112 protein-coding genes (2 of these 112 only partly in view) are annotated in these 113,589 nt (G+C 55.7%); 62 read left to right on the top strand and 50 right to left on the bottom strand.

Features of this window, described 5'->3' with window-relative positions:
* Positions 1-22, bottom strand: partial view of an SCO family protein gene (locus Q0802_RS08170; RefSeq protein WP_298916242.1) — the start only. Its footprint begins 596 nt before the window's first position; only the first 22 of its 618 coding nucleotides appear in the window; the start codon lies at positions 20-22; its stop codon lies beyond the left edge, outside the window.
* A 96-nt stretch (positions 23-118) separates the two neighbouring features.
* On the opposite strand from Q0802_RS08170, the gene regB reads away from it, so the two are divergent.
* The 8 genes from regB (at position 119) to trxA (ending at position 12,032) form a co-directional block, all read left to right on the top strand.
* Positions 119-1,507, top strand: a complete 1,389-nt coding sequence (gene regB, locus Q0802_RS08165; protein WP_298916239.1) for a sensor histidine kinase RegB — start codon at positions 119-121, stop codon at positions 1,505-1,507.
* Positions 1,508-1,597: 90 nt separating this feature from the next.
* Positions 1,598-3,136, top strand: a complete 1,539-nt coding sequence (locus Q0802_RS08160; RefSeq protein WP_298916236.1) for a PAS-domain containing protein — start codon at positions 1,598-1,600, stop codon at positions 3,134-3,136.
* A gap of 48 nt (positions 3,137-3,184) precedes the next feature.
* Positions 3,185-3,658 carry a tRNA (adenosine(37)-N6)-threonylcarbamoyltransferase complex ATPase subunit type 1 TsaE gene (gene tsaE, locus Q0802_RS08155; protein WP_298916233.1) on the top strand — a complete coding sequence of 158 codons (474 nt, stop codon included), beginning with the start codon at positions 3,185-3,187 and terminating at the stop codon, positions 3,656-3,658.
* A complete protein-coding gene (locus tag Q0802_RS08150) occupies positions 3,646-4,674 on the top strand; it encodes a phosphotransferase (protein ID WP_298916230.1) in 1,029 nt (342 codons plus the stop codon). The genes tsaE and Q0802_RS08150 overlap by 13 nt, the downstream gene beginning before the upstream one ends.
* Complete coding sequence (locus tag Q0802_RS08145) at positions 4,650-5,342, top strand: nucleotidyltransferase family protein (RefSeq protein WP_298916227.1); 693 nt, start codon at positions 4,650-4,652, stop codon at positions 5,340-5,342. The genes Q0802_RS08150 and Q0802_RS08145 overlap by 25 nt, the downstream gene beginning before the upstream one ends.
* The gene (gene addB / locus Q0802_RS08140) at positions 5,335-8,292 is read left to right on the top strand and encodes a double-strand break repair protein AddB (protein ID WP_298916224.1); all 2,958 of its coding nucleotides are present in this window, start codon (positions 5,335-5,337) and stop codon (positions 8,290-8,292) included. Before Q0802_RS08145 ends, addB begins: the two co-directional genes overlap by 8 nt.
* Complete coding sequence (gene addA, locus Q0802_RS08135) at positions 8,289-11,675, top strand: double-strand break repair helicase AddA (protein ID WP_298916221.1); 3,387 nt, start codon at positions 8,289-8,291, stop codon at positions 11,673-11,675. Before addB ends, addA begins: the two co-directional genes overlap by 4 nt.
* Before the next feature lie 36 nt (positions 11,676-11,711).
* Positions 11,712-12,032 carry a thioredoxin gene (gene trxA, locus Q0802_RS08130; protein ID WP_219498601.1) on the top strand — a complete coding sequence of 107 codons (321 nt, stop codon included), beginning with the start codon at positions 11,712-11,714 and terminating at the stop codon, positions 12,030-12,032.
* Between the two features lie 45 nt (positions 12,033-12,077).
* Here the strand turns inward: trxA and Q0802_RS08125 are convergent, their stop codons facing one another.
* Positions 12,078-12,914, bottom strand: a complete 837-nt coding sequence (locus tag Q0802_RS08125) for a hypothetical protein (protein ID WP_298916209.1) — start codon at positions 12,912-12,914, stop codon at positions 12,078-12,080.
* Between the two features lie 176 nt (positions 12,915-13,090).
* On the opposite strand from Q0802_RS08125, the gene hslV reads away from it, so the two are divergent.
* The 4 genes from hslV to Q0802_RS08105 are packed head-to-tail and all read left to right on the top strand — an operon-like array spanning position 13,091 to position 17,302.
* Positions 13,091-13,648: an ATP-dependent protease subunit HslV gene (gene hslV / locus Q0802_RS08120; RefSeq protein WP_298916208.1), complete on the top strand. Its 558-nt coding sequence runs from the start codon at positions 13,091-13,093 to the stop codon at positions 13,646-13,648.
* Complete coding sequence (locus tag Q0802_RS08115; protein ID WP_298916206.1) at positions 13,645-14,721, top strand: hypothetical protein; 1,077 nt, start codon at positions 13,645-13,647, stop codon at positions 14,719-14,721. The genes hslV and Q0802_RS08115 overlap by 4 nt, the downstream gene beginning before the upstream one ends.
* 1 nt (position 14,722) lies before the next feature.
* Complete coding sequence (hslU, locus tag Q0802_RS08110; protein WP_298916204.1) at positions 14,723-16,030, top strand: ATP-dependent protease ATPase subunit HslU; 1,308 nt, start codon at positions 14,723-14,725, stop codon at positions 16,028-16,030.
* 54 nt (positions 16,031-16,084) lie between these two features.
* The gene (locus Q0802_RS08105; RefSeq protein WP_298916201.1) at positions 16,085-17,302 is read left to right on the top strand and encodes an MFS transporter; all 1,218 of its coding nucleotides are present in this window, start codon (positions 16,085-16,087) and stop codon (positions 17,300-17,302) included.
* Here the strand turns inward: Q0802_RS08105 and Q0802_RS08100 are convergent.
* The 3 genes from Q0802_RS08100 to Q0802_RS08090 are packed head-to-tail and all read right to left on the bottom strand — an operon-like array spanning position 17,299 to position 19,579.
* The gene (locus Q0802_RS08100) at positions 17,299-17,889 is read right to left on the bottom strand and encodes a Smr/MutS family protein (protein WP_298916198.1); all 591 of its coding nucleotides are present in this window, start codon (positions 17,887-17,889) and stop codon (positions 17,299-17,301) included. The two genes, Q0802_RS08105 and Q0802_RS08100, sit on opposite strands and share 4 nt — an antisense overlap.
* The gene (locus Q0802_RS08095; RefSeq protein ID WP_298916195.1) at positions 17,886-18,878 is read right to left on the bottom strand and encodes an MltA domain-containing protein; all 993 of its coding nucleotides are present in this window, start codon (positions 18,876-18,878) and stop codon (positions 17,886-17,888) included. The genes Q0802_RS08100 and Q0802_RS08095 overlap by 4 nt, the downstream gene beginning before the upstream one ends.
* Positions 18,879-18,919: 41 nt before the next feature.
* Positions 18,920-19,579: a Tim44/TimA family putative adaptor protein gene (locus Q0802_RS08090; protein ID WP_298916192.1), complete on the bottom strand. Its 660-nt coding sequence runs from the start codon at positions 19,577-19,579 to the stop codon at positions 18,920-18,922.
* A gap of 105 nt (positions 19,580-19,684) precedes the next feature.
* Here Q0802_RS08090 and Q0802_RS08085 point away from each other — a divergent pair, with 105 nt between their 5' ends.
* Complete coding sequence (locus Q0802_RS08085; protein WP_298916189.1) at positions 19,685-20,164, top strand: FxsA family protein; 480 nt, start codon at positions 19,685-19,687, stop codon at positions 20,162-20,164.
* Between the two features lie 59 nt (positions 20,165-20,223).
* A complete protein-coding gene (gene secB, locus Q0802_RS08080; RefSeq protein WP_298916187.1) occupies positions 20,224-20,703 on the top strand; it encodes a protein-export chaperone SecB in 480 nt (159 codons plus the stop codon).
* A 4-nt stretch (positions 20,704-20,707) separates the two neighbouring features.
* Here the strand turns inward: secB and dnaQ are convergent, their stop codons facing one another.
* From dnaQ to Q0802_RS08060, 4 genes are read right to left on the bottom strand one after another with little or no spacing between them, the layout of a single operon-like run.
* Positions 20,708-21,394, bottom strand: coding sequence for a DNA polymerase III subunit epsilon (gene dnaQ / locus Q0802_RS08075; protein ID WP_298916185.1), 687 nt, complete (start codon positions 21,392-21,394; stop codon positions 20,708-20,710).
* Positions 21,387-21,980: a dephospho-CoA kinase gene (coaE, locus tag Q0802_RS08070; RefSeq protein WP_298916181.1), complete on the bottom strand. Its 594-nt coding sequence runs from the start codon at positions 21,978-21,980 to the stop codon at positions 21,387-21,389. Before coaE ends, dnaQ begins: the two co-directional genes overlap by 8 nt.
* Entirely contained in the window at positions 21,977-22,822 is an 846-nt protein-coding gene (locus Q0802_RS08065) for a shikimate dehydrogenase (protein WP_298916178.1), read from the bottom strand. The genes coaE and Q0802_RS08065 overlap by 4 nt, the downstream gene beginning before the upstream one ends.
* Entirely contained in the window at positions 22,819-23,418 is a 600-nt protein-coding gene (locus tag Q0802_RS08060) for a nucleoside triphosphate pyrophosphatase (protein WP_298916175.1), read from the bottom strand. Before Q0802_RS08060 ends, Q0802_RS08065 begins: the two co-directional genes overlap by 4 nt.
* A gap of 402 nt (positions 23,419-23,820) precedes the next feature.
* Between Q0802_RS08060 and hemJ the strand changes: the two genes are divergently transcribed.
* From hemJ to Q0802_RS08025, 7 genes are all read left to right on the top strand, one after another.
* Entirely contained in the window at positions 23,821-24,270 is a 450-nt protein-coding gene (gene hemJ / locus Q0802_RS08055; RefSeq protein ID WP_298916172.1) for a protoporphyrinogen oxidase HemJ, read from the top strand.
* Between the two features lie 126 nt (positions 24,271-24,396).
* Positions 24,397-25,704 (top strand): transcription termination factor Rho, encoded by a 1,308-nt coding sequence (rho, locus tag Q0802_RS08050; RefSeq protein ID WP_298916169.1) that lies wholly within the window; start codon positions 24,397-24,399, stop codon positions 25,702-25,704.
* Between the two features lie 30 nt (positions 25,705-25,734).
* On the top strand, positions 25,735-27,021 hold the full coding sequence (gene mnmE / locus Q0802_RS08045; protein ID WP_298916166.1) for a tRNA uridine-5-carboxymethylaminomethyl(34) synthesis GTPase MnmE: 1,287 nt from the start codon (positions 25,735-25,737) through the stop codon (positions 27,019-27,021).
* 5 nt (positions 27,022-27,026) lie between these two features.
* On the top strand, positions 27,027-28,898 hold the full coding sequence (gene mnmG / locus Q0802_RS08040; protein ID WP_298916163.1) for a tRNA uridine-5-carboxymethylaminomethyl(34) synthesis enzyme MnmG: 1,872 nt from the start codon (positions 27,027-27,029) through the stop codon (positions 28,896-28,898).
* Positions 28,898-29,500, top strand: a complete 603-nt coding sequence (gene rsmG, locus Q0802_RS08035) for a 16S rRNA (guanine(527)-N(7))-methyltransferase RsmG (RefSeq protein WP_298916160.1) — start codon at positions 28,898-28,900, stop codon at positions 29,498-29,500. The genes mnmG and rsmG overlap by 1 nt, the downstream gene beginning before the upstream one ends.
* The gene (locus Q0802_RS08030) at positions 29,493-30,302 is read left to right on the top strand and encodes an AAA family ATPase (protein ID WP_298916157.1); all 810 of its coding nucleotides are present in this window, start codon (positions 29,493-29,495) and stop codon (positions 30,300-30,302) included. Before rsmG ends, Q0802_RS08030 begins: the two co-directional genes overlap by 8 nt.
* A gap of 9 nt (positions 30,303-30,311) precedes the next feature.
* The gene (locus Q0802_RS08025) at positions 30,312-31,214 is read left to right on the top strand and encodes a ParB/RepB/Spo0J family partition protein (protein WP_298916154.1); all 903 of its coding nucleotides are present in this window, start codon (positions 30,312-30,314) and stop codon (positions 31,212-31,214) included.
* On the opposite strand, the gene hemW is transcribed toward Q0802_RS08025, so the two are convergent.
* Genes hemW through rph form a run of 3 tightly spaced genes read right to left on the bottom strand, consistent with a single transcriptional unit; the run spans position 31,211 to position 33,682 of the window.
* Complete coding sequence (gene hemW, locus Q0802_RS08020; RefSeq protein ID WP_298916151.1) at positions 31,211-32,368, bottom strand: radical SAM family heme chaperone HemW; 1,158 nt, start codon at positions 32,366-32,368, stop codon at positions 31,211-31,213. The genes Q0802_RS08025 and hemW overlap by 4 nt on opposite strands.
* The gene (gene rdgB, locus Q0802_RS08015) at positions 32,361-32,972 is read right to left on the bottom strand and encodes an RdgB/HAM1 family non-canonical purine NTP pyrophosphatase (protein WP_298916148.1); all 612 of its coding nucleotides are present in this window, start codon (positions 32,970-32,972) and stop codon (positions 32,361-32,363) included. The genes hemW and rdgB overlap by 8 nt, the downstream gene beginning before the upstream one ends.
* Complete coding sequence (gene rph / locus Q0802_RS08010; RefSeq protein ID WP_298916145.1) at positions 32,969-33,682, bottom strand: ribonuclease PH; 714 nt, start codon at positions 33,680-33,682, stop codon at positions 32,969-32,971. The genes rdgB and rph overlap by 4 nt, the downstream gene beginning before the upstream one ends.
* Positions 33,683-33,793: 111 nt before the next feature.
* Here rph and hrcA point away from each other — a divergent pair, with 111 nt between their 5' ends.
* Together hrcA and Q0802_RS08000 are read left to right on the top strand one after the other, a co-directional pair.
* Positions 33,794-34,858 carry a heat-inducible transcriptional repressor HrcA gene (gene hrcA / locus Q0802_RS08005; protein WP_298916142.1) on the top strand — a complete coding sequence of 355 codons (1,065 nt, stop codon included), beginning with the start codon at positions 33,794-33,796 and terminating at the stop codon, positions 34,856-34,858.
* 9 nt (positions 34,859-34,867) lie between these two features.
* Entirely contained in the window at positions 34,868-35,431 is a 564-nt protein-coding gene (locus Q0802_RS08000; RefSeq protein ID WP_298916140.1) for a nucleotide exchange factor GrpE, read from the top strand.
* Between the two features lie 34 nt (positions 35,432-35,465).
* On the opposite strand, the gene mutS is transcribed toward Q0802_RS08000, so the two are convergent.
* On the bottom strand, positions 35,466-38,102 hold the full coding sequence (gene mutS, locus Q0802_RS07995; protein WP_298916136.1) for a DNA mismatch repair protein MutS: 2,637 nt from the start codon (positions 38,100-38,102) through the stop codon (positions 35,466-35,468).
* A 138-nt stretch (positions 38,103-38,240) separates the two neighbouring features.
* Here mutS and Q0802_RS07990 point away from each other — a divergent pair, with 138 nt between their 5' ends.
* A complete protein-coding gene (locus tag Q0802_RS07990; RefSeq protein ID WP_298916133.1) occupies positions 38,241-40,496 on the top strand; it encodes an NADP-dependent malic enzyme in 2,256 nt (751 codons plus the stop codon).
* 1 nt (position 40,497) lies between these two features.
* Here Q0802_RS07990 and msrA read toward each other — a convergent pair whose 3' ends face one another.
* A complete protein-coding gene (msrA, locus tag Q0802_RS07985) occupies positions 40,498-41,160 on the bottom strand; it encodes a peptide-methionine (S)-S-oxide reductase MsrA (protein WP_298916130.1) in 663 nt (220 codons plus the stop codon).
* Positions 41,161-41,351: 191 nt separating this feature from the next.
* Between msrA and Q0802_RS07980 the strand changes: the two genes are divergently transcribed.
* Positions 41,352-42,047, top strand: a complete 696-nt coding sequence (locus tag Q0802_RS07980) for an HAD family hydrolase (protein ID WP_298916127.1) — start codon at positions 41,352-41,354, stop codon at positions 42,045-42,047.
* Positions 42,048-42,439: 392 nt separating this feature from the next.
* Here the strand turns inward: Q0802_RS07980 and Q0802_RS07975 are convergent, their stop codons facing one another.
* Complete coding sequence (locus Q0802_RS07975; RefSeq protein ID WP_298916124.1) at positions 42,440-43,660, bottom strand: argininosuccinate synthase; 1,221 nt, start codon at positions 43,658-43,660, stop codon at positions 42,440-42,442.
* Between the two features lie 132 nt (positions 43,661-43,792).
* On the opposite strand from Q0802_RS07975, the gene ilvA reads away from it, so the two are divergent.
* Positions 43,793-45,028, top strand: a complete 1,236-nt coding sequence (ilvA, locus tag Q0802_RS07970; protein WP_298916121.1) for a threonine ammonia-lyase IlvA — start codon at positions 43,793-43,795, stop codon at positions 45,026-45,028.
* A gap of 9 nt (positions 45,029-45,037) precedes the next feature.
* The gene (locus tag Q0802_RS07965) at positions 45,038-45,850 is read left to right on the top strand and encodes an SDR family NAD(P)-dependent oxidoreductase (protein ID WP_298916118.1); all 813 of its coding nucleotides are present in this window, start codon (positions 45,038-45,040) and stop codon (positions 45,848-45,850) included.
* Here the strand turns inward: Q0802_RS07965 and Q0802_RS07960 are convergent.
* A complete protein-coding gene (locus Q0802_RS07960; RefSeq protein WP_298916115.1) occupies positions 45,847-46,179 on the bottom strand; it encodes an Hpt domain-containing protein in 333 nt (110 codons plus the stop codon). The genes Q0802_RS07965 and Q0802_RS07960 overlap by 4 nt on opposite strands.
* Positions 46,180-46,327: 148 nt before the next feature.
* Between Q0802_RS07960 and Q0802_RS07955 the strand changes: the two genes are divergently transcribed.
* Positions 46,328-47,611 (top strand): SpoIIE family protein phosphatase, encoded by a 1,284-nt coding sequence (locus tag Q0802_RS07955; protein WP_298916112.1) that lies wholly within the window; start codon positions 46,328-46,330, stop codon positions 47,609-47,611.
* Here the strand turns inward: Q0802_RS07955 and Q0802_RS07950 are convergent.
* Entirely contained in the window at positions 47,599-48,036 is a 438-nt protein-coding gene (locus tag Q0802_RS07950) for an NUDIX hydrolase (protein ID WP_298916109.1), read from the bottom strand. The genes Q0802_RS07955 and Q0802_RS07950 overlap by 13 nt on opposite strands.
* Before the next feature lie 81 nt (positions 48,037-48,117).
* Here Q0802_RS07950 and Q0802_RS07945 point away from each other — a divergent pair, with 81 nt between their 5' ends.
* The 8 genes from Q0802_RS07945 (at position 48,118) to Q0802_RS07910 (ending at position 57,341) form a co-directional block, all read left to right on the top strand.
* Positions 48,118-49,107 (top strand): Hsp33 family molecular chaperone HslO, encoded by a 990-nt coding sequence (locus Q0802_RS07945; protein ID WP_298916106.1) that lies wholly within the window; start codon positions 48,118-48,120, stop codon positions 49,105-49,107.
* Positions 49,097-49,693: a CoA pyrophosphatase gene (locus Q0802_RS07940; RefSeq protein WP_298916103.1), complete on the top strand. Its 597-nt coding sequence runs from the start codon at positions 49,097-49,099 to the stop codon at positions 49,691-49,693. The genes Q0802_RS07945 and Q0802_RS07940 overlap by 11 nt, the downstream gene beginning before the upstream one ends.
* Entirely contained in the window at positions 49,669-50,847 is a 1,179-nt protein-coding gene (locus Q0802_RS07935; RefSeq protein ID WP_298916100.1) for a CCA tRNA nucleotidyltransferase, read from the top strand. Before Q0802_RS07940 ends, Q0802_RS07935 begins: the two co-directional genes overlap by 25 nt.
* A gap of 173 nt (positions 50,848-51,020) precedes the next feature.
* Positions 51,021-52,859, top strand: a complete 1,839-nt coding sequence (locus Q0802_RS07930) for an ABC transporter ATP-binding protein (protein ID WP_298916097.1) — start codon at positions 51,021-51,023, stop codon at positions 52,857-52,859.
* Entirely contained in the window at positions 52,856-54,688 is a 1,833-nt protein-coding gene (locus Q0802_RS07925; protein WP_298916094.1) for an ABC transporter ATP-binding protein, read from the top strand. Before Q0802_RS07930 ends, Q0802_RS07925 begins: the two co-directional genes overlap by 4 nt.
* 40 nt (positions 54,689-54,728) lie before the next feature.
* Positions 54,729-55,955: a class I SAM-dependent RNA methyltransferase gene (locus Q0802_RS07920; RefSeq protein WP_298916091.1), complete on the top strand. Its 1,227-nt coding sequence runs from the start codon at positions 54,729-54,731 to the stop codon at positions 55,953-55,955.
* A 19-nt stretch (positions 55,956-55,974) separates the two neighbouring features.
* Positions 55,975-56,754: an ion transporter gene (locus Q0802_RS07915; protein ID WP_298916089.1), complete on the top strand. Its 780-nt coding sequence runs from the start codon at positions 55,975-55,977 to the stop codon at positions 56,752-56,754.
* Positions 56,755-56,840: 86 nt separating this feature from the next.
* Positions 56,841-57,341, top strand: coding sequence for a L,D-transpeptidase family protein (locus Q0802_RS07910; protein ID WP_298916086.1), 501 nt, complete (start codon positions 56,841-56,843; stop codon positions 57,339-57,341).
* Between the two features lie 3 nt (positions 57,342-57,344).
* On the opposite strand, the gene Q0802_RS07905 is transcribed toward Q0802_RS07910, so the two are convergent.
* Positions 57,345-57,872, bottom strand: coding sequence for a CAP domain-containing protein (locus Q0802_RS07905; RefSeq protein ID WP_298916081.1), 528 nt, complete (start codon positions 57,870-57,872; stop codon positions 57,345-57,347).
* A 164-nt stretch (positions 57,873-58,036) separates the two neighbouring features.
* Between Q0802_RS07905 and Q0802_RS07900 the strand changes: the two genes are divergently transcribed.
* On the top strand, positions 58,037-58,648 hold the full coding sequence (locus tag Q0802_RS07900) for a L,D-transpeptidase (RefSeq protein WP_298916079.1): 612 nt from the start codon (positions 58,037-58,039) through the stop codon (positions 58,646-58,648).
* A gap of 140 nt (positions 58,649-58,788) precedes the next feature.
* Positions 58,789-58,965: a hypothetical protein gene (locus tag Q0802_RS07895; protein ID WP_298916076.1), complete on the top strand. Its 177-nt coding sequence runs from the start codon at positions 58,789-58,791 to the stop codon at positions 58,963-58,965.
* A 78-nt stretch (positions 58,966-59,043) separates the two neighbouring features.
* Here Q0802_RS07895 and hemH read toward each other — a convergent pair whose 3' ends face one another.
* Positions 59,044-60,114, bottom strand: a complete 1,071-nt coding sequence (gene hemH / locus Q0802_RS07890) for a ferrochelatase (RefSeq protein WP_298916074.1) — start codon at positions 60,112-60,114, stop codon at positions 59,044-59,046.
* Positions 60,115-60,171: 57 nt separating this feature from the next.
* Complete coding sequence (locus Q0802_RS07885; protein WP_298916071.1) at positions 60,172-60,984, bottom strand: methyltransferase domain-containing protein; 813 nt, start codon at positions 60,982-60,984, stop codon at positions 60,172-60,174.
* Positions 60,985-60,998: 14 nt separating this feature from the next.
* On the opposite strand from Q0802_RS07885, the gene Q0802_RS07880 reads away from it, so the two are divergent.
* The 4 genes from Q0802_RS07880 to Q0802_RS07865 are packed head-to-tail and all read left to right on the top strand — an operon-like array spanning position 60,999 to position 63,299.
* Positions 60,999-61,730: a ComF family protein gene (locus tag Q0802_RS07880; RefSeq protein WP_298916069.1), complete on the top strand. Its 732-nt coding sequence runs from the start codon at positions 60,999-61,001 to the stop codon at positions 61,728-61,730.
* Positions 61,731-61,768: 38 nt separating this feature from the next.
* On the top strand, positions 61,769-62,026 hold the full coding sequence (gene grxC, locus Q0802_RS07875; protein ID WP_298916067.1) for a glutaredoxin 3: 258 nt from the start codon (positions 61,769-61,771) through the stop codon (positions 62,024-62,026).
* Complete coding sequence (locus Q0802_RS07870; RefSeq protein WP_298916064.1) at positions 62,026-62,856, top strand: carbon-nitrogen hydrolase family protein; 831 nt, start codon at positions 62,026-62,028, stop codon at positions 62,854-62,856. Before grxC ends, Q0802_RS07870 begins: the two co-directional genes overlap by 1 nt.
* A complete protein-coding gene (locus tag Q0802_RS07865; protein WP_298916061.1) occupies positions 62,856-63,299 on the top strand; it encodes a MarR family winged helix-turn-helix transcriptional regulator in 444 nt (147 codons plus the stop codon). The genes Q0802_RS07870 and Q0802_RS07865 overlap by 1 nt, the downstream gene beginning before the upstream one ends.
* Here the strand turns inward: Q0802_RS07865 and ubiG are convergent.
* Positions 63,296-64,042 carry a bifunctional 2-polyprenyl-6-hydroxyphenol methylase/3-demethylubiquinol 3-O-methyltransferase UbiG gene (gene ubiG / locus Q0802_RS07860; RefSeq protein WP_298916058.1) on the bottom strand — a complete coding sequence of 249 codons (747 nt, stop codon included), beginning with the start codon at positions 64,040-64,042 and terminating at the stop codon, positions 63,296-63,298. The two genes, Q0802_RS07865 and ubiG, sit on opposite strands and share 4 nt — an antisense overlap.
* Positions 64,043-64,090: 48 nt before the next feature.
* Between ubiG and pip the strand changes: the two genes are divergently transcribed.
* From pip to infB, 6 genes are all read left to right on the top strand, one after another.
* The gene (pip, locus tag Q0802_RS07855) at positions 64,091-65,062 is read left to right on the top strand and encodes a prolyl aminopeptidase (protein WP_298916055.1); all 972 of its coding nucleotides are present in this window, start codon (positions 64,091-64,093) and stop codon (positions 65,060-65,062) included.
* Positions 65,059-65,952, top strand: a complete 894-nt coding sequence (locus Q0802_RS07850) for an ABC transporter substrate-binding protein (protein WP_298916052.1) — start codon at positions 65,059-65,061, stop codon at positions 65,950-65,952. Before pip ends, Q0802_RS07850 begins: the two co-directional genes overlap by 4 nt.
* Before the next feature lie 134 nt (positions 65,953-66,086).
* Entirely contained in the window at positions 66,087-66,677 is a 591-nt protein-coding gene (gene rimP / locus Q0802_RS07845; RefSeq protein WP_298916049.1) for a ribosome maturation factor RimP, read from the top strand.
* Positions 66,678-68,297 carry a transcription termination factor NusA gene (nusA, locus tag Q0802_RS07840; RefSeq protein WP_298916047.1) on the top strand — a complete coding sequence of 540 codons (1,620 nt, stop codon included), beginning with the start codon at positions 66,678-66,680 and terminating at the stop codon, positions 68,295-68,297. It abuts the gene before it with no gap.
* 22 nt (positions 68,298-68,319) lie between these two features.
* A complete protein-coding gene (locus Q0802_RS07835) occupies positions 68,320-68,940 on the top strand; it encodes an RNA-binding protein (protein WP_298916044.1) in 621 nt (206 codons plus the stop codon).
* 9 nt (positions 68,941-68,949) lie between these two features.
* Entirely contained in the window at positions 68,950-71,430 is a 2,481-nt protein-coding gene (gene infB / locus Q0802_RS07830) for a translation initiation factor IF-2 (protein WP_298916041.1), read from the top strand.
* A gap of 71 nt (positions 71,431-71,501) precedes the next feature.
* Here the strand turns inward: infB and Q0802_RS07825 are convergent, their stop codons facing one another.
* The 4 genes from Q0802_RS07825 to Q0802_RS07810 all read right to left on the bottom strand — a co-directional run bounded on the left by Q0802_RS07825 (position 71,502) and on the right by Q0802_RS07810 (position 74,255).
* Positions 71,502-71,636: a hypothetical protein gene (locus Q0802_RS07825; RefSeq protein ID WP_298916039.1), complete on the bottom strand. Its 135-nt coding sequence runs from the start codon at positions 71,634-71,636 to the stop codon at positions 71,502-71,504.
* A gap of 129 nt (positions 71,637-71,765) precedes the next feature.
* Positions 71,766-72,173, bottom strand: a complete 408-nt coding sequence (mutT, locus tag Q0802_RS07820) for an 8-oxo-dGTP diphosphatase MutT (RefSeq protein WP_298916036.1) — start codon at positions 72,171-72,173, stop codon at positions 71,766-71,768.
* On the bottom strand, positions 72,170-73,396 hold the full coding sequence (gene argJ, locus Q0802_RS07815; RefSeq protein WP_298916033.1) for a bifunctional glutamate N-acetyltransferase/amino-acid acetyltransferase ArgJ: 1,227 nt from the start codon (positions 73,394-73,396) through the stop codon (positions 72,170-72,172). The genes mutT and argJ overlap by 4 nt, the downstream gene beginning before the upstream one ends.
* Positions 73,397-73,403: 7 nt before the next feature.
* A complete protein-coding gene (locus tag Q0802_RS07810; protein WP_298916030.1) occupies positions 73,404-74,255 on the bottom strand; it encodes a peptidylprolyl isomerase in 852 nt (283 codons plus the stop codon).
* Between the two features lie 173 nt (positions 74,256-74,428).
* Here Q0802_RS07810 and secA point away from each other — a divergent pair, with 173 nt between their 5' ends.
* From secA to Q0802_RS07795, 3 genes are all read left to right on the top strand, one after another.
* Positions 74,429-77,134, top strand: coding sequence for a preprotein translocase subunit SecA (gene secA, locus Q0802_RS07805; RefSeq protein ID WP_298916027.1), 2,706 nt, complete (start codon positions 74,429-74,431; stop codon positions 77,132-77,134).
* Positions 77,135-77,262: 128 nt separating this feature from the next.
* Positions 77,263-78,270: a hypothetical protein gene (locus tag Q0802_RS07800; protein ID WP_298916024.1), complete on the top strand. Its 1,008-nt coding sequence runs from the start codon at positions 77,263-77,265 to the stop codon at positions 78,268-78,270.
* Between the two features lie 22 nt (positions 78,271-78,292).
* On the top strand, positions 78,293-79,846 hold the full coding sequence (locus Q0802_RS07795) for a substrate-binding domain-containing protein (RefSeq protein WP_298916021.1): 1,554 nt from the start codon (positions 78,293-78,295) through the stop codon (positions 79,844-79,846).
* A gap of 340 nt (positions 79,847-80,186) precedes the next feature.
* On the opposite strand, the gene dnaJ is transcribed toward Q0802_RS07795, so the two are convergent.
* Positions 80,187-81,338 carry a molecular chaperone DnaJ gene (dnaJ, locus tag Q0802_RS07790; RefSeq protein WP_298916018.1) on the bottom strand — a complete coding sequence of 384 codons (1,152 nt, stop codon included), beginning with the start codon at positions 81,336-81,338 and terminating at the stop codon, positions 80,187-80,189.
* 77 nt (positions 81,339-81,415) lie between these two features.
* Entirely contained in the window at positions 81,416-83,323 is a 1,908-nt protein-coding gene (gene dnaK, locus Q0802_RS07785) for a molecular chaperone DnaK (RefSeq protein ID WP_298916016.1), read from the bottom strand.
* Between the two features lie 211 nt (positions 83,324-83,534).
* Between dnaK and Q0802_RS07780 the strand changes: the two genes are divergently transcribed.
* Complete coding sequence (locus tag Q0802_RS07780) at positions 83,535-84,137, top strand: alpha-ketoglutarate-dependent dioxygenase AlkB (RefSeq protein ID WP_298916013.1); 603 nt, start codon at positions 83,535-83,537, stop codon at positions 84,135-84,137.
* Positions 84,138-84,208: 71 nt separating this feature from the next.
* On the opposite strand, the gene Q0802_RS07775 is transcribed toward Q0802_RS07780, so the two are convergent.
* The gene (locus Q0802_RS07775) at positions 84,209-84,559 is read right to left on the bottom strand and encodes a plastocyanin/azurin family copper-binding protein (RefSeq protein WP_298916010.1); all 351 of its coding nucleotides are present in this window, start codon (positions 84,557-84,559) and stop codon (positions 84,209-84,211) included.
* Entirely contained in the window at positions 84,556-85,083 is a 528-nt protein-coding gene (locus Q0802_RS07770) for a DUF4142 domain-containing protein (RefSeq protein WP_298916007.1), read from the bottom strand. The genes Q0802_RS07775 and Q0802_RS07770 overlap by 4 nt, the downstream gene beginning before the upstream one ends.
* A gap of 136 nt (positions 85,084-85,219) precedes the next feature.
* Here Q0802_RS07770 and Q0802_RS07765 point away from each other — a divergent pair, with 136 nt between their 5' ends.
* From Q0802_RS07765 to Q0802_RS07755, 3 genes are all read left to right on the top strand, one after another.
* Positions 85,220-86,173 carry an AraC family transcriptional regulator gene (locus Q0802_RS07765; protein WP_298916005.1) on the top strand — a complete coding sequence of 318 codons (954 nt, stop codon included), beginning with the start codon at positions 85,220-85,222 and terminating at the stop codon, positions 86,171-86,173.
* Between the two features lie 115 nt (positions 86,174-86,288).
* Positions 86,289-86,657, top strand: coding sequence for a hypothetical protein (locus Q0802_RS07760; protein WP_298916003.1), 369 nt, complete (start codon positions 86,289-86,291; stop codon positions 86,655-86,657).
* 75 nt (positions 86,658-86,732) lie between these two features.
* Complete coding sequence (locus Q0802_RS07755; protein ID WP_298916001.1) at positions 86,733-87,314, top strand: uracil-DNA glycosylase family protein; 582 nt, start codon at positions 86,733-86,735, stop codon at positions 87,312-87,314.
* Between the two features lie 27 nt (positions 87,315-87,341).
* Here Q0802_RS07755 and Q0802_RS07750 read toward each other — a convergent pair whose 3' ends face one another.
* Positions 87,342-88,166, bottom strand: a complete 825-nt coding sequence (locus Q0802_RS07750) for an ABC transporter permease (RefSeq protein WP_298915998.1) — start codon at positions 88,164-88,166, stop codon at positions 87,342-87,344.
* A gap of 119 nt (positions 88,167-88,285) precedes the next feature.
* Here Q0802_RS07750 and cysQ point away from each other — a divergent pair, with 119 nt between their 5' ends.
* The 7 genes from cysQ to Q0802_RS07715 all read left to right on the top strand — a co-directional run bounded on the left by cysQ (position 88,286) and on the right by Q0802_RS07715 (position 96,520).
* Positions 88,286-89,083: a 3'(2'),5'-bisphosphate nucleotidase CysQ gene (gene cysQ, locus Q0802_RS07745; protein WP_298916824.1), complete on the top strand. Its 798-nt coding sequence runs from the start codon at positions 88,286-88,288 to the stop codon at positions 89,081-89,083.
* Positions 89,083-89,883, top strand: a complete 801-nt coding sequence (locus Q0802_RS07740; RefSeq protein ID WP_298915995.1) for a manno-octulosonate cytidylyltransferase — start codon at positions 89,083-89,085, stop codon at positions 89,881-89,883. The genes cysQ and Q0802_RS07740 overlap by 1 nt, the downstream gene beginning before the upstream one ends.
* Positions 89,884-90,122: 239 nt before the next feature.
* Positions 90,123-91,016 carry a UTP--glucose-1-phosphate uridylyltransferase GalU gene (gene galU, locus Q0802_RS07735; protein ID WP_298915992.1) on the top strand — a complete coding sequence of 298 codons (894 nt, stop codon included), beginning with the start codon at positions 90,123-90,125 and terminating at the stop codon, positions 91,014-91,016.
* 167 nt (positions 91,017-91,183) lie between these two features.
* On the top strand, positions 91,184-92,200 hold the full coding sequence (locus Q0802_RS07730) for a glycosyltransferase family 2 protein (RefSeq protein WP_298915989.1): 1,017 nt from the start codon (positions 91,184-91,186) through the stop codon (positions 92,198-92,200).
* A 202-nt stretch (positions 92,201-92,402) separates the two neighbouring features.
* A complete protein-coding gene (locus Q0802_RS07725; protein WP_298915986.1) occupies positions 92,403-93,389 on the top strand; it encodes a glycosyltransferase family 2 protein in 987 nt (328 codons plus the stop codon).
* Complete coding sequence (locus Q0802_RS07720) at positions 93,386-95,086, top strand: beta-1,6-N-acetylglucosaminyltransferase (RefSeq protein ID WP_298915983.1); 1,701 nt, start codon at positions 93,386-93,388, stop codon at positions 95,084-95,086. The genes Q0802_RS07725 and Q0802_RS07720 overlap by 4 nt, the downstream gene beginning before the upstream one ends.
* Before the next feature lie 3 nt (positions 95,087-95,089).
* The gene (locus tag Q0802_RS07715; protein ID WP_298915981.1) at positions 95,090-96,520 is read left to right on the top strand and encodes a nodulation protein NodH; all 1,431 of its coding nucleotides are present in this window, start codon (positions 95,090-95,092) and stop codon (positions 96,518-96,520) included.
* 4 nt (positions 96,521-96,524) lie between these two features.
* On the opposite strand, the gene Q0802_RS07710 is transcribed toward Q0802_RS07715, so the two are convergent.
* From Q0802_RS07710 to Q0802_RS07615, 20 genes are all read right to left on the bottom strand, one after another.
* Entirely contained in the window at positions 96,525-96,989 is a 465-nt protein-coding gene (locus Q0802_RS07710) for a PTS sugar transporter subunit IIA (RefSeq protein WP_298915977.1), read from the bottom strand.
* Between the two features lie 43 nt (positions 96,990-97,032).
* Positions 97,033-97,599, bottom strand: coding sequence for a ribosome-associated translation inhibitor RaiA (gene raiA / locus Q0802_RS07705; protein WP_298915974.1), 567 nt, complete (start codon positions 97,597-97,599; stop codon positions 97,033-97,035).
* Positions 97,600-97,848: 249 nt separating this feature from the next.
* On the bottom strand, positions 97,849-98,607 hold the full coding sequence (gene lptB / locus Q0802_RS07700) for an LPS export ABC transporter ATP-binding protein (RefSeq protein ID WP_298915971.1): 759 nt from the start codon (positions 98,605-98,607) through the stop codon (positions 97,849-97,851).
* Positions 98,607-99,098, bottom strand: coding sequence for an LptA/OstA family protein (locus tag Q0802_RS07695; RefSeq protein WP_298915968.1), 492 nt, complete (start codon positions 99,096-99,098; stop codon positions 98,607-98,609). The genes lptB and Q0802_RS07695 overlap by 1 nt, the downstream gene beginning before the upstream one ends.
* Positions 99,099-99,101: 3 nt before the next feature.
* Positions 99,102-99,710, bottom strand: coding sequence for an LPS export ABC transporter periplasmic protein LptC (lptC, locus tag Q0802_RS07690; RefSeq protein WP_298915965.1), 609 nt, complete (start codon positions 99,708-99,710; stop codon positions 99,102-99,104).
* A 6-nt stretch (positions 99,711-99,716) separates the two neighbouring features.
* On the bottom strand, positions 99,717-100,679 hold the full coding sequence (locus Q0802_RS07685) for a KpsF/GutQ family sugar-phosphate isomerase (RefSeq protein WP_298915962.1): 963 nt from the start codon (positions 100,677-100,679) through the stop codon (positions 99,717-99,719).
* Entirely contained in the window at positions 100,676-101,290 is a 615-nt protein-coding gene (locus Q0802_RS07680; RefSeq protein WP_298915959.1) for a ribonuclease D, read from the bottom strand. The genes Q0802_RS07685 and Q0802_RS07680 overlap by 4 nt, the downstream gene beginning before the upstream one ends.
* Positions 101,291-101,332: 42 nt before the next feature.
* Positions 101,333-102,109 (bottom strand): PaaX family transcriptional regulator C-terminal domain-containing protein, encoded by a 777-nt coding sequence (locus tag Q0802_RS07675; protein ID WP_298915955.1) that lies wholly within the window; start codon positions 102,107-102,109, stop codon positions 101,333-101,335.
* Positions 102,099-104,141 (bottom strand): phenylacetic acid degradation bifunctional protein PaaZ, encoded by a 2,043-nt coding sequence (gene paaZ, locus Q0802_RS07670; protein WP_298915952.1) that lies wholly within the window; start codon positions 104,139-104,141, stop codon positions 102,099-102,101. Before paaZ ends, Q0802_RS07675 begins: the two co-directional genes overlap by 11 nt.
* 9 nt (positions 104,142-104,150) lie before the next feature.
* Positions 104,151-105,215 (bottom strand): 2Fe-2S iron-sulfur cluster-binding protein, encoded by a 1,065-nt coding sequence (locus Q0802_RS07665; RefSeq protein ID WP_298915949.1) that lies wholly within the window; start codon positions 105,213-105,215, stop codon positions 104,151-104,153.
* A gap of 5 nt (positions 105,216-105,220) precedes the next feature.
* Positions 105,221-105,688, bottom strand: a complete 468-nt coding sequence (gene paaD, locus Q0802_RS07660) for a 1,2-phenylacetyl-CoA epoxidase subunit PaaD (protein ID WP_298915946.1) — start codon at positions 105,686-105,688, stop codon at positions 105,221-105,223.
* Positions 105,682-106,404 (bottom strand): 1,2-phenylacetyl-CoA epoxidase subunit PaaC, encoded by a 723-nt coding sequence (gene paaC, locus Q0802_RS07655; RefSeq protein ID WP_298916821.1) that lies wholly within the window; start codon positions 106,402-106,404, stop codon positions 105,682-105,684. Before paaC ends, paaD begins: the two co-directional genes overlap by 7 nt.
* A 29-nt stretch (positions 106,405-106,433) precedes the next feature.
* Complete coding sequence (gene paaB / locus Q0802_RS07650) at positions 106,434-106,778, bottom strand: 1,2-phenylacetyl-CoA epoxidase subunit PaaB (RefSeq protein ID WP_298915943.1); 345 nt, start codon at positions 106,776-106,778, stop codon at positions 106,434-106,436.
* Between the two features lie 5 nt (positions 106,779-106,783).
* A complete protein-coding gene (gene paaA / locus Q0802_RS07645; protein WP_298915940.1) occupies positions 106,784-107,776 on the bottom strand; it encodes a 1,2-phenylacetyl-CoA epoxidase subunit PaaA in 993 nt (330 codons plus the stop codon).
* Positions 107,777-107,779: 3 nt separating this feature from the next.
* Complete coding sequence (gene pcaF, locus Q0802_RS07640) at positions 107,780-108,982, bottom strand: 3-oxoadipyl-CoA thiolase (RefSeq protein WP_298915936.1); 1,203 nt, start codon at positions 108,980-108,982, stop codon at positions 107,780-107,782.
* A gap of 109 nt (positions 108,983-109,091) precedes the next feature.
* Entirely contained in the window at positions 109,092-109,811 is a 720-nt protein-coding gene (locus Q0802_RS07635; RefSeq protein WP_298915933.1) for a hypothetical protein, read from the bottom strand.
* Positions 109,812-110,048: 237 nt separating this feature from the next.
* A complete protein-coding gene (locus tag Q0802_RS07630) occupies positions 110,049-111,188 on the bottom strand; it encodes a Gfo/Idh/MocA family oxidoreductase (protein ID WP_298915931.1) in 1,140 nt (379 codons plus the stop codon).
* A 2-nt stretch (positions 111,189-111,190) separates the two neighbouring features.
* Positions 111,191-112,243, bottom strand: coding sequence for a sugar phosphate isomerase/epimerase family protein (locus tag Q0802_RS07625; protein ID WP_298915929.1), 1,053 nt, complete (start codon positions 112,241-112,243; stop codon positions 111,191-111,193).
* A 1-nt stretch (position 112,244) separates the two neighbouring features.
* Positions 112,245-113,321, bottom strand: a complete 1,077-nt coding sequence (locus Q0802_RS07620; protein ID WP_298915927.1) for a LacI family DNA-binding transcriptional regulator — start codon at positions 113,319-113,321, stop codon at positions 112,245-112,247.
* An 11-nt stretch (positions 113,322-113,332) separates the two neighbouring features.
* A protein-coding gene (locus tag Q0802_RS07615; protein ID WP_298915924.1) for a dihydroxyacetone kinase subunit DhaK crosses the window boundary here: on the bottom strand, positions 113,333-113,589 show its 3' end. It continues 1,375 nt past the right edge of the window; 257 of the gene's 1,632 nt are visible here — the last part of the coding sequence; its start codon lies beyond the right edge, outside the window — the gene reads right to left on this strand; the stop codon is at positions 113,333-113,335.

The following is a 113,589-nucleotide window of genomic DNA, read 5'->3' as shown; positions in this document are numbered from 1 at the left end:
ATAGTGGGGCGATATAGCGCATGGGTGTCGCTTCTCCAAAAGTGCGTTAGGGTGTCTTTATCAAAAAGAAGTCCTAACGTCCTGCGACATCTATGCAACTCAACAAGCGGTGAGATTGATGCCTGATACCAGCGTCAGACCCCTGAGCGGAGATACCCGCGCCAACTGGATCAGGCTGCGTACCATGATCCTTTTGCGGTGGTTTGCCATCGGCGGTCAATTGACTGCGATCACCGTGGCACAACGCTGGTACGGTTTGCAGCTGGAACTGGGGCTTTGCTATTTGGTCATCGGTGCCTCCGTCATCGCAAACCTCGTTGCGATTTTCGTCTTTCCCGAAAACAAGCGCCTCAGCGAAGTTGAGAACATGCTGATGGTCATGTTTGATCTGATACAACTCAGTTTCCTGCTGTTTCTGACAGGTGGTCTGCACAATCCCTTCGCGCTTTTGATGCTCGGGCCGGTCACCATATCTGCCGCCGTCCTGACACTGCGTTCCACCGTTCTTCTGGGAAGCACGGCGATCCTGATGGTATCGATGCTGTCGCATTTTCATCTGCCGCTAATGACCGAAGCAGGCATGATTCTTGAGATTCCCCAGTTGTTTGTGTTTGGGAACTGGATCGCGCTGATCATCGCAATCATCTTTATTAGTGCCTATTCTGTTCGCGTTACCTCCGAGATTCACTCGATGTCAGATGCTCTGGCCGCGACCCAGATGGCGCTCGCACGTGAGCAGAAACTTACTGACCTCGGCGGCGTCGTGGCCGCTGCGGCGCATGAGTTGGGCACACCGTTGGCTACCATAAAGCTCGCCAGTGGCGAGTTGTTCGAAGAGCTTACGGATCATCCGGACCTGCAAGAAGACGCGGCCCTGATCCGAGAACAGGCTGACAGATGCCGCGATATACTGCGGGATATGGGGCGTGCAGGCAAAGACGATTTGCATATGCACCAAGCTCCTCTGATGGCGGTCGTTGAAGAAGCCGCAGAACCCCATCTCGGACGCGGAAAATCGGTTCATTTTCAGCCGCTGGGCGACCCTGCTGCTCAGCCCAGCATCCTCAGGAAGCCCGAAGTGATTCATGGGCTGCGTAATCTGATTCAGAACGCGGTCGATTTCGCAGCAGCCGACGTTTGGATCGAAGCGAGCTGGACCGATGCCATGATCTCCCTGCGCATCATGGATGACGGACGCGGTTTTCCACCACATCTTCTAGGCAGGATCGGTGATCCCTTCATGCGCCGCAGGCGTCCGGATTCCGAAAGGCGTTTGCGTCCTGGTTATGAAGGTATGGGCCTTGGGTTGTTCATTGCCAAAACACTTCTCGAACGGTCCGGCGCCGAATTGCAATTTGCCAATGGACGCGACCCGATGGGCACGGCGAAGGCGCCGAAAATGGATATGGGCGCCATCGTTGAAGTCACCTGGGCCCGTCAGAAAATAGATGCCCCAAGATCAGAGGCAGCGGTCGGTCTGGGTCGGAATCAACCGAACCTGGCCTAATATGAACTTTCGGGCCGTATCGTTAACGGCTCATTAACTATGCAGGCCGGATAGTGACGAGGTCGTCATTGGAGAAAGGGTCTTGGGCGCATGCCTTTCTGGGACGTTGCCGCCATCGCCACCGCCACCGGCCTCAGCACCCTTGCTGGTTTGGCCTGGATATCGCGTTCACAAAAGTCACCCGATACCGCAACGTCAAAATCTCTTTCGGAACCGCCAGTTGACGGCATATTCTTCCTCTTCGACAATAGCGACCTGCATCACGCGTCCGATACGGCGCAACAACTTTACCGCTTGATCCCGGGGCAAGACGACTGGCAGTCCTGGAGAGAGCGGATGCTCAACCGATTTCCATCCTTGCCGGAGCAACCTCCCCTCGAACAGCCCGGCACTTTGACCGTGCAGGCACGCCATGCGGAAGACACAGCAACGCTCAGTCTGACACAGAGGGGGCAGTTCACGCAGATTCACATGGATGACGACCGGATGGTCTCTGCGGCGCAATCACAAAAGATGCGCGTTTTGCATCAGGAGCTGGCCGATCTGAGGCGCGCCAGCGATACGACGCCCCATGCGGTGTGGCAGGTCGATACGCAAGGCAAGGTCACTTGGCACAATGCCGCCTACGAAGACCTTTACAATCGCCTTCATCAGACTTCACCCGACGCCGACAAACCGGTTTTCGAGGTGAGCGACACACTAAACGAACAAACCGGTCGCCAAAGAGTCTCAACCCAATCCGGGCCTGAAGGCCGAAAAGATTGGTACGATGTGAACGCGGTCAGCGTGGGCGACATTACGATTTTCCACGCAGTTGACGTGAATGCCGTTGTGAAATCTGAGGTTGCCCAGCGCAATTTCGTGCAAACCCTGGCCAAGACCTTTGCGCAACTATCCATCGGTCTGGCGATCTTTGATCGCAATGGCCAACTGGCATTGTTTAACCCCGCGCTTATTGATCTGACCAATCTGCCTGCAGATTTCCTGAGCGGTCGGCCGACTTTGCTATCGTTCTTTGATCGCATGCGTGAAAACCGCCGTATGCCGGAACCAAAGAACTATCACTCCTGGCGTCAGGAAATTTCCGAGGTCATCGCGGCGGCAACGGATGGTCGGTATCAGGAAACCTGGACCCTGGAGACAGGCCAAACCTACCGTGTGCGGGGACGCCCTCATCCGGATGGTGCCATCGCCTTTCTCATCGAAGATATCAGTGCCGAAGTCTCTCTGACACGCAACTTCAGAGCCGAATTGGAGCTGGGCCAGTCCTTGATGGACACTTTTGATGATGCGCTGGTGGTATTTTCATCAACCGGCGTTCTGACTTTCTGCAATGCGGCCTACCGGGAACTCTGGGGGTTGGATCCTGACAACTCTTTTGCCGATGTCACGATTGCTGACTCGGTGCAGGAATGGAAACGCCTCTGTCAGCCCGGTGCGCGCTGGGCGGCTTTGACAGATTTCGTTCTCGATTTTGGCGAACGCGCATCCTGGGACATGCCAACGGTGATGACGTCTGGGACAGCGTTCAATTGCACAATTTCGCGCATTGCCTCGGGTGCGACAGTGATCAGATTTGTTAAATCTGAGGCTGCCCGGCCAAAAATCAGAAAATCAAGATCGCGCTGAGTACGCTTCCCTCTTTGCAGCTCATTCTGCGGAGGATAAGCAGGCGCCATGATCTTGAGCCCTTACATTCAACAGCTGACCACCAGCGAGGCAACCGCAGAGGTTGCAGCACATCTGGCACCTACCCTTAAAGCGGGCGATGTGCTGTTGCTTAATGGTGCGGTTGGTGCTGGCAAGACATTTTTTGCGCGTCACCTGATCCAATCAGTACTCATCGAAAAGGAAGATGTTCCTTCACCTACTTTCACACTTGTCCAGACCTATGAAACCGTCATCGGACCCATTTGGCATACGGACCTGTACCGCATCCAAAGCCTTGGTGAGATTGAAGAACTTGGGCTGATTGAAGCGTTCGAGGAGGCCGTCTGTCTGGTCGAGTGGCCAGATCGTCTGGGCCCTCTGCGACCGGAGGCTGCGTTGGAATTATGGTTCTCTGAAGGTCAAAACGAAAACGAACGCGTACTCAAAACCGCTTGGCAAGACAGCCTGTGGGACGCAAGAATGCAACAATGGAAATCATAACAACCCGTACGCAGTATGTGCATGACTTCCTGATGCGGGCAGGATGGGCAGAAGCGAGCAGGACACCTTTGGCCAGCGATGCGTCGAACCGCCGCTATAGTCGGCTGGTCAGGGGGGATGGCACCAGCGCGGTTCTGATGGATGCGCCTCCGACAAATGGCCAGAGCATTCTGCCTTTTGTCACCGTTGCTGCGCATCTGGCAGGCATTGGTCTGAGCGCGCCGCATATCATTGCGCAGGACGAACAATCGGGGTTCTTGCTCCTCGAAGACATGGGCGATGACCTTTTCGCGCGCTTGCTGGCATCCAGGCAGGCGTCGGAAGAGACACTTTACAGCGCCGCCGTGGACGTCCTGACGCATCTGCACGAATCAAAATCACTGTCTGTGGCGCCCTATGACGCAGAATTCATGACGCCTTTGGCAGCCCTGGCATATGATTGGTATCAGTTCGGAGCGACGGGCCTTGTTGATGAAGATACAAAAGGTCAGTTCGCCGAAGCCTTCCACAAATTATTGAAACCATTGGACGCCCAGCAAGTCCTGATTCAAAGAGACTATCATGCGGAAAACCTCTTGTGGTTGCCGCAACGCGACGGCCCTGCAAGGGTTGGTTTGCTGGACTTTCAGGATGCCATGCTTGGTCATCCGGCCTATGATCTTGTATCGGTCCTGCAAGATGCGAGACGCGATGTCTCCAAGCGCATTGAGTATGAAATGGTCACACGGTTTCTGTCCCAGAACCAACATGATGCCGACGCGTTCAAGGCCGCCTATGCGATTTTGGGCACTCAGCGAAACCTGCGTATCCTGGGCGGGTTTTCACGTCTTTGCCTGCGTGACGGCAAAGCCCAGTACATTGACCTGCTGCCGCGCGTCTGGAACCATGTGATGACAAATCTGAAGCACCCGGTTTTGGATGAAGTCGCGGGATTTATCACCGATTGCCTGCCGCCACCTACCCCTGAAATCCTGAAAACCTTGAGATCAAAATGTGCGACCTGCCGCGATCGGTAATGTTGTTTGCCGCAGGTTTCGGGACACGAATGAAGCCGTTGACGGATGATCTGCCGAAACCAATGATTGAGGTTGCGGGAAAACCTTTGGTCGACCATGCGCTTTCACTGACATCGGCGGTTGCGCCGCAAATCATCGTTGCCAATCTTCATTACAAGCCGGAGCCGCTCGAACGCCACCTCACTGCGCGGGGGGTTCAGACGGTCCTGGAGACCCCCGACATTCTAGATACCGGCGGCGGGTTGCGCAACGCCCTGCCAGCACTGGGGCCGGCCCCTGTTTTTACCCTTAATACAGATGCGATCTGGAAGGGCCCCAACCCTCTGGACATGCTGCAAAATGCCTGGGAGCCTGCGCGTATGGATGCCCTGCTGATGTGCATCCCGGTTGCCAATACCCATGCATACAAAGGTCAGGGTGATTTTCAGATCAACGCTCAGGGACAGATCACACGGGCCCCCGGGCTCGTTTATGGGGGCGCGCAAATCATCAAGACAGACCGATTGGTCGAGATCGACAAGGCCTGTTTTTCGCTCAATGAGCTTTGGAACCTAATGCTGACCGATACACGCGTTTTTGGGCTGTGCTATCCCGGTCAGTGGTGTGACGTGGGCCATCCGGGGGGAATTTCCATTGCCGAAGCTCTGATCGACCATTCCGATGTTTGACACCTCTGCCAAGCCAAGGCTTTTCGGCATCGACCCCGGCGCGGATTTCCCAAAGACGCTGGTGAAAGGGTTGGTTGCGCGGCTGTCTGGCAAACCTCGCGAGGCCATGGCGCGCGTCCAACTCATCGTCAACACCCGGCGCATGCAGCGGCGTCTGCGCAGTCTGTTTGAGGCGGGTCCTGCGACCTTGCTGCCGCGGATCGGGCTCATCACCGACCTGGACGCGCTGGATCCCAGTGTTTCAGTACCTCCGGCAACCTCATCCCTTCGGCGAAGGCTCGAATTGATTGCGCTGGTCTCGCGCTTGTTGTCCCAGGAAAAAGATCTCGCACCACGATCATCGCTCTACGATCTGACCGACAGTCTTGCCGCGCTCATGGATGAAATGCAGGGTGAAGGTGTGACCGCCCGGACCATCGCGGAGCTGGATGTGACCGATCAATCCGGTCATTGGCAACGCGCCCAGCAGTTTATCCGCATTGCCCAAAACTACATGGACAGCGCCGACACCCCGCCCGATGCTGAGGCACGCCAGCGGTTGCTCATCAATGCGCTGGCGCGCAAATGGCAGACATCGCCACCTGCTGACCCTGTGATCATTGCAGGGTCGACCGGATCACGCGGGACAACATTGTTGCTGATGCAGGCCGTCGCGAAACTTCCTCAAGGCGCGTTGGTCTTACCAGGATTTGATTTCGAGATGCCAGATGCGGTCTGGGCGCATCTCAATGACGCGATGTTGGCGCAAGACCACCCCCAATACCGGTTCCAGAAACTCATGACCGATCTGGACGTAGCACGGGGTGATATCGGCAGGTGGCATCCATCGACACCGCCCTCCGCTGCGCGAAACGCTCTGGTTTCCTTGTCCTTAAGGCCTGCGCCGGTGACGGATGCATGGCTTTCGGAAGGCAGAGACCTCAAACACCTTGAAGCGGCGACAGCGGCGATCACGATGCTGGAAGCCCCCAGCCCGCGTGAGGAGGCCCTCGTGATCGCGATGCGCCTGCGACTGGCGGCAGAAGAGGGGGAGACCGCCGCGCTGATCACCCCGGACCGCATGCTGACACGTCAGGTAACAGCGGCGCTGGATCAATGGGATATTCTGCCGGACGATTCCGCCGGGACACCGCTGCACCTGTCGCCGCCCGGCCGCTTTCTGCGTCATATCAGCAACCTGTTTGTCCGCAAGCTCGACGCCGAAGCATTGCTGACGCTGCTCAAACACCCGTTGACCCATAGCGGGATCAACCGCGGACAGCATGTGCTCAACACCCAGCGGCTGGAACTTGCAATCCGCAAGGATGGGCTGCCGTATCCGGACAGGGCGGGTATTCTGAAGCGGATGCAAAGGGCGGTGGCCGCTGCCGCCGATCAGGTGTTGGTCGATGAATGGGCGCATTGGGTTGGTACCTCGCTAACCGGTCATCTTTCGGGTCAACTGCGCCCCTTGTCGGACTGGGTCGCCGATCACATTGCGCTTGCAGAGACCGTGGCAGGCGGGCTCGGCGCCGAGGGTTCTGGCGAACTCTGGCTCAAAAAAGCTGGCCAGAAAGCCAATGCGCTCATGCTGGATCTTGTAAAACACGCCGACGCAGGGTCGGAAATCTCCGCCGCTGACTATCACGATCTGGCAAGCGCGCTTCTGGCGGGCGAAGAGGTCCGGGATCGGGATGCGCCCCATCCAAAAATCATGATCTGGGGCACGCTTGAGGCACGGGTAGAAGGTGCCGATCTGGTGATCCTCGCAAGCTTGAACGAAGGCACCTGGCCCGAGGCTCCGCCCCCGGACCCCTGGCTCAATCGCGCACTCAGGCATCAGGCGGGTTTGCTGCTTCCGGAACGGCGGATCGGTCTCTCGGCACATGACTACCAACAGGCCATTGCCGCCAAGGAAGTCTGGCTGACCCGCGCGATACGATCAGAGGATGCCGAAACCGTGGCATCCAGATGGGTCAACCGGTTGCGCAATCTGCTGGCCGGTCTGAAAGAGCAGGGCGGACAGGCGGCATTGGACCAGATGCTGGACCGCGGCAACGTCTGGCTGGCGCGCGCCTCTGCCTTTGAGCGCGTCGAACGTGTTGACCCTGCCCATCGGCCGTCGCCAAAACCACCCGTTATCGCGCGGCCTCACGCGCTCTCTGTCACCGAAATCAAGCGGCTGATCCGCGATCCCTATGCGGTTTATGCCAAACATGTGCTCCGCCTGACAAAACTGGGCCCGTTGGTGCAAAGCCCTGATGCCCTGATGCGCGGCACCCTGGCGCATGACATCATGGAGCGTTTCATCAAGGACACGGTGGCTGATCCGACGCTTCTTACCACGCGCCATTTGACCCATGTGGCACATGACATCATGGAGAACGACGTTCCATGGCCTGCGGTTCGGGCCATGTGGCTGGCGCGGATCGAAAAGATCGCAAACTGGTTTGTGGCGCGCGAGCGGGAGCGCAGAACGATTTCACAACCGATCGCCTTCGAGAATCAGGCCAAGGGTAAACTGTCCTGGCCGGATCTGGGATTCACGCTGACGGCGCGCGCCGACCGGATTGACCAGACCGAAACAGGTGACGTGCTGATTTACGACTACAAGACGGGCAAACCACCCAGCGGAAAAGAGCAGGCCGCATTTGACAAACAACTGCTGATCGAGGCGGCAATGGTTGAGCAAGGCGCTTTTGAAACCCTGGGCGTTTGTCAGGTCGCACTGGCCGTTTTCATCGGGTTAGGCTCTAATCCTGTCGAAATTGGCGCGCCCCTTGAAAAAGAACCACCGCGCGAGGTCCTTGAGAAACTGCACGCGCTTATTGCGAGCTATCTGTCGGCGGATCAGGGGTTCACGTCGCGGCGCATGATGCAGCAGGATCGCTTTGGCGGGGACTATGATCAACTGGCGCGTTTTGGCGAATGGGACGCAACCGACGATCCGCTGCCGGAGGATTTGTCATGACGACCCGGGACGCAGCCACACAAGCGCAGGTGCGGGCAGCCGATCCTGACACGTCCACCTGGCTGGCTGCAAATGCGGGCTCCGGGAAAACGCGGGTTTTGACAGATCGCGTGGCGCGCTTGCTGCTTGAGGGGGTCGAGCCACAACATATTTTGTGCCTCACCTACACCAAGGCAGCAGCCTCGGAGATGCAGAACCGGCTGTTCAGACGTCTTGGGGCCTGGGCCATGTTGCCCGATTTGAAGTTGCAAAACTCACTCCGGGAGCTTGGCGTTTCAGGAGAAATCGACGAAACCCGGTTGCGCGATGCAAGAACGCTCTTTGCCCGGGCAATCGAAGCGCCCGGCGGGCTGAAAATCCAGACCATCCACTCCTTCTGCGCGTCCCTATTGCGCCGCTTTCCCCTCGAAGCTCAGGTCAGCCCCCAGTTTACGGAAATCGAAGACCGGGCCGCTGACCTGCTGCGCGCGGAAATCGTCGATCAGATGGCGGAAGGGCCTGATGCCTCTTTGATCACGGCACTTGCCCGTCATTACACCGGTGAAGATTTTGGCAAACTGACGCGGGCGGTGGTACAGAACCGAGAGGCGTTTTTACAAACGTTGAGTTGGCCCGCCATCCTGTCCCTCTTTGACCAACCCGTTGAATTAAGCGAAGAAAGCATCGCGCAAAGTGTTTTCCTTGGGGGGGAACGCAGGCTGATCGACGCCATCAAACCGGCATTGCTGGCAAAAGGCGGAAACGACGCAAAAGCGGGCGAAAAGCTGGCCGGTATCGCCGATCTTTCCTATTCAGCGCTTCCCGTGCTCGAAGCGGTCTTTCTGACAGGCGCCACAGCCAAATCCCCTTTTTCAGCCAAAACGGGCAGTTTTCCGACCAAACCCACCCAGGCTGTGATCGAGCCGCATATACCTGCGCTGAATGCCCTTATGCAGCGGGTGGAAACCGCTCGCGGGCAGCGCCTTGCTCTGGGGGCGGCTCGGAAAACACAAGCCCTGCATGAATTCGCCGCGCGCTTCTTGCCTCTATATGAAAATCAGAAATTACTACGCGGATGGCTGGATTTTGATGATCTGATCCTGAAAGCGCGAACCTTGCTGACCGACAGCGCGGTTGCGGCCTGGGTGCTTTTTCGGATCGATGGTGGGATCGATCACATTCTGGTCGACGAAGCGCAAGACACCAGCCCCGCCCAATGGGACGTGATCCGAAAGCTGGCAGCCGAATTTTCCAGCGGTGAGGGCGCGCGCAGAGACGTCAAACGCACACTCTTCGTCGTTGGGGACAAGAAACAGTCGATCTACTCGTTCCAGGGCGCAGATCCACGCGAATTTGACCGTATGGAAAGGGAATTTCAGACAAAACTGGAAGCCGCTGATCACAGATTTCAGAGCGAGACACTGGCGTATTCATTCCGGTCAGCTTCCCCGATTTTGTCCCTTGTCGACAAAGCGTTCGACGAAAAAGAGCGGGCCGGGTTCGAAAAGACGGCCAGACATATCGCCTTCAAAAACGCACTGCCCGGACGTGTTGATCTTTGGCCTCTGATCGAGAAACAGGCCGATGAGGATGATCGGGTTTGGTACGATCCGTTGGACCGGCGCAGCGAAACGCACCATACGGTTTTGCTGGCGCAACAAATCGCGGGTCAGATCAAACAGATGATCGACACGCAGAAGACGGTGCCGGTGGATGGGCCGGTGCCGGGTGAATTTGAAAAGCGGCCCGTCCGGCCCGGCGATTTTCTGATCCTCGTGCAGCGGCGATCTGATCTCTTTTCAGAAATCATCCGGGCCTGCAAAGCGCATGAGTTGCCCATCGCTGGCGCGGATCGGCTGAAGGTTGGGGGTGAACTGGCGGTACGCGATCTCGCGGCCTTATTGTCTTTCCTGACGGTCTCGGAAGACAGTCTGTCGCTGGCTACGGCTTTGAAATCACCGCTTTTTGGATGGTCGGAACAGGAGCTCTTCGATCTCGCGCATCGCCGGAGCGAAGATCACCTTTGGCAAGCGCTGCGGCACCGGACAGAAGATTTCCCTCAAACGCTGGCTGTTCTGAATGATTTGCGGGCAAATGTGGATTTTCTGCGCCCCTATGATCTGATCGAACGTGTTCTGACCCGGCACGGCGGACGACGGAGGCTTTTGGCACGGTTGGGAAGAGAGGCCGAGGACGGCATCAATGCACTGCTATCTCAGGCACTTGCCTACGAGCGGACCGCAATCCCCAGCCTGACCGGATTTCTGGTCTGGATGGAAACCGACGATCTCGAGATCAAACGACAGATTGACAGCGCATCCGACCAGATCAGGGTGATGACCGTGCATGGTGCCAAAGGTCTGGAAGCCCCGATCGTGATCCTGCCCGACACCGCCAGACGTGACATTCAGATCAAAGATGACATCGTCAAGATAGGGAATACCCCTGCCTGGAAGACGAGCGCATCAGAAATGCCCGATGCCATGGCGCAAAGCATCGAAACGATGAAAGCGGCACAGATCGAAGAGCGGTTGAGATTGCTATATGTGGCTCTAACAAGGGCAGAAAAGTGGCTGATCATCGCCGCCTGCGGCGAGCTATCCAAACAAAATGACAGTTGGTATCAAATTGTCGAGCAGGCTCTGGACGAATTACCTGTCACGTCGATGCGTTTTCAGGGTCTCGACATCAAGAGATTTGCCTCTCCCGGTTGGGAGGATTTGCCCGATGCCGAAAATCTCGCGTCAAAATCAGCCGCCATCGAACTGGACCAAATTTTTCATCACAAAGCGCCCGCAGCACCTGCCATTCCGGAAACCCTATCGCCATCTGAGCTTGGCGGACCCAAGGCGCTGTCTGGCCAGACCAGTCGCACCGAGGACGAAGCGAAAGCCTACGGCACTTTGGTACATAGATATTTGGAGTATTTGAGCGCGGCACCGTCGGCCGAATGGCCTGACGTTGCCGAACGATTGCACTCGGCAATTCCAGACGTTTCAGAGCACGACAAGGCGCTCGCAGAGGCAAGTGCAATTTTGCGAACAGAAAGCCTGAGTTTTTTGTTTGCTCAAGGATCGCTGGCCGAAGTGCCGATTACAGCGCAGCTGGGTGAGCGTACCCTCTACGGTGTCATTGACCGGTTGGTCGTCTCGGATACCCGCGTTCTTGCCGTGGATTTCAAATCCAACGAAACCATCCCAGACCATGCGGCGCTATGCCCTGACGGGATATTGCGCCAGATGGGCGCCTATGCCCATGCGCTGCAACAGATCTATCCCGAACATATCGTCGAAACCGCGATCCTCTGGACTAGAACCGGCGAACTCATGAGATTGCCGCACGATATCGTGACGAGATCATTACAATGCGCTCTACATCTTGACGTGGGCACCAACGCTACCTAGGTTCGCCGTCCAAGCATAGCCTGTCAGGAGAGCATAATGGCCACCCTTGCTGTAACCGACGAAACATTTGACGCCGAAGTCAAAAACTCCGACATCCCCGTAGTTGTGGATTTCTGGGCGGAATGGTGTGGCCCCTGCAAGCAGATTGGCCCTTCTCTGGAAGAGCTTTCCGCCGAAATGGACGGGAAGGTCAAAATCGTCAAAGTCAATGTTGATGATAATCCGAATTCGCCAGCTCAGATGGGTGTTCGCGGCATCCCGGCGCTGTTTATTTTCAAAGACGGGCAGGTTGTGTCCAACATGGCGGGCGCAAAACCTAAAGCAGCACTGCAAAGCTGGATCGAAGAGTCGATCTAAACCGGTTCTGTCAGAAGCTCCGAGGGCGCTCCTATCCGGGCGCCCTTATTTTATGGGCCAGCCAAACCTGCGCAACCGTACTGCTATTTTGTCTTCCACGTCCTTTCGGCCCAGGTTGATCGCGTGACGCTGCCAGAACCACCATACGTAGCGCGCCCATTCGGGTTTATGTCTTGCGATCTTCCTGAAGGCCGCGACGTCTCCTGGCGCTGCTCCCAGCGTGACATGATGAAAATCAGCCTTTGAAAACAGAATACTCGGCTTGCCGAAAAAGAGCGCGTTGAAAGCCACGGCGGAATTCTGCGTAACCACATAATCGCAGGTGCGCAGCAGTTCTTTCATGGCACCAATGCGCACGGTCAGGCGATCATTTTGCGCATCCATCCTGTTCAGCGCTGTGAGGTCCTGGTCGGTATAGGTGATGTTCGGATTGAGCGCCGCAATGATGGGCCGTTCCGGTTCGGCAGCAAGACAGGCATCAAGCATATCCAGTTGCGTGGACATCTGGGGCGGGACAGGTGTGGTCAATTGATCTTGCAGCGGGACATAGACGAACCCGTCTTTTGTCGTTCTGAGCGGCGCGTCACCAAACAGACGTTCACGCCAATACTGGTAAAACCTCGCAGCATCGTTTTTGGGAACAGCGGTCGGGTCAAAATCAGCGAAAGCGACATCACGCCTCCAGCATTCCGGGGTCTGTTCAATTTGCCAGAAAGGCGCATGAAGGCAACGCCCGAAAACCAGGGCGTTTTTACCCAAAGGGTTGGCCCTGTCAGACATTGAATAGTCGGTATCTAGGGGTGCGATCGGCGACACTTCCGCGTGTCGCATGTAGTTCACCTCAAATCCCGAACGCAGCGCGACAGACGCGACTTTTGTCACGAAATTCTGCCGACCCATCAAAACTGCGTTGTGCAATTTCGGCTCCAAATAGAACCGCAGCACTTTTCCCCCACCCATGCCCGCAGGCTAAGCGGATAAACGGATATGAACAAGGCCGCGCTCTTGTACCCTCATTTGGGTCAGGCCATATAGGCACCACGCATAAGGAGACCGAGATGACACGCGAAGAATTCCCCGGCTGGCATGGGACAACAATCATCGGCGTCAAGAAAGATGATGAGGTGGTCATTGCAGGGGACGGTCAGGTCTCTCTTGGTCAAACGGTGATCAAAGGGACGGCGCGCAAGGTGCGACGTCTGTCGCCGGGCGGTTATGATGTTGTCGCCGGGTTCGCCGGATCGACGGCTGACGCGTTTACTTTGCTGGAGCGGCTGGAAGCCAAGCTCGAAGCAACACCCGGCCAACTGGCGCGCGCCAGTGTCGAGCTGGCCAAGGACTGGCGCACCGATAAATATCTGCAAAAGCTCGAAGCCATGCTCATTGTCTCTGATGGCGCGGATATCTTCGTGATTACGGGTGCGGGTGACGTGCTGGAACCTGAACACGACGTTGCCGCCATCGGCTCAGGCGGTAATTTCGCCCTTGCCGCAGCGCGGGGAATGATGGACAGCGACAGATCGGCGGAAGATGTGGCGCGGGATGCGATGGCGATCGCCGCGGATATCTGTGTCTACACAAACGGAAACCTGACGGTCGAGAAGATCACAGCATGATTGACAAGGACGATCTTCGGGCCTCTGTCAGCGCCGGGATCGTGACAGAGGCGCAAGCCGCGGCATTGACCAGCCTTGCGCACAGTCGCAGCGGTGCGCGTGAAAATCTGGCACCCGGCGATGAGCCTTTTGAACTTTTCCGTGGGTTCAATGAGATTTTCATCGTTGTGGGTCTCGTCGTCCTAGCGGTTGGCTGGGTCGGGGTTGTGACATTTGGCATGACAAATGACCCGTTGAGCCTCCGCAATACGTTGATCTATTCCGGGATCATCGCGGCTGTCGTGCTTTGGGGATTGTCCGAATACTTCATTCGAAAGCGCCGGATGGTGGCACCTGCAATCACCCTCTCGATCCTATTCGCCATCAATGCAGCCTACACCTGCGCAGGCGCTTTTTCTGAGCTGTTCATGGTGGCCCAGGGTGACAACAGCAGCCTGCCGCTACCCTTCAGTCTCGCGACGCTTGCCTTGTTGCTCTTCTGGTTTCGGTTCCGGGTGCCCTTTGCGCTGGCGCTGATAGCATTGGCCGCTTTCGGTATCGCCATCCTAATCGCTGGCAACAGCAGTGGATCGCCCGCATCAACCGAGGAGTTGTTCCTGCTGTCGGCAGGCGGCCCCTTTGCGTGGATCACCCTTGCTCTGGGGGTCGTCGTATTTGGCATCGCCATGGCGTTTGACATGTCCGATCCGCACCGCGTCACCCGCCGTGCAGCCAATGGTTTCTGGCTTCATGTGGTTGCAGCGCCGGCCTTGGTCAACACCATTGCCCTGTCGCTTCTGGAACGCGATGCCGGTTGGTCGAATTCCGTTTTACTAGCCGTCCTGGCGCTCTTTGCGCTCGTCGCCATCGTGATTGACCGCAGGTCGTTCCTGATCGCCGCAATCGGCTACACGGTCATCCTGGCCACCACAATTTTCGACGGCGGGGGTGCGGTTTACACGGTCCTTTTCCTGGGAATCGTATTGTTGTTTCTGGGCGCCCGTTGGGAACGGATTCGCGCGCGTCTTTTGGCATTGATGCCGGGTTTCATCCCATTGCACCGCTTGCCACCATCTCATCTGACAAAGGCTTAACATGACAGACCTGACCCCCCGCGAGATCGTCTCCGAACTCGACCGATTCATCATTGGGCAAAAGGATGCGAAACGGGCCGTGGCTGTGGCCTTGCGCAACCGCTGGCGCCGCAAGCAACTATCTGATGATCTGCGTGACGAGGTTTATCCCAAGAATATCCTGATGATCGGACCCACCGGGGTCGGCAAGACCGAGATCAGTCGCCGGTTGGCCAAACTGGCGCGCGCGCCTTTCCTCAAGGTCGAGGCCACAAAATTCACCGAAGTCGGTTATGTCGGCCGCGATGTCGAACAGATCATCCGCGATCTTGTTGACAGCGCCATCGCTATGACCCGCGATCACATGCGCGAAGACGTCAAGGCCAACGCGCGCAACGCCGCCGAAGAACGGGTTATCGATGCCATCGCGGGCGAGGATGCCCGTGAAGGCACGCGCGACATGTTCCGAAAGAAACTGAAAGCCGGTGAGCTTGATGATGAAATGATCGACCTTGAGATCGCCGATACATCGAACCCGTTTCAGGCGATGGATATTCCCGGCCAACCGGGCGGCGGCATGGGTATGCTCAATCTGGGTGACATATTCGGCAAAGCGATGGGAGGACGCACGACACGCAAGCGTCTGTCGGTCGCGGAAAGCTACGAAGTGTTAATTGGTGAAGAAGCCGACAAACTGCTGGACGATGAAACCGTTACCAAGGCTGCGATAGAGGCGGTGGAGCAGAACGGGATCGTATTTCTGGATGAGATCGACAAGGTCTGTGCAAAATCTGACGCGCGCGGTGGCGATGTGAGCCGGGAAGGGGTGCAGCGCGACCTGCTGCCGCTGATCGAAGGAACAACGGTCAGCACCAAACATGGGCCGGTGAAGACCGACCATGTGCTGTTCATCGCCTCTGGCGCGTTCCACATTGCAAAGCCTTCTGATCTGCTGCCCGAACTTCAGGGCCGCTTGCCGATACGTGTGGAATTGCGGGCGCTGACAGAAGAAGATTTCGTTCGCATCCTGACGGAAACGGATAATGCCCTGACATTGCAATACACCGCCCTGATGGGGACTGAGCAGGTTAAGGTCAGTTTCGAACAGGATGGTATTGCCGCTCTCGCCAAGATCGCAGCGGATGTGAATCAAACCGTTGAGAACATCGGTGCGCGCCGTCTCTACACCGTCATGGAACGCGTGTTCGAAGAACTTTCCTTTAATGCGCCGGATCAGGCGGGCGATGAAGTGGTCGTGGATGCGAGCTTTGTCGAAAAGAACCTGGGCGAGCTGACCCGTTCCACCGATATCAGCCGCTATGTGCTCTAGCCAGTGACCCGTCGCTAGGGTAGGCAAGTCGCGAACGACCGCGGAGAGATCGACATGCGACTGGGCGCATTTGTCAAAACGAATGCGCCCTGGCTGGCAGCGGGTGGCCTGTTGACGTTTCTGTCGTCCTTCGGGCAAACGTTTTTCATCTCCATTTTCGCAGCGCAGGTTCAGGGTGAGTTCGCACTCAGCCACGGTGAATGGGGGTCCGTCTATTCGTTGGGCACCATGGTCTCTGCCGCTGTTATGGTTTGGGCTGGCGGGCTGACCGATCATTTCCGCGTGCGCACGCTTGGGACCGTGATCCTTCTGTTCTTATCCGGCGCTTGCCTGCTGATGGCAGCCAACCCCTTTGTCTGGGCACTGCCAATTGTCATCTTTGCGCTGCGTTTGACCGGGCAGGGCATGACAAGCCACATCGCCATCGTCGCGATGGCACGGTGGTTTGTCGCAACGCGCGGGCGGGCCCTCTCAATTGCAACCCTTGGGTATGCGGCCGGCGAATCCATCCTGCCGCTGGGGTTTGTTGCTTTGATGACCTTCGTGAATTGGCGGCTTTTATGGGTCCTTGCCGCGATCATCGCGCTGGCGGCTATCCCAGCAGTGCTGCATCTACTGCGCGAAGAGCGCACGCCGCAGTCGATGTCGCAGGAAAATCAGAGTGCGGGTATGCACGGTCGCCACTGGACCCGCAGTCAGACGCTTCGACATCCGCTTTTCTGGTACATGGTGCCAGCGATTCTGGGTCCTTCAGCTTTCAACACGGCGTTCTTCTTTCATCAGGTCCACTATGCGGCCCTCAAAGGGTGGACCCATCTGACATTCGTGGCACTCTTCCCGATCTACACCGTGCTCGGGATCGGCGCGATGCTGATATCAGGCTGGGCGTTGGATCGCTTCGGCACGCCGCGGCTCATCCCCTTTTATCAACTACCCATGGTTTTGGCCTTCGCCGTATTTTCCGTTGGCTCGTCGCTGTGGATGGCCGTGATCGGTTTGTTTTTCCTCGCGCTGACCTCGGGTGCAAATTCGACGCTGCCCAACGCATTCTGGGCAGAGTTTTACGGCACCAAGAATATCGGTTCCATCAAAGCAATGGCGGCAGCTGTCATGGTTTTGGGCTCCGCGATCGGACCCGGTGTAACGGGCCTCCTGATTGACTTTGGCGTCGGATTGGAACGGCAGTATATTGGCGTTGCGGTCTATTTTCTGATTGCCTCGGCCATCATGTTTTTTGGTGTCAGGCGGGCACGGCCTTCATTGGCCATCTAACGCTTGCGCCGAAGGTAAACGTAATATGCGCCGCCGCCGCCGTGGCTGACATGTGCTTCACTGACCTGCAAGACCGAAGATGCCAGTGGTGGTGAGCTTAGCCACTGCGGCACCTGATGGCGCAACACGCCAAATCTGACAGGGATTGGACCGCCTTCATCACGATTCTTGCCCTTTCCAGTAATCACCAGAACCAGCCGTTTCCCCGATCCATGCGCCCGTAACACAAATTTGGTCAAAGCCGCATGCGCGCGGTCCAGCGTCATGCCGTGCAAATCAATCCGGCCTTCGGGTTTCAATTTGCCACGTGTCATTTTCCCAAAGGTTTTCTGGTCCATCTGAACGGGCGATTTTTGCAACTGATCCGGCAATGTGGGCTTCAGATCATAACCCGGTTTTCGCGCGACTGGCTTGGGCGGATAGGTTGTGACAAGTTTGCTCAGATCAACGGTCGGTTTGGATTTGGGCTTAGGGGCAGGCGCATAAGCAGCGGGATCAAAAGTCTCTTGGAAGTTCAGCCTTTCAGTTCTATCCGCCACCTTTTGCCAGAGCGCGATTTCGTCAGGCCCCAGTTTTCGACGTGTCACAGAGAACCCTCAGGCGCCATGGCATAAGCGCGTTGAATTGGTAGAAGGACAATCATGCGTCCGGGATCCTTCAACTTCCCCGCTGCCCGTCCGGCCTTGTCACCGGTGCCAAAAAATATATCCGCCCGCTGCGCACCCTTGATCGCCGATCCGGTATCCTGCGCAATCATCAGACGGCGCATCGGTTTTTTGCCGTCCTTCTCAATCCAGACCGGCGCGCCTAGGGGCGTGAAGGCCGGGTCGACGGCGATTGTGCGCATCGGTGTGACCGACCGGTTCATGGCCCCCAATGGGCCTTTGTCCGACGGGACTTCGCTGACCTCACGGAAAAATACGTAGGACGGATTATGATAGAGCAATTCTTGCCCGGCGGCAGGATTGCGCCGCACCCAGTTCTTGATGACATCGGCGCTGACCTGATGGGATTGATAGGTGCCCCGGCGAACAAGCTCGGCACCGATAGAGCGGTAAGGATGACCATTGGCACCCGCATACCCCACCCGCAACTTGTCCCCATCCGGGAGATTTACACGACCAGACCCTTGAATTTGCAGAAAAAAGAGTTCGACAGGATCATCAACCCAGGCGATCTCCAAACCTCTGCCATTCAATTGGTTCCCATCCAGAATTTCCCGACGTGACAGCCACAAGTCGGTGGCTTTGGCTTCAGGCGGCATCGCATAGATCGGATAACGGTAGCGACCGGTCCTCTGTCGCGATCCGCTAAGTTCCGGTTCAAAATACCCGGTAAACAACATGTCGGCACCGTCTTCGATCAATACGGGGCGGAAAAACAACTCAAAGAAACTGCGCGGATCGGGATCAGACGTCGCATAGGCACAAACGGCGCGCCAGTCCGGGTCAGGCATATCTTGGCAGGTGTTGCGAAAGGTCTCAAAGGCGGCCGCATGATCATCCAGCGACCATCCTTCCAGATCATCGAAAGAGAGAACTTCGACGCGCTGCTCAGCATTGACGGGGGGTGTCATTCCGATCATCCCCGCAATCAGAGCCGCCGCCAGGCCGGATTTCATGCGTCTGTGGAAACAAGCTGCCAATTTGGATCGTCCGACCCCATCGTGCGTGCGAAAGCCCATGTGTCTTTCTGGCGCTTGATCTCCGATGTGCTGCCTTCGATGATGTCACCTTCGCTGTTGCGCACAGCAGAGGTGAGTTCAGCAACGAACCGAATGGTCAATTCCGCCTCATTGGTGGCGTCATTGAAGGTCGCGTCCATCAGTTTGAGTTCGCGCACGCCAATGAACGTAGCCTCGATAGTAAGCCCCTGATCTTCGCGCGCGGCGACACCATCGACAAAAGATTCGTATATGTCTTCCGCCAGGAAGGGCTGGATTTCCGACAATTCGCCAGTTTCATATCCCATCACGATCATCTCATAGGCACCGCGGGCACCGCCCAGAAAATCGGTGACGTTGAAAGACGGCTCCAGACGTTTCATCGAACTCAGCGCCTTGGCCGCATCCGAATCCTCCTCCACGTGATCGACGATATCAAGATCGGGGCCACCTTCGATCACCTCGAACTCCGGGCCGGTCCGTCGGCCCGGTTGTGGGTTCGCCATGGGCGGTTGCTCAAAACCATCCCTTGTCCCCAACACGTTCTTTAGTCGGAGAATCAAAAAAACAGCAATGCCAGCAAGCACCAGAAGCTGTATCAGGGGCGAATTCATATGTACCTCATGTCGGGTAAAACGTGGAAACCGGTGTATACTGCTCTTATGTAGGTGTCGGACTACGCCAAGTCCACTGTACGCTCCACGAAAGGAAGCATCAAAATGTGGCTATTTATCGCTTTTCTTGCGGTACCACTGATCGAAATCACCCTTTTTATTCAAATTGGTGGAGCGATCGGCCTTGGATGGACGCTGGTGACGGTCGTCGTTACGGCAATTGTGGGCACATGGCTGGTACGGAATCAAGGGATTCTTGCCCTCGGTCAGCTCAAATCGTCTTTCTCTGACCTGAAGGACCCGACAGAACCGCTGGTGCATGGTGCCATGATCCTTTTTTCCGGCGCTTTGTTGCTGACGCCCGGATTTTTTACGGATGCGGTGGGTTTTTTGTTGTTGATCCCCGCATTTCGCACTGCGGTCTTCAAGGCCATCCGGTCACGGATCAATGTTCAAACCTTCGACAGCAGAGGCCCGAGCCCCAGTCGCCCGGCACCGGATGGTGATATTATTGATGGAGAGTATTCCGAGGTCTCGCCAAATTATGACAAGATCAAAAGGCCGTCAGGCTGGACGGACCATTGAGAACCCCAACCCAAGCTGTTAAGGCTCGCCCGATTTATTATTCACTGTAGGAGTGACCCATGGCTGAAGCCGAAGCACAACAACAAGGACCGCAGATGCGCGTTCTTGGGCAATTCATTCGCGATATGTCTTTTGAGAACATCATGGCGCAAAAGGGCGCGCCTGCGGATGTGACCCCCGATGTGCAGGTTCAGGTGAACCTCGACGCCAAAAAGCGCAGCGCCGAAAATCAGTATGAAACATCCATCAAGTTGACCGTCACGTCCAAAGCCAAGGATGGCGACGCGACCTTGTTCGTTTTGGAGATCGATTACGCTGGCATCTTCCACGTGGACAATGTGCCCGAGGATCAGCTGCACCCGTTCCTGTTGATCGAATGCCCGCGGATGATTTTCCCGTTCCTGCGTCGGATCGTCAGCGACGTGACCCGCGATGGCGGTTTCCCACCGCTGAATCTGGAAAACATCGACTTCCTCTCGCTCTACCGCAATGAACTGGCGCGCAGACAGGCGGAAGAAGCCCCAAAAATGGACGCCTGATTTTTCAGGATTTCACCCACAAAGCGTCGCCGCCCAATTTCGCAACAAATTCAGCGTGGGCGGCGGCTTCTTCGTCGGTCAATCGAGGCGGCAGCGGCGTTGGGCGCGGCTTGGCTGTCCAGGCATCAGCGCCGTCAGCGGATCGGTCCTGCGCCGTCGTCGACAAACCAAAATCCGGCTGGCGCCCGCCGATCAGTTCCAGATAAACCTCTGCCAGAATTTCACTGTCCAGCAACGCGCCGTGCAGCGTTCGCGAAGAATTGTCGATATTGAATCGACGGCACAGCGCGTCAAGTGATGCCGGTGATCCCGGAAAGCGTTTGCGCGCAATCTCCAGTGTATCAATGGCCTGTTCCCATGGGATCTGGGGCAGGCCCATCCATTTCAGTTCGGCATTGAGAAATTTGATGTCAAAGGCCGCATTGTGGATCACGAGTTTTGCGTCGCCAATGAAATCCAGAAAGGCCTGTCCAACTTCGGCAAATTTCGGTTTATCCCGCAGAAAATCATCGCCCAACCCGTGTACCTGAAAAGCCTCTTCCGGCATGGACCGTTCGGGGTTGATATATTGGTGATAGGTTTTGCCCGTTGCCATATGACCCATCAGTTCAACAGCGCCGATTTCGACGATGCGGTCACCGGATTGCGGGTCAAAACCCGTGGTTTCTGTATCGAGGACAACTTCACGCATTGCGCAATTTCTTTCTGATCCGTTGAACAACATCCTGAACCTGCTTTCGCGCATGTTCAACAGTATCAGTTACGATGACATAGTCTGACAGGGCACATTTTTCGGCGTTTGGCATCTGTTTCGCCCGGATTTTCTGAAAAGCTTCTGATGACATTGTACCTCGTTCCAGGACGCGTCGTTCCTGAACGTCTGCCGGAACAGAAACGCACGCCACTGCGTCCATCATTTTTTCACCCCCGGTCTCGAACAGCAGCGGAATGTCCAGAACCGCGATATCCGCCGAAGCTTGCTGCAGGAATTCAGAACGATCCCGGGCAACCAAAGGATGCACAATCGCTTCGATGTCTTTCAAAGTCTCTGGTTTTTGCGCAATGAGTTCCCGCAATAGTTTCCGCGATACCGCATTTTCTCGGATCACTTCGGGAAAGGCCGATTTCATCGGACCAACGGCAGCGCCACCAGCGGCATAAAGACGATGCACCGCCGCATCCGCATCCCACAAAACGCAACCTTCTTCGACAAACATCCGGGCAGTTGTCGTCTTTCCCATGCCGATAGAGCCGGTAAGCCCAAGTTTGAACATCAATTGAGCACCGCATCGCGGGCTTCTGCATCCACCTCCGGACGTGGCCCAAACCAGCGTTCAAATCCCGGTACGGCCTGATGCAATAACATCCCCAAACCGTCGACGGTTATGCAGCCTTTCTGCTCCGCTGCTTCCAACAGGCGGGTCTTCAGGGGCGTATAAACGAGGTCCGTGACAACTGCGTCTTTTCTCAAGCCGTCCAATGGGACACGCATCTCCGGTTTTCCGACCATCCCGAGGGAGGATGTATTCACCACAAGACTTGCTTCTTCCAACATGTTGCCAGCTTGCACCCAGTCAATCACGGTCACACGATTTCCAAAATCAGATTGCAGTTTTTCCGCGCGAATACGGGTTCTGTTGGAAAGCAGAATTTCCGGAACGCCTGCTTCGAGAAGAGACGCGATGACCGCCCGTGACGCGCCGCCCGCACCCAGCACGGCAGCGGCACCCTGCGCCGGTCTCCATCCTGGTGCACCGGCCCGAAGATTTTCAAGAAATCCGTAACCATCTGTATTATCAGCATGAATTCGGCCATCTTTGCGAAAAATCAAGGTATTGGCGGCACCGATCAGGGTGGCCCGATCCGTGACGAGATCCGCAATCTCCAACACGGCCTCCTTGTGAGGAATGGTAATGTTCACCCCGACAAAGCCAGCTTTCGGCAGGGTTATCAGAACATCCCGCAAATCTCGCGCAGAGACGTCCATGGGAACATAAAACCCCCTGACCCCATATTTGTTCAGCCAGTGGCGTTGCAACTGTGGTGATTTGGAATGTGAAATCGGTGACCCGATGACCCCAGCCAACGGTACCTTTGGTGGCGATTTGGCCTCTGTCATTTTTCTATGTCCCCCCGCAGCGTCAGAAAGGATAGCAGTTCCAACAAGGGCAAGCCAAGGACATTGAAATAGTCTCCTTCAACGCGCGAAAAGAGACGAACGCCTTCTTCTTCAAGTTTGTAAGCCCCGACCGCATGGCGAATACTGTCCCAGTTTCGCGCAACATATCCATCGATATAGCCATCCGAAATCTCACGCATTCGCAACCTGACCGTGCCGATATGGCGCCAGATTGGCTTGCCGGCTTCACAGAGAACAGCAGCCGACAACAACATATGCTTGTCGTTTCTCATCTTGCGCAACTGGTCAGCGGCATCCGCTTTTGACCGTGGTTTTGTCAGGATTTCTCCTTTGAAATCCAATACCTGATCACAACCCAATACAAGTGCCTCAGGGTGTTTTTCACTTATCTTTCGGGCTTTTAGCTCCGCAAGAGCATCGGCTATGTTACGTGGTGGTTGGTTCTCTGCCAGCATGGCGTCGCGCACCATATCCTCATCAACACGCGCTGGCACAATTGAAAAATCAACCGCGGCCTGGCGCAGCATATGTGCTCTGATCTCGGAGCCGGAAGCCAATATCAAGGACTGGGTCATGTGGATAAGCCTGTGTGCGGCATTAAGATATTCTTAATATGTTCTTCTGAGCAAAAGACCGAGATGACGCAAGAGGATCAATGTTTCGGGATAACAATCGTTACCGCAATATTAATGCCAGTGCTGAAAAGAATAACCGATTGTCTGTGTGTAAGTTGTTTCTATGCAATTACCCACAAGGTTATACTCAATATCCAAACCCAGTTATGAATATAACATACTGATATTAATATATATAATTATATTTTCTACTATATTGAGGCAACGCCGGAAAACTTGTTCCTACGGGTATAAGGCGACGGATAAATCCTTAATCCACAACGGAACGATCCCCTACATAATCATCATCCTTTTATCTTTCTTTATTAATTAATATGAGAGGCGAACGGATCGGAGAACTTGATGTCGGACTTTCTTTCCATCGCATATCCCTGGATCAAGTCATTCCATATCATGTCTGTGATCGCTTGGATGGCCGGATTGTTTTATCTGCCCCGGTTGTTTGTCTATCACGTAGAACAGGTTGAACAAACGGGCGAAACGCAGGCTCTTTTCCAAACCATGGAACTGAAGCTGCTCCGGGTGATTATGAACCCGGCGATGATTGCCACATGGGTATTTGGTCTTTGTCTGGTTTTTACACCGGGCATCGTGGATTGGTCAGAAATCTGGCCGTGGACGAAGGCGATTGGTGTTCTAGCAATGACAACCTTTCATCATTGGCTGGGTCGCCGTCGCAAGGATTTCGTGAACGGTACAAATGATCTGACCGGTCGGCAGTTCCGGATGATGAACGAGGTCCCGACTTTTCTGATGGTGCTTATTGTCTTGTCGGTGGTGGTGCGATTCTGATTGAATTGACTCAAGGGTGATTGCCCCCTATATCCGACCCACCATCCCGTCCGGGAATGGCGCAGACCAACATAATCTAGATTACTTCAGTCGATGACGCGCTCTCGATTGAATACAGGTATTTTCATGACATCTGACGTGACAGAAACAAAATCCGCCCCCGAAACGCTGGAAACGCTGAATCTCGCAGACTTGAAGCGAAAGAGCCCAAAAGACCTTTTGTCGATGGCCGAAGATTTGGAGATCGAGAACGCCTCGACCATGCGAAAAGGCGAGATGATGTTTCAGATTCTGCGCGAACGTGCAGATGAAGGGTGGGAAATCTCTGGCGATGGTGTTCTTGAAGTTCTTCAGGATGGTTTTGGATTTCTGCGTTCCCCGGAAGCCAACTATCTGCCAGGCCCGGACGACATCTATGTGTCACCAGAGATGATCCGCAAATACTCCTTGCGGACGGGCGATACCATTGAAGGGGTTATCAAGGCACCAGACGACAATGAGCGGTATTTTGGTCTCTTGGATGTGACGCAGATCAATTTTGAAGATCCGGAAAAAGCACGCCACAAGGTGGCATTTGAGAATCTCACACCGCTTTATCCCGATGAACGTCTGACCATGGAAACCGATGATCCGACCGTCAAAGACCGGTCATCGCGCATCATTGATCTGGTAGCGCCCATTGGTAAGGGCCAGCGGTCGCTGATCGTTGCGCCGCCGCGGACGGGTAAGACAGTTCTACTGCAAAACATCGCTAATTCGATCGAACGAAATCATCCTGAATGCTATCTGATTGTTTTGCTGATCGATGAGCGCCCGGAAGAGGTGACCGATATGCAGAGGTCGGTAAAGGGCGAGGTGGTTTCCTCGACCTTTGATGAACCAGCGACCCGGCACGTGGCAGTTTCCGATATGGTGATTGAGAAAGCCAAACGGTTGGTCGAGCACAAACGTGACGTCGTGATCCTGCTCGACTCGATCACGCGACTGGGCCGCGCCTTCAACACTGTCGTGCCGTCCTCAGGCAAGGTTCTGACGGGTGGTGTGGACGCAAACGCCTTACAACGTCCAAAACGATTCTTTGGCGCGGCGCGGAATATCGAAGAAGGGGGGTCTCTGACCATCATCGCAACTGCGTTGATCGACACCGGAAGCCGAATGGATGAAGTCATCTTCGAGGAATTCAAAGGGACTGGTAACTCTGAGATCGTGTTGGATCGCAAAATTGCTGACAAGCGCGTATTCCCGGCAATGGACATCCTGAAGTCTGGCACCCGGAAAGAAGATTTGCTTGTCGATAAGATTGATTTGCAGAAAACCTTTGTGCTGCGACGTATTCTGAACCCAATGGGCACGACCGATGCGATTGAATTCCTGATCTCTAAGCTCAAACAAACCAAGACAAATTCAGATTTCTTCGATTCTATGAATACGTAACTTATTGTTTAAAAACAGTGAGTTAGTGATATGAATACGATCTTTGCTCTGGCGACAGCGCAGGGCCGCGCAGGTGTCTCGGTCATCCGGATCTCGGGGAGCAAGGCTTGGGAGGCGGCCAGTCGGGTTTGTGGTAGTCTGCCCGCAGCTCGAACATCCGGAACCCGGATTTTGCGGTCTTCAAGCGGTGACGTTTTGGATCATGGGTTGGTTTTGCCTTTTCAGAAGCCAAACAGCTTTACCGGTGAAGATGTCGTTGAGTTCCATGTTCACGGCAGCATTTCGGTGGTCCAAGGTCTTTTGAGAGAGCTTTCCCTTAATGATGATCTTCGGCTGGCTGAACCCGGTGAATTCACCCGACGCGCGTTGGAAAATGGCAAGTTGGATGTATCTCAGGTTGAAGGCCTTTCCGATCTGATTGATTCAGAAACGGAGGCGCAACGAAAACAAGCCATGCGGGTTTTTTCGGGTGCGTTGGGGGATAAGGTTGAGCATTGGCGGAAAAGCCTGATACGCGCGGCAGCTTTGATGGAAGCAACAATTGATTTTGCAGATGAAGATGTTCCCGTCGATGTTGGGCCGGAAGTCTCCGATTTATTGGAACAGGTTGGTCGGGATTTAACCGCAGAAATCGAGGGGTCTTACGTTGCTGAACGTATCAGGTCTGGATTCGAAGTCGCCTTGGTGGGGCCGCCGAACGCAGGCAAATCCACGCTGTTGAATCGGTTGGCAGGCAGAGAAGCTGCGATCACTTCAGAGATCGCCGGAACGACGCGCGACGTCATCGAGGTTCGGATGGACCTGGGTGGATTACCAGTTACTTTTTTGGATACAGCCGGTCTGAGAGAAAGCGATGACAAGATAGAGGCAATTGGCGTGTCGCGCGCTGTCGACCGGGCGCGGGCGGCCGATTTACGGGTCTTTTTGACAGATGGTGACGCGCCTCTTTTGTTGGCGCCGCTTGAGAATGATATCGTTCTGCAATCGAAAGCTGACCTTTTGACGAGTTCCAATGCTGGTATCTCAGGCAAAACCGGGCAAGGCGTAGATCAGCTGATTTCCCTGATCCAAAGAAAGCTGACGCAGAAATCAGCCGCGGCGGGTCTGGCAACGCACGAACGTCATCGCATGGCCATGACGCGCTCGCTGCAGGGCTTGAACGACGCCAAACGTCTCGTTGTTCAAGGCCCGGATGTCTATGATATAGCATCCGAAGAACTGCGAGATGCGATTCGATCTCTGGAAACCCTGGTGGGTCGGATAGATGTCGAAAGCCTGCTCGATGAGATTTTTTCGTCTTTTTGCATTGGAAAATAATTGGAGTGTTTCACGTGAAACGTTTTGACGTCATCGTTGTTGGAGGAGGCCATGCCGGCACCGAGGCCGCGCATGTGTCGGCCCGGATGGGCGCGCGAACAGCATTGGTGACGATGTCCGAGGATGGGATTGGTGTCATGTCTTGCAATCCGGCCATTGGTGGTTTGGGCAAGGGGCATTTGGTACGCGAAATTGATGCGCTTGACGGCATTATGGGCCGTGCAGCTGACAAAGCTGGAATTCAGTTCAGATTGCTGAACCGCCGAAAAGGGCCAGCGGTTCAAGGGCCCCGCGCTCAGGCAGATCGCGAAATTTATCGATCAGAGATACTCAAACAAGCGAAAGCTCAGGAAAATCTTGAAATCATCGTAGGCGAAGTTACTGATTTTTTGATGGATCATGATCGCGTAGGCGGTGTGGTGCTTCAGGATGGCGTCGAGATTAAGTCTAGCAATGTCGTTCTAACCACAGGGACATTTCTGCGTGGCGTTATTCATATTGGTGATGTGTCGCATTCCGGTGGTAGGATGGGGGACAAGGCTTCCGTTAAACTGGCTCAAAGAATTGACTCTTTTGATCTGACTTTAGGGCGACTAAAGACCGGTACGCCGCCGCGTTTGGATGGCCGTACAATCAGTTGGGATGCTCTTGAAAGTCAACCTGGTGATGACGACCCAACATTTTTTTCATTTCTCTCAAATGATGTTGCGGCGCGCCAGATTTCCTGTGGCATTACGCATACAAATGAAAAAACCCACGAAATTATTCGGGATAATCTATCAAGATCGGCGATGTATGGTGGTCACATCGATGGTGTTGGGCCGCGCTACTGCCCTTCGATTGAAGACAAGATTGTCAGATTTTCGGATAAGGACTCTCATCAAATTTTTCTTGAACCGGAGGGACTTACAACAAACACGGTTTACCCAAACGGCATTTCGACCTCACTGCCAGAGCATATTCAAGAGGAATACGTACATTCAATCAAAGGCCTGGAGACAGCGAAGATTTTACAGCCGGGTTACGCGATCGAATATGACTATGTGGATCCCAGAGCATTGAATTCAGATCTAAGCTTGCCGTCGGTGCCAGGTCTGTACCTTGCTGGCCAGATCAATGGGACGACTGGATACGAAGAGGCTGGTGCTCAAGGCCTAGTCGCTGGATTGAATGCCGCTCTGAGTGCCCAGCGTAGGGATTCCATTCGGCTTTCGAGATCCGAAAGTTACATTGGGGTGATGATTGATGATTTGACTACACGTGGTGTGAGCGAACCATATCGAATGTTTACATCGAGAGCGGAGTTTCGGTTGTCTTTGCGCGCGGACAACGCTGACCAGCGCCTAACGCCAATTGGGGTTGATTTGGGTTGTGTCGGAGAGGCTCGTAGAAAGAAATTTGAGATTAAGGCGGAAAAGCTCGATGTTGCTCGTGCGGTACTGGAGAAGGAATCATTTACACCATCCCAGGCCAAAGACATTGGAATTAAAATAAATCAAGACGGAACGCGCCGAAGCGCTATGCAGCTGCTCGCTTTTCCCGACGTGTCTTTTGCTGAGATCGACCAGTTGAACCAGCACTTCTCGGATATCGAACCTGAGATTAAAAAACAAATGGAGCGTGAGGCCCTGTATGCCAACTACATCGAGCGCCAGAAGCGTGACATCATTCTTCTAAAGAAGGATGAGGGGCAAATCATTCCGGTTGAATTTGATTATGATGCTATCGCTGGCCTGTCCAATGAATTGAAGTCCAAATTGGTCAAGGTGCGCCCTTCGACATTGGCCCAAGTATCACGCATCGATGGAATGACACCGGCAGCCTTGACGTTGATACTTGCAAAGCTTCGGCAGAAAAAGAGAAAGCAACTGGCTTGATGAGTTTTGACATTGATGTTTCACGTGAAACATTCACAAGGCTTCAAACATACCATGATTTGCTAACCAAGTGGAATCCGACGATAAATTTGGTTTCGAAGGCAAGCGTTGATGTGCTTTGGGATCGACACATTTGGGATTCGGCCCAGATTTATCAGATTGCAGGTCATGGCGATGCTTGGGCTGATATTGGTAGCGGCGGTGGCTTGCCTGGTTTGGTTGTCGCAATTCTCGCACTGGAAATGCAACCCAGTCGAGTTGTGATCCTGGTGGAAAGTGATGCAAGAAAGGCCACCTTCCTGCGGACCGTCATTCGCGAACTCGGATTGTCATCGAAGGTTGTTGCGTCGCGTGTTGAGGCAATCGACCCATTGAATGCCGACATTCTTTCAGCGCGCGCCTTGGCCGATTTAAACAACCTTCTGGGATATGCTTACCGCCACCTGAAAGCGGATGGTCATGCCATTTTCCTCAAGGGCGCATCTTGGGAAAAAGAGGTCGAAGACGCACGTCGGTCGTGGTCTTTTGATGTTGTAGCGCATAAAAGTAAAACCAACGACGACTCCGCCGTGCTTGAGGTTAAGGATATCAAACGTGCCTGACTTTTCCCGCCCAGATGGCCCAAAAATTATAGCGGTGGCAAATCAGAAAGGTGGCGTTGGAAAGACCACGACGACGATTAATTTGGCTGCTGCATTGGCTGAAGCAGGCAAGCGCGTGCTGGTTGTAGATTTGGATCCGCAAGGAAATGCGTCGACGGGGTTGGGTATCGATGTAGAAGATCGAGAATTCACGACTTATGAGCTTCTGTTGGAAGATATCGATCTGAAAACGGTTGTTCTGCCGACAGTGACGCCAGGGTTGATGATTGTTCCGGCGACAGTTGATCTGAGTTCGGCGGATATAGAGTTGATTTCAAACGAGAAACGCAGCTTCTTGTTGCATGATGCATTACGCCAGACCGCGATGGATGATTTTCAGCTGGATTACATCCTGATAGATTGTCCGCCTTCCCTGAATCTGTTGACGGTCAATGCGATGATCGCGTCGCATTCTGTGCTGGTGCCGCTTCAGAGCGAATTCTTCGCCTTGGAAGGTCTGTCACAACTCATGTTGACCATTCGTGAAGTCAGACAAAGTGGAAATAAAGACCTGCGGATCGAAGGTATTGTGTTGACCATGTATGACCGACGCAACAACTTGTCTTTACAGGTTGAACAGGACGCGCGCGATAATCTTGGGGAGCTGGTTTTTGAAACCCGTATTCCAAGGAACGTTCGGGTCAGCGAGGCGCCATCATTTGCGATGCCGGTCTTGACCTATGACACCGCCTCAAAAGGGGCCCAGGCATATCGGCTGCTGGCGCGTGAAGTATTGAGCAGAAACAGTGTAAAGGCTGCATAGGGGGCAAAAATGGCAGGTGGGGTTGATCGCAAACGTGGATTAGGCAGGGGCTTATCCGCCTTGATGGCTGATGTTGCGGAGACAGAAAAGACTGCGAGCGCGGGGCTGTCTGCGACAGAGCGCTTGATCCCCATCGAACAAATTACCCCCAATCCCGAACAGCCGCGTAAACGATTTGCTGAAGGCGATCTGGATGATCTGGCGTCATCCATTCGGGAAAAAGGTGTTATTCAGCCGCTGATCGTGCGTGCAATTGCAGGTGACCGGTACGAGATTGTAGCTGGTGAGCGGCGTTGGCGCGCGGCCCAAATGGCAAAGCTGCATGATCTTCCGGTCATCGTTCGATCCTTTTCCGACGTTGAAGTGCTCGAAGTTGCGATTATCGAGAATATTCAACGGGCGGACCTCAATCCCATCGAAGAGGCCGCAGGCTATCGCCAGCTGATGGACCGATTTGGTCACACGCAGGAAAAAATGGCCGAAGCGCTGGGTAAGAGCAGAAGCCATATCGCAAATCTTTTACGGCTGTTGAATTTGCCGGATACTGTGCTTGAGCTCGTCCGGAAAGGCGAGCTGAGCGCTGGCCATGCGCGAACGCTGGTCACGTCGCAAGATCCTTTGAGGCTCGCTCAGCAGATTATCAAAGGCGGGTTATCGGTACGGGCGGCAGAGGCATTGCTTAAAAAAGAGCAAGATCCCGACGCTGGCGGCACTTCTGGAAAAAATCCTGCCGGCTCAGGACCCGACCAAAAAGACGCGGATACCAAGGCCCTTGAGGGCGATTTGTCCGCCACATTGGGAATGAAAGTGAACCTCAATCACAAGCCGGGGCAGGAGGCAGGGCAAATGACCGTGCACTATAAGTCTTTGGAAGAGCTTGATGAATTGTGTCGGATACTGAGCGGGTCCTAGGATTCCAGCAATTTGGACACCACGGCGTTTAAAACTGTAAACCCTTGTTTTGAAACGATTAACCTCTTATCTTTCTCATGAATCATACCGAGTTTGACCAATTCTTCGATCTTGCTGGTCGGTAGTGCCGTGCCGGACAGTTTTTCATACCGCTCAGGATCAATACCCTCTTTGAGGCGGAGACCCATCAGCAGAAATTCGACAGATTGATCTGATTTAGTCAGCGGCGCGCGCGGCTTCTCGGCAGCATTGGTCGCCACGGAATGCAGCCAACGGGCCGGGTTGGAAAAACACTCGGTTGCCCACCGCTGCCCGTTTCTCGTGATCCGACCATGGGCGCCGGGTCCGATCCCCACATAGTCGCCGTACCGCCAGTAGATCAGGTTATGCCTCGATTGTGCACCGTCACGGGCATGATTGGAAACCTCATAGGCGGGCATGCCATGAGCACCGCAAATATCCTGCGTCAGTTCAAAGAGGTCCGCACCAAGATCGTCATCAGGCAGATCTTTCAGTTTTCCCGCATTATACCGGTCACCGAAGGCGGTGCCTTGTTCAATGGTCAGCTGATAAAGCGACAAGTGGTCAACAGCCATGGAGAGAGCCTGCTTCAGTTCGTCCTCCCAGTCCTTTAACGATTGACTCTGGCGGGCATAGATCAAGTCAAAACTGACGCGCTCAAAGGTGCTGCGGGCAATATCAAATGCCTTCATGGCTTCATCGGCGCTGTGCAACCTGCCAAGGCGGCTCAAATCCGTATCGTTCAACGCCTGGATGCCCATGGAGATGCGATTGACCCCACCTTCACGAAAATCCCGGAACTTATGCGCTTCGACAGAGCTTGGGTTGGCCTCCAGCGTGATTTCCAGATCGTTCGCACAAGGCCACAAGGCCCGGATTCTTTCGATGATGCGTGCGACCGTATCCGGGGCCATCAGGCTTGGTGTGCCCCCGCCGAAGAAAACCGACCTGAGCACGCGTCCCGGTGTTTCCCTGGCCGCGCGCGCCAGTTCCGTCAGGTAGGCTTCGCACCAGGCCGATTGATCGATTTCGCGGGACACATGGCTGTTGAAATCGCAGTAGGGGCATTTCGCCTCACAGAACGGCCAATGAAGATACAGACCGAAACCACCGTTTTCCCAATCTTCAGCCAAAACACCCTGCGATCAGTTTTGTGAAGGCATCCGCACGATGGCTGATCCGGTTTTTCTCCGCCGGGTCCATTTCCGCAAAAGTGATGTCATACCCGTCGGGCTGAAACATGGGGTCATAGCCGTGGCCGACCTCCCCACGAATGGGCCAGACCAGCGAGCCGTTCACCTTGCCTTCGAACACTTCATCATGCCCATCAGGCCAGGCCAAAACGAAAGTGGCGCGGAAACGGGCGCGCCGGGGATGGGCTGCTTGTTTTTCTTCAAGCAGCGAATGCGTCTTGGTCATCGCCATAATGAAATCGCGACCAGCGGGCGTTTCAGCCCAATCCGCAGTGTAAACGCCGGGCTGATCATCCAGCGCTTCGACTTCGATACCGGAATCATCCGCCAGCGCTGGTAATCCAGTAGCCAGAACAGCGGCGCGTGCCTTGATGCGGGCGTTACCGACAAATGTTGTTTCTGTTTCCTCGGGTTCCGACAAATGCATTTCTGCCGCCCCGACAACTTCGACGCCATAGGGTTCAAACAGCTGGCGCATTTCGTCCAGTTTGCCCGCGTTATGAGTCGCGACCAGAATGCGTTTACCGTCGAACTTACGTGTCATGCAGCGGCAGCTTTCTGGGCTTCGGCCAATTCCGAGACGCCTTTTTCGGCGAGGTCCATCAAGGCGTCCATTTGATTCCGGGAGAATACCGAACCTTCGGCGCTCATTTGGACTTCGATCAGCTTATGTGAGCCGGTCATGATAAAATTTCCGTCAACACCGGCTTCTGAGTCTTCGGGATAATCAAGATCCAGCACGGGTTGACCGGCATAGATGCCACAACTGATGGCGGCAACGGGATCAACCATGGGGTCGCTGATCACATCGCCCGCTTTCATCAGCTTGTTAACAGCAAGTCGCAGCGCAACCCAGCCGCCTGTGATTGAGGCGCAGCGTGTGCCGCCGTCCGCCTGCAAGACATCGCAGTCTACGGTGATCTGACGCTCGCCCAAGGCCACCCGATCAACGCCTGCGCGCAGGGCGCGGCCAATAAGCCTTTGAATTTCAACGGTTCTTCCACCTTGCTTGCCAGCGGCCGCTTCGCGGCGCATGCGCGTGCTGGTGGCACGTGGCAGCATGCCGTATTCGGCTGTGACCCAGCCAAGACCCGATCCTTTGATGAAAGGCGGCACGCGGTCCTCGATCGTGGCTGTGCACAACACATGGGTATCACCCATCTTGATCAGGGCGGACCCTTCGGCGTGTTTGGTGAAACTTGTCTCAATCACCACAGAACGCATTTCATCTAAAGCTCGACCTGAAGGGCGCATGACATATCCTTTGCTTGATACCCCCCGATACCGCTCTGAGCCCAAGGGATGCAACCCCGATTGAATTCTCACCCCCTTATGCTTTTATGCGCAGGCAGGTAGGATACCGATATGAATGATGTGCCAAAAATTCTTGGGGAGATGAATGAGCGTTCGCGCGAAGTCTTCCGCCGCGTGGTGGAGGGGTATCTTGAGGACGGCACGCCTGTTGGATCGCGTACGCTGACGCGGGATTTCAGTGAGAAGGTGAGCGCCGCGACGATCCGCAATGTGATGCAGGATCTTGAATATCTCGGTCTGCTTGACAGCCCGCATGTCAGTGCCGGGCGGATACCCACGCAACTTGGGTTGCGCATGTTTGTTGACGGGTTGCTGGAAATTGGCAACCCGGATGAAACAGACCGCGAGAAAATCGACGCGACGCTGGGCTCGAACGAGCAGGATGTCAGTGGCCTGCTGGATCGTGTCGGATCCGCGTTGTCGGGCGTGACGCATGGCGCATCCCTTGTTCTGACGCCAAAGCGCGAAGCGCCCATCAAGCACATTGAGTTCGTCTCTCTGTCTCATGACCGTGCGCTTGTCGTTCTGGTCTTTGCCGATGGCCACGTGGAAAACCGGCTTTTCACACCACCCGCCGGGCAGACACCGAGCTCGATGCGCGAGGCAGCCAATTTCCTCAACGCGCTGATCGAAGGTAAGACGCTCGGCGAAGTTCAAAACACGGTTCAAATCGAGATTCGGAACCGCCGTCAGGAAATTGATTCGCTGGCGCAGGATCTGGTCGAAAGCGGGCTTGCTGTTTGGGAAGGTGAGGGCGATCAGATCGAACGGTTGATTGTCCGGGGGCGGTCGAATCTGCTGAGCGAAGATGGCGAGACCGAAGATTTGGAGCGCATCAGACGCCTGTTTGATGACCTTGAACGCAAACGTGATATCGCAGAATTCCTCGAACTTGCTGAAGAAGGCGACGGTGTGCGCATTTTTATTGGTTCTGAGAACAAACTTTTTTCACTTTCGGGTTCCTCTCTGGTGGTTTCCCCATATATGAACGCTGATCGAAAGATCATTGGCGCGGTTGGTGTCATTGGTCCGACGAGACTGAATTATGGACGCATTGTGCCGATTGTGAATTACACGGCACAGCTGGTCGGAAAGCTGATTTCGGACCGGAGCTAGAGGTGAACTATGGCAGAGCCCAAGAACGAAGAGTTTCTGGACGATATCGAAGATGCGGAAGCCGAAGCTTTTGCGGAAGCGATGGAAGAAATTGACGACGAAGCGCTGGAGCTGGACCAGTTGCGCGCTGAACGTGATGAATTGCGTGATCGCTTCATGCGTGCATTGGCAGATGCGGAAAACGCGCGCAAACGGTCTGACCGTGACCGCCGTGAGGCCGAAAACTATGGCGGCTCCAAACTGTCGCGGGACATGTTGCCGGTTTATGACAACATGAAACGCGCGTTGGAAACCATCACGGATGAGCAGAAGGAGACCAACAGCGCGCTGATCGAAGGCATTCAGCTGACGATGCGCGAGCTTCTGAGCGTTTTCAAGAAGCATGGGATTGAGATCATTGCGCCTGAGGTGGGTGACCGGTTCGACCCGCAGCACCATCAAGCGATGTTCGAAGCACCCGTTCCGGGCACGAAAGCGGGCGATATCATTCAGGTTGCAGCCGAAGGCTTCATGCTACACGATCGTTTGCTGCGTCCGGCTCAGGTTGGCGTATCTTCAACGCCTGCTGGCTGAGGGTTTCATCAGCACTGAAATCGAAAGAAGGCCGTCAGGATTTGGCGGCCTCTTTCAATTTATAGAGCATCTCCAACGCTTCTCGCGGCGTGAGCTCGTCTGGGTGGATATCAGTCAGCGCGTCCTCGACGGCTGAGGATTTTGATTTGGGGGGTGGTGACGTGGCGACTGCGGAAAACAACGGCAAATCGTCAATCAGCGTTTTCTGCGTTGCGCCGCCTTCGCGTTCCCCTTTTTCCAAGGCGTCGAGAACCACGCGTGCCCGCGCGATCACGGCAGGCGGCAGTCCGGCCAGCTGCGCCACCTGAACGCCGTAAGACCGATCCGCCGCCCCTTTGTGCACTTCATGCAGGAAGATGACCTCGCCCTCCCACTCCTTCACCGCCACAGTTGCGTTTTCGACCCCATCCAATTTACCGGCCAGTGCGGTCATCTCATGATAATGCGTGGCAAACAGAGCGCGGCTACGGTTGGCATCATGCAGGTGTTCCAACGTGGCCCAGGCAATGGACAACCCATCATAAGTGGCTGTGCCGCGGCCAATCTCGTCCAGAATAATCAATGCACGGTCGTCAGCTTGATTCAGGATTGCCGCTGTTTCGACCATTTCAACCATAAAAGTGGATCGTCCCCGTGCCAGATCATCTGAAGCACCAACGCGGCTGAAAACCTGACTGACCAACCCGATATGGGCAGTCTCAGCGGGCACAAAACTGCCCATTTGCGCCAGTATCGCGATAATCGCATTCTGACGCAGAAACGTGGACTTCCCGGCCATGTTGGGACCGGTCAGAAGCCAGACCTTGGCGGCTTTATCATCAGCGCTCAGATCGCAGTCGTTTGCGATAAAGGGCTCATTTGTTCCGGATTTGAGTGCGTTTTCAACGACCGGATGGCGCCCTTTGGTGATGTCGAAGGCGCGGCTTTCATCGACTTTCGGCGCGCCCCAGTTTTCCAATACTGCAAGCTCTGCCAGAGCGGTGCTCAGGTCTATTTCTGCAAGCCCGCTCGCGGCCTCATTAATATCCGCAGCCCTGTCCAAGACGGTTGTGCGGAGCTCTTCGAAGTGACGTTTTTCAATTTCCAGCGCGCGCGCACCGGCGTTGAGGATTTTGGTTTCCATTTCTGAAAGTTCCACCGTGGTGAAGCGCACTTGATTGGCTGTTGTCTGACGGTGGATGAAGGTCTCCGAAAGGGGCGGGGACAGCATCTTATCCGCGTGTGTCGCCGGTGTTTCGATGAAATATCCCAAAACATTGTTGTGCTTGATCTTAAGGGATGAAATCCCCGTATTAGAGACGAAATCTGCCTGCATCTGTGCGATCAGGCCACGGCCTTCGTCACGCAGTTTACGAGCTTCGTCCAAGTCCACATCGTGACCGGGGGCGATGAAGCCGCCGTCGCGCGTCAGCAGCGGTGGTTCAGCGACTAAGGCTGCATCCAGAAGGTCGATCAAAGCGCGATTGCCTACCATGTCTTTTCGAGCATCACTCAGGAGCGGAGGCAAATCGCTGTCCGCCAGCGCCTCACTTAAGGATTCTGCTTCAGAAAGACCGTTTCGAAGTGCTGCAAGATCGCGTGGTCCTCCCCGGTCAAGTGACAAACGCGATAACGCACGATCAAGATCTGGGACCTTGCGCAGATGCTCACGCAGTTTTTGTCGCAACTCCATTTCATGCGCTGCGAAACCCACTGCTTTCAGTCTTGCGTGCACGACGGACAACATCCGCGACGGGCTGGACAGGCGACGTTCCAGCAGTCTGGCACCCCCTGCGGTCACGGTCTTGTCGATAACGCCGAGAAGTGATCCCGCTCGACCGCCTGAAAGCGCTTGTGTCAGCTCAAGGTTGCGCCGAGTTGCAGCGTCAATTTGAACGGTTCGGTTTTCTGCCTCTTTCTGAGGGGGGCGCAAAAGCGGTAGATTGCCTTTCTGGGTGATCTCCAGATATTGGATGATGGCACCCATGGCGGCAATTTCGGCACGTGAAAACGCGCCATAGGCTTCCAGCGTTTCGACCTCAAAAAGATCGCAAAGGCGCTTTTCGCCACCGGTGCTGTCAAACGCCGATCGCGCAATTCCGGTCAGAGCGATGCCAAAGTCTTCGGCAACGTCACGCAGTTCAGCTTCTTTGCTTTCAGAAACAATGAGTTCCGACGGTGCCAGGCGGGCGAGCTCTGGACCCAAACGCACAGCCGTCAAGGGCATCACATGGAAAGCACCGGTGGAGATATCGACCCATGCCAGGGCCTGCGCATCGCGCACTTCCGCAAATGCCGCGAGATAATTGTGCCTGCGCGCTTCCAAAAGGGCTTCTTCGGTCAGTGTGCCCGGTGTCACCAGGCGCATAACATCGCGTTTCACAACGGATTTGGATCCGCGCTTTTTCGCCTCAGCGGGACTTTCCATCTGCTCGCAAACCGCGACACGGAAACCTTTGCGGATTAGCGTCAACAGATAGCCTTCGGCGGCATGCACCGGAACGCCGCACATGGGAATATCAGCACCGTCATGTTTGCCGCGTTTGGTCAGCGCGATGTCGAGCGCCTGCGCCGCAGCGACCGCATCATCAAAGAACATCTCGTAGAAATCGCCCATGCGGTAAAACAGCAAAGCGTCCGAATAGTCGGCTTTCAATTCGAGATATTGCGCCATCATTGGCGTGACGGTCATGTGGTGCCCCCCGGCGGTTTGCGCTGACCTTACAAACGGCGCGCGGGAGGTAAAAGCCTCAAATGCTGTCTGCTTGAGGCGACGCGCGTGCTGGGCTAGAGGTTGTGCGCCCGGATCATCAACAAAGGCCTATTTCCCATGTCAAAAACCCGCGTGACACCCGAAGAGGCCCTGGCCTTCCATCTCGAACCGACGCCCGGAAAATTTGAGATTACGGCAACAGTTCCGATGACGACGCAGCGGGATCTGAGCCTGGCCTATTCGCCCGGCGTGGCAGTGCCTTGCGAAGCAATTTCGGCCAATCCGGAAACAGCCTATGATTATACCAACAAGGGCAATCTGGTGGCTGTCATCTCCAACGGTACGGCGGTTCTTGGGTTGGGCAATCTGGGTGCGTTGGCCTCGAAACCTGTGATGGAAGGCAAGGCGGTGCTCTTCAAGCGTTTTGCCGATGTGAACAGCATCGACGTAGAGCTTGATACAGAAGACACGGACGCCTTCATCAATGCGGTCAAACTGATGGGGCCGACGTTTGGGGGTATCAATCTCGAGGACATCAAGGCGCCGGAATGTTTCATCATTGAGCAGCGTCTCAAGGAAGAGATGGATATCCCGGTTTTCCATGATGATCAGCACGGTACGGCGGTGATTTGTGCTGCGGGGTTGCTGAACGCGCTCTATATCTCCGGCAAGAAAATTGAAGATGTGCGTATCGTTCTGAATGGGGCAGGTGCTGCTGGTATCGCCTGTCTGGAACTGCTCAAGGCGATGGGCGCGCAGCATCAGAACTGCATCATGTGCGACACGAAAGGTGTGATTTATCAGGGGCGTACGGAGGGTATGAACCAGTGGAAATCAGCGCATGCGGTTGCCACGGAGTTGCGCACGCTGGATGAGGCGATGAAGGGGGCTGACGTTTTTCTGGGTGTGTCGGTCAAGGGAGCCGTCACGCAGGATATGGTGACGAGCATGGCAGAAAACCCGGTGATTTTTGCCATGGCGAACCCGGACCCGGAAATCACGCCGGAGGACGCGCATGAGGTTCGCGCCGATGCTATCGTTGCCACAGGTCGAAGCGACTATCCAAATCAGGTCAATAATGTGCTTGGTTTCCCATATCTTTTTCGCGGTGCACTGGACATCAATGCACGTGCGATCAACGATGAAATGAAAATTGCCTGTGCGCATGCCCTAGCCAATCTCGCGCGTGAGGATGTGCCGGATGAAGTGGCCTTGGCTTATGGCAAAAACCTGACGTTCGGGCGCGACTACATCATTCCGACACCATTTGACCCAAGGCTGATCCACCGCATTCCGCCAGCGGTGGCCTTGGCGGGCATGAACACCGGCGCTGCCCGCCGTCCGATCATTGACATGGAAGCCTATGAGTTATCCCTGAAATCGCGCATGGACCCGACCGCAAGCATTCTGCGGGGCATCAACGCGCGTGCCCGTGCCAATCAGGCGCGCATGATTTTTGCCGAAGGTGACGACCCGAGGGTCTTGCGTGCGGCTGTGATGTATCAGCGCGCCGGTCTTGGCAAAGCCCTGGTTGTCGGTCGCCCGGAGGATGTGAAATCCAAACTTAAAGCGGCAGGTTTGGCAGATGCAGACCGCGAAATTGAGATCGTGAATGCGGCCAATACGCTCCATTTAGAGACGTATAAGACGTTCCTTTATGAGCGTTTGCATCGTCGAGGATTTGATGCGCAAGACATTCACCGACTGGCCGCGCGCGACCGGCATGTATTCTCCGCCCTGATGTTGCAGCATGGGCATGGCGATGGTCTGGTCACGGGCGCGACACGGAAATCAGCGCATGTACTGGACCGCATCAATCACGTGTTCGACGCGGATAAGGCGAGTGGAGCGGCGGGGATCACCGCACTTTTGCACAAGGGCCGGATCATATTCATTGCTGATACGCTGGTGCACGAATGGCCGGACGAAGAAGACCTTGCCAATATTGCTGAGCGGGCTGCGACTGTGGCGCAGAACATGGGGCTTGAACCCCGCGTGGCTTTTGTCAGTTTTTCGACCTTCGGGTACCCCGTTTCGGAACGCGCGGAAAAAATGTACCTCGCGCCGCAGGTTCTGGATGCGCGCGGTGTCAGCTTTGAATACGAGGGCGAGATGACCGTGGATGTGGCCCTAAACGCCAGGGCACAGGCTGCCTATCCGTTCTCACGCCTGACTGGGCCAGCAAATATCCTCGTTGTTCCGGCCCGTCATTCCGCAAGCATTTCGGTGAAACTGATGCAGGAAATGGCGGGGGCGACAGTGATTGGTCCTATCCTCGCAGGGGTGAACGGCTCCATTCAGATGTGTTCTACCGTCTCGACGGCGAACGATATTCTGAACATGGCTGTTCTGGCTGCCTGCAAGGTCGGGTAGTTCAGCTTCCGGCAAAAGGTGCAGCACTGCCCCAAAGCTCTTTGACACGTGCGTCTCTGCCGCAGGCCTTCCGATAGGCTTTATAGGCAGACGCCTGCCGTTTCGGGCCAAACCGTGTGAGCACCAGGGAATTTCCTTTGTAATAATCCTGGTGGTAAGCGTCCGCCGGATAGAATTCCGATGCGCCCAGAATGGGCGTTACAACAGTTTGGCCAAGATCTGTGGCTGCTTTGGCCTTGGCTGCTTTGGCAATCTTCTGTTGTTGGGGTGTTTCCGCAAAAATTGCCGTTCTGTAGCTGTCTCCCCGGTCGCAGAACTGGCCACCCGCATCTGTCGGGTCAACGGAACGGAAAAACAGATCAAGCAACGTGCGACGATCCACAATCGACGGATCAAATGTAATTTGCACCACCTCGTAGTGACCCGTGCCGCCCGCTGTGACTTGCTTGTAGGTTGGGTTCTTCACCGATCCACCCGCGAAACCCGATACAGCCTCTTTGACGCCCTTGACCTTCTCGAAATCCGCCTCGACACACCAGAAACAGCCACCTGCAACGGTCAGTGTTTCAAGTTCGGCCGCCTGCGCCGTGCGCGCCTGAGCCATAAAACCGAAGGCGATCATCCCGACCAGAGCCACTGATTTCAACGTATTGAGGTTAAACATACCGCATCTCCTTTCAGTGCAGTCTGTCCGGGCCGCTCGGCGAGAACAATTCACGAGCCTGCGATCTCACGTGCTGGTGAAGTTAGTTTACGGCTTGGCATTTCCGATGGCCGTTTTTAACGTGAATTGAAACATCAAGGGGCGCGCGCGATGAATTTTGAAACAAAGACCTGCCGCCGAGGGCAATATTGATGCGGATTGCGATGTGGTCTGGCCCGCGCAACCTATCGACGGCGATGATGTACAGTTTTGGCGCGCGCAAAGATTTTTCGGTCATGGATGAGCCATTCTACGCGGCATATCTCGCGAAATCGGGCGCTGATCATCCAATGCGCGACGATATTCTCAATAGTCAACCTACCGACCCGACCGAGGTCGCCCTGCAATGTACTGCTCGCGTAGCCACGCCGCATCTCTACATGAAACACATGCCCCATCATATGCTGGCAGGTTTTCCGCTGGAGTGGGCGCAAGACTGCGTGAATGTGCATCTGATCCGCCACCCTGCGCGGGTCATCGCCAGCTATGCGGCGAAACGCGAAGCGCCGACGCTGGAGGACATCGGCTTTGTCCAGCAACACGCACTCTATGAGAAACTGGGCGGTATCGTGATCGACAGCACGGACATTCGTGCGCGCCCCGAACATATGTTGCGCGCCTTATGCGCAGCGATTGATCTGCCTTTCGATCCGGCCATGCTGCATTGGCCATCGGGCCCGCGTGAAGAGGACGGTGTTTGGGCCGCGCATTGGTATGGTGCGGTGCATCGAAGCAGCGGGTTCGCTGGCGCGGAGGGCAAATTGCCCGTGATCGAAGAGAGTTTGGCTGACCTTCTGGATGCTGCGCAGCCATATTATGGGGCGCTACTTGAACGTAAGATCGGCTAAGTCACTGAAATTGAGTCCAAATGTTGAGAAGTAACTATCTGAAATTATTGATTGAATCTCACATTTTACTCTTTAGTATAAAAGCAGGGCGGTCACCCCCACAAGAGATAACCGCCCTGAACTTTACTTGCCCTTCTTGGGCCTTGAGTTTTTCACGGTCTCGACGACATGAGTCTTACTCTTGCGTCGGGCCGTGGCTACCGTAGTAAAACGACCAGTGATCGCGCTACGGCCTACTTTGCGAGTAGATTTAACCAATGCTAAACACCTCCCTTCCCGGACGGTTGTCCGCGCCGTTTCAGACAACCAGTGGGGTCAAGACATGATTCTACTCACCATATATGGTACATGTGGTGGTCAATTAGAGTCCAGAGGATAACTCTGCGGGTAACTTAGTCGTTCAACCGACGATCTCGCGCGGCCAGCAGCTTCAGGCGCAGCGCGTTCAATTGGATGAACCCGGCGGCGTCTTTCTGGTCGTAGGCGCCGGCGTCGTCTTCAAATGTCACATGTGCCTCAGAGTAGAGACTGTGGTCTGACCAGCGTCCCACCGTGCGCACGTGACCTTTGTAAAGTTTCAGGCGCACGGTGCCGGTGACATGAGTTTGTGAGGCATCAATGGCAGCTTGCAGCATCGTGCGTTCGGGCGAGAACCAGAACCCGTTGTAGATGAGTTCCGCATAACGCGGCATCAGCTCATCCTTGAGGTGCATGGCCCCGCGGTCGAGTGTGATGGATTCGATGGCACGATGCGCTTCCAGCAACAGCGTCCCGCCCGGCGTCTCGTAGATGCCGCGTGATTTCATCCCAACAAAACGGCCCTCAACCAGATCAAGCCGCCCGCAGCCGTGTTTACCACCCAATTCATTGAGGCGCGTCAGCAGCGTCGCGGGGGACATCGCAACGCCGTCAATGCTGACCGCATCGCCTTTTTCGAATCCGACCTCGATGTATTCAGGCGTCTCCGGCGCGTCTTCTGGGTTTACCGTGCGTTGATAAACGTAATCGGGCGCATCCACGGCCGGGTCCTCCAGCACTTTACCCTCGGAGGAGGTGTGCAACAGGTTGGCGTCGACGCTGAAGGGCGCTTCGCCGCGTTTGTCCTTGGCAATAGGAATCTGGTTCTTTTCGGCAAAATCCAGCAGTTTGGTCCGGCTACTGAGATCCCATTCACGCCAGGGTGCGATCACCTTGATATCAGGGTTCAAGGCATAGGCGGCCAATTCGAAACGGACCTGATCGTTGCCCTTGCCGGTCGCGCCATGCGCCACCGCGTCCGCGCCTGTTTCCTCGGCAATCTCGACCAGACGTTTGGAAATCAGCGGTCGCGCGATGGACGTTCCCAACAGATACAGACCCTCGTAGACCGCGTTGGCCCGAAACATCGGGAACACGAAATCACGCACGAATTCTTCGCGCACATCTTCAACATAAATCTGCTTGGCACCCATTTGCTCGGCTTTTTTGCGCGCAGGCTCCAGTTCTTCGCCCTGGCCCAAATCCGCTGTGAAGGTCACCACTTCACAGCCATATTCGGTTTGCAGCCATTTCAGGATGATTGATGTATCGAGACCGCCGGAATAGGCGAGCACAACTTTTTTGGGCGCAGACATTGAATTTTCCTTCGTCACTTTGCCCGCAGCCGATAACGGGTTTTGCTGAGCGCAGCAAGGTTGAACCGCGTTGACCCACACGCCCGGCGGGCCTACTGATCAATCTTGCAAAAACCCCCAAGGAGCGGGCACATGACATCCACCGCCTTTGCCGAGGCAGCACGGGCCGCTGAGCAGGAAATGCGCGCCGTTTTTCCCGCAACGCCTTTGATGCGGAACGATCATTTGTCCGAGCGCTTTGGTGCCGAGGTCTGGCTGAAACGCGAAGACCTCAGCCCCGTGCGGTCCTATAAACTACGTGGCGCATTCAACGCCATGCGCAAGCAAATTCCCGGGCAGGATCTCTTTGTATGTGCAAGCGCTGGCAATCATGCTCAGGGCGTTGCTTTCATGTGCCGGCATTTCGGTGTGCACGGTGTTGTTTTTATGCCGGTTACGACGCCGCAGCAGAAAATTCTGAAAACAAAGATGTTTGGCGGTGAGCAGGTCGAAATACGCCTTGTTGGAGACTATTTCGACAAGACGCTCTCCGCAGCGCAGGCGTTTTGTGAGGAAGCGGCCGGTCATTTTCTGTCGCCCTTTGATGATGAAGACGTGATCGAGGGGCAGGCCTCTGTCGCTGTTGAAATTGAAGCGCAACTGCGCCGCACCCCGGATCACATCGTTTTACCAGTTGGCGGCGGCGGCCTGTCATCAGGTGTGCGCAGTTTTTTTGGTGAAAACTGCCGTTATACATTTGTGGAACCCACCGGCGCACAAAGCCTGGGCAAGGCGCTTGAAGACGGCGCGCCGGTAGATGTCTCGCCGATCAATAGTTTTGTCGATGGTGCGGCGGTTGCGAAAATTGGCGAACGGACTTTCGCGCGGTTAAAGAGCGTTGCTGCAGATAGCGTGCTGCATCTGTCGGAGGATCGCATTTGTACGACCATCGTTGAGATGTTGAACGTCGAGGGTATCGTGCTGGAGCCCGCAGGCGCCATGGCAATTGAAGCGCTTTCTGATCTGGCCGATCAAATCAAAGGGAAAACTGTGGTTTGTGTCGCCTCTGGCGGAAACTTCGACTTTGAACGGTTGCCCGAGGTCAAAGAGCGCGCGCAACGGTATTCGGGCGTGAAGAAGTACTTCATCCTGCGTATGCCGCAACGACCTGGTGCGCTCAAGGAGTTCCTCAACATCCTTGGCCCTGATGATGACATTGCCCGGTTCGAATATCTGAAGAAATCTGCCCGCAATTTTGGCTCCGTGCTGATTGGTATCGAAACGACCCGCCCGGAGAATTTTCAACGGTTCCTTGGTGAGCTCGATAAGGCCGGTTTCACCTATACCGACATCACCAACGACGAGACTTTGGCGCAATTTGTCATCTGAGGTAGCGGTATGGATTTCTCTGGAAAGGTGGTTGCCATCACCGGAGGCGCAAGTGGCATCGGAGCAGCGCTGGCGGCAGGTTTTCTGGGTAAGGGTGCCAAAGTTGCGATTCTCGATCTAGGTCCAGAGCGGGTTGAAGAAACCGCAAATCACCTTCGATGCTCGGGGTATTGTTGTGATGTCACGCGGGAGCCAAAACTCACCGAAACGATTCGTGAGATATCAAGAAATCTTGGCAGCATTGATATTTTCGTCTCTAACGCGGGGAGTTTTGAGTCACAACCAGATCATGCTGCGTCGGCGACAAATGAGGTTTGGGCACAAAATTGGTCTTTGCACGTGATGGCCCATGTCTATGCGGCGCGGGCCCTGCTGCCGGAAATGATCGCGCGGCGATCTGGGTATTTTGTGAACATCACTTCCGCGGCAGGGTTGCTCAACCAAATCGGTGATGCCGCTTACTCAGCCACAAAACATGCTGCCGTCAGCTTTGCCGAATCTCTCGCAATTACCCATCGGTCAGATGGGATCGGGGTTTCCGTCGTCTGCCCGCAATATGTTGCGACCCCACTCATTGGTTTGAACGCTTCAGATGCCGTCACTCATGAAAGCCTTCTTACCGCGGAACAGGTCGCTGGCGATATTCTTGATGGCGTTGCAGATGGTAGGTTCCTCATTCTGCCGCATCCACAGGTTGCCGAATACGCGCGATCGCGAGCAGAGAATCACGAAAAGTGGATCAAGGGTATGGTGCGGCTGAGGTCCAGAATGGAGGGCGAAATGGACACATCTGACATAAAGGACTTTTACAAGCTGCTCTAACCTGCGAGCTTGGTGCTCATCTCGCTCAGAAAGATCACACGCGAATTTTCGTAGCTGGCCAGGATTTCTGGAATGTCCACAACAGCGCCCGGGTCGTTTGCAACGGCGCTTTCGCCGTTTTGGCAAAGACCGGAGAACTGACGGAATCCCAAGCTGAGCGCGCTACCTTTCAAAAAATGCAAGCGTTCTTCGAGATCACTATGTGTTTCTTGAGCTTTTAACTCAGCAATCGCCGCATCTACTTCTTCCAAAAACAGCTCGACAACTTCGTCGAAGTCTTCTGTGCCCACCTCTTCCCGAAGTGTGGTTACTCTTTCCCAATCGATCATGGCAAACTCCACCAATTTGAAGGGTATTATGGGCCTAGAATCCTAACGGATCGTTTGTCGCGGGCAGATTTGTTGAACGCATTCGAATTTTCACCTGCTCTTAAGCATTCTGAGGGTAGAGCGGTGAGAGGAATGAATTGAGCATTTTATGTCTAAGCAATTGGCAATAGCGGACACGGAAGTGTTGCCCGAAGAACTGGCTGCGCCCAAGCTCGTGCTGGTCGTAGACGACAGCCGATTGCAACGGAAAATCCTGACCAGCACCCTGTCTCGCTGGGGCTACGAGGTCATGGAGGCAGACAGCGGCGAGGCCGCGATGGCGGCATGCGCTGTGCGTCGGCCCGAATTGGTTCTGAGCGACTGGATGATGCCTGGCATGTCCGGGATCGAGTTCTGCAAGGCTTTTCGGGAACTTTCCGGAGAGGATTACAGCTATTTCATCTTGCTCACATCGAAGAGTGAAAAGAACGATGTCGCTGAAGGGCTGGACGCTGGCGCTGATGACTTCCTGACCAAGCCGGTGGATGGCAATGAATTGCGCGCGAGGATGATGGCGGGCGAACGCATTCTTGAAATGCAGAGCGAACTTACGCTGCAAAACCGAGTGATTACCGATACACTTGCCGAGCTGCAACGCGTGTACGATTCCCTCGACAATGACCTTGTGGAGGCCAAACAACTGCAGCAATCGCTGGTGCGAGAGCGGCACAAGAACTTCGAAGGGGGCGATCTTTCGCTTCTTTTGCGTTCAAGCGGTCATGTTGGTGGTGATTTGGTTGGATTTTATCCCGCCGCCGCAGGACATTTGGGATTATTTGCAATCGATGTGTCCGGCCATGGCATCAGTTCCGCTCTTATGACGGCAAGACTGGCGGGATATTTGTCAGCCAGCGCGCTGGACCAGAATGTCGCGTTGGAAAAACTGCCAGACGGCACCTATCAGTCCCGGCCGCCAGCAGAGGCCATTGAAACGCTAAACGAGATGGTGCTCGAAGAAATGGAGACAGAGCATTATTTCACCCTGATGCTGGCCGACATTGACATGGAAACCGGCAAAGTGGTGATCGGACAGGCTGGCCATCCGCACCCTGTCATTCAGCGAAAGTGTGGCACCCTTGTGCAGGAAGGGACGGGCGGTTTTCCGGTTGGTTTGATGTCCGGGGTCACATTCAGCCAATTCGAGATGCATTTGAACGCAGGTGATCGGTTGATCATCCTGTCCGATGGCGTCACGGAATGCCCCGGTGCAGATACCGAGATGCTGGAGGAGGAGGGACTGGAGACTATGTTGCGAAACCTACACGACGTTAGTGGCCTGGCGTTTTTCGAGTCGCTCATCTGGTCGCTAAGTGAATTCGCGGGGGCTTCGGAATTTCCGGACGATGTGTCAGGTCTTTTGTTCGAATATCGCGGCAGCTCTCAGGAAAAATAACGCGCCAAAAACAACCGGTCACCATCATTGCCCAGTGATTCAGCCGCCCTTTCGGGGCTCATCCAAAGGGACTGATGGTCCGCTTCCGTTGGGGCTGCCACCTGGTAAACGGGCCGTGCCACAAAGACATGACAGATCTTTTCCGCCCAGATGTCGTATTCAGGCATGAACACAAACCGCTTGAACGCCCCGAGCTTTCGAGGTTTCGCAATGCGCCAGCCGGTCTCCTCCATCACCTCCCGGTGCAAGGCACGAATGGAGCTTTCGCCCTTGTCGATGCCGCCGCCCGGCAACTGAATGTCTGCCCGTTCGCCCAGTTGAACTGTCAGAAGGACGCCACCGTTCAACGGCAAAACCGCATAGGCTCCCGGGCGGGTTACATAGCGTCGATCTGCGCGTGGCGCATGGCCGACACGTATCATCATTCTGGCTTGCCCTCTTTTCATCGTACGCAAGACGTTTATATGGGGCCGGTATGCCAACCGATTGGCGATAAGGAAACCCCAATGACACTTGGACACCAGATCGCGTGGGACGATACGGTCCTGCCATTTCAACTTGATGCCAGCAATATCCGCGGCCGTGTCGCGCGGCTCGACGGAGCGCTGAATGGTATCTTGAAACAGCATGATTATCCGCCGCAAGTCGAAGCACTGGTTGCGGAGATGGCTTTGCTGACCGCATTGATCGGGCAGACGATCAAGCTGCGTTGGAAATTGCAGCTGCAAGTCCAGTCCAAAGGGGCGGTTCGGATGATTGCCACCGATTACTATGGCCCAGAAAAGGAAGGTGGGGCCGCACGTATCAGAGCCTATGCAAGCTATGATGCGGATCGGCTCACCGATGCAGCCCCCTTTGATCAGGTGGGTGAGGGGTATTTCGCCATCATGATTGATCAGGGTAAAGGTATGACCCCCTATCAGGGGATTACACCGCTTGACGGTAATTCGCTGGCCGCCTGCGCAGAAACCTATTTTGCGCAGTCCGAGCAGCTCCCGACCCGGTTTTCCCTGAGCTTTGGACAATCTACAGAACCGGGCGTTGCCGAGCATTGGCGTGCCGGAGGTGTGATGTTGCAACACATGCCCAAGGCATCGCCCTTTGTGGCTGATGGCGATGGCAAAGGCGAAACGCTCTCGGCGTCTGATTTGGTTCAGGATGACGAAGCAGAGAACTGGAGCCGCGCAAACATCCTGCTGGATACGGTGGACGAGATTGAACTGATTGGTCCGACATTGGCGCCAAACGATCTGTTGCTGCGTCTGTTCCACGAAGAACAGCCACGTGTGTTCGATGCGCAGACCGTTCGGTTTGGCTGTACGTGTTCCGAAGACCGGGTGCGCCAAAGCCTCTCGATTTACTCTGCCAAGGATATCGAGAAAATGACCACAGACGCAGGTCGTGTCACGGCAGATTGTCAGTTCTGTGGCGCGCATTATGACCTTGATCCGATAACTGTTGGATTTGAGGCTGAGACGGGCGGCGATGACGCTTGATCTGGCACAGATAGGGGCGGCTCTGGCACGACCGGGCCGTCCGTCTTCTGATTTCGATCTGAACCCGGAAACTGTTCTGCCCGCTGGTCGCAAGCTGCGTCCGGCGGGCGTTCTCGCACCCATCACACAGAAAAACGGCGGTTTGCACCTTCTTCTGACCAAACGGTCCTCCGCCCTGAAACACCACCCGGGTCAGATCGCGTTCCCGGGGGGCAAGCAGGACGCGGGAGATGTGAACGTCACAGCGGCAGCCCTGCGCGAGGCGCGCGAAGAGATTGGCTTGCCCACTGAACAGGTGGATGTGCTGGGCACCTTGCCCGCCCATGAAACCGTCACCGGATTTATGGTGACGCCGGTGATTGGATTGGTCAAAGGCAATTTTGAGATTAGCCCTGAGCCCGGGGAGGTCGATGAGGTTTTTGCGGTACCACTGGTGCATGTGCTGAACGCGGACAACTATCTGATCCAGTCGCGGCGCTGGCGGGGGCAGATGCGGTCCTATTTTGTGGTGCCCTATGGCCCCTATTACATCTGGGGCGCAACTGCGCGTATGTTGCGGGCATGGACCGACCAGATATCACGGTAATCCCACCTGAAACCGGGTGGTTGAACGCCGCCGCGACACAGGATGTGTGCCGGGCCATTTCCGCACAGGGTGCGCAGGTCTATTTCGTCGGTGGATGTGTCCGAGACGCGATTTTGGGCGTGCCGGGTGCGGACGTCGACATGGCGACCGATGCAACGCCGCAAGATGTCATGAAACTGGCACAGGCGGCGGGTCTGAAAGCGGTGCCAACCGGGATCGATCATGGCACCATAACGGTTGTCACAGACGGAATGGGCTATGAGGTAACGACCTTTCGGCGTGACGTGGAAACCGATGGCCGCCACGCTGTGATCTCGTTTTCCAGCGACATTTCAGAAGACGCAAGACGGCGGGACTTTACCCTGAACGCGCTTTACGTCACGCCAGACGGGGGCATCGTCGATCCGCTGGGCGGGCTGCCGGATTGTCTGGCGCGCCGGATCAGGTTCATCGAAGACGCAAACGCGCGCATTCGCGAAGACTATCTGCGCGCATTACGGTTTTTCAGATTTCATGCGTGGTATGCCGATCCGAATGGCGGATTTGAGGCTGAGGCACTGGATGCCATCGCAAGAAATGCCGCCGGAGTAGAGGGCCTCTCTGCTGAACGGATCGGGGCCGAAATGTGCAAGCTTTTGGGGGCTCCCGATCCTGTTGCGGCGGTTGCGGCCATGCAACAGACCGGTGTTTTGCAGCGTGTTCTTCCGGGAAGCGACATCACGTTTCTGGGACCGGTTGTGCACAATCAACAGACATTGGATCTACCCCCGGACTGGCGGGTCCGTCTGGTGGCGCTTGGGGGTCTGGATGCGGCAGACCGCCTTCGGCTCAGTCGAGGGCACGCAAAGTTTCTGAGCGAATTGCAAGCCGCGTCCGGCAATATGATGCCGATCCATGAGGTTGCCTACCGCAATGGCTCTGATGTGGCGGTGGGTGCAATGCTGCTGCGTTCTGCCATGTCCAACCAACCGGTTGATAAGGCAGCGCTAAACCCAATAGAGGTTGCATCAAACGCATTGTTCCCGGTCAAGGCTAAGGACTTGATGCCTGGGCTTTCAGGTAAGGCGCTGGGTGACCGATTAAAGTACCTCGAGCAGCGCTGGATTGCTGCTGAGTTCCGACTGACACGTGAAGAGTTGATGACATTGAAATGAACCGGTCGACAAATCACCGGTTCTTTTGTAAGACCTTCCTCATGAAGACGGAGGATTGCAAAATGTTTCGTGGGATCTGGTTCAGCTGAAGCTGACGTAACCACCACGCTCTGAAAGGCTCTGCACTGCAGCGCCTGATCATTTTGTATTTTTTCTCTTAAGGCCCTCCTGTCATGTTCCGCTTCTTTGAACGTCTTGTTGACCCCTATACCCCCTATGTCGATACCGATCATCCGCCGCAAAGGTTGTGGCCGTTCCTGTGGGAGTACTCACAGCCTTTCAAGAAGGTTTTCTTGTGGGCTGGCATCATGTCGGTTCTCGTTGCCGCGATTGAGGTTGCGCTGATCTTTTATATGGGCCGCGTTGTCGATTTGCTGAAAGGCGATCCGGCGGCATTTTGGGATGCATACGGCATGGAACTGACCCTTGCGGCGCTGTTCATCCTGCTCATACGGCCGCTGCTTCAGGCCGTTGACGTGGCTTTGCTGAACAACGCGATCCTGCCCAATTTTGGCACGCTGATCCGGTGGCGGGCGCACCGCCAGGTTTTGCGCCAGTCGGTGGGGTGGTTTGAGAATGATTTCGCCGGTCGGGTTGCGAACCGGATCATGCAGACACCACCGGCTGCCGGTGAAGTGGTTTTTCAGGTTTTCGACGCGATCTCCTTCTCGCTGGCCTATCTGATCGGTGCCGCAATCTTGTTGTCGAGCTCCGATCCGCGTTTGCTGATCCCGCTTGTCGTTTGGTTCATGCTTTATGGTCTGCTTCTGAAATGGACGGTCAAACGTGTCGGGCCCGCGTCTCAGGCGGCATCGAATGCGCGTTCTTTGGTGACGGGCCGTGTCGTGGATGCCTACACCAATATCCATTCCGTCAAGATGTTTGCGCATCACGAACAGGAGCTGGAATATGCCAGAGAAGCCATCGAGGAAACCCGCGCGACCTTCCAGAAAGAGATGCGGATTTTCACCGTGATGGACGTCACGTTGGTCACATTGAACGGTCTTCTGATCATCGGTGTTGTCGGCTGGGCAGTGCTTTTATGGTCGCAGGGGGCGGCGAGTGTTGGTGTGGTCGCGGCGGCGACGGCGCTGACCTTGCGCCTGAATGCGATGACGGGCTGGATCATGTGGGCGCTGACCACATTTTTCCGCGAGTTAGGCGTTGTTGCCGAAGGGATGGAGACCATTGCGCAACCCATCGCTTTGGCGGATTCCAAAACGGCCAAGCCCTTGCAATTGTCTGATGGAACGATTGAGATCAGCCGCTTGTCGCATCACTATGGGCGCGAGTCCGGCGGGCTGGACGGCATTGATCTGACCATCCGGCGGGGTGAAAAGATTGGCCTTGTGGGGCGCTCAGGTGCCGGAAAATCGACGTTGGTCAAGCTCTTGCTGCGGTTTTACGATCCCGAAAGCGGTCAGATCCTGATCGACGGTCAGGATATCACGCAGGTCACACAGGACAGTTTGCGCCTGTCCATTGGCATGGTTCAGCAGGACAGTTCCCTGCTGCACAGGTCTGTGCGCGACAACATCCTTTACGGGCGTGTCGATGCCAGCGAGGATGAAATGATCGCGGCCGCCAGACAGGCGCAGGCGCATGAGTTTATCCTCGATCTGGAAGACCCGGAGGGGCGCAGGGGGTATGACGCTCAGGTGGGTGAACGCGGTGTCAAGCTGTCCGGCGGGCAGCGTCAGCGGGTGACGCTCGCGCGGGTGATCCTCAAGGATGCGCCAATCCTGCTGCTGGACGAGGCGACCAGTGCGCTCGACAGTGAGGTGGAGGCAGCCATTCAGGACACGCTTTACGGCATGATGGAAGGCAAGACCGTGATCGCTATCGCCCACCGTCTGTCAACCATCGCGCAGATGGACCGGATTCTGGTGCTCGATCAGGGGCGAATTGTCGAAGACGGCAGCCATGACGCGCTTTTGGCGCAGGGCGGGCTATATGCAGAATTCTGGGCCCGGCAGTCGGGCGGGTTTCTCGCCATAGAGGGGGCAGCGTGAAAATTTCAGATTGGATCGACGCCTTCCGCCCGGCCGAAGGACCACCGCCTGAAACGCTGGGTGCATTCATGCGGTGGTGCCTCAGCGGGTCATGGCCGGCATTGTGTCTGGCGGCGTTTTTGTCGGCATCAGCGGGTGCGTTGGAGGCGGGCACCGCCCTTATCCTCGGGCTCGTCATTGATGCGACCGCCAATCATGGACCAGAGCAGTTTTTTCAGGGCGGCAATGTCGCGGTTCTAATGGGCGCAATCGCCTTTTTCCTCCTGGCGCGACCGTTACTTTTTGGCCTCTCTGCTTCGGCCAATGCGATCATCGTCGGCCCCAATGTGAACCCGCTGGTTCTGTCGCGCCTGCACCGGTGGACATTGGGTCAGACGGTGGGGTTTTTTGATGACGATTTCGCCGGTCGGATCGCGCAAAAGCAGATGCAGGCGGCGCGGGCTGTCACGGATGTGGTGGTCGAGGTCATCAATGTGGTCGCCTTTGCCTTGGCGTCTCTGGCGGGGTCGGTTCTGCTGCTACTGGCCATTGACTGGCGCGTGGCACTGGGGTTTGCGGTCTGGCTCATTGTTTACTTCGCAATGATCAACTGGTTCTTGCCGCGTATTCGCATGCGTTCCGCCGGGCGTGCGGGGGCGCGGGCGATGGTGTCAGGTCAGGTCGTGGATACGATCACCAACATCAAGACGGTCAAGCTCTTTGCCCATGCCGATCATGAGGACCGCGCGGCCCTTGGTGCGATGCAGAGCTTTCGCGAAAAGGCCTTGGCTTTCGGATATCTTGCCGCTGGTTTCCGCTTTGCCCTAATGACGCTTGCGGGGAGCCTGCCGGTGCTTTTGCTGGGCGGTACGATCCTGCTGTGGCAATCCGGGCAGGCCAGTCAGGGCGACATCGTCGCCGCTGGTGCCGTGGCCATTCGCATCGCGCAGATGACAGGCTGGGTCAGTTTTACCCTGATGGCGATCTATTCCAATATTGGCGAGATCGAGGACGGTATTCGGACCCTCACGCCGCGCAACCGTGTTGAAAATGACCCCAATGCAACGGACCTCAAAGTGCCAGACGGGCAGATTGTGTTGCGCAATCTCGGGTTTGCCTACGGGCGCGACAAGGGTGGCGTGCGCGGTATCAACCTGACCATCGCGCCCGGTGAAAAACTCGGTATTGTCGGGGCGTCCGGCGTCGGGAAATCAACCCTCGTGGCGCTTTTGCTGAGGCTTTACGATTCCGAAGAAGGTGAGATCGAAATCGACGGTCAGAACATCACGCGCGTCACCCAGGAAAGTCTGCGCAGCAACATCGGCATGGTCACGCAGGAAACCGCGATGTTCAACCGCTCTGCCCGTGACAATATCCTTTACGGGCGTCCCGATGCCACCGAAGCGGATGTCATTGCTGCCGCACAAAAAGCCGAAGCCCATGATTTCATTCTGGAACTTGTCGATCACAAAGGTCGCACCGGGTATGATGCGCATTTGGGCGAACGGGGGGTGAAGCTTTCCGGCGGGCAGCGCCAACGTATTGCTCTGGCGCGCGCCATTCTCAAGGATGCACCCATTTTGGTACTGGACGAGGCGACCAGCGCGCTCGACAGCGAAGTCGAGGCGGCAATTCAGTCGGCGCTGGAACGGGTCATGCAGGGTAAAACCGTTCTGGCCATCGCGCACCGTTTGTCGACACTGACGGAAATGGACCGGATCATGGTCATGGACGACGGGCAGATCGTTGAAAATGGCAGTCACGAGACGCTGTTGGCCCAAAATGGCCTCTATGCGCAGTACTGGCAGCGCCAGTCCGGCGGTTTCATCCGAACCCAGGCCGCAGAATAGGGGCTTTTGTGCGGATGCATCCTGCCCTATGGCAAACCCCATGACAGAAGTAATGATCAAGCGACTTGGATTGCAGGGTGACGGTGTCGCGGACGGGCCGATTTACGTGCCGCTGACACTACCCGGCGAACGGGTTGAAGGCACGTTGGATAGCGCGCAGCTTACCGACGTCAAAATTCTGCAACCGTCGTCGCGTCGTATCGCACCACCCTGCCGCCATTTCAAATCCTGTGGTGGGTGTCAGCTGCAGCACGCTGATGATGATTTCGTCGCCGATTGGAAGGTGGATGTGGTGCGCCGTGCGCTCGAAACACATGGATTAGAGACTGCTTTTCGGACCATTGAGACCTCGCCAGCGCGGTCACGCAGGCGCGCTGGTTTCGCCGCCCGCCGCACGAAAAAAGGTGCGATGGTCGGGTTCCATGGGCGCGCATCGGATACAATCGTCGCCATTCCCGACTGTCAGCTTCTTGATCCGGAAGTGATGAAAGGCATCAGTATCGCGGAACAGCTTGCGCTTGTCGGGGCCAGCCGCAAGGCCAGCCTGTCGGTGATGGTCACGGCGACGCAGGCGGGGCTGGACGTGTCCGTGACCGGTGGGAAACCGCTGGATGGCCCTTTGCGGCAACAGTTGGCGATGGTGTGCGACCAGCTTGGTCTGGCGAGGCTTTCATGGGAAGACGAAGTCGTCGCAATGCGCGCGCCACCAGTGCACAGGTTCGACGGCATCGACATCTCGCCACCACCCGGCGCTTTTTTACAAGCCACAGCGCATGGTGAGGCCGTTTTGACCAGATGTGTCCTCGAAATCACCGAAGGGGCCAGGCGGGTTGTTGATCTCTTTGCCGGTTGTGGCACGTTTTCACTGCCGCTGGCCCGCCACGCAGAAGTGCACGCGGTGGAAGGATCAGCGCAGATGCTGGCCGCGCTGGATCACGGGTGGCGCAACGCCGACGGTCTGAAACCGGTCACATCCGAAGTGCGCGATTTGTTCCGCCGTCCATTGATGCCTGATGAGTTGCAAAAGGCCCAGGCCGTCGTTCTGGACCCGCCCCGTGCCGGTGCAGACGCGCAGGTTGCAGAGTTGGCCAAAGTGCCGCCGCCGCGCCTTGCCTATGTCTCTTGCAATCCGGTTACCTTCGCGCGGGATGCGCAGGCGTTGGTCAAATCCGGGTATCATCTCGATTGGATTCAGGTTGTCGATCAATTTCGCTGGTCCGCCCATGTAGAGCTTGCCGCCAGCTTCACGGCGTCCCATATCCGCTGAAATCTTTGAGGAGAGGCGCATGACATTGAGGCAAAGACTGGATATCTGGTTGGATCAACCCTGGGTGATCAACCTCGTGATGACCATCATCGTGTTGAATGCCATCCTGCTTGGCATGGAAACCTCTCCGGAAATCATGTCTCGGGTTGGATCGCTGATCACGGCACTGGACACAGCCTGTCTTGTCTTCTTCATCATCGAAATCCTTTTGAAAATCTTCGCGCGCGGAGGCCGGTTTTTCCGAAATGGCTGGAACCTTTTTGATGTGGTGATTGTCGGCGCTGCCCTGGTACCGGGGTCGCAAACCATGTCGGTGCTGCGCGCCTTGCGAATCCTGCGGGTCTTGCGAGTCATTTCTGTCGCACCCCGGTTGCGCCGCGTGGTTGAGGGCTTCATCACGGCACTGCCGGGCATGGCCAGCGTGTTCCTTTTGATGGCGATCATTTTCTACATCGGTGCCGTGATATCGACCAAGCTCTTTGCGGCGAGTTTTCCGCAATGGTTCGGATCATTGCCGCAAAGCGGATATACGCTCTTTCAGATCATGACGCTGGAAAGCTGGTCGATGGGAATCGTGCGCCCGGTGATGGAAATATATCCCTACGCCTGGGCGTTTTTCGTGCCTTTCATTATGATCACGACCTTTGCCGTGGTGAACCTTCTTGTCGGTTTGATCGTCAACTCGATGCAGGATGCGCATCAGGAAGAAGCGGGTGCCGTGACCGACGCTTACCGGGATGAAGTTCTGCAAAGACTGATTGCGATCGAAAAAAGGCTGGATGAAAAATCACGGCCCTGACAAATTTGTGAGGTTGTTTAACCAAATAACCATGATAATCGTGTCAAAAGAGCAGAATGTCGCAAAGACAAACAGGACAGCAGAAAATGCGTCGCAGAGATTTGATAATGAGCACCGCAGCCGCCGTTGCGTTGGCAGGCTGTGCAGGCAGCTCAAAGTTTCGTCGTTACGATGGGCCGGAAGTGACTTTTGTTGTTGTGAACAAGGGCGCTCGTCGGATGCATTTGCTGCATCACGATACCTTGCTGAAGAGCTATGACATCAATCTCGGGTTTGCGCCCGTCGGACATAAGCAGTTCGAAGGAGATGGGCGCACGCCAGAAGGTGTTTACCGCATTGACCGACGCAATCCGAACTCGAACTACCATCTTTCTCTGGGCATTTCTTATCCCAACGTGAATGATGTTGCGCTGGCCAAGGCTATGGGCAAAAGCGCTGGTGGCGATATCTTCATCCACGGTCAGAAAAACCCGTTCCGCAAAGATGACAAGGATTGGACCTGGGGATGTATCTCGGTCACCAATGACGAGATGGAAGACATCTATGCCATGGTGCGCGACGGAACACTGATCTCTTTGAGCGCGTGAGTGTCAGACCGGCCCTGTCGCAAGGCGATTGCTACCGGTAACTAATGTCCACCAGATTTTTCCGTTGTTCTCCTGGTGCCAGGCAAACCCCATTTGGGTTGCATCCGGCGAGAGAATCACGCGGCGGGTGTCAGGCTGCTCCATCCAGGCGCCAAGTGTCTCCAATTCGGTTTCATATGTCTCTGATATGTTTTCACCGACCAGTGCGCCAGAGTAGCCCACTCGCCTGATCCTGTCGATTGGGGACGAACCATCGGATCCAAAATGCCAGGGGCGGTTCTGAATCGACATATCGCGGGAGTGTGTGGCCGCAGCAGCATTGAGAGTCGCATCCAGCTCAAGAGGCGGCTGCCCGGATGCGCTGCGCAGCGCATTAATCGAATCAAGCATGCGGAACTGGATCTTACCCGTATCAGATTTCTTGATCCGATAGAGATTTGGCGCACCTGAGCCGTCATTGATTGCAGGCCCAGGGCCGCAGGCAGCCAGTGTTAAGCTCAAAACAACCAAAATCGAAAACAGCCGGACCATTTTGTCCTCCTTAAACGTTGCTACATCGCATATATTGCAATGCGACGTATTTCAAACGCGCATCGGCGCGAGGCCGCCAGATGACAAGTGTTTGATTTGCGACTGCGGCATTCGCGCAATAAAATGTGCTTTAACGTGATAAAATGTGTTTATGGAGGCATCCAGTGTCTGACAAACGTTTTCAAGTCCCGAGTCGTCGAGCCTTTCTGGCTGGTAGTGCGGCAATGCTGGCGATGCCGGCGATCGCACAGGACGCATCATCTGTGAATTCGGCCGCGACGACACAAGGTGAGCGCGATCTGACCGAAGTGGTGCGTCGCAACATCTCCAGCTTCCGGACATTGGACTGGCAGCCCTATTTCTCCAACTTGCGGAAAGGAGCGATCCTGGTCGATATTGACAGCCGCGCACTGCACTATTGGGCGGAAGACGAAAGCTTCTATAAACTCTATCCTTCGAGCGTCCCCTTGACCGAAGAGTTGACACGACGCGGGCGAACGTCGGTGACCCGTAAAGTTGAAGGGCCGAGTTGGCGCCCGACGCCTTCTATGCTGAAACGGAATCCGGAATGGCCGGAGTACATCGGCCCCGGTCCGGACAATCCATTGGGGACGCACGCTCTTTATCTGAGCTGGACTTACTACCGGATTCACGGCACCCACGATACGCGTAAAATCGGGCGCCAATCCTCGAATGGCTGCATCGGGCTTTACAACGAGCATATCGCAGAACTCTTCGCATTGGCGAAAGTTGGCACACAAGTGTTGCTTATTTGACGACATTAACTTTGATTTGCGAAACGATCCGGGAATCCAGTTTGCAAAGGCTGATCTATGGTGCTTTACAAACAACTACGAGGAAAGTCTTGGGTGCGTACCGCTACAATGCGTGGTGCGCCATTTCTGGAGGTTATGATATGAAAAAACTCGTTCTCGCCGCTGCACTGACAGCCGCCGCATCGACAGCATACGCAGGTTCGCTTGCTGAGCCCGTCGTTGAAGCACCTGTTATTGTTGAAGAAACAGAAAGCTCGTCCACTGGCGTTCTGTTGCCAATCATTCTGTTGATTATCGCTGCTGCAGCTATTTCCTAATAGTACCCGCAGAGCTAAATACAAAAAGGCGGCGCAATGCGCCGCCTTTTTACATTTGAAACTGTTGAACTTTGATACCTAGCCCAACCATCCGCGCAGGTTGTCATCAATGACATTTGACAGGGCTTCAACATGCGCGTCATCGTCGTTCAGGCATGGAATGTAGGTGAAGATTTCACCGCCCGCCTCTTCAAAGCTTTCCTTGATCTCTTCATTGATCTCTTCCAGCGTCTCGATGCAGTCAGCGGAAAAGGCAGGTGCACAGACGGCAATGTTCTTCTTGCCGGCCTCAGCCAATCGCGCAACTTCTTCGACGGTGTAGGGTTGCAGCCATTCCTCGGGCCCAAACCTGGATTGGAACGTCGTGGTGATTTCGGTATCTTCCCACCCCAAACGCTCCTTTAACAGCCGCGTCGTCTTCTGACATTGGCAATGATAGGGATCTCCCTCCATCAAGTATCTGATAGGGACCCCGTGGTAGGAACAGACCAGAATATCGGGCTTCTTCTGTAGGCCTGCATAGGCGCGCTCTATCGACTGAGCCAGCGCATCAATGTAATCCGCGCGATCGAAATAGGGCTCGACCGTCCGCGTGACGGGTTGCCACTTCTCATAAGTTAGCGCGCGGAAAAACTCGTCATTTGCCGTTGCGGAAGTAGCACCAGCGTAGTGCGGATAAAGCGGGAAAAACAATATCTTACGGCACCCTGCCGCTGTCATCTCAGCCACCTTTGACCGCGTTGACGGATTGCCATAGCGCATACAGAAATCGACTATAATGTTCTTGCCGTGCCGTTTGTGCATCTCGGCCTTGATCTTGTGCGATTGGGCCTTGGTTATGGTCATCAAAGGGCTTTCGCCAGCGTCTTCGTTCCAGATGGATTTATAGGCCGCACCGCTGGAAAACGGGCGTTTACTGAGGATGATCAACTGCAACAAGGGCTGCCAGATCCACGGGCTATAGTCGATGACACGGCGGTCGGACAAAAACTCGTTCAGATAGCGGCGCATCGACCAATAATCATAGTTGTCGGGCGTCCCGAGATTGGCCAGAAGGATGCCTATTTTGGGTTCGATTATAGCCGGGTGGTCATCCTTGGCGTGTTCCGGGCGAACGGTAACGGGCGCGGAGGCGCTGCTGTCCAGCATGTTCAATGGTCCTTGTCGTGCGGCTACCCGCCTGAGATAGACGGTTTTCAGCGAGGGTCAATCAGGCAAAGGGGTTTCTGTGGCGGCGAGCGCATCTGCCAGCCGCTGCTGGGCGGAGCCGGGACGCAGCGGTTTCGGTTGGCTTTCATCAGGTGCCCAACCCGTCAGAAACACCATTTCGAATGTTGCTGAAATCCGGCCGTTGGAGGTGGTGTATTGATCGGTATAAAGCCGCGATGCCACGTCAACTATCTGCCGTTTCAGAGGCGTTCGATTTCGTGCAGCCAAGGCGTTGCCCTCACCCATCGCTTTCAGATCGCGCATGAGGTGCCAGACATCGCGATATTCCACGTTCAGTTTGACGCTATCGGCGACCGGCAATGCAAAACCCGCGCGCTGCAATAAGGCTCCCAGATCCCGGATTTCCGCCATCGGCGCGACGCGTGGTGACAGCCCGCCAGTGACAGTGGCTTCGGCCTGCCCAAGGCAACTGCGCAATTCGGTAAGTGTCTGTCCACCCAGACTTGCCGCAATCAGCAAACCATCTGGTTTGAGGGCGCGTCGGCACTGGATCAGTTGCCCCACAGGGTCATTCGCCCAATGTAGCGCTAATGAATGGATGACAAGATCATGTTCGTCGGCGGCAAGCTCCAGTACCTCTTGATCTGGGAAAATAATGGCCTCGGGCAGGTGGTTTTTCCAGACCTGCGAAAAAGGCGTCACAATGGCAGGCGCCGTAAACGACCTGTTAACCATGGACAGGCGATCCTGCACTTCGTCTGCCGCGATCTCTTGCAAGAAATGAGTCGTCGCGCGCACGCGCTGCCGTTGCAGCGCGACAATATCAGTCAGAGCATTCGGTGCATTCATGGAGGTGACATAACGTGGCAGAGGTGAGTTTTCAAACGGCTGTTTCGATCGTCTACCCTCCGCGCTGTTTGGGGTGCGGCGGCAAAGTGATGAGCGATTTTGGTCTCTGTGGCACCTGCTGGCGGGACACTTTGTTTATCGGCGGCTCCATCTGTGACACCTGCGGCACGCCGCTGCCGGGGGACGATCTGTCTGATACACTAAAATGTGATGAGTGCATGATAACGCCGCGCCCCTGGGCGCAGGGGCGATCTGCACTGATCTACAAAGACAATGGAAAACGGCTCGTGCTCGCGCTCAAACATGGGGACCGGCAGGAAATTGCGACGCCTGCGGCCCGTTGGATGGCGCAGGCAATCGCGGATCTGCCCAAGGAAAACATGATCATCGCACCGGTGCCCCTGCATTGGATGCGCATGGTCAAACGGCGCTACAACCAATCCGCGCTTCTTGCGCAAGCCCTTGCAAAACATACAGGTTTGCCGGTTTGCCCGGACCTGCTGCAACGTCAGAAACGAACCCTGCCCATGGAGGGTATGACAAAAGAGGTCAGGTTCTCTTCGGTCAAGGGGGCCATCTCGGCGCACCCGCGCCGCAAGCATCGTCTCGTTGGGCGACCCGTGTTGCTGGTCGATGACGTTTTGACCTCTGGCGCGACACTGTCTTCGGCGGCAGATGCCTGCATTGCAGCAGGATCAGGGCCGGTATACGTTGTGACCCTAGCGCGGGTCGTCAAGGATGCCTAAATCCGGGTCCAAAGCACGACGCTAAAAGGACCACTGATATGAAGACCGTCGAAATCTACACCTCTCCACTTTGTGGCTTTTGCCATGCTGCGAAAAGACTGCTCAATCAGAAAGGTGTCGACTTTTCTGAGGTGGATGTTCTGGCGAACCCCAATCGCAAACCTGAAATGATTCAGCGCGCGAATGGCGGGCGAACCGTGCCGCAGATTTTTGTCGGTGAAACTCACGTGGGTGGATGCGACGATCTATATGCGCTTGAACGTTCCGGAAAACTGGACGCTTTGCTGGCCGCCTGATGAAAATTGCCCTGCTGCAGCTCAATGTAACGGATGATCCGGTTGCCAATCTGGAGGTGACCCTGAAATTCGTTCGGGAAGCCGCTGCAGCAGGTGCCCGGTTTGTTCTGACGCCGGAGGTGACGAATTGTGTCTCCACCAGCCGCAAACATCAACAAATGGTGTTGCAGCATGAAGAGCACGACATCACTCTGGCCGCCTTGAGCAAAGAAGCGCAGGCCCTAGGGATCTGGATGTTGATCGGCTCGTTGGGGTTGAAAACCAATGATTCGGACCAGCGATTTGCCAACCGCTCATTTGTCATAAATCCGGACGGGGAAATCGTCGCGAAATATGACAAAATCCATATGTTTGATGTGGATGTGACCCCCGAAGAAACCTGGCGCGAATCTGAAGGATATCGCCCGGGCACCAAAGCGGTTGTGGCGCAGACGCCCTTTGCGCCCATTGGTCTGACGATCTGCTATGATGTCCGCTTTCCAAAGCTTCATGCAGCACTTGCGAATGCCGGTGCCCGCATTCTGACGGTGCCTGCCGCTTTTTCTCCGGTCACCGGTGCTGCGCATTGGCATACACTTCTCAAAGCGCGTGCCATTGAGACCGGATGCTATGTTTTAGCGCCAGCTCAAACGGGCGTGCATGCCAGTACCGATCATAAAATGCGCCAAACCTATGGCCATTCGCTGGTTGTTACCCCTTGGGGAGAGGTCCAAATGGACGCAGGTGAAGCACCGGGCGTTTACATGACAGACCTCGATATGGGAGAAGTGTCCAAGGCCCGGGGCCGCGTCCCCAGTCTTGAAAACGCGCGACCATTTGATGGACCCTGATGAACGACGACAGAAATGCTCTGGCAATTGCTCTCTTTAGCGAAGTGCTTGCGGCGGACCAGATGGTGCGCGCAAGGCTGAGCCGTGTGCTGCCCAAGGGCATGGAAATCTCGCATTTTTCGGTTTTGAACCATTTGGCGCGCAACATGGTGGAACGCACACCCGCGCAACTGGCTGAAACTTTCCATGTCACGCGTGGTGCCATGACTAATACGCTCAGCAAACTGGAATGGGCGGGATATGTGCATATCCGGCCGGACTGGGATGACGCACGCCGCAAAATGGTTGCGATCAGCCCCGCAGGCCGTCAGGCACGGGATCAGGCCGTCGGGTCGATCACGCCGCTGATCAATCAGGTGGTTGAGAAACTGGGTGACGAGAAAGTGCGCGAGGCCCTGCCAATCCTGCGGGAACTCCGCAGTCAATTGGGCGACCGGGCTTAGGCGGGTTTTACGCTGGCCGTGACGTAGTTGACGCTCAAATCCCGGTCGGACAGGCGCCACGACCATGTGACCGGGTTGAAGACGAATCCCTTACGGTCCACAGGGCCCAGACCGGCGTCCTGCAGCAGATCATAAAGTTCGTCCGGTGTGATGAATTTCGACCATTCGTGTGTGCCCTTCGGCAGCCATCGCATGACATGTTCCGCTCCGATAATCGCCATCATATAGGATTTCGGATTTCGATTGAGTGTTGAGCAGATGTGCAATCCGCCGGGTTTTAGCAATTTGCGGCAGGCGACCAGATAGTCGATGGGCGATGCCACGTGTTCGACAACTTCCATATTCAGCACGGCGTCAAATTGTTCGCCTGCCTCCGCCAGATCTTCGGCTGTGGTGTGGCGGTAGTCGATTTCCAACCCGGATTGTTCGGCATGAATTTTCGCGACCGGAATATTTCGTTCGGCGGCATCTGCCCCAACCACATCCGCACCGAGGCGTGCCATAGGTTCTGCCAGTAGCCCACCCCCGCAGCCGATATCGAGAATGCGCAGCCCTTTGAACGGGCCGGTGTCTTTCAGATCGCGGTCAAATTCGGCGGCAATCTGGCTTGTAATGTAGTCCAGACGGCAGGGGTTGAGCATATGCAAGGGTTTGAATTTGCCGTTTTCATCCCACCACTCCGCCGCCATCGCTTCAAATTTAGCGATTTCCGAGGGGTCAACAGTGGTTTGAGGCGCTTGCATTCTCTTCTCCATGTGCTCAAAAGCGTTTTCGTATTATATAGGCCTGTAATGGACAAATTCTCGGACCAAAAGCGCGCAGTGCAATATCTGTACCCGCCGATCGACCCTTTCGATCAGCGGATGCTCGACGTGGGCCAGGGACATAAGGTCTATGTGGAGCAATGTGGGAACCCGCAAGGCATCCCGGTCGTGGTGTTGCACGGTGGGCCGGGCGGTGGATGCAGCCCCGCCATGCGCCGATATTTCGATCCGGAAATCTACCGGGTGATTCTCTTTGATCAGCGCGGTTGCGGCAGATCACGCCCGCACGCCAGTGTTACCCACAACACCACATGGCACCTGGTTGATGACATCGAACTGATTCGCCGCGAATTGGATATCGAGCACTGGATTGTTTTTGGTGGCAGCTGGGGCGCGACACTGGCGCTGATCTATGCGCAGGCTCATCCCGATCACGTGCGCCATATCGTTTTGCGTGGCGTGTTCCTGATGACCAAACGGGAATTGGACTGGTTTTACGGTGGGGGTGCGGGCAAATTCTGGCCAGAGGTCTGGGAGCGCTTCACTTCGCTGGTTCCCGCAGACGAGCAAGCTGATTTGATCGAAGCCTACCGGCGCCGCTTGTTCTGCGGTGATATGACCATTGAAACTCGCTACGCCAAGGCCTGGTCTTCTTGGGAAAATGCTCTGGCCTCCATTCATTCTTCCGGGACAACCGGTGAAAGCCCCGGCGACTATGCGCGCGCCTTTGCGCGGTTGGAGAATCACTATTTTTCCAATGCAGGGTTTCTTGAGTTTGATGGCCAGATTCTCGCCCATGTCGGGCGTATTGCGCATATTCCGGGTGTGATCGTACAGGGGCGCTACGATATGATCTGCCCGCCGGATAGCGCATTTGCTTTATCCAAGGCGTGGGGCAACTGTGACCTGAAAATGGTGCGGAATGCCGGTCATGCGTTGTCCGAACCCGGCATTAGTGCGGAACTGGTGCGTACAATGGACAGGATCGCGGGCCAATGAGCCGACCATCCCATATGGACCGGCGCGCGCTCTTCGCCTCCGGTGCGGCGGCAGCACTGTTGGCGGCCACAGGCCTTTCTGCACAGACAGCACCGAAATCCGGCGGACGCCTGCGTATGGCGTTGTCGGGCGCTTTGCGTTCAGACGGGTTTGATGCGCGCGCGCATCAAGGGCTTTTCATGCAGGTTGCAATGGTCGGCGGGGTTTTTGAAACCCTCACCGAAGTCGCTTCAGACGGCACGTTGAGGGGGGAGCTCGCGACGAGCTGGCAGGGAAGTGCTGACGCGCGTAACTGGTTGATTGATTTACGCAAAGACGTACGTTTTCACGATGGCAGCACATTTTCGGCACGTGATGTGGCGGCATCATTTGAACTGCACAAAGAACTGACATTAGCCGATATCGAGCGACTGGAGACGATCGGAGATCATCAGATCAGGATTGTGTTGTCCCACCCTGATGCCGATTTTCCATATCGTCTGTCTTCGCCAGAACTGGTGATTTATCCTTCGGGGAATTTGGTGGGTGCGATGCAGGCGGGCATTGGTACCGGTCTCTACAAAGTTCACAAATTCCTGCCCGGACGGCAATTTATCGGGTTTCGGGTGGCGGAGCATTACAAGAACGGTCACGCGGGTTGGTTTGACAGCGTAGAGCTTGTGTCTCTGCCTGCCGATTCCATCCGCGCCGAAGCATTGAGGGATCACTATGTTGATGCGGTCGACCTGACACATACCGCTGATCTGGATGATCTTAGTGAGATGACCTTGCTGCCCGAGGAGCATTTTATGACGGCGGCGGTCCGCGACTGTCTGGCGCTTCCCGGACAGATCGGGTCGCGCTGGCCGATGGATGATTTTCGCGCAGCACAGCGGTGGTGGATGGCCTGACGCGATCAGGGGTTGCAGTTCCGCACGCGCCCGCCTATATCCTTCGATAATAGCGGCGCGTTCGGGTCCACACCAAACGCTCCACCGAAACACGATACGGGCCGCGCGCCCGTTTTTTTGTGCCTGAAAGACATATGACCAACGATCTGATCGCGAAAGCTGCCATTGATCGCCGCATGGCCGAGATCATCACTCCGGTGATCGAGGATATGGGGTTTGAGCTTGTGCGCGTACGGTTGATATCTGGCAAGACGACGACGCTGCAAATCATGGCCGACAAGCCCGACGGCGGCATTGAGGTCGATGATTGTGCCGAGATCAGTCAGGCTGTGAGCGCCATTCTGGATGTCGAAGACCCGATTCTGGACGAATACACGCTTGAAGTATCGAGCCCCGGAATTGACCGCCCGCTGACCCGGCTCAAAGATTTCGCGATGTTCGAAGGCTATGAAGCCAAGATTGAAACCGGCGAAATGATCGAGGGTCGCCGCCGCTTCAAAGGGGAGCTGGCAGGCGTTGAGGACGATGAAGTTCTGATCAATGTGGCTGAGGGTACGATCGGGTTGAAATTCGACTGGTTGAGTGACGCCAAGCTCGTTTTGACAGATGATCTGATCAAGGAAATGTTGCGCCAGCGTAAGGCGACAAGCGCGATAGACGAGACCAAATTTGACGAAATTTCCGACGAGATTGTGTCGGAAGATTCCGCTGAGGGAGACCAATAAATGGCAATTACATCTGCAAACCAGCTTGAGCTGTTGCAAACCGCCGAGGCTGTGGCGCGCGAAAAGATGATCGACCCCGGACTGGTGGTCGAAGCGATGGAAGAATCACTCGCTCGTGCCGCGAAGTCCCGCTATGGCGCGGAGATGGACATCCGTGTTTCCATCGACCGTAAAACCGGGCGCGCGACCTTTACCCGTGTCCGCACCGTGGTCGAAGAAGAAGAGTTGGAGAACTACCAAGCAGAGTTCACTGTCGAGCAGGCCAAACAATATCTGGATGACCCCAAGATCGGGGACACTTTTGTCGAGGAAGTCCCGCCTGTGGAAATGGGCAGGATCGCCGCGCAATCCGCCAAGCAGGTCATCCTGCAAAAGGTGCGCGAAGCCGAGCGCGACCGCCAGTTCGAGGAATTCAAGGACCGCGCCGGCACGATCATCAATGGTCTGGTCAAGCGTGAGGAGTACGGCAACGTCATCGTGGATGTGGGTGCCGGTGAGGCGATTCTGCGCCGCAACGAGAAGATCGGCCGTGAGAGCTATCGCCCGAACGACCGCATCCGCGTTTACATCAAGGATGTGCGTCGCGAACAGCGTGGCCCGCAGATTTTCCTGAGCCGCACAGCGCCGGAATTCATGGCGGAACTTTTCAAGATGGAAGTACCGGAGATTTATGACGGTATCATCGAGATCAAGGCCGTGGCCCGTGACCCGGGCAGCCGCGCCAAGATCGCTGTTATTTCTTATGACAACTCGATTGATCCGGTAGGAGCTTGCGTCGGGATGCGTGGTTCCCGTGTGCAGGCGGTGGTGAACGAACTGCAGGGCGAGAAGATCGACATTATCCCGTGGAACGAAGACCAGCCGACCTTCCTTGTGAATGCGTTGCAACCGGCGGAAGTCAGCAAGGTGGTTCTGGACGAAGAAGCCGGGAAAATCGAGGTTGTGGTGCCGGAAGAGCAGTTGAGCCTCGCCATTGGCCGTCGTGGTCAGAACGTGCGCCTGGCGTCGCAACTGACCGGTCTCGACATCGACATCATGACCGAAGAGCAGGAAAGTGCACGCCGTCAGGCCGAATTTGAACTGCGGACCAAACTCTTCGTCGACAATCTCGATCTCGACGAGTTCTTTGCGCAGCTGCTGGTCTCGGAAGGTTTCTCCAACCTCGAAGAGGTCGCCTATGTTGAGCTTGACGAACTACTGGTCATCGACGGTGTGGACGAAGATACCGCCAACGAACTGCAGGCCCGGGCCCGCGATGTGCTTGAAGCGCAGAACAAGGCAGCGCTGGAGAACGCCCGTAGCATGGGTGTCGAAGACAGCCTGGTTGAATTCGAAGGCCTGACACCCCAAATGATCGAAGCGCTTGCGAAAGATGACGTGAAGACGCTTGAGGATTTTGCGACCTGCGCTGATTGGGAACTGGCTGGTGGCTGGACCACCGTGGATGGCGAGCGGGTCAAGGACGACGGTGTTCTGGAACCTTTTGATGTTTCACTGGAAGAGGCGCAACAACTGATCATGACCGCGAGGGTCATGTTGGGCTGGGTCGATCCGGCAGATCTGGAAGCTGACGCCGAAGAAGAGTTGGAAGACATCGAGACGGAGGAAGCCGAGGTCTGATCTCAGACCTCGGGGTCTCAAGATGGGTCGCGGTGGTGCTCCCAAAGATCGCAATGACGGTCCGGAACGCAAGTGCATTGCCACGGGCGACGTGCTGCCAAAATTCGGGCTGATCCGATTTGTTGCCGGTCCGGACGGTCAGATTTTCCCGGACATTCTGGGGAAGTTACCCGGTCGCGGTATCTATGTTGCTGCTGACCGTGACGCGATCGAGAAGGCTGTCAAAAAAGGCCTGTTTGCGCGTGGGGCGAAAAAACCGGTCAAGGTGCCGGATGATCTGTTGGCCGAGATTGAACGGCAATTGGTGAGACGGGTTGTTGAGTTGATATCCCTGCAACGCAAGGCAGGCAAAGCCGTCGCGGGATACGAGAAGGTAAAGAGCTGGCTTCAAATGGAGGAGGCCGAAGTCTTGATTCAGGCAGTCGATGGATCGGGACGTGGGAAATCGAAACTGAGCACGCCGCATTACGGTCATTACATCGGCTGGCTGACGGCGGACGAATTGGGTTTGGCATTCGGACGTCAAACTGTGATACATGGGGCGCTCGCCTCTGGTGGACTCACTCAACGTGTTGTAGAGGAAGCCAACCGACTTAAAGGCGTGCGCAAAAACGAGGGTGGCAAGGGCCACCCGAAAGGATAGACGAGCTTCATGAGCGATACTGACGGCAAAAAAACATTGGGTCTGCGCGGCGGTGCTGCGCGTCCGGGCAACGTAAAGCAGAGCTTTAGCCACGGACGGACCAAGAACGTCGTGGTGGAGACCAAACGCAAGCGCGTTGTGGTGCCAAAACCTGGTGCTGGCAAGACAAGTACCGGTGGTGGTGCTGCGACGGGCGATCCGTCCAGGCGGCCCGCGGGCATTTCCGATGCGGAGATGGAGCGCCGGTTGAAAGCCGTTCAGGCTGCCAAAGCGCGCGAAGTGGAAGAAGCTGCGACGCGTCAGGCCGAAGAGAAGGCCCGCGCCGAAGAGCGCGAGCGCCGTCGGGCGGAGCAGGAAGAGAAAGAGCGCGCGGAACGTGAGCGTGAAGAGAGCCTCAAAGCAAAGGCCGAGGAAGATGCACGCCGCAAACAGGAAGCCGAAGCCGCTGCAAAGGCCGCAGCAGCGCCGGTCGAAGAGCCTGTTGTCGCACGTCCGACCAACACCAAGGCACCGGACGCCGCGCCGCGTAAGCAGCAGGATCGAGATCGCGATAACAACAAGCGTGGCGGCAAGGGTGGCGAAGACAACCGCCGCTCCGGCAAGCTGACATTGAACCAAGCGCTTTCTGGTGGTGAAGGCGGTCGTCAGCGGTCGATGGCCGCGATGAAGCGCAAGCAGGAGCGTGCGCGCCAGAAAGCGATGGGTGGCACGGTTGAGCGCGAGAAGGTCGTGCGGGATGTGCAATTGCCGGAAGCAATTGTTGTTTCTGAGCTGGCGAATCGCATGGCCGAACGTGTGGGTGAGGTCGTCAAGGCGTTGATGAATAACGGCATGATGGTGACGCAAAACCAGACAATTGATGCCGACACCGCCGAGCTGATCATCGAAGAATTCGGCCACAAGGTGGTGCGGGTGTCTGATGCTGATGTCGAAGACGTGATCAAAGAGGTTGAAGACGACGACAAGGATCTCAAACCACGCCCCCCCGTGATTACCATCATGGGTCACGTCGATCACGGCAAGACGTCATTGCTGGACGCGATTCGGAATGCGAAAGTTGTCGCTGGCGAAGCGGGTGGCATCACTCAGCACATCGGCGCCTATCAGGTGAAAACCGAGAGTGGTCAGGTTCTGAGTTTCCTCGATACGCCCGGCCACGCTGCGTTTACGTCCATGCGGTCGCGCGGCGCGCAGGTGACGGATATCGTGGTTCTGGTGGTTGCTGCGGATGACGCGGTGATGCCGCAGACGGTTGAAGCGATCAACCATGCCAAGGCGGCGCAGGTGCCGATGATTGTGGCGATCAACAAGATCGACCGTCCGGCGGCTGACCCGACGAAAGTGCGCACCGATCTGCTGCAACACGAAGTGATTGTGGAGCAGATGTCCGGTGACGTCCAAGACGTCGAGGTTTCGGCCATTACCGGTCAGGGTCTTGATGAATTGCTGGAAGCCATCGCCCTTCAAGCCGAAATTCTGGAATTGAAAGCCAATCCGGATCGTGCGGCCCAAGGTGCGGTTATTGAGGCGCAGCTTGATGTGGGGCGTGGTCCGGTCGCGACAGTGCTGGTTCAGAATGGCACGCTGCGTCAGGGTGATATCTTCGTTGTGGGTGAGCAATACGGTAAGGTTCGTGCGCTCATTGACGATCAGGGCAACCGCGTCAAAGAAGCAGGGCCGTCCGTACCGGTTGAGGTTTTGGGTCTTAACGGAACGCCAGAGGCGGGTGACGTCTTGAATGTGACCTCCACTGAGGCACAGGCGCGTGAAATCGCGGCCTACCGTGAGAATGCCGCAAAAGACAAGCGCGCAGCAGCGGGTGCGGCGACAACCCTTGAGCAGCTGATGGCGAACGCCAAGGCGGACGAAAACGTCAGCGAACTGCCAATTCTGGTCAAAGCGGATGTACAGGGCTCAGCGGAAGCCATCGTTCAGGCGATGGAGAAAATCGGCAATGATGAGGTACGCGTTCGCGTGTTGCATTCGGGTGTGGGCGCAATCACTGAAACCGATGTGGGGCTGGCCGAAGCGAGCCAGGCACCGATCATGGGATTTAACGTGCGTGCCAATGCATCGGCGCGCAATACGGCCAACCAAAAAGGCGTCGAAATCCGCTATTACTCCGTGATCTATGATCTCGTGGATGATGTGAAAGCCGCCGCTTCCGGCCTGTTGAGCGCAGAGATTCGCGAGAATTTCATTGGGTACGCGACCATCAAGGAAGTCTTCAAGGTGACGGGCGTCGGTAAAGTCGCAGGTTGCCTGGTGACCGAAGGGGTGGCGCGCCGATCCGCAGGTGTTCGGTTGCTGCGTGACAACGTGGTGATCCATGAAGGAACGCTGAAAACCCTGAAGCGGTTCAAGGACGAAGTGGCTGAAGTTCAGTCAGGTCAGGAATGCGGCATGGCATTTGAAAATTACGATGATATCCGCGCTGATGATGTCATTGAGATTTTTGAGCGCGAAGAAATCACGCGAACCCTCAGCTAACGCCAAAGCAAGCTCAAGAATCGAAAAAGGGACAGCAAATCGCTGTCCCTTTTCTCCGACTGGAAATGCTGTCAGGCCGCTTTGGTGACCGGCACGCCTGTATAGCTTGTGTCATCAACTCTCACCACAATACGCCCGTCAGGTAACGCGCGAACGTAGATTCCTTGAATTGATATTGCACTTCCCAGTGTGATCGTCCGTAACATGCCCATTTCCTCCCCAGGAATATGACAATGTGATGGTGCAATGAAGTCTGGGTGATTGTAATAAAAATATAGTTAATTGCCCGTAATAGGCGAAAACTTGCGAATGGATTCACGTATTAAGGAATCTGTTTACAACCAATCCCGTAGAATCGGTATCAACGGAATGTCGGCCGCAGGCATCGGGTAATCCCTAAGTGACTGAGAACGAACCCACTTTAATGACTGCCCCTCACGAGATTGAGGTGTGCCTTCCCATTTTCGGCAAGCAAAGAGCGGCATTAACAAATGGAAGTCTTCGTAGCTGTGACTGGCAAAAGTTAACGGCGCAAGGCACGAATCCCAGGTCTTTATGCCAAGTTCCTCGTGCAATTCCCGTATCAGTGCGGATTCGGGCGTTTCGCCTTTTTCTACCTTGCCGCCGGGAAATTCCCACAAGCCGGCCATTGATTTCCCGGCTGGGCGTTGTGCCAGCAATATCCGGCCATCGACGTCGATCAGCGCAACCGCTGATACCAGAACAATCTTTTGCTGGCTCATGAACGGTAGTCGGCGTTGATTTCTATATAGCGGTGGGTCAGATCACAGGTCCATACGGTGGAACGCCCCGTACCGATCCCGATGTCCACGCCAATGACGAGTTCATCGCCTTTCATATGCGCGGCAGCTTTGGCTTCATCATACCCTTCGCTGACCCAGCCATTTTCAGCAACCATCACATCGCCGAATCGGATGGACAATCTGTCACGATCTGCGGCGGCACCCGATTTGCCAACCGCCATGACCACGCGACCCCAATTGGGATCTTCGCCAGCTATGGCAGTCTTGACCAGAGGCGAATTCGCGATCGACATCGCGTGGGTCTTTGCATCCGTATCATTCTTCGCGCCCGTCACTTCGATTTCGACTAATTTCGTAGCGCCTTCACCATCCCGCACAACCTGATGGGCCAAATCCAGCATGACATCGTGCAGAGCGTCCGAAAACGCCAGATCGCCGCTCACGTCCACGCTGGATGCACCCGTGGCTGCAAGCAGCAGCGTATCCGAGGTCGAGGTATCGCTGTCCACGGTGATGCAGTTAAAGGTTTGCGCGTTGTGACCTGACAGCATGGCTTGCAGTTCGGCCTGTGGAATTTTCGCATCCGTGAAAATGTAGACCAGCATCGTTGCCATATCGGGTGCGATCATCCCGGAGCCTTTAGCGATACCCGCGATCTTCACTGTCTGCCCGGCGATCACAACTTCCTTTCCGGCACCCTTTGGAAAAGTGTCTGTGGTCATGATTGCTCTGGCAGCGTCCGCAATCGTGTTTGGATCCAACTGATCTGCCAAAGTCGCCAGATGTGTTGTGATCTTTTCAAATGGCAGAGGTTCACCAATGACGCCAGTGGACGCGGTGAACACACGCGATTGCGGCACGGTACAAGCATCTGAAACTGCCCTAGTAATCGCCTCAACCGCAGAAACGCCACCGCGACCCGTAAAGGCATTGGAGTTGCCGGAATTAACGAGGATGGCGGCACCGTCCTCCGTATGACCGCCCAATTTTGCCTGACAATCCAGCACCGGCGCCGACCGTGTTGCAGAGGTAGTGAAAACGCCAGCCACCGCCGTTCCCGGCGCAAGTTTTGCCAACATCACATCCGTGCGCCCTTGATACTTCACACCCGCTGCAATGGTTGAAAAAGTCACTCCATCGATTACCGGCAGCTCCGGGAACGCCTTTGGTGCCAGGGGAGATACAGAAGAGATCTTGGCCATTCCGACGTTATTCCAGCAGGTCAGTCTGTTTCAGAATTGCCGGATCAATGACCTGATCCGCAAAAACTTTTACATCAGCGTTTGAGGCCGCGCTTGTAATCGCCTCTTGCGCCACCTGTTGCCGTATTTCATTGGAAAGATCGCCGCGCACGTCATCCAGCGTGGGAATGGCGGCTTTGCGCGTGTCATTCAGCTTAATGATGTGCCAACCAAATTGCGTCTGAACCGGAACAGAAACTTCGCCAACGCCAAGCGCGATGGTTGCCGCCTCAAAGGTTGGCACCATCATGCCGGGGCCGAACCAACCCAGTTCACCTCCGCCCGGGCCGGAAGGGCCGGTGGATTTTTCACGGGCGGTGGCGGCAAAGTCGGCACCGCCATCAATGGTTTCTTTGACCGCTATGGCTTCCTCCTCGGTTTCGACGAGAATATGCGATGCATTATATTCTTCTTCCGGGTCGATATCTCCGTATTGCCGGTCATAAAGAGCCTGAAGCGCGTCATCGGTCACGGCATCGGCAAGCACTTCTTCAACCACTTCCGCCGCTGTCAGAGAACGCCTTTCATTGTCGAGCGACATGGTGACACGCGCTGGTAGATCACCCTCGAAATTCTGGGCGAGCGCACTTTGCTGCACAAGTTGCTCGAGGATCCCGTCGTAAAGGACCTTGTCGTCCAGTTCCTGGTACTGCTGAGGCAATGATGCGCGTGCCGCAATCATATGGCCGAGTTTGATCTCAACACCGTTGACCGTGGCGATAACCGTGTCAGCCGTTGGGACGTCATCTTGCGCCCAGACTGGTGCAGCGATGCCTATCACTAGGGCCGCGCTGGCCAGAAAATTGAGATGTTTTTGCATGGATCGGTCCTATGGATGCGTCGCGGCAGGGCGCGACATTGACACGGTTTGGCGTGACCCTTACATCGCCCTATGGACATGGCAAGAGTGCTGCGTTCAATACCTATCTATGGGCTGTATCGCAGACGAGCAAGCAGATCGGCGCCATTACCTAAACTTCGGCTGGAGAACGCATGCTGGGCATCGGAACAATCGCAAAAAAGGTCTTTGGAACGCCAAACGACCGCAAGGTCAAAGCGACCCGCCCGCTGATCGAAAAGATCAACGCCCTTGAGCCCGAGTTCGAAAAGCTGACAGATGATGGCATCAAGGAGAAAACCGAAGCGCTGCGGCAGCGGGCTCTGGACGGCGAAAACCTGGATGATCTGCTACCCGAAGCCTTTGCCAATTGTCGAGAAGCCGCGCGCCGCGCGCTGGGCCTGCGGGCTTTCGACACGCAGTTGATTGGTGCTGTATTCCTGCACCAAGGCAATATTGCGGAGCAGAAAACGGGTGAGGGAAAGACGCTGACAGCGACATTTGCCGCCTATCTGAATGCGTTGACCGGCAAAGGTGTACATATCGTCACGGTCAACGAATACCTGGCCAAACGGGATGCCGGATGGATGGGGCAGGTCTTTGGCGCTTTGGGGCTGACTACCGGTGTCGCGCATTCGGAAATGACCGAAGAGGATAAGCGTGCCGCCTACGACAGCGACATAACCTATGCGACCAACAACGAGCTTGGCTTTGATTACCTTCGCGACAACATGAAGTCCGAGCTCAGCCAGATTTTCCAGAAGCAACACAATTTCGCGATCGTGGACGAGGTGGACTCGATTCTGATCGATGAAGCCCGAACGCCACTGATCATTTCCGGCCCGTCACAAGATCGCTCGGAGATGTATAAGGTCGTCGACGCCGTAATCCCAGAGCTTGATGACACCCATTATGAGCTCGACGAAAAGACCCGCAATGTGACTTTCACAGATGAGGGTAACGAGTTTCTTGAGGATTTGCTGCGGTCAAAGGAGCTTCTGGAAGAAGGCCAGACTCTTTATGATCCCGAGAGTACCACAATCGTGCACCATGTGAACCAGGGTTTGCGGGCGCACAAGCTGTTCCAGCGAGACAAGGACTACATTGTGCGGGACGATGACGTTGTGCTCATCGACGAATTCACCGGTCGCATGATGGCCGGGCGACGGCTTTCCGATGGGCTGCATCAGGCCATTGAGGCCAAGGAGAACGTCGCCATCAAGCCCGAGAACGTGACGCTGGCGTCCGTGACATTCCAGAACTATTTCCGTCTTTATAACAAACTGGCCGGGATGACGGGCACGGCGCTTACCGAGGCGGACGAATTTCAGGAAATCTACGGCCTTGGGGTCGTAGAAATCCCGACCAATAAGCCCATTGCGCGGGTTGACGAAGACGATCAGGTCTACCGCACTGTGCGCGAAAAATACGCCGCGATGCTGGAGCAGATCAAGGAAAGCAACGCCAAAGGGCAGCCAGCGCTGGTGGGTACGACCTCCATCGAGAAATCAGAGATTCTCAGCAATCTGCTGACGGAGGCGGGCATCAAGCACAATGTGCTGAACGCACGACAGCACGAACAGGAAGCCCAGATCGTTGCGGATGCCGGCAAATACGGCGCCGTGACCATTGCGACGAACATGGCGGGCCGCGGTACCGATATTCAGCTTGGCGGTAATGTGGACATGCAGGTTCTGGATGCCATCGCGGCAGACCCCGAAGCAGACCCGGAGGCCATTCGCGCCAAGGTCGAAGCCGAACATGCCGATGAAAAATCCAAAGTGCTGGAGGCAGGCGGCCTTTATGTTCTGGCGTCCGAGCGCCATGAAAGTCGCCGCATCGACAACCAGCTTCGGGGACGTTCAGGCCGTCAGGGGGATCCGGGGCGATCATCGTTCTATCTCAGCCTGGAAGATGACCTGATGCGGATTTTCGGATCGGAGCGGCTGGAAAAAGTGCTTACCACGCTTGGTCTCAAGGAAGGCGAAGCGATTGTGCACCCTTGGGTTAACAAATCGCTGGAACGGGCGCAGGCCAAGGTCGAAGGACGCAACTTCGACATCCGCAAGCAGCTTCTGAAGTTTGATGACGTGATGAACGAGCAGCGGAAAGTTGTCTTTACCCAGCGTCGCGACATTATGGAAGCGGCGGACCTCAGTGAAATCACAACCGACATGCGTCACCAGGTCATTGATGATCTGATCGATCAATACTTGCCACCGAATACCTACGCGGACCAGTGGGATTCAGGAGGTCTCCACACGGCTGTCCTGGAAAAACTGAGCCTTGATGTTCCGGTTGGCGATTGGGTCGAGGAAGAGGGCGTCGATGACGAGGCCATTCGGGACCGTCTGGTTGACGCTGCTGACAAGCTCATGTCTGAGAAGGCGGAACAGTTCGGCTCCGAAAACATGCGGAACATCGAAAAGCAGCTGTTGTTGCAATCAATTGACGGCAAATGGCGCGAACATCTTTTGACGCTCGAACATTTGCGGTCTGTTGTGGGTTTTCGCGGCTATGCGCAACGCGACCCTCTGAACGAATACAAAAATGAATCCTTCCAGCTTTTCGAAGGAATGCTGGACAGTCTGCGTGAAGACGTCACCCAGAAGCTGTCGCAAATCCGTCCGCTGTCGGAGGATGAGCAACGCGAGATGCTGGAGCAGATCAGGGCGCAGCAAGCAGCGGCCCAAGGTGCGGCGGCTGCTGTCGGAGGCAGTGCTGCCGCAGAATCCGCGGGCGAAGCGATGGACGGGTTTGTCGAAGATGATCCGTCCACTTGGGGAAATCCGGGTCGAAACGAGGCTTGCCCCTGCGGATCCGGCAAGAAATTCAAACACTGCCACGGACGCTTTACCTGAGGCATTCGCCATCTTCTTGCCAAAATGACACCCTTCCACCGTCATAACTCAGCCGTGTTTACCTTTCATTAAGACTTTGTTCCAACTGGTGGAGAGGGATCAAAGTAATGTCGCATAAGACAGAAATAATGACTGCAGCAGGGACCCTTGCCTGCGCTGTCGGCATCGGTTTCGTCATGCAAAGTGGCGAAGTGGCCGAGTTGCGATACGGTTCTTCGAATATACCAGCGGACGATTTGAAAATTCAGGGAACCTTGTCGTTTGACCAGCTTTCGCCACCTGACCTTGATCTTGCCAAGGCTGAGCCATCTCTGGACATCAGCGAAATTATTTTGACTTCTGCTGAAGTTGCCACACCCGAAACATTACCCAGCCGCGAAATGCCCGTACAGATATCCACGGTCCTGAAAAGCAGCTTGGAAGAACCCGCGGCACCCGAACTGGGCCCGCAACTTACCTGCCCCGTCAAACTGTCTGCTGAGCCTTATGCGGCCGCAATGGTCAAACTCAGCCTGACAGCGCCCTGCCTGCAGAATGAACGCGTCACCGTCAGCCATGAGGGTCTGAAATTCACCGAAACGACATCTGATACCGGGGGCCTTGACGTCGCTGTGCCCGCAATGTCTGAACAGGCTGAATTTTCGGTAACCTTTGCCAACGGCCACCGCGTTGCCACGACCGCTAGCGTACAAACCGTTTCCCTGTACGAACGTGTTGTGCTGCAATGGCAGGGCGAAGATACCGTGCAAATCCATGCTCGTGAACTCGGCGCTTCCTATGGGGACGCTGGCCATGTGTGGGCAGGTGCTGCACGAGACGTGACCGCAGTTGCGGATGGCCGGGGGGGCTTTCTGACCCGTCATGGCGATAGCTCAGCCGAGGATGGCCTGATGGCTGAGGTCTATACCTATCCAGCGGACCCTTCCTACGACAAAGCCGCCCTGCAATTGAGTGTGGAAACCGAGGTGACCGACCGGAATTGCGGACGAGAAGTCGAGGCAAAAGCGCTGAAACTGGTCGCGGGCGCGATACTGCCGATAAAGGCATTGTCGCTCGCGGTTCCCGGCTGCGACGCGGTTGGCAACTTTCTGGTGTTGAATAATCCGCTCGAAGACCTGACAGTCGCTTCAAAGTAGGTTTGCGACGAGGCACATTCACATGACATGGAAACGTGTGGCGGTTTTCGCCGCACTTTGCCTATTGGGGACCGCCCCTCTTGCCCAGGATGTGACACTGACGTCCCGGGACGGGCGCGTGGAATTGTCCGGCACGTTGTTGGGGTTTGATGGTGAGTTCTATCGTCTCGAAACACTCTACGGTGAATTGACGGTTGATGGGTCGGGCGTCTCATGTGATGGCCCGGGCTGTCCAAATCTGCAGGATTTTGTTGCGGAGCTCTACCTGTCGGGATCGGCAACTATGGGGGCTGTGTTGATGCCGGCACTGGTGGAAGGATTTGCGCTGCGCAATGGGTATGAGGCCGAACGCAAGACTGAGGACAAAACGCATTTTACCTACAGCCTGACAGATTCAGATACCCAAAAACGCGTCGCGGAATTTTTCTTTCGGGTTACCAATACCGACGAGGGGTTTGCTGACCTGCTCGCCAACGAAGCTGATCTGGTCATGGCTTTGCGCGAAATCCGTCCTGACGAGCAGCAGCGTGCGCGCGATTCTGGGATGGGGGATATGACCGATGACAATCGCAGCCTCGTTCTGGCTTTGGATGCCGTTGTGCCGATCGTCGCACCGAACAACCCGCTCAAAGACATAGCCCCTTTGAATTTGGCCCGCGCCTATGTCGGTCAGATCACCAACTGGTCCGCTCTTGGGGGGCCGGATGCACCGATCACCTTACATGCGCCCGACGCCAAAACCGGTCTCGGACAGGCCATCGAGGATGAAATCATCGCACCTGTGGGGTTGCAGATGTCGCCAAACGTTGTTCGTCATGATCGTGGGATTGAACTTGCCCAAGCGGTCGCGTCCGACCCATTTGCATTGGGCGTTGCCAGTTTTGCAGAAGTGGGGAATGCGCAACCGCTTACATTGACCGGAGACTGTGGCCGGATGCTGAGAGCCACGCGCCGCTCAATAAAGACAGAAGATTACCCATTGACCGCGCCAATGTTCCTTTACCACCCGGCACGGCGGTTACCCAAGGTTGCGCGCGAATTTCTGGCATTCACCAGAGGTCCTGCTGCGCAGATCGTGATTCGCCGGGCCGGGTTTGTCGATCAGGCAGCCGAAGAAGTCCCAGTTGATGAACAGGGGGACCGCTTTGCCAACGCCATCGCAGCGGCTGGCGTGGAGATTGAACTATCTGAATTGCAACGTATGACGTTCACCCTGTCACCGATGAAGCGGCTTACGACCTCCTTCAGGTTCGAGGCGGGGTCGGTCCGCCTCGATGCGCAATCTCGTTCCAATATCCAACAGTTGGGTCGTGCCCTGGAACAAGGGCGGTACGACACGCGAAAGCTCCTGTTCGTCGGTTTCAGTGACGGTGATGGTCCGGCAACCACCAATAAGGGTATCGCTCTGCGACGGGCTGAAGCGGTGCGGCAGGCTGTGGTCGCAGTGGCGGAAACAGCGGACCTCGACCGTGTCGAATTGCAGGTCGATGCGTTCGGAGAAGCGATGCCCATGGCCTGTGACAACAGCGCCTGGGGACGTCAGGCAAATCGCCGCGTCGAAGTCTGGGTGCGTTGATCCACAAGGAGGATACCGCGCATTGCAAACTCATCCTGTCAGATTTTCCTGCCTTGGCAAGATCGAGGATTTGCAGGTTTTGGCGGGTAATTTTGAAACTAGAAAATCAGATTCTGCTGATGGCTGGTCGGTCGCGATAGCGTTGGAGTCGCGATACGCCATCGCCAAACAGCAGATCGGGAGTGAGACTGCACTGGGTTGGATGTCAATTCGAACTTGAGGTTGATAAAGAAGAATAGTCGGACCTTTGGCCCGGCTATTCCGCTTTGGCGGTATGTCAACACGCTCTATTTCAGGGACTAATGCTCGGGAAAGCGCCCAAGAGGATGGCTATTGCCCATCATCCCTTCATCGAATCCCAGAAACTCTTCACGCTAGAGAAGAAGCTCGACGATTCTGGATTGTTGTTCTCCGAGAGATCTTCAAATTCTGCCAACAGTTCCTTTTGCCGCGCTGTAAGATTGACAGGCGTTTCGACAGCCAGCTCGATGAACATGTCACCCGATCCGGCACCTCTGAGCGCTGGCATGCCTTTGTTCCGCAACCGCATTTGGCGGCCGGACTGGCTGCCCGCAGGAATTTGAACGCGACCGCGACCGCCATCGATGGTTGGAACTTCGATCGATCCGCCAAGGGCGGCCTTGGCCATCGAAACCGGTACACGACAGAATAGATTGCCGCCATCTCGCTGGAACAATTCGTGCTCTGCAACTTCGATGAAGATGTAGAGGTCTCCGGAGGGACCGCCTCGCATGCCGGCTTCGCCTTCGCCAGCGAGCCTGATCCGCGTTCCCGTTTCGACGCCCGCAGGGATGTTGACGGAGAGGGCACGATCTTTTTCCTGTCGACCAGCGCCCTGGCAGGATTTACAGGGGTTCTTGATGTGCTGTCCCAAGCCGGAACAAGTCGGACAGGTACGTTCAACGGTGAAGAAACCCTGTTGCGCGCGCACCTTACCCATACCGGAACAGGTTGGGCATGTTGTCGGTTCTGATCCGCCTTCGGCTCCCGTACCACTGCAACTGTCACAGCTCACCGATGTGGGGACGTTGATCGTTTTTTGCAGGCCGGAGAAGGCATCTTCCAGCGTGACGCTCAGATTGTAGCGCAGGTCCGAGCCACGCGCTGCGCGGCGCCCGCCGCCGCGTTGCTGCCCGCCCATGAAGTCGCCGAAAAGATCGTCAAAGACGTCCGAAAATGCCGATGAGAAGTCGCCTTGACCTCCGCCAAATCCGCCACCGGGACGCCCGCCGCCGCCCATACCGCCTTCAAATGCTGCATGACCATAGCGGTCGTAGGCCGCCTTTTTGTCAGCATCCTTGAGGACTTCATAGGCCTCGTTGGCCTCTTTGAACTGAGATTCAGCTTGCGGATTGTCTTTGTTGCGATCGGGGTGAAGCTCTTTCGCCTTGCTGCGATAGCCCTTTTTTATCTCGTCCGCCGAGGCACCTTTGGCGACGCCAAGAACCTCATAATAATCACGTTTTGCCATCAACTAGGTCCCCTTGCTGGAACGTGAGAGGCCGACCCGGAGGTCGGCCTATGCAGTGGTTCCGGGTTACGCGCGGCTCACGCGCGCTTGTCGTCGTCGAGGTCTTCGAACTCGGCGTCGACGATGTCGTCGTCGCCGGGCGCTTCGTCAGCCGCGGCCGCGACATCCTCATCGTCTTCCTGAGCGGCTTTATAGATGGCCTCGCCAAGTTTCATCGCAGCTTCGGTGACGTTCTGAATACCAGACTTGATCTTGTCGGCATTCTCGGTTTCCAGCTCGTCCTTGAGCGCGGCAATCGCGAGCTCGATGGCTTCAATGGTGGTCGGATCGACCTTATCGGCATGCTCCTCCATCGACTTCTCGGTCGAGTGGATAAGGCTTTCCGCCTGGTTCTTCGCTTCGATGAGTTCGCGGCGCTCTTTGTCGGCCTCCGCGTTCTCTTCGGCGTCCTTCACCATTTTCTCGATGTCTTCGTCCGAGAGACCACCAGACGCCTGGATCGTGATTTTCTGTTCTTTGCCAGTGCCTTTGTCCATCGCGCCCACTGACACGATGCCGTTGGCATCAATGTCGAAGGTTACTTCGATCTGCGGCATGCCGCGTGGGGCGGGCGGGATGTTTTCGAGATTGAAGGCTCCGAGGATTTTGTTGTCGGAAGCCATCTCGCGCTCACCTTGGAAAACCCGGATGGTCACAGCGTTCTGGTTATCTTCGGCTGTAGAGAAGATTTGCGATTTCTTCGTTGGGATCGTTGTGTTGCGGTCGATGAGGCGGGTGAAAACGCCACCCAGTGTTTCGATGCCCAAGCTCAGCGGTGTCACGTCGAGCAGAACCACGTCTTTGACGTCGCCCTGAAGAACACCGGCCTGAATCGCGGCACCCATGGCGACAACCTCGTCCGGGTTCACACCCTTGTGCGGCTCCTTGCCGAAGAATTTGGTCACTTCCTCGACCACTTTCGGCATGCGAGTCATACCACCAACCAGAACGACCTCGTCGATGTCGGAGGGCGACAGACCTGCATCTTTCAGAGCGGCCTGGCAGGGTTTGATCGAATTCTTGATCAGGTCGCTGACGAGGCTTTCCAGTTTGGAACGGGTCAGCTTCATGACCATATGCAACGGCTGGCCGTTGGCGCCCATGGAAATGAACGGCTGGTTGATCTCGGTCTGGCTGGAACTCGAGAGTTCGATCTTGGCTTTCTCTGCGGCCTCTTTCAGGCGCTGCAGGGCCATCTTGTCTTTGGTCAGGTCAACCTGATGCTCTTTTTTGAACTCATCTGCGAGGTAGTTGACGATGCGCATGTCAAAGTCTTCACCCCCCAGGAAGGTGTCCCCGTTGGTGGATTTCACCTCAAACAGGCCGTCATCGATTTCGAGGATGGTCACGTCGAAAGTACCGCCGCCGAGGTCATAGACCGCGATGGTCTGCGTGTTCTCCTTGTCGAGACCATAGGCCAGTGCGGCAGCTGTCGGCTCGTTGATGATGCGCAGCACTTCCAGACCGGCGATCTTGCCGGCGTCTTTGGTGGCCTGACGTTGCGCGTCGTTGAAATAGGCCGGCACGGTGATGACCGCTTGGGTCACATCCTCGCCGAGGTAGCTCTCAGCGGTCTCTTTCATCTTGCCGAGGATGAAAGCGGAGATTTGAGACGGGGAGTATTTCTCACCTTTGGCTTCCACCCAGGCGTCGCCGTTACCGCCGTCGATGACGTTGAACGGCATGTTCTTCTTGTCCTTGGCAAGATCCGCATCGTCATACCGACGACCGATCAGACGTTTGACACCGAAGATGGTGTTTTCAGGGTTGGTGACGGCTTGCCGTTTCGCGGGCTGACCCACGAGGCGCTCATCATCCGTGAACGCGACGATGGACGGGGTCGTCCGCGCGCCTTCGGAATTCTCAATTACACGGGGTTGGCTGCCGTCCATGATGGAAATGCAGCTGTTGGTGGTTCCCAGGTCGATACCAATGACTTTGGCCATGTTTAGATCCCTCATTTACTCAAGGCGATGACACGGAGCGATTGGCCCGTTATGGCGCCGCTGCCCCGATCTCAATTCACATGAAGCGGGTCGCCTCACGCGGTTCGGAGGGTATATAAGGAGGGGCTTCGCGCGCTGCAACCTTTAGGACGCATGCGTATGTGGATTCTTGATACAATTTCGATGCATTTCTGATGATCCCGGAGGATGGATGGCGATTTTGACGGTTGCGGGGTTCGACATTCATAAATCTTACCTGCCCATTGACGCGCAGAACGACCTGTTGGGCACGCTTCGCCAGGTGGCTCGATCTGCGCCTTTTTTCTCCCCCGTAACGCCAAGCGGCAAAGCGATGTCCGTGCGGATGACTGCGGCGGGTAAGTTCGGGTGGATCACCGACAGACGTGGCTATCGGTATTCTGAAACACACCCGGACGGCATGGCGTGGCCACCAATGCCGCAAGCTGTGCTGGATATCTGGCGCGACCTGACCGGACTGGCGCGCGCGCCGGAGTGCTGCCTGATCAACTATTACGGTGAAGGTGCGCGTATGGGGATGCATCAGGACAAGGATGAAAACAGTTTTGACTGGCCGGTTGTTTCGATTTCACTGGGTGACGATGGATTGTTTCGAATGGGGAACGCAGCGCGCGGTGGCAAGACCCGGTCGACGTGGTTGCAATCCGGTGATGTTGTTGTGATGGGTGGGCCTGCTCGGATGGCCTACCATGGTGTCGACCGAATTCGGTTTGGTTCAAGCACATTGCTGCCGAAAGGCGGTCGCATCAATCTGACGTTACGCGTGGTGACCTGAGCGCAGGTCGCCAGAGCCGTGTTTTCGGCAGGCATGAAACTTTGTGTCTTTCCGGCGCTGGCTTTGCCACCCTAGCTGACGATTTCAAACCTCCCCTTCATGTGCGGATGGAAGGTGCAATAGTAGCTGGTTTCCACCGCGTCGGTCACAATGATCTCGGCACTCTCCCCCTTCAGAAGCTGTTTGGTGTCCCATCCAGCTTCGATCGCGGTGGCTGTATGAGGTGCGACATCTTCATTTGTCCACCGGATGATGTCCCCAATGCTGACCGTGATATGCGCCGGTTCAAATTTGAAACTTTTGATCCTCACGTGGTGGATTTTGGGGCCGGCGTCTGCTTTGGCCCGCAACGCAAGGATCGGAACGGCTGCTGTCGCAACCGCTCCTGCTAAAACACTGCGTCGTGTGATGCGGATGCTCAATGGCTCAGTCCCTTGACCATCATTTCAGCATGCATCTCGTGGACCTTGAAAATGTCCAGACCCTGCTGAAACAGCGCTTTGACCTCTGCATTTTCAATATTGGGGATCATGGTGTTTTCCACCAAATCGTTGACCGTTTGATGGTAGGCCAGCTCATTTGCCGCGTAGGCTGCATCAAACTCAGCGCCTCGCAGCTTGGAAAAATCATCAATGATTTTTTCCGCACCCTCATTGAGCGCCTGGCTGAAGAAGTTGTCCTGCGCAGTCGCACCCAGCTTGTCGAGCAATTCCAGTGCCGCCGCGTTCACCGCGTTATGATCACTGATCATTGTGTTGGCAAAGGCATGGATTTCCGGATTCGTAGAAAGCGCCAATGCAAGATGAGCGTAGCGGATGTCGATGTTATCGGCCGTATAAGCAATATGCGCAAACTCCAGATCGTTAAGATCAGCGACGTCTTCAGCAACGGCCTGCGACGCAAACATGGCGGCGACAAGCGCCATACCAGACATAAGAATTTTCATTTTGTTTCTCCGTTTTCAGATTTTGTGGCGTCACGATACCGTCCGAGATCAGATCAAAACATGCTCGCTCATCCGGATTTCTGTGCAGATCGTTCAAACGGCTGTACAGTCGAGGATTTAGGTGTATGTCTGATGCATGCTTGATTTGCTCAGTGATATTCTCACCAACCTCTCCATGCGCGGGACTTTGTACTTTCGCACGTCATTCACCAAACCCTGGGGCGTCGCTGTTCCGAGTTACGAAAACGTGGCGCGATTCCATTTCGTCAACCGGGGCAGTTGCCTGATTGCGGTGGACGGGGTGGATGACCCGGTCTCCTTGGAACAGGGGGATCTGGTGATCATTCCACACGGCGCGTCGCATGATCTGTATTGCGGGCACGATCCCGAAAATACGATCCTGCCGTTGGACACGGTGCTGGAGAAATCAGGATACGACGGGTCGGGTGTTTTGGTTTACGGCGGCCATGACACCCAAAGCGAAACTCAACTTATCTGTGGGCATTTTTCATTTGAAAAGGATGCAAAGCACATATTGATGCAGCGGTTGCCACCTATCATTCACTTGCGAAACTATGGTGAAACCGCGGGGAAATGGATGGAAGCCACCCTGAGGATGATCGGCGATGAAACCGGTGGACTTCGCATGGGCAGCGACTTGATCGCCCTCAAGATGTCCGAGGCCATATTGGCCCAATCCATCCGCAGCTTTGTAGAAAGTGCAGACGCGCCAGAATGGGGGCTTGGTGGTTTTTCGGACAAGCATCTGCGGCGTGCGCTTGACGCGTTCCATAAGTCGCCGGATCAGGTCTGGACGGTGGAGAATCTGGCGCATGCGGCGGGTATGTCGAGGACGAGCTTTGCCGTTCTTTTTCAAAAGAAAATGGATATGACACCGATGCAATACGTCACAAGCTGGCGTATCGAAATCGCCAAGAAACATCTCGTTGATCCATCAAACACGCTGACCGATGCCGCGGAACACGCAGGCTATGCCTCCGATTCTGCATTTGCGCGTGTGTTCAAGAAGGAAACGGGAATGACACCAGCAAGCTTTCGAAGGCAAGCGATCTCTTCATTCGTTCGGTAGTTTGAACGATCTGCACATCATATTGTACGTACGGGCATGGTAGGTACGTGTGTATCCCCATATCTCTGTTCCATCGATGCAAATCCGAGCATCACTCAAAGGGAAAGAGATCATCATGCTTCCACGCTTCATTACAAAATCAATCCACGCTTATCTTGACTACCCGGTCGCGTTCGCTCTGATGGCGCTGCCGTTCCTGCTTGGTCTCGGGCAGGGCAATATACTGGCCTTTTGGCTGTCTTTGGTTACAGGAATCGCCGCATTTGTGCTCACGGTTTTGACCGATCATCATCTGGGGCTATTCCGCGTCTTGCCCTATGGTCTGCATCTTGCGGTCGATGGCGCTGTGGGACTTGTCTTCGTCGTAGCCCCAATTGCATTGGGCCTCAGTGGTATCGAGTTTTGGTACTATATGGGTTTGGGCCTGACAGTCTTGGCAGTTGTTAGTCTGCACAAACCGGAAGAAGATGTGCAGGTGGCCTGACAATCGCTGTGTTCGGGAACACAAGGCTAAGGGTTGCGACGCGCGTTGCAGCCCTTTTCGGGTGAGGAGATCCAGATGCCGATTGAAAGCCAAGACAATCTGCTGGCAGAAATTCGAGCGTGTTCTCACTGCAAGGACCTGCCGTTGGGTCCACGTCCGATTGTCCAGTTCAGCAATACCTCGAAACTCTTGATTGTCGGTCAGGCACCGGGCCGTATTACCCACCACAGGGGCATTCCTTTTGATGATCCATCAGGCGACCGTCTCAGGGCGTGGCTGGGTGTTACCCGTGACGTGTTTTATGACGCGGAAAAGATCGCGATCGTGCCGATGGGTTTTTGTTTTCCGGGGACTGGCAAGGGGGGTGATCTGCCGCCACGGGCTGAATGCGCGCCTGCCTGGCGCAACCGCATTCTCGACACGCTCTCTTCTATTGAGCTGACCCTCATCATTGGCCGCTATGCGATTGACTGGCATCTGCCCGACTATAGCGGGCAGACCGTCACAAAGGCGGTGCAAAACTGGCAGGGCGTATGGCCGAACCAACTCATTCTTCCCCACCCGAGCCCCAGAAACAACAGGTGGCTCAAACAAAACCCGTGGTTTGACGAAGAGATTATTCCAACCTTGCAAGCGCGGGTTGGGGGGATGTTTTGATCGGTATCTTTTGCGGGCAGCGGGGGCTCAGCGACGCGCGCTCCAACTGAGAGACGCGTGGCGGCGGGTGTAGAATTCGCCCATGAGGCCGATCATGACAAGCACTACACCCACCCACATGGCATAGTGCCAGTCAGAGTATCGCGGGTTGTAGTTGATGAATGCAAATCCACGCGCCTGATCAATTGCGTGAAAAAGCGGGTTCCAATCAAAGAGCGACAGCATGAAACTTGGCAGGCTGTTGGCCACAAACATTTTGCCAGAGGCAATCATGTTCGCCCGCTGATAGACAGTGCTGAAGACAGAGACCACCTGAGGAAACCATGGCTTCAAGGCCAGAAGGACCAGGCCAAGGGCGACGCCTGTAAACCAGGCAATCAAAAGCATTCCAAACGCCGCGATAGGCTGGTCAATAATCAATGGCGTGAAGGCGACATGGTAACAAAACAGGATCAGCATCAGCGACAGGACCTGAATATAGAGCGCACCGAGTGCCGCAGATGCGATGGCGATAATGGTGTTCATCGGCGCGTGTTGCATCATTGGGCTGGCGGGGCCCTCTGACGCGACGACCGCGCCCATTGATTTGGTGTGCGTCATGAACAGAAATATGCCTGACATGATATAGAGCAGGAAGTCGCCACGAATGGCCGACCCCCTCAGCCCCAAAATGGTGAACATGAAATAGAAGGCCAGCACCATGATGACCATTTGCAACAGGTTGATCCCGATCGCCCAGAAAGCATTATTGTGGGTTTTGCGCACAGATCGGACGATGGAGTGGTAGACCAGCTCCATCAGCCTCAGCGCGGAGCCTAAGCCGCTTTCATTTCGGTCAACAGCCTGAAACATGCTTCTCTTGCCTTTTGGTGAGCGACAATGTCGCATGGAATTCTTGCTGTTCCGTTAGAGCCGGAGCATAAGGGGCATCGTTTCGAACATCAATGACCGTGAAATGGGGTATTTTTGGTATGGATTACGAGAAGTTAGTTAACGTCATGCGCAGACTTTCGCTGCAAGCGGGCGCGAAAATCATGGAGATCTATGAGGCGGACGACTTCGACGTAAACCTGAAATCAGACAATAGCCCGGTTACCGCAGCGGATGAGGCTGCCGATGCCCTGATTTCGGCGGGCCTGCGAGATGCCTTTCCTGATATTATGCTGGTCACGGAAGAGCAATCAGCCACGCATGACACGACCGGAGATACCTTCCTGATCGTTGATCCATTGGACGGCACCAAAGAGTTTATTCACCGCAGGGGTGAATTCACTGTCAACATTGCTCTTGTGGAGAACGGTGTGCCGACGCGGGGCATTGTCTACGCGCCTGCAAAGGGTCGTATGTTCTATACCGATGCCAGCGGGCAATCACTCGAAGAAAGTGGCCCGTTTGATCTGAATTCAATGGGCTCCGTGGTGCCGATATCCGTCTCTAATGCGGACAATTCGGCCCTGATGGTTGTGGCCTCAAAGTCCCACCGCGATCAGGCCACCGACGATTACATATCCAGCTATTCGGTCGCTGACATGAAGAGTGCGGGATCATCGTTGAAATTCTGTCTGGTAGCGACCGGGGAGGCTGACCTCTATCCCAGACTTGGCCGCACCATGGAATGGGATACGGCAGCAGGACATGCCGTTCTGTCAGGCGCTGGCGGTGCAGTTGTGCGATTTGACGATCTCGAGCCGCTTGCCTATGGCAAGACGGGCTACGCCAACCCGTTCTTTATCGCCTATGCTCCTTCCGTCACTTTGAAAGCAACTTGATGTCAGTTCTGATCGCCATACCCGCACGATATGCGTCCAGCCGGTACCCCGGCAAACCCTTGGCAGAACTGAAAGGCGCGACCGGCCAGTCACTCAGTTTGATCGAACGCAGTTGGCGTGCGGCTCGCGAAGTGGATGGCGTCGACCGCGTCATCGTGGCGACGGATGATGATCGGATCAGATTGGCCTGTGAAGCATTCGGTGCGGAGGTCGTCATGACGTCTTCTGACTGTGCCAATGGAACAGAGCGCTGTGCAGAGGCGCATGATATTTTGGGTGGCGGTTTCGACATCGTTGTCAACCTGCAAGGCGATGCGCCGTTGACCCCACACTGGTTCATTGAGGATTTGATCACCGGATTGCAAAAGGCGCCAAAGGCCGAAATTGCCACACCTGTGCTGCGGTGTGATGGTGAGACGCTTTCGGGGTTTCTGAACGATAGAAAGGCCGGGCGGGTTGGCGGAACCACTGCCGTCTTCGACGCGAACAATCAGGCGATGTACTTCTCAAAAGAAGTGATCCCCTTCACGACACGGGAATATGACGATCAGGAAGAAACGCCGGTTTTTCATCACGTGGGCGTCTATGCTTACCGTCCGCTTGCACTGGCCGCCTACCCAAGCTGGCCCGTCGGACCGCTTGAACGCCTTGAAGGTCTTGAGCAGCTTCGTTTCATGGAGAACGGGCGCGCGGTGCTTTGCGTTGAAGTGCATGCCAGGGGGCGTCAGTTCTGGGAGCTCAATAATCCGCAGGATGTGCCCAAGATTGAAAGCATGATGGCGCAAATGGGCTTGCCATAGGCAGGAAGTGTCAGGTGTGGTTGTGCTGAAAAAGCTGGCAAATTGTGCCACAAAGTTGCATAGAGATCGGGTTAATGACCTCAACTACGAGCATAATCGGCGGGACCCCGCCATGTTTCTTCGCAAGGTTCGATTTGTGTTTGGCATCTGCTTTAATTGCAACAGAAGTCGTGTTTTTGACGCAATTTGATCGTAGTTGCAGGTTAGTAGAGTGCGATTATCAAGTGTGAGGGCCATTGATGAAACGTAAAGTGACAAAAGCGATTTTTCCTGTCGCCGGAATGGGGACGCGCTTTTTGCCCGCAACAAAATCCGTGCCGAAAGAAATCATGACGCTGGTTGACCGACCGCTGATTCAATACGCGATCGACGAAGCGCGGGCGGCTGGCATCAAGGAATTCATCTTTGTGACCTCGCGCGGCAAGGGCGCGCTTGAGGACTACTTTGATCACGCGCCACAGCTCGAGCAGGAATTGCGCAAGAAAGGCAAGACCGAGCTTCTCGAAACGTTGTGCAGCACGAATATGGAAAGCGGCGCAATCGCCTATATTCGCCAGCACAAGGCACTTGGTCTTGGCCACGCTGTCTGGTGCGCGCGCAGGCTCATCGCGGATGAACCCTTTGCCGTGATCCTGCCAGACGATGTGATCGCGGCGGATAAACCTTGTTTGCAACAAATGGTCGAAGCCTATTCGGAAACAGGCGGCAATATGGTTGCCGCGATGGAAGTTGCGCCTGAGAAAGCGTCTTCTTACGGCATGTTGGCTGTATCCGAAGACATGGGCTCAATGGTTCGGGTCAAGGGCATGGTTGAGAAGCCAAAGGCGGAAGATGCACCCTCCAATCTCGCCGTGATTGGCCGCTATATCTTGTCACCATCGGTTCTGACGAATTTAAACAAAATCAAATCGGGAGCAGGCGGCGAAATTCAACTGACCGATGCGATTGCGGCGGAGATCGGTAGCGGCAATGGTGTCTACGGCTACCGTTTTCGTGGTCAGCGTTTTGACTGCGGGTCGAAATCGGGGTTTTTGCAAGCGACCGTGGCCTTCGGACTTGAGCGCGAAGAACTGCGAGCTGACTTGTCTGCCTACCTGCATGATGTTGTAAACATGGGAAAAGCGGCTGAGTGAGCCCGCTTTCAGTGCCGTCGGGATATGGATGATCGTCATGGGCTAGCCCTTGTGCGGTCCATTTTTTTGGGTACGTGATACCTATACTGGTATCACCTCGCTCAATGTGCCAGTTAGAAGATATCTCCAACCTTCACTCTTCCAACGAGGAGGAGAAAGGACGTCAGATGTCGGGCCCGGGTCCCTGGACCAGATACAAACTCAGACTCAAACGTAAACGCCTGTTATGGCGCGGGTTTCGCAGCCGCCACGCTCTCAAATTGACATCAGACAAAACCGCCCGGATTGACCCTGCGCAAATCCTGCTTTTTGCAACCGTTCGGAACGAAGCAATGCGGTTGCCGTATTTTTTGGAACACTACAGAGAATTGGGCGTGTCTCATTTCCTGATCGTGGATAACGACAGTACGGATGACACGGCGGCGCTATTGGCGGCCGCTCCTGACGTATCGCTTTGGCATACGAATGCGGGGTACAAGAATGCTCGCTTCGGCATGGATTGGTTGACCTGGTTGCTGATCCGATACGGGCACGGGCACTGGACGGTCACTGTCGATGCCGACGAATTACTGATTTATCCCGATCATGAAACACGAAAACTGCCTGAACTGACCACCTGGCTGGATCAACATGGCCAACGTGCGATGGGCGCGATGATGCTCGACCTCTATGCAAAAGGGCCCGCCGATGAGCAGTCTTACAAGCGAAATCAAAATCCTTGCGAAGTGCTGAAATGGTTTGACGCATACGGATATTGGGCGCAGCGCCAGTCCAGAATGGGGAATCTGTGGCTTCAGGGAGGGCCGCGCGCACGGTGCTTTTTTGCCGAAGACCCCCGGCGGGCTCCGACGCTCAACAAGATTCCACTGGTGAAATGGAGCCGTCGCTACACCTTTGTCAATTCCACTCATAACGCGCTGCCACCGCAGTTGAACCGCACCTACGATGAGCCGGGGCAAGAGAAGGTAACAGGTGTCTTGCTGCACACTAAGTTTCTGCCGGGCGTCGCAGACCGCGCCCGCGCTGAGCAGAACCGCAAGCAGCATTTTTCAAACTCAAAGCTCTATGATGCCTATTATCAGTCGCTGATCGAAAATCCTGATTTATGGGACGTGAATTCGACGCCTTATTCCGGTTGGGAGCAGCTTGTCGAGCTCGGCTTGATGGCAAGAGGCCAGTGGTGAACCCGCCCCAAATGCTCGAATTGACCAGAACGCTTTAAAACATTGCGAAAAAACGCATTTTAAGCAATAAAATATCAATAAGTCGCGAATTAACATAAGCGATACAAGATCGACCGTGGGCGAGACCGGGACGTTTCCCCAGAAATCTACGGTAGAGGCGGTGAAGAAGGGCTGAGGTTTGAGTGTTCTGGGATCCTACCGGATGCGTTTGGCGCGAAAGCGGCTGCGTTTGCGCGCCCAGCGAAAGAGCTTCGAATTACGTCGTGTTGTGGATCGAACCTCGCAAATCCGGGATGGTGACATCCTGCTTTTCTCAACCCAGAGAAACGAGAAGGTACGACTGCCTTATTTTCTGGAGTACTACCGTGAAATGGGTGTGACCCATTTCTTTATCGTCGACAATGACAGCACCGACGGCACGGCAGACTATCTTGTGGATCAGCCGGATGTATCCTTGTGGCAGACCAGGGGCAGTTACAAGCGCGCGCGGTTTGGTGTCGACTGGCTGAACTATTTGCAGGGCAAATACGCTGACGGTCATTGGTGTGTCGTCGTCGATCCTGATGAATTCCTGCTCTACCCGTTTTGCGATACGCGCCCTTTGCGGGCTCTCACAGACTGGCTTGACAGCTGCTCGATCCGGGCATTTTCGGCCATGTTGCTGGATATGTATCCCAAAGGACGTCTGGAAGAACAACCCTATCTGCCCGGGCAAAATCCGATCGACATCGCCTGCTGGTTTGACAGCGGGAACTACACGATCTCTCGCAATCACCTCTACGGCAACCTGTGGATACAAGGGGGCCCGCGCAGCCGTGTCTTTTTTCCCGAAGAACCCGAACGCGCGCCTGCGCTGAACAAGGTGCCATTGGTCAAATGGGACAAGCGGTATACTTACGTGAATTCGACACACATGCTGCTGCCACGCGGGCTGAACCTCGTTTATGACGAGTGGGGTGGCGAAAAGGCCTCAGGCGTTCTTCTTCATGCCAAGTTCATTGATACGTTCGCTGATAAGGCTACCGAGGAAATCAAACGTCAGCAGCATTATGCGGAGTCTTACGAGTATCGAGCCTACGCGGATCATCTGTCTGAAGATTCGCAGCTGTGGTGCAAGTGGTCAGAAAAATACATAAATTGGCGGCAGCTTGAAATACTGGGTTTGATGTCCAAGGGAAATTGGGCATGAGCGTTGGCATTGTCATTCTGGTGCATACGGCGCTGGACCGGGCCCGGCAGGTGGTGCGCCATTGGTCGGCTGCGGGGTGCCCCGTTGCGATCCATGTGGACAAGAGTGTGCCGCGCAAGACTTATGATGCCTTCGTGGCAGAACTTGCCGATTTGCCCGACATCACGTTTACGGCACGCTACCGATGCGAATGGGGGACGTGGGGCATTGTGGCGGCAACCCAAACAGCATCAGAGCGGATGTTGTCCGATTTTCCTCATGTGCGCCATGTCTATCTGGCCTCGGGGTCCTGTTTGCCACTGCGCCCCGTGGACGAGCTGATCGACTATCTTGAGGAACGTCCGCAGACTGATTTTATCGAAAGCGCCACGACTGCTGACGTGCCGTGGACCATGGGCGGCCTTGATGCGGAACGGTTCACATTACGTTTCCCCTTCCCATGGAAGCGGCGTCGATACCTTTTCGATCGATATGTGGCCTTGCAGCGCGCACTGAGGGTCAAACGCAAAGTACCAGGCGGGTTGGTGCCTCATATGGGGTCGCAATGGTGGTGCCTCACCCGACAGACACTTTCTGCCATTTTGCAAGACCCCGCGCGAGATGAATATGACCGCTACTTTCGCCGGGTCTGGATTCCGGACGAAAGCTATTTCCAGACCTTGGCCCGGCAGTATGCAATCAACATTGAAAGCCGTTCCCTGACCCTTTCGAAATTCGACTATCAGGGCAAGCCGCACATCTTCTACGACGATCACTTGCAATTGCTGCGGCGCTCCGACTGCTTTGTTGCTCGGAAAATCTGGCCCTACGCCAACCGTCTGTACGATGCGTTCCTTACCGATGCGGAAGGGGCAATGAAAAAGACCGAGCCGAACCCCGGCAAGATTGACAGAATTTTCGCCAAGGCGGTTGAACGCCGTACGCGCGGTCGTGCAGGTCTTTACATGCAGAGCCGGCACCCGCGTGAGGATTGGGAAAACGGTGTGACCGCAGCACCTTATTCCATGTTTCAGGGGTTTGCTGAACTCTTTGAAAATTTTGAACCTTGGTTGGCCAAATCAACGGGTGCCCGGGTGCACGGCCATCTCTTTGCGCCTGACGGCGCTCATTTCGCTGATGGCCATACCGCCATGAATGGCGCACTCAGCAGCAGTGCGACCCTGCGCGACTATAATCCTCACGCCTTCCTGACCAATCTGATATGGAACACCCGAGGGGAGCGTCAGTGCTTTCAGTTCGGACCCGGTGACAATCAGGCGATCAATTGGCGCGTTGCAAAGGATCCGAACGCCCAGATTTCGGTCATCAGCGGTGCTTGGGCGGTGCCGCTCTTTCGTACAAACGCGAATTTTGTCGATTTGCGCAGGTTGGCAGCTCATTTGCAAAAAACCGAAAGTGAACATCTTGATGTCCTTCGCTCAACTTGGGTGAAAGCAAGGGTTCGAATTTGGACAATGGCCGAATTCATCGAAGCACCGATGGAGCCTTTGCAGGGAATACTGGACGAGATCGGCCCCACGACTCCGCGCCGATTGTCGGAAGTTCCGCGTATGGTGGATTTGAAAGGCTTTGGTCAGTTCCTTCAGAATCTGAAGAACCAGGGTATGCACCCCTACCTAATGGGCGATTTCCCCGTTGACACCATGGGCACGACGGGCGCTCAGGACAGGCCAAGTAAACCCTATCTGGTGCGTTAGGTCATGGCTGCGCCCTTTGCGTCTTTTGTCATCTTTGCAGAGATGCGTACCGGATCGAACCTTCTGGAGGCAAATCTGAATGCCGTTGAGGGCATTGCCTGTTGTGGCGAGGCGTTTAACCCGCATTTCATCGGCTACCCCAACCGCGAAGAGCTCTTGGGCATCACGATGGATGAACGCGAAGGTAATCCCACAAAACTTCTGAACAAGATCAATACAAGCAGCGCGGGTTTGTCAGGTTTCAGGTACTTCCACGATCACGACCCGCGCGTGCTGGATTTAATTCTGGAAAACCGGGAATGCGCAAAAATCATCCTGACCCGAAATCCAGTTGATAGCTATGTCAGCTGGAAGATTGCGCAGGCAACCGGACAGTGGAAATTGACGGATGTCAAAAGGCGCAAAGACGCCAAAGTCAAGTTCGACGCTGACGAGTTTGAGATTTATCGCAATGATTTGCAGCGCTTCCAGAACATGTTGCAAAGCCGTCTGCAGACGAGCGGACAAAGTGCATTTTTTCTGACCTATGAGGATTTGCAATCGATCGATGTCGTGAATGGCCTGATCAAATTTCTTGGAGCGTCCGGCCATCTGGAAAAGCTCGATACCAGTTTGAAGGTGCAGAATCCCGCGCCAGTTTCGTGCAAGGTAAGCAATTTTTCAGAGATGGAAGAGGCGTTGGCAAAGCTGGACTGCTTTGATCTTGCACATGCGCCAAACTTTGAGCCACGACGCCTCGCAGCCGTTCCGACCTATGTGGCATGTGCGGAAACAGCTCTCTTGTATCTTCCTATCAAAGGAGGGCCGCGTGCGGATTTGACCAATTGGATGGCCAACCTGGACAATGTTCGTCCCGAAGACCTGATAACTGGGATGTCACAAAAAGAGTTGCGGCAGTGGAAGCGACGGCACCAGGGGCACCGCAGCTTTTCGGTGCTTCGACACCCCGTGGCGCGTGCGCACGGTGTTTTCTGTGACCATATTCTGGGCTACGGAGCGCCAGTTTTTGACGCCGTTCGACGGACTTTGATCAAACGATATGGGTTGGATATTCCTGCAACCCCCGACGAAGGAGGTTATGATCTGGAGCGTCACAAGGCAGCATTTCTCGGCTTTGTCGAATTTCTGAGAAAAAACCTGGCAGGGCAGACGGCGATCAGGGTCGATGCCGCATGGTGCTCGCAGTCAGAGGTGGTTCAGGGCTTTGCTCAATTCGCCTTGCCGGATGTTTTGATCCGCGAAGATGGCGCTATGGGAGACGATCTTGATGCGATTGCCATGCGCGCTGGGCACACCAATGCGCCAAGATTTGAACAGCGTCAGCATGAGGCGCCATTCCGGCTTGCAGATATATATGACGAAGAGATCGAGCGTGCCGTGTCCCAGGCCTATCAGCGCGACTATATGATGTTTGGATTTGAGCGCTGGGCGTAAAGATCTACGCCGCCTGCTCGGATTCCGTCGATGTCAGGATCGTGTGCAAGGTAGCGGGATTTGGATTTGCTCTCAGCTTGCTGCAGATATTCTGGTCCCGCAGCGTCCGGGAAACCAGCGCCAGCGCCTTGAGGTGTTCTACGCCAGCGTCTTCCGGCGCAAACAGCGCAAAGGCGATATCCACAGGTTGACGGTCAACTGCATTGAAATCGATGGGTTTCTCCAAAAGCACAAAGGCCCCAACGACATCTTCCAGACCACTAAGACGTGCATGCGGTAGGGCGACACCATGCCCGACGCCGGTCGGACCAAGCGCTTCACGCTCCAAAAGCGCATCAAGAACTGCACCAGCACTTAGCCCATAGGCCTCTTCTGCAAGATCGCTGAGATCATGCATCAACCGTTTCTTGCTTGAGGCGGCGGTCGAAACCTTCACCGCCTCAGGCTTGAGGAGTTTATCAAAATCCATACTGCTCGCACTTTTCTGGAGGCGGCTTTGCCTCTCGGACATCCTATTGCGGGTCTATCCAGCCAATGTTTCCGTCATCGCGACGGTATACGACGTTCAAGCCCTCTTTGCCTTCGTTTCTAAAGACCAAAATCGGGGCACCAGCAAGCTCCATTTGCATCACAGCCTCACCGACAGACAAAGAGGGTATCTTTGTTTCCATTTCGGCGACGATGATCGGTTGCAGCGTCTCTGGTTCCTGCGACTCTGAGTCGGCGTCTGATGCGAGGATATAGGAGGACGCGCCGTAGATTTCAACAGGTTCAGCTCGATCTTTGTGATGATCTTTCAACCTACGCTTGTATCGACGGAGCTGCTTTTCCATCTTGTCGCAGCACGAATCAAAAGCCGCATAGATTTCGGTCTGATGTGCCTTTGCCTGTGCGGTCAGGCCGGTAGACAGATGTACAGTCGCCTCGCAGACAAACTCGTGGGCCGATTTGGAAAACACAACAACCGCTTCAGTTGGACGCTCGGCATATTTCTTTACAGCTTCGCCCAGTTCTTCCTTTACGTGGGTTTGAAGTGCTTCACCGATGTCGATCTGTTTGCCGCTGATTTGATACCGCATAGTCTCTCCTAATTATGGTCGATCCAACAGCCCGTTCGATGACGCCAGAGCGCCAGATGTCAGGCCAGAGAATCACGGAAAATGGCATTCCTTTGGATTGTTGTCCTTCGGGCCCTGGCAAGCAGGCCAATGCGTGGTCAGACAGGAACTGGTAAGTGCCATGCTGTCATTGAGCCCGAAAAACCGTACCGGAGTCAAACGAAAGCGGGCTTTCTAAGCAGAAAAATGGTTAACGCTCGCTTACAACCATCAGGAGATTTTGAAGTTGTCACCGAGGTAGACCCGGCGCACGTTTTCGTTTTGTACGACTTCGTCAGGGGAGCCCGACATCAGCACACGGCCTTCGTGCAGAATATAAGCGCGATCAACGATTTCGAGCGTTTCTCGGACGTTGTGATCGGTGATCAAAACGCCAATGCCGCGTTTTTTCAGATCCGCGACCAGATGTCTGATATCCCCGACGGAGATGGGGTCAACGCCCGCAAAAGGTTCATCCAACAACAGGTATTTTGGGCTTGCAGCGAGGCAACGGGCGATCTCGACCCGACGCCGTTCACCACCGGACAGGGCCAGAGCCGGCGCGCGGCGGAGATGTTCAATGGAGAACTCGCTGAGCAGTTCTTCCAGCCTTTCACGACGCTTGTGGCGGTCTGCTTCGCTGATGTCCAGAATGGCGCTGATGTTATCCTGAACCGACAGCCCTCTGAAGATGCTCATTTCCTGCGGCAGATAGCCAATCCCGAGCCGGGCACGACGATACATCGGCAAATGTGTCACCTCTTGCCCATCAATGCGCACCACACCGCCTTCAGGCGTGACCAATCCCGCAACAGCATAGAATGTCGTGGTTTTTCCTGATCCGTTGGGACCAAGAAGCGCAACGACTTCGCCACGTTCCAAATACATCGAAAAGTCACGGATGACTGTCTTTTTTCGATAGGATTTGCGCAGATGTTCGACGTGGAGACCTGCGGACCCTTCTGAAACCGTAAGCACAGGACGCGCCATCAGTTGTCGCCCGTCCGCAGGATGGTTTTGACTGACCCCGACATCTGTGCCGTACCGCTATCGAGCTGCACGGTCATTCGGTCAGCCGTGATCGCAGATGGCCCTTGGGTCAAAAGCACGTTACCCGTCATCACGATGGTGCCGTCATCAATATTGTAGTTGGCTTTTTCCGATTCGGCGGCATCCGGGCCGGAAACCAATAGTACATCTCCTGTGGCCTCCATGCGTTCGATGCCATCGGTCTCCTCGCGGTAAACAACCAATACCCGCTTCGCCGAAAGGCGCATCTCCCCCTGACCAACAACCACATTTCCCGTGAAGACGGCCTCTCCGGTCGCCTGATCGACGGACAGGTTTTCGGCAGTCACTTCCACAGGGAGGCTCTTATCTTGCTGCAAGGCACCAAATGCGACCTGCGTCCCCTGCGCCCAGAGCGCCTGAGAAGCGAGCAAGATGAACAGGGGGAGGGTCAGTATTTTTAACAAATTCACGCGTCAGTCTTTCACCTGTTTGGGTTGATATAACAGCTTCACGCCATTTGTGAAAATCAATTGGGCGGGGGCATCTGCTTTGGGCGATTTCAGTTCCATACTGCCAGCGATCAGCTCTCCCCCGGGCGTCGTGGCCAAAACCGTATCGGGGGATACGACGTTGAGCGAGGATATCCGGGCAACAAGAGCCTCTGTCGTGATTCTGTATCCCTGCGAGGTGGTGATCACGACATTCCCGGTCAGATTGGACGTATCATTGGCAACGTCAACAGCGCCTTTCAGGGAGGTGACCGTCAACCGCGTCCCATTTGCCAGGTCGAATTTGACAAAAACGTCATTCGCCTGTGTGGCACCGGTGACTCCATTCGGAGATGTGACCGTCTCGGCGATAAAGGCGATTTGATCACCATTTGAGGTCGTCCCAGAGTAGTAGGGTCCGGAAACTTTCTGGTTCAGCAGGCGGTCCTGGACTTCGGTGTCTGCGAAAGGAATCGAATTGGCGGGATCGACTACGCGGGCCAGCAAGAACAAGGTGGACAGTAATCCAAGTGCGGCAAGCGGCAGCGCCACTTTAAGCCATGCCACCATGCGTGAATAGCGATCTCCCTGCATGGCGCTTCAGCCCAACCCGACCCGCAGGCAATCGTGAATGCGGATCAGACCACGAGGAACTGGCGGCCCTTCATTGTCGACAACGAACAGGCTTGTGATCTGACGCCCCTGCATCATCGCAACGGCTTTTTCTGCAAGTGCCCCAGGTTCAATTGTGACCGGTGATGCGGTCATGACGTCTTGAGCCGTGAGCGACAAAAGACCATCCATGTGCCGTCGCAAGTCGCCATCGGTGATGATGCCTGCAAGGGTGCCGTCATTGCCGGTAACACCGACCACTCCAAACCCCTTTTGACTGATCTCGATCAGCGCTTCGGACATTGGCGTTGTTGGCGACACCAGCGGCAGTTGATCGCCGCTGTGCATCAGGTCAGAGACGCGGCTGAGTTGCGCGCCCAATTTTCCGCCCGGGTGAAAATCACGGAAGTTCTCGGGCGTGAAGGAACGGTGCTCCATCAGTGCGATGGCCAATGCATCGCCCAAAGCCAGGGTCATGGTCGTTGACGAAGATGGCACAACGCCCGTACCGCAGGCCTCCCCTAACCGTGGCAGCAGCAGCACGACATCGCATTCGCGCCCGAGGCTGGAGCCTTCGACGCTGGTGATCCCCAAGAGTGGAATATCAAAACGCCGCGCGTAAGCGATCAGGTTGGCAAGCTCGGGCGCTTCACCGGAGTTGGAGATCGCCAGAACGACGTCCGCATTGGTGATCATTCCCAGGTCGCCGTGACTGGCCTCTGCCGGATGTACAAATTGGGCCGGGGTGCCGGTACTGGCCAGCGTCGCCGCGATTTTCCGGGCGATGTGGCCGGATTTACCGATACCGGTGACGATCACGCGACCCTTACTGTTGAGCAGCAGGTCAATTGCTTCTCTAAACCGACCATCCAGCCCGTCTGCCAGCGTCTTGAGCGCGTCGGCTTCTGCGCGGATCACACGCCGGGCTGTATCGATAAAGGGCGTGCTCATGAATGTGCAAAGATGTCCGTGTCAGGCCAGCCCTCAAGGTCAAGCCGCGCGCGCATTGGCAGAAAGTCAAAACAGGACTGAGCGATCTCCATCCGGTTTTCACGCACGAGCATTTTGTTCAGGGCTTCGCGCAGTTGGTGCAGATAGAGCACATCGGACGCGGCATAATCGACCTGCGCGTCGGTCAGCGTATCCGCACCCCAGTCGCTGGATTGCTGCTGTTTGGAAATGTCGATGTCGAGCATTTCTTGTAGTAGCTTCGCCAATCCGTGACGATCCGTGAACGTGCGCACAAGGCGGCTGGCTATCTTGGTGCAGTAGACCGGCGAAGTCGTCGCGCCGAACGTATTCAGCAGTGCCGCGATGTCGAACCGACCGAAGTGAAAGAGCTTCAACACATTCGGGTCTTCCAGCAATGCACAGAGGTTGGGCGCCTCGGTCTGGCCCTGGGCCATCTGCACCAGATGGGCCTTGCCATCGCCGCCCGATAACTGCACCACACACAGTCGGTCACGGTGCGGGTTAAGCCCCATGGTTTCGCAGTCGATCGCAACTACGGGGCCAAGATCAAGACCATCAGGCAGGTCATTTTTGTAAACGGTGTGAGTCATGCGCTTCCTATATCCTGCCTTTTTGCCTTGTGGAAGCACGGGTTAATTAGAAAGCTCCGTCAATTTTGGACGCGGGAACCGGTGCAAGAGCGTGCCGACTAGTTTGCGGCAGTCATTCTCGCGCCAGCCGTCAGTGTAAAGGGCTGTCGGCAAGTCGGGGTGTTTAAGCACCAGCCGCCGCCAGTTGTGGACGATCAGGCAGCGTAAAACCGCCACCTGCAAAGGCGTAAGCACGGTGCCATCCGGCAATAGCTGGTCGGTTTCCGTCAGGATTCTGTAAAGGTCTCGATAGTCTTGCCAAAGCCCGTCGGGCGTGAGCTGGACGCGCAGCCATTTTGGAATTGTCTCTCCGCGCAGACAAAGAGCATCGCCCGGCACCGCAAGAGCTGCAGCGCCGATCATCACGCGCGGCAAAAGCGGTGTATAGCCTTTGGCCATCATCTGACCGCGCTGATCGGTATCCGTGCCATCCAAGATCACGATTTGCCAATCGGTCGGCATGTCATCAGGGTGCGCGTAGATACGTTTGGCGGCCGTGAGGGTTTCGCGACGTCCGTGGTCGGTCAGGCTATGCTGGCTGGTGCGTCCCGACTTTTGCGAGGTGATCCAGCCGTCATTGCGCAATCTGTGCAACGCCACCCGCGTTGCTTCGGGGCGCACATTCATCGCGGCCACTATTTCTGAGAGGACCGGGCCATTGATACCGGCGTCTTCTTCCTGCGCAAGATCGCCAAACACGCTGATCAGCAGCGACCAGACGCGTTGCCCCCCCAGTTCCGTCAGTTTGGCCGTGAGATCGCGAAGGCCCTCAGAAGGCATTCATCGTCAGCAATTCATATTCTGCAACTGCCGCCCCCTCCTGATTGGTGAGCGTTACATGCCAGCGTACTTCACCATATTCCTCATTGCGCGGGGTCTTGGCTTTGACCGTCAGACGGACAGAAATGGCATCGCCAGGTTGCACCGGTGCCATGAAACGCAGGTTATCAAGGCCCGTGTTGGCCAAAACGGGTCCCGGATCGGGTTGCACGAACAGACCAGCCGCAAAGCTCAACAGCAGGTAACCATGGGCGACCCGACCGGGAAAGAAGGGGTTGGCCGCCGCGGCCTTGTCGTCCATGTGCGCGTAGAATGTATCTCCGGTGAAATGCGCAAAGGTTTCGATGTCCTCGAGTGTGATCGTCCGCGGCCCCGCATGCAACGTGTCTCCGATATCAATTTTCGCGAAGCTGCGCGCAAATGGATGTGGTTTGTCGGATTTCTCTTGCGCGCCGGGAACCCAGTGGTTGGAAATTGCGGTCAGAATGTCAGGGCTGCCCTGAATTGCAGTGCGTTGCATGTAATGTAAAACGCCGCGCACACCTCCGAGTTCCTCGCCGCCACCGGCGCGACCGGGTCCGCCGTGGACCATATGCGGCAAGGGCGCGCCGTGACCCGTTGCTTCTTTCATCGACGTGCGGTTGTTGAAATAGAGCCGTCCGTGGAAGGCGGCAGAGCTCATCGCCACTTCGCGGGCAACGTCGCCGCTATTGGTTATGATCGAAGCAACAAGCGATCCTTGCCCGCGGTTCAATAGTGCAATCGCATGATCGAGATCGCGATATCCCATGACGGTCGCTACGGGTCCAAATGCCTCGGTGTCATGCACGCGCAGCGCTGTATCCGGTTCCGGACAGTGAAACAGCATCGGCGGCAGGAATGCGCCCTTGGTGGTGTCAGCGCCGTCCACCGCGAAGGCGTCGGGATCGCCAAAGACCCTTTCGGCCTCTGTTTCGATCAAGGCGGCTTTTTTCAGTACGTCTCTTTTCTGCCCAATGGAGACAAGCGCACCCATCTGCGTAGTCTCTCGCCTCGGATCGCCGATTTGGATTTTCGAGAGGCGTTCTTTGACAGCTGCGATGACCGCATCCACGGACGCCTGAGGCACCATGATCCGTCGGATCGCCGTGCACTTCTGTCCTGCCTTGGCGGTCATTTCTCGGTGTACTTCCTTCACGAACAGGTCGAATTCGGGTGTGCCCGGCGTGGCATCTGGCCCGAGGACAGAGGCGTTCAGACTGTCCTGTTCGGCCATGAACCGCGTCGAGCGTTCCAGCAGAAGCGGGTTTGCGCGCAGCTTCAGAGCGGTTTCCGCTGACCCTGTGAAGCTGACCACATCCTGACAGTCCAGATGGTCGAGCATGTCGCCCAGACCACCAGTGACAAGCTGCAGCGCACCTTCGGGAAGCAATCCGCTGTCCAGCATGATGCGCACGCAGGCTTCGGTCACATAACATGTGGCCGTGGCCGGTTTCACGATTGCCGGTACACCCGCTAGCAGCGTTGGTGCCAGTTTTTCCAACATACCCCAGACCGGAAAATTAAAGGCGTTAATGTGAACAGCAGCACCCTGCAGCGGCGTTGCGATGTGGCGTCCCATGAAGTGCCCGTGCCGACCCAATTGTTCGACAGGACCGTCCAGATAGGCATGTCCATCGGGCATCTCGCGACGGCCCTTGGAGGCAATAACCAGCATCGTGCCAATGCCACCATCAACGTCGATCAAGTGATCGGATTGTATGGCCCCGGTGTCAAAGCTGAGATCATAAAGCGCTTGCCGATGTTCTTTGAGGTGCAGGGCCAGCGCCTTGAGCATGCGCGCACGGTCGTGAAACGTCAGCTTTCGCAGCGCTGGTCCGCCACGTTCGCGCGCATATGCCAACATGCTTTGTACGTCGAGTGCGTCATTTCCGGCGCAGGCAATAACCTCACCGTCAATCGCACTGGCGATACGACGCGCACCGGCAGCCGGCGCGACCCACTGCCCGGCCGCAAAACTGTGAATGTCACGAAAGGCTGCGTCCTTGGGCATGATCTGTCCTTAATGTGTGTCGTATTCGACGGTGATCGTGTCACTCAGCGGGTAGCATTGGCAGGTCAGAACCATGCCCTGTTCGACCTCATAGTCTTCCAGAGCATGGTTGGTCAGCATCTCGTATTCGCCGTCCAGCACGCGTGCCTTGCAGGTCGAACACACACCCGCCTTACAGGCAAATGGGGCGTCCAGAGCGTTGTCCAAAGCGGCCTCCAGCACCGATTGATCCTTGGGCATGGTGAAACTGCGCGTCACCCCTTCGACCGTCACATGGGCCTGTGTTCCGTTCTGATCTTTCGCACGATCCGTGATAGCCTGTTTCGCTAGCCTGCCCTGCTGGCTTTCGGTAAAGAGTTCGAACTTGATCTGATCAGGCTCTAACCCGTGTGATTTCAGGCTTTCGGCAATGGCCAGCATCATTGGTTCTGGCCCGCAGATGAAGGCAACATCAATCGACCTGACATCCACCCAATGCCTGAAAAGATTTTCGCATTTGGCTTGATCGACCCGCCCGGTGAAAAGGTCCATATCCTGACCGGATTCCAGAATGTGAATGATGGTCAACCGGCCCATGAAGCGGTTCTTGAGGTCTTCAAGTTCTTCGCGGAACATGATCGTGTTGACCGCTCGGTTGGCATAGACCAGCGTGAAAGATGACAGTGGTTCGCGGCTCAGAACGGTTTTCAGGATAGACAACACCGGCGTGATGCCTGACCCGCCCGCAAAGCCAAGGTAGTTTTTTGCTTCATTAGGCTCTATTTTGGCGAAGAATGTGCCATTTGGCGGTGTGGCATGAAGCGTATCACCGATTTTGATTTCTGTATTGGCGAAGGTCGAAAAGGCACCGCCGTCAACCCGTTTGATCCCCACTTGCAGCACACCATCGTCAAGGCCCGCGCAAATCGAATAATTACGCCGCAGCTCAATGCCGTCGAAATCCTGTTTAAACGTCAGATATTGGCCTTGAGTGAAGTCAAAAACGTCCGGGTTTTCCGGTTTCAGGGTCAAGACGACCGCATCGCGGATCGTGTGATGAATATTGGTGACTGTAAGGGGATGAAACTGGGCCATATTTTTCAGATGCACTTAAAATAGTCAAAAGGTTCCAGACAGTCTTGGCAGCGCCATTGCGCCTTGCACGGGGTCGATCCGAATTGGCTGATCCGTTCCAGACTTTGGGATTTGCAGTGGGGGCATTGAGAGGGTCCGCCCGCAGCTTGCGGTGGGGCGATGCCATATTCCTCCAGACGTCGCCTGCCGCGGTCCGATAGCCAATCGGTTGTCCAGGCAGGCGACAATTGCGTTTTGAGCGTCAGATTTTTGATCCCGCGATCCCTCAACGCCGTCTCGATATCCAGGTTGATGATCCTTGTGGCCGGACAGCCGGAATAAGTGGGGGTGACGGTCACTTCCAACGTGTCGTTTTGCCATTCCACGTCCCGAATGATCCCCAGGTCCGTCAGGCTGATGACCGGGATTTCTGGATCAGGAACCCCATCCAGCCATTGCCAAATCGTCTCTAACGCAGGCTTTTCGATTACCATATCGCATCCGGATAGGCACGTTGCAGCCATTGCATCTGCGCCAGCATATGGCCGAGGTGTTCGGAGTGGCGCTGCCCGGACTTTCCGCCTTTGTGCGCAAAATCACTTGCCGGTATTGTGAGCGTTGCTTGCGAAAAAACGTCCCGCAACAGCGTATCATATTGAGGTCGGAGCGACGCAGGGTCGGGTGCTATCCCTTCCGCCGAAAGTGCCGCGTCGACAGTATCCGATGTGAACATTTCACCCACGTAAGGATAGAGCCTATCAAGGGCATTCTGCATGCGGTCATGGCTTTCATCGGTCCCGTCGCCGAGGCCAATCACCGTGTCCGTGGTTCGTTCCAGATGGTAGGTTACCTCCTTGAGTGACTTTTCAGCGATCGCTGCAATTTGCGCATTGCTGCTCGATTGCAGGGCTGTCAGGTAAGCTTTGTGCCACGCATCAAACAGGAACTGGCGCATCATAGTCTGACCGAAATCACCGTTTGGCTGCTCGACAAGCAGGACGTTCCGAAAATCCCAGATGTCGCGCCGAAAGGCGAGGGCGTCAGCGTTGCGCCCTTTTCCTTCGACCTCACCGGCCAGATTCAGCCACAGTGTCGTTTGCCCTATCAGGTCCAATGCCGTGTTAGCCAAGGCAATGTCTTCTTCGAGCACCGGCGCCACCCCACACCATTCCGACACGCGGTGCCCGAGCACCAGCGTGTTGTCGCCCATGCGGCAAAGGAATTCGAACAGAGGGTCGCTCACATCGCACCTACGTCATCGGGAATGTCAAAGAACGTCGGATGGCGGTACACTTTGTCATTGGAGGGGTCGTAGAGCGGACCTTTTTCCTCCGGTCTGGAAGCGGCGATTGCGCTGGCCTCAACGACCCAGATGCTGACCCCTTCGTTGCGCCGGGTATAGACGTCCCGAGCGTTTTTGATGGCACTTTGCGCGTCAGCCGCATGGAGCGAGCCCACATGTCGGTGGCTTAACCCATGTTGGCCGCGAATGAAAACTTCCCACAGGGGCCATTCAATTGCCCTGGGCTTGCCATGCGGCGCGGCTTCGGTTGCATCATATGATCCGGATTCCGGGCTGCTCATGTCACCTACTCCGCCGCCATGTTGCGTGATCGTTTTTTCTGCGCGTGGGCCAGAAGACCCTCCCGCACCCAACGCCCGTCATCCCAGGCTTTGTTGCGCGCCTCCATCCGGTCGCGAGAACACGGACCATTGCCTTGCAGCACATCAAAAAACTCATCCCAATCCGGTTCGGAAAAGTCATAAGACCCGCGATCTTCGTTCCATTTCAGGTGTTCGTCGGGGATTTTCAGGCCCAGATACTCCGCTTGCGGCACGGTCTGGTCTACGAATTTCTGGCGCAGCTCATCGTTTGTGTTCATCTTGATCTTCCACGCCATCGACTGAGCCGAATGAACGGATTCCGCGTCTGACGGGCCGAACATCATCAAGGACGGATACCAGAAACGATTGAGCGCATCCTGCGCCATCTCGCGCTGCGCTTGCGTCCCATTTGCCATCTTCATCATGATGTCGAAGCCCTGACGCTGGTGGAACGATTCCTCTTTGCAAATGCGCACCATGGCGCGGGCGTAAGGCCCGTATGACGTCCGTTGCAAGGGCACCTGATTCATGATCGCGGCCCCGTCGACCAGCCAGCCAACCGCGCCCATATCCGCCCATGTCAGGGTCGGATAGTTGAAGATCGATGAGTATTTCATCTTACCGGTCAGCAGGTCGCGCGTCAGTTGATCGCGGCTCACGCCCAGCGTTTCAGCGGCGCAGTAAAGGTAGAGACCGTGGCCCGCTTCATCCTGAACCTTGGCCAGCAAAATTGCTTTACGTTCCAAAGTCGGCGCACGGGTGATCCAGTTGCCTTCCGGGAGTTGCCCGACGATTTCCGAATGTGCGTGTTGGCCGATCTGACGGATCAGCGTTTTGCGGTAGCCTTCGGGCATCCAATCCTTGGGTTCGATCTTGCCGCCTGCGTTGATGCGCTCCTGAAACGCGCGCTCTTCCGGGTCCATTTCATCAAGCGATTTCACGCCTTTTCCGGTCGATTTGATCATCTGTGCATACATGGTTCAAACCCTTTCAAGGATGAGCGCGACACCTTGCCCGACACCGACGCACATGGTGCAAAGCGCATAGCGTCCGCCCGAGCGTTTCAACTGATAGGCGGCGGTCATGACCAATCGCGCGCCGGACATGCCCAGGGGATGGCCGATAGCAATGGCGCCACCGTTAGCATTCACATGGGCCGCGTCGTCAGGAACACCAAGCGCGCGTAAGGTTGCCAGGCCCTGCGAGGCGAAAGCCTCGTTCAATTCTATCACATCCATCTGATCAATGCTCAGATTGGCGCGAGACAGCACTTTTTGGCATGCGGGGACCGGGCCGATACCCATGACCCGAGGGGCCACACCGGCTGCTGACATCGCAACAATGCGGGCCATCGGCGTCAGCCCGTGTTCTTGCGCGGCCTCTTCAGAGGCGATCAACAATGCGGCCGCTCCGTCGTTCACGCCTGAGGCGTTTCCCGCCGTAACTGTATGATCGGGGCCGTTTATGCCACGTAGTTTTTCCAGCTTTTCAATGTTGGTGCCCGGTCGCGGGTGCTCGTCGCGGTCCACGACAATCGCATCCCCCTTGCGTTGGGGGATGGTGACCGGTGTGATCTCTTCGGCAAAAACGCCCGCTTGATCCGCCGCCGCCCATCGCGCCTGACTGCGCGCGGCAAAGGCGTCCTGATCCGCCCGGCTGATCTGATGATCATCGGCCACATTATCAGCTGTCTGCGGCATGGAATCGATGCCATAGGCCGCTTTCATCTTCGGGTTGACGAACCGCCATCCGATGGTTGTGTCGAAAACCTCATTACTGCGGGAAAACGCGGTGTCGGCTTTAGGCATTACAAAGGGTGCGCGGCTCATGCTTTCGACGCCGCCAGCGATTGCGAGGTCCATGTCTCCGGCCCGGATGGCACGTGCTGCCTGTCCCACAGCATCCATGCCGGAGGCGCAGAGACGGTTGATGGTTGATCCCGGCACCTCGATGGGCAGTCCGGCCAGCAGTGCGGCCATGCGCGCAACGTTCCGGTTGTCTTCGCCCGCTTGATTGGCACAGCCCAGAATAACGTCATCGACGCGGGCCCAATCGACCGATGGGTTGCGTGACATCAGAGCGGCTATTGGAATCGCTGCAAGGTCATCGGCGCGCGCAGAAGACAGGCTGCCACCGTAGCGTCCAATAGGTGTCCGCTGTGCATCGCAAATGAAAGCCTGCATGTATGAGTGTCCTCCGGGGTTTGGAGGACATTATTTCATGGCGGGATTCGTTTCAACAGAAACGTTACGAACGATAGGATGCTATCAAATTCTCGTAACGCTTTCTGGTTCAGGTTTTTTCCCGGGCGCTTTCGAACAGAGCGCGAAGCGTTTTGCCGCCCAATTCCTGCATCAGGTCATCTGCGGTGTTTGCTTCTGACAGCAATGACTTCTGATTTTCAGATATTCGAATGGTGTCTGCATTGCGCACTGCTGCTTTGATATCTTCAACCGATCTTTGCACGGTGCGACAGATACCGCAGAGCCGCGTGACACGACCTGCGCTGTCATCGGTAAACAGCCCTTGATCCCGCGCCGCTTCAAACATGGAAACCAGATTTTGCAACTGCATGTCGGCCAGCGATGAAAAGAAGCGGATATTGTCGAAAGTGATGCGGTTGCCTTCGGCGTAACGGTCGCTGGTAATCTGGAACGCGGTGCCAATCACTCGGTCACCGCCTGAGCCAAGCGGAACATGCTGCAGCGATGTATCCCAATGCTGAAGACCCTTTGGCATCGTCAGGGTTTCAAAATAGCGCAGGTCACGATGCATGTCAGCGCATTGAGCGTATTTTCCAATGACGCTTTGCGCTTCGGATTGTGGCAAGAGTTCGCGAATTTCAATATCGCGCATGCTGGCAGTGGAAAGCCCTGATGCCTTGGCATGCGCCTCGTTGGTACAAATTATTTTAAAGTCATCTTGGGCGCTGCTGCGCTCTGCCGCAAACATCGGCACAGAAAACTGGTCAAAAAGAGCCGCAAGTTGATCTGCGGAATGAGTATCAAACATTTTACCTCACCAAGTTAAAAGAGGAAAATGCCTGATGTCTCTTTCGAAGAGGTTTCTGGAAAAATGGGGTTTTTAAGAGAGTTTTATAGGTTCATCTTGGCCGGTTAGGTGAATACGTCGTCGTTTTCAAAATTATCATAATATATTCAAAATGTTGCCGGCCATGGCGTTTCCATGACGGGCAACATTTTCCGATTTGTAAACAGTTTGTTCATGACCTGGCATGAAGGCAGCGTGTTATTCCGGCAAGAGCACCCATGCCGCGTTTCGCGCGGACGAGCGCACGCAGGCGTCGACAAAATGCATGCCGCGCAACCCATCATACACAGTTGGGTATGTCACCTCGGACGCTGGCGTCGTTCCTGAGCGGTGCGCCACGATGGCGTCTGCCGCTTCGCTGTAAATATTCGCGAAGCCTTCAAGGTATCCTTCCGGATGGCCGGGCGGGACGCGGCTCATGCGTGCAGCGGCGTCTCCGGCCCCAGCTCCGTTCCGGGTGATCAGACGTTTGGGCTCTCCGAACGGGCTGTGCCATAACTGGTTCGGATTTTCCTGAGCCCATTCCAGCCCGCCTTTTTCGCCGTAAACCCGTAGGCGCAGCGCATTTTCATTTCCGGGTGCGACCTGACTGGACCACAACATGCCGCGCGCGCCGCCCTTGAACCGCAGCATGACATGCGCATTGTCATCCAACTGACGGCCCGACACAAACGCCTGCAAATCCGCAGCAAGGCTTTCGACCGTCAGACCGGTCACAAAACAGGCAAGATTATGGGCATGAGTGCCGATATCGCCCGTTGATCCGCCCGCGCCGGACTGTGCCGGGTCGGTTCGCCAGGCGGCTTGCTTGAAATCCTCATGTTTGGTCAGCCAGTCCTGCGGATACTCCACCTGCACGACACGAATGGCCCCAAGTTCACCCTGCGCCACCATTTCGCGCGCCTGCCGGACCAGCGGATAGCCGGTGTAATTATGGGTCAGGACAAACAGCGCATCGGACGCTTCGGCGGCTTTCACCATCTTGCGCGCATCGGCCATTGAGGACGTGAGCGGCTTGTCGCAGATCACATGGATGCCGCGTTTGAGAAACTCGCGCGCCGCGGCAAAATGGACATGGTTCGGCGTCACGATCGCCACCGCTTCAATGCCGTTTTTCAGGCGGGCTTCGCGGATCGCCATTTGTTTGAAATCGTCATAGATGCGGTCCTCGGGCAGACCGAGCGCCTCACCCGATGCACGGGCTTTTTCCGGGGTCGAGGACAAGGCCCCTGCCACAAGCTCATAGCGGTCATCGAGCCGCGCGGCGATGCGGTGTACGGCTCCAATAAAGGCGTCATTGCCGCCGCCAACCATGCCCAAACGAATGCGATTGCTCATATTTATATCCCCAGCATCTTGCGGTTTGCGGCCTCATCCGTGCCGCCATCTGCGAAGTCGTCAAAGGCGCGTTCGGTCACTCGGATGATGTGATCCTTCACGAACTCTGCGCCTTCCCGAGCGCCGTCTTCGGGGTGCTTCAGGCAGCATTCCCATTCGACCACGGCCCATCCGTCAAAATCATTGGCCGCCATTTTGGAGAAGATCGCCGCGAAATCCACCTGTCCATCGCCCAGCGAGCGGAAACGCCCCGCGCGGTCCACCCAGGGCTGGTAGCCCCCATAAACGCCCTGACGGCCCGTCGGATTGAACTCCGCATCCTTGACGTGAAACATCTTGATGCGTTCGGCGTAGATGTCGATGTGATCGAGGTAATCAAGACATTGCAGCACGAAATGCGAAGGATCATAGAGCATGTTGCAGCGGGCATGATTGTCGACACGCTCCAGAAACATCTCGAAGGTGACCCCGTCGTGCAGGTCTTCGCCGGGGTGGATTTCATAACAGATGTTCACATCATTGGCGTCTGCATGATCCAGGATTGGGCGCCACCGTTTCGCCAATTCGTCAAAGGCGGTCTCAACCAGACCCGCAGGGCGTTGCGGCCAGGGGTAGATATAGGGCCATGCGAGCGCGCCGGAGAAAGACACGTGGTTCTTGATCCCCATGTTGGCAGAGGCGGAAATTGCCTTCATGACCTGATCGACGGCCCATGCCTGACGCGCCTGCGGATCACCATGCACCGACGGATCAGCAAAGCCGTCAAATCCGGCATCATAAGCGGGGTGAACGGCCACAAGCTGGCCCTGCAAATGGGTTGAAAGCTCCGTGACCTCAATGCCATTGGCCGCCGCCTGCCCTTTGAACTCGTCGCAATAGGTTTTAGAGTCGGCGGCCTTTTCCAGATCGAAAAGACGCGCATCCCAACTGGGCACCTGAACTCCTTTGTAACCGCAGTCTGCGGCCCATTTCGTAATCGCGTCCCATGAATTGAAAGGCGCGTCATCGCCTGCGAATTGCGCCAGAAAGAGCGCCGGTCCCTTGATCGTCTTCATCTTAATCTCCCTGTTGGCCGCCGCGATCTGGCGGCAGATTTTCTTTGAGGTAAACGTCGATCCGAATGCGTTCCTGTGCCGGATTGATCGGCACGTTGTCGCTATGCGCCCGCATGATGCGGACAGCGCTGCGGATCAAATGACCGGAATCCTGACTGATCACCGCGTCAAAGCGTTCGTCTTTCAGAGCGGCGCGCGACAGGGGTGTCAGTTCATGCGCGATGATCACGGGCGGCTGTGCCTGCGGATGGTTCTGCAGGTGCCGCACCAGACCGGCATTGCCTGCGGCTGACGAATAGATGCCCAGAATGTTGCGGTCGGTATCAAAGGCGCGGGGCAACAGGCGCTCGATCAGATCAGGATCGTCGCGCCCTTCGAGCGACGCCATGATGTTGAGATTGGGAAAATCACGCGCCATGACCTCATCAAAACCCAGCCTGCGTTCGAGGTGATCGCGCGCGAGCATGGAGCCGGTCAGCACGAGGACCTCACCGGTTACTGGCCCCAGAAAACGACCCATCAGCTGTGCGGCGGTCCGCCCGGCGGCGATATTGTCGATGCCCACGTAGGTGTTGCGTTCAGAGCTTGGAATGTCCGCCACCAGCGAGACAACCGATACCCCGTGGCCGCGAAGTTTCGATATGCTGTCCCGCACGGACGGCGTTTCCGGGCCGAAAATTGCAACGCCATCAACATCACCGGGGTCAATCGCGTCAATGGCATCCGCCAGCGCCATCGGGTCGAAGGCCGGCACACGTATATGCGAAATCCGCGTGCGCTCGCGCTTCAGGCCCTGCGACAGGTCGGCGATCTGTTCCTGCAGCAGTTCGACGAATTCATTGTTGGTCGCAGGCAGAATAAAGAGGAACCGGTAGATACGGCCACGGGCAAGATTGGCGGCAGCGGTGTCGCGCACATATCCCAGATGCGCGATGGCGCGGTTCACCTTTTCGACGGTCACTTTGCGCACACCCGGACGTTCATTCAGAACCCGGTCCACGGTCGCAAGGCTGACCTGCGCGACACGGGCAATGTCGTTTACGGTTGGGTTCAACGGGGTGTCGCGACTGACCTTCATTTCGGGGGTCGTTATCCTTTCAACGCAGAGGCCAGCCCCTCAAAGAGCCGCGCCACCGCTTCGGCTCCGGGATCATTGTGACCGATCAGATTTTCCTCCGGCACATAGGAGGCCCGACCGGCCTTGGCCCGGCCCATGGCCGCTGTACCGTCAGCGCCCTGCCGGGCTGCCAATGCTGCGGCATCGACGCCTTGGGGCAGGGCTTCCAAAGCTGGTTTCAGCGCATCGATCATTGTGCGGTCACCCTGTTGCGCGCCACCCACCTCGC

Source organism: uncultured Roseobacter sp. (assembly GCF_947495275.1).
Classification (GTDB): domain Bacteria; phylum Pseudomonadota; class Alphaproteobacteria; order Rhodobacterales; family Rhodobacteraceae; genus Roseobacter.
This window is presented reverse-complemented; position numbering and strand designations above follow the sequence as displayed.

Excerpts from the sequence above, each read along its gene's own strand:
- regB (WP_298916239.1), top strand. The coding sequence starts at position 119 with ATGCCTGATACCAGCGTCAGACCCCTGAGCGGAGATACCCGCGCCAAC.
- Q0802_RS08160 (WP_298916236.1), top strand. The coding sequence starts at position 1,598 with ATGCCTTTCTGGGACGTTGCCGCCATCGCCACCGCCACCGGCCTCAGC.
- tsaE (WP_298916233.1), top strand. The coding sequence starts at position 3,185 with ATGATCTTGAGCCCTTACATTCAACAGCTGACCACCAGCGAGGCAACC.
- Q0802_RS08150 (WP_298916230.1), top strand. The coding sequence starts at position 3,646 with ATGGAAATCATAACAACCCGTACGCAGTATGTGCATGACTTCCTGATG.
- Q0802_RS08145 (WP_298916227.1), top strand. The coding sequence starts at position 4,650 with ATGTGCGACCTGCCGCGATCGGTAATGTTGTTTGCCGCAGGTTTCGGG.
- addB (WP_298916224.1), top strand. The coding sequence starts at position 5,335 with ATGTTTGACACCTCTGCCAAGCCAAGGCTTTTCGGCATCGACCCCGGC.
- addA (WP_298916221.1), top strand. The coding sequence starts at position 8,289 with ATGACGACCCGGGACGCAGCCACACAAGCGCAGGTGCGGGCAGCCGAT.
- trxA (WP_219498601.1), top strand. The coding sequence starts at position 11,712 with ATGGCCACCCTTGCTGTAACCGACGAAACATTTGACGCCGAAGTCAAA.
- hslV (WP_298916208.1), top strand. The coding sequence starts at position 13,091 with ATGACACGCGAAGAATTCCCCGGCTGGCATGGGACAACAATCATCGGC.
- Q0802_RS08115 (WP_298916206.1), top strand. The coding sequence starts at position 13,645 with ATGATTGACAAGGACGATCTTCGGGCCTCTGTCAGCGCCGGGATCGTG.
- hslU (WP_298916204.1), top strand. The coding sequence starts at position 14,723 with ATGACAGACCTGACCCCCCGCGAGATCGTCTCCGAACTCGACCGATTC.
- Q0802_RS08105 (WP_298916201.1), top strand. The coding sequence starts at position 16,085 with ATGCGACTGGGCGCATTTGTCAAAACGAATGCGCCCTGGCTGGCAGCG.
- Q0802_RS08095 (WP_298916195.1), bottom strand. The coding sequence starts at position 18,878 with ATGACACCCCCCGTCAATGCTGAGCAGCGCGTCGAAGTTCTCTCTTTC.
- Q0802_RS08090 (WP_298916192.1), bottom strand. The coding sequence starts at position 19,579 with ATGAATTCGCCCCTGATACAGCTTCTGGTGCTTGCTGGCATTGCTGTT.
- Q0802_RS08085 (WP_298916189.1), top strand. The coding sequence starts at position 19,685 with ATGTGGCTATTTATCGCTTTTCTTGCGGTACCACTGATCGAAATCACC.
- secB (WP_298916187.1), top strand. The coding sequence starts at position 20,224 with ATGGCTGAAGCCGAAGCACAACAACAAGGACCGCAGATGCGCGTTCTT.
- dnaQ (WP_298916185.1), bottom strand. The coding sequence starts at position 21,394 with ATGCGTGAAGTTGTCCTCGATACAGAAACCACGGGTTTTGACCCGCAA.
- Q0802_RS08065 (WP_298916178.1), bottom strand. The coding sequence starts at position 22,822 with ATGACAGAGGCCAAATCGCCACCAAAGGTACCGTTGGCTGGGGTCATC.
- Q0802_RS08060 (WP_298916175.1), bottom strand. The coding sequence starts at position 23,418 with ATGACCCAGTCCTTGATATTGGCTTCCGGCTCCGAGATCAGAGCACAT.
- hemJ (WP_298916172.1), top strand. The coding sequence starts at position 23,821 with ATGTCGGACTTTCTTTCCATCGCATATCCCTGGATCAAGTCATTCCAT.
- rho (WP_298916169.1), top strand. The coding sequence starts at position 24,397 with ATGACATCTGACGTGACAGAAACAAAATCCGCCCCCGAAACGCTGGAA.
- mnmE (WP_298916166.1), top strand. The coding sequence starts at position 25,735 with ATGAATACGATCTTTGCTCTGGCGACAGCGCAGGGCCGCGCAGGTGTC.
- rsmG (WP_298916160.1), top strand. The coding sequence starts at position 28,898 with ATGAGTTTTGACATTGATGTTTCACGTGAAACATTCACAAGGCTTCAA.
- Q0802_RS08025 (WP_298916154.1), top strand. The coding sequence starts at position 30,312 with ATGGCAGGTGGGGTTGATCGCAAACGTGGATTAGGCAGGGGCTTATCC.
- rdgB (WP_298916148.1), bottom strand. The coding sequence starts at position 32,972 with ATGACACGTAAGTTCGACGGTAAACGCATTCTGGTCGCGACTCATAAC.
- rph (WP_298916145.1), bottom strand. The coding sequence starts at position 33,682 with ATGCGCCCTTCAGGTCGAGCTTTAGATGAAATGCGTTCTGTGGTGATT.
- hrcA (WP_298916142.1), top strand. The coding sequence starts at position 33,794 with ATGAATGATGTGCCAAAAATTCTTGGGGAGATGAATGAGCGTTCGCGC.
- Q0802_RS08000 (WP_298916140.1), top strand. The coding sequence starts at position 34,868 with ATGGCAGAGCCCAAGAACGAAGAGTTTCTGGACGATATCGAAGATGCG.
- mutS (WP_298916136.1), bottom strand. The coding sequence starts at position 38,102 with ATGACCGTCACGCCAATGATGGCGCAATATCTCGAATTGAAAGCCGAC.
- Q0802_RS07990 (WP_298916133.1), top strand. The coding sequence starts at position 38,241 with ATGTCAAAAACCCGCGTGACACCCGAAGAGGCCCTGGCCTTCCATCTC.
- msrA (WP_298916130.1), bottom strand. The coding sequence starts at position 41,160 with ATGTTTAACCTCAATACGTTGAAATCAGTGGCTCTGGTCGGGATGATC.
- Q0802_RS07980 (WP_298916127.1), top strand. The coding sequence starts at position 41,352 with ATGCGGATTGCGATGTGGTCTGGCCCGCGCAACCTATCGACGGCGATG.
- Q0802_RS07975 (WP_298916124.1), bottom strand. The coding sequence starts at position 43,660 with ATGTCTGCGCCCAAAAAAGTTGTGCTCGCCTATTCCGGCGGTCTCGAT.
- ilvA (WP_298916121.1), top strand. The coding sequence starts at position 43,793 with ATGACATCCACCGCCTTTGCCGAGGCAGCACGGGCCGCTGAGCAGGAA.
- Q0802_RS07965 (WP_298916118.1), top strand. The coding sequence starts at position 45,038 with ATGGATTTCTCTGGAAAGGTGGTTGCCATCACCGGAGGCGCAAGTGGC.
- Q0802_RS07960 (WP_298916115.1), bottom strand. The coding sequence starts at position 46,179 with ATGATCGATTGGGAAAGAGTAACCACACTTCGGGAAGAGGTGGGCACA.
- Q0802_RS07955 (WP_298916112.1), top strand. The coding sequence starts at position 46,328 with ATGTCTAAGCAATTGGCAATAGCGGACACGGAAGTGTTGCCCGAAGAA.
- Q0802_RS07950 (WP_298916109.1), bottom strand. The coding sequence starts at position 48,036 with ATGATGATACGTGTCGGCCATGCGCCACGCGCAGATCGACGCTATGTA.
- Q0802_RS07945 (WP_298916106.1), top strand. The coding sequence starts at position 48,118 with ATGACACTTGGACACCAGATCGCGTGGGACGATACGGTCCTGCCATTT.
- Q0802_RS07940 (WP_298916103.1), top strand. The coding sequence starts at position 49,097 with ATGACGCTTGATCTGGCACAGATAGGGGCGGCTCTGGCACGACCGGGC.
- Q0802_RS07935 (WP_298916100.1), top strand. The coding sequence starts at position 49,669 with ATGGACCGACCAGATATCACGGTAATCCCACCTGAAACCGGGTGGTTG.
- Q0802_RS07930 (WP_298916097.1), top strand. The coding sequence starts at position 51,021 with ATGTTCCGCTTCTTTGAACGTCTTGTTGACCCCTATACCCCCTATGTC.
- Q0802_RS07920 (WP_298916091.1), top strand. The coding sequence starts at position 54,729 with ATGACAGAAGTAATGATCAAGCGACTTGGATTGCAGGGTGACGGTGTC.
- Q0802_RS07915 (WP_298916089.1), top strand. The coding sequence starts at position 55,975 with ATGACATTGAGGCAAAGACTGGATATCTGGTTGGATCAACCCTGGGTG.
- Q0802_RS07910 (WP_298916086.1), top strand. The coding sequence starts at position 56,841 with ATGCGTCGCAGAGATTTGATAATGAGCACCGCAGCCGCCGTTGCGTTG.
- Q0802_RS07905 (WP_298916081.1), bottom strand. The coding sequence starts at position 57,872 with ATGGTCCGGCTGTTTTCGATTTTGGTTGTTTTGAGCTTAACACTGGCT.
- Q0802_RS07895 (WP_298916076.1), top strand. The coding sequence starts at position 58,789 with ATGAAAAAACTCGTTCTCGCCGCTGCACTGACAGCCGCCGCATCGACA.
- hemH (WP_298916074.1), bottom strand. The coding sequence starts at position 60,114 with ATGCTGGACAGCAGCGCCTCCGCGCCCGTTACCGTTCGCCCGGAACAC.
- Q0802_RS07885 (WP_298916071.1), bottom strand. The coding sequence starts at position 60,984 with ATGAATGCACCGAATGCTCTGACTGATATTGTCGCGCTGCAACGGCAG.
- grxC (WP_298916067.1), top strand. The coding sequence starts at position 61,769 with ATGAAGACCGTCGAAATCTACACCTCTCCACTTTGTGGCTTTTGCCAT.
- Q0802_RS07870 (WP_298916064.1), top strand. The coding sequence starts at position 62,026 with ATGAAAATTGCCCTGCTGCAGCTCAATGTAACGGATGATCCGGTTGCC.
- Q0802_RS07865 (WP_298916061.1), top strand. The coding sequence starts at position 62,856 with ATGAACGACGACAGAAATGCTCTGGCAATTGCTCTCTTTAGCGAAGTG.
- ubiG (WP_298916058.1), bottom strand. The coding sequence starts at position 64,042 with ATGCAAGCGCCTCAAACCACTGTTGACCCCTCGGAAATCGCTAAATTT.
- pip (WP_298916055.1), top strand. The coding sequence starts at position 64,091 with ATGGACAAATTCTCGGACCAAAAGCGCGCAGTGCAATATCTGTACCCG.
- Q0802_RS07850 (WP_298916052.1), top strand. The coding sequence starts at position 65,059 with ATGAGCCGACCATCCCATATGGACCGGCGCGCGCTCTTCGCCTCCGGT.
- rimP (WP_298916049.1), top strand. The coding sequence starts at position 66,087 with ATGACCAACGATCTGATCGCGAAAGCTGCCATTGATCGCCGCATGGCC.
- nusA (WP_298916047.1), top strand. The coding sequence starts at position 66,678 with ATGGCAATTACATCTGCAAACCAGCTTGAGCTGTTGCAAACCGCCGAG.
- Q0802_RS07835 (WP_298916044.1), top strand. The coding sequence starts at position 68,320 with ATGGGTCGCGGTGGTGCTCCCAAAGATCGCAATGACGGTCCGGAACGC.
- infB (WP_298916041.1), top strand. The coding sequence starts at position 68,950 with ATGAGCGATACTGACGGCAAAAAAACATTGGGTCTGCGCGGCGGTGCT.
- Q0802_RS07825 (WP_298916039.1), bottom strand. The coding sequence starts at position 71,636 with ATGTTACGGACGATCACACTGGGAAGTGCAATATCAATTCAAGGAATC.
- mutT (WP_298916036.1), bottom strand. The coding sequence starts at position 72,173 with ATGAGCCAGCAAAAGATTGTTCTGGTATCAGCGGTTGCGCTGATCGAC.
- argJ (WP_298916033.1), bottom strand. The coding sequence starts at position 73,396 with ATGGCCAAGATCTCTTCTGTATCTCCCCTGGCACCAAAGGCGTTCCCG.
- Q0802_RS07810 (WP_298916030.1), bottom strand. The coding sequence starts at position 74,255 with ATGCAAAAACATCTCAATTTTCTGGCCAGCGCGGCCCTAGTGATAGGC.
- secA (WP_298916027.1), top strand. The coding sequence starts at position 74,429 with ATGCTGGGCATCGGAACAATCGCAAAAAAGGTCTTTGGAACGCCAAAC.
- Q0802_RS07800 (WP_298916024.1), top strand. The coding sequence starts at position 77,263 with ATGACTGCAGCAGGGACCCTTGCCTGCGCTGTCGGCATCGGTTTCGTC.
- Q0802_RS07795 (WP_298916021.1), top strand. The coding sequence starts at position 78,293 with ATGACATGGAAACGTGTGGCGGTTTTCGCCGCACTTTGCCTATTGGGG.
- dnaJ (WP_298916018.1), bottom strand. The coding sequence starts at position 81,338 with ATGGCAAAACGTGATTATTATGAGGTTCTTGGCGTCGCCAAAGGTGCC.
- dnaK (WP_298916016.1), bottom strand. The coding sequence starts at position 83,323 with ATGGCCAAAGTCATTGGTATCGACCTGGGAACCACCAACAGCTGCATT.
- Q0802_RS07780 (WP_298916013.1), top strand. The coding sequence starts at position 83,535 with ATGGCGATTTTGACGGTTGCGGGGTTCGACATTCATAAATCTTACCTG.
- Q0802_RS07770 (WP_298916007.1), bottom strand. The coding sequence starts at position 85,083 with ATGAAAATTCTTATGTCTGGTATGGCGCTTGTCGCCGCCATGTTTGCG.
- Q0802_RS07765 (WP_298916005.1), top strand. The coding sequence starts at position 85,220 with ATGCTTGATTTGCTCAGTGATATTCTCACCAACCTCTCCATGCGCGGG.
- Q0802_RS07760 (WP_298916003.1), top strand. The coding sequence starts at position 86,289 with ATGCTTCCACGCTTCATTACAAAATCAATCCACGCTTATCTTGACTAC.
- Q0802_RS07755 (WP_298916001.1), top strand. The coding sequence starts at position 86,733 with ATGCCGATTGAAAGCCAAGACAATCTGCTGGCAGAAATTCGAGCGTGT.
- Q0802_RS07750 (WP_298915998.1), bottom strand. The coding sequence starts at position 88,166 with ATGTTTCAGGCTGTTGACCGAAATGAAAGCGGCTTAGGCTCCGCGCTG.
- cysQ (WP_298916824.1), top strand. The coding sequence starts at position 88,286 with ATGGATTACGAGAAGTTAGTTAACGTCATGCGCAGACTTTCGCTGCAA.
- Q0802_RS07740 (WP_298915995.1), top strand. The coding sequence starts at position 89,083 with ATGTCAGTTCTGATCGCCATACCCGCACGATATGCGTCCAGCCGGTAC.
- galU (WP_298915992.1), top strand. The coding sequence starts at position 90,123 with ATGAAACGTAAAGTGACAAAAGCGATTTTTCCTGTCGCCGGAATGGGG.
- Q0802_RS07730 (WP_298915989.1), top strand. The coding sequence starts at position 91,184 with ATGTCGGGCCCGGGTCCCTGGACCAGATACAAACTCAGACTCAAACGT.
- Q0802_RS07725 (WP_298915986.1), top strand. The coding sequence starts at position 92,403 with ATGCGTTTGGCGCGAAAGCGGCTGCGTTTGCGCGCCCAGCGAAAGAGC.
- Q0802_RS07720 (WP_298915983.1), top strand. The coding sequence starts at position 93,386 with ATGAGCGTTGGCATTGTCATTCTGGTGCATACGGCGCTGGACCGGGCC.
- Q0802_RS07715 (WP_298915981.1), top strand. The coding sequence starts at position 95,090 with ATGGCTGCGCCCTTTGCGTCTTTTGTCATCTTTGCAGAGATGCGTACC.
- Q0802_RS07710 (WP_298915977.1), bottom strand. The coding sequence starts at position 96,989 with ATGGATTTTGATAAACTCCTCAAGCCTGAGGCGGTGAAGGTTTCGACC.
- raiA (WP_298915974.1), bottom strand. The coding sequence starts at position 97,599 with ATGCGGTATCAAATCAGCGGCAAACAGATCGACATCGGTGAAGCACTT.
- lptB (WP_298915971.1), bottom strand. The coding sequence starts at position 98,607 with ATGGCGCGTCCTGTGCTTACGGTTTCAGAAGGGTCCGCAGGTCTCCAC.
- lptC (WP_298915965.1), bottom strand. The coding sequence starts at position 99,710 with ATGCAGGGAGATCGCTATTCACGCATGGTGGCATGGCTTAAAGTGGCG.
- Q0802_RS07685 (WP_298915962.1), bottom strand. The coding sequence starts at position 100,679 with ATGAGCACGCCCTTTATCGATACAGCCCGGCGTGTGATCCGCGCAGAA.
- Q0802_RS07680 (WP_298915959.1), bottom strand. The coding sequence starts at position 101,290 with ATGACTCACACCGTTTACAAAAATGACCTGCCTGATGGTCTTGATCTT.
- Q0802_RS07675 (WP_298915955.1), bottom strand. The coding sequence starts at position 102,109 with ATGCCTTCTGAGGGCCTTCGCGATCTCACGGCCAAACTGACGGAACTG.
- paaZ (WP_298915952.1), bottom strand. The coding sequence starts at position 104,141 with ATGCCCAAGGACGCAGCCTTTCGTGACATTCACAGTTTTGCGGCCGGG.
- Q0802_RS07665 (WP_298915949.1), bottom strand. The coding sequence starts at position 105,215 with ATGGCCCAGTTTCATCCCCTTACAGTCACCAATATTCATCACACGATC.
- paaD (WP_298915946.1), bottom strand. The coding sequence starts at position 105,688 with ATGGTAATCGAAAAGCCTGCGTTAGAGACGATTTGGCAATGGCTGGAT.
- paaC (WP_298916821.1), bottom strand. The coding sequence starts at position 106,404 with ATGGGCGACAACACGCTGGTGCTCGGGCACCGCGTGTCGGAATGGTGT.
- paaB (WP_298915943.1), bottom strand. The coding sequence starts at position 106,778 with ATGAGCAGCCCGGAATCCGGATCATATGATGCAACCGAAGCCGCGCCG.
- paaA (WP_298915940.1), bottom strand. The coding sequence starts at position 107,776 with ATGTATGCACAGATGATCAAATCGACCGGAAAAGGCGTGAAATCGCTT.
- pcaF (WP_298915936.1), bottom strand. The coding sequence starts at position 108,982 with ATGCAGGCTTTCATTTGCGATGCACAGCGGACACCTATTGGACGCTAC.
- Q0802_RS07635 (WP_298915933.1), bottom strand. The coding sequence starts at position 109,811 with ATGTTTGATACTCATTCCGCAGATCAACTTGCGGCTCTTTTTGACCAG.
- Q0802_RS07630 (WP_298915931.1), bottom strand. The coding sequence starts at position 111,188 with ATGAGCAATCGCATTCGTTTGGGCATGGTTGGCGGCGGCAATGACGCC.
- Q0802_RS07625 (WP_298915929.1), bottom strand. The coding sequence starts at position 112,243 with ATGAAGACGATCAAGGGACCGGCGCTCTTTCTGGCGCAATTCGCAGGC.
- Q0802_RS07620 (WP_298915927.1), bottom strand. The coding sequence starts at position 113,321 with ATGAAGGTCAGTCGCGACACCCCGTTGAACCCAACCGTAAACGACATT.